This window comes from Sphingomonas sp. HF-S4, assembly GCF_032911445.1.
Classification (GTDB): domain Bacteria; phylum Pseudomonadota; class Alphaproteobacteria; order Sphingomonadales; family Sphingomonadaceae; genus Sphingomonas; species Sphingomonas agrestis.
The window spans coordinates 2,899,855-3,009,934 of the sequence record NZ_JAWJEJ010000001.1 but is presented as its reverse complement, the minus strand read 5'-3'; the positions used below and the strand labels follow the sequence as shown (position 1 = coordinate 3,009,934).

Genomic DNA, 110,080 nt, shown 5'->3' with positions numbered 1-110,080 from the left:
CAACGGATCCTGGAGATAGCGCTGCACGGCTCTCTTCAGCGGTCGGGCGCCATCGACCGGGTCGTAGCCTACACGCCCCAGCCACGCGCGGGCGGCCTCCGACAGATCGAGCACGATCTTGCGATCCTTGAGCAGCTTGGCGACCCGGCCGACCTGGATATCGACGATCGGCGCCATGTGCTCCGCCGCCAGCCGATGGAATAGGATGATCTCGTCCAATCGGTTGAGGAATTCGGGCCGGAAATGCGCGCGGACGATCTCCATCACCTGCGGCTCGACATCCTCGACCTTCTGCCCGTCGGCGAGGTTGGTGAGGAATTGCGAGCCCAGGTTCGAAGTCAGGATCACGATCGTGTTCGAAAAATCGACCGTGCGGCCCTGGCCATCGGTCAGTCGCCCGTCGTCGAGCACCTGGAGCAGTATGTTGAACACGTCGGCATGCGCCTTCTCCACTTCGTCGAACAGCACGACCTGGTACGGCCGCCGCCGCACTGCCTCGGTCAGCACGCCGCCTTCCTCATAGCCGACATAGCCCGGAGGCGCGCCGAGCAGCCGCGCGACCGAGTGCTTCTCCATGAACTCGCTCATGTCGATGCGAACCATCGCGTTGCTGTCGTCGAACAGGAATTCGGCGAGCGCCTTGGTCAGCTCGGTCTTGCCGACGCCGGTGGGCCCCAGGAAGAGGAACGAGCCGAGCGGACGGTTGGGATCCTGCAGCCCGGCGCGCGAGCGGCGCACCGCGGTCGATACGGCCTTCACCGCGTCGGCCTGGCCGATCACGCGCTTGCCGAGCTGCTCCTCCATATTGAGCAGCTTCTCGCGCTCGCCTTCCATCATCTTGTCGACGGGAATGCCGGTCCAGCGCGCGACGACCCCGGCGATGTCCTCGGCGGTGACTTCTTCGCGCAGCATCGCATTGCCGGCCTGCTGCCCGGCCTCTTCGAGCTGCTTGGTCAGCGCGGGGATCGTACCGTAGTTGAGCTCGGCCATCTTGCCCAGGTCGCCCGCCCGCTGCGCCTGTTCGAGCTCGAGCTTGGCGGCTTCTAGCTGCTCCTTGAGGCGCGACTCGGCGTTGATCTTGTCCTTCTCGGCCTGCCAGCGCGCGGTCAGCGCGCCGGATTGTTCCTCAAGGCTCGCGAGTTCGGTCTCGAGCGTGGCGAGCCGGTCCTTCGAGGCAGCGTCGGTCTCCTTCTTGAGCGCCTCGCGCTCGATCTTGAGCTGGATGATCCGCCGGTCGAGATTCTCGATCTCCTCGGGCTTGGACTCGACTTCCATGCGGATGCGTGACGCCGCCTCGTCCATCAGATCGATCGCCTTGTCTGGCAAGAAGCGGTCGGTGATGTAGCGGTTGGAGAGCGTCGCGGCGCTGACCAGCGCGCCGTCGGTGATCCGCACGCCATGGTGCAGCTCGTATTTCTCTTTCAGCCCGCGCAGGATCGAGATGGTGTCTTCGACGGTCGGCTCGCCGACGAAAACCGGCTGGAACCGCCGCTGGAGCGCCGGGTCCTTCTCGACATATTTGCGGTATTCGTCGAGCGTGGTCGCGCCGATGCAATGCAGCTCCCCACGCGCCAATGCTGGCTTGAGCAGGTTGCCCGCGTCCATCGCGCCTTCGCTCTTCCCGGCGCCGATCAGTTGGTGCATCTCGTCGATGAACAGGATGATGTCGCCCTCGCCGGCCTTCACTTCGTCGAGCACGCCCTTCAAGCGCTCCTCGAACTCGCCGCGATATTTCGCGCCCGCGATCAGGCTGCCCATGTCGAGCGACATCAAGGTGCGGTCCTTGAGGTTGTCGGGCACGTCGCCATTGGCGATCCGCAGCGCCAGGCCCTCGGCGATCGCGGTCTTTCCGACGCCGGGCTCGCCGATCAGCACGGGATTGTTCTTGGTGCGCCGCGCTAGGATCTGGATCGTGCGTCGGATTTCCTCGTCGCGGCCGATCACGGGATCGAGCTTGCCGTCCTTCGCCGCCTGGGTGAGGTCGCGCGCGAACTTCTTGAGCGCATCGTAGCGATCCTCGGCACCCGCGGTGTCGGCAGTCTTGCCTTTTCGAAGCGCGTTGATCGCGCCGTTGAGCCCCTCCGGGGTCACGCCGGCGGCGGCCAGCGCCTTGCCCGCTGCGGTGGTGGTCGCCAGCGTCAGCGCCAGTAGCAGCCGCTCGACGGTGACGAAGCTGTCGCCGGCCTTCTGCGCGACCTGCTCGGCCTGGTCGAGCAGGCGCACCAGATCATTGTCGAGCCCGGGCGTCTGCTGCGCGCCGCCGCCCGACACGGCGGGGATCTTGGCCAGCGCCGCATCGGTGACGGTGAGCGCCTGCTTGGCATTGCCGCCGGCCGCGGCAATCAGCCCGCTCGCCATGCCCTGCTCGTCCTCGAGCAGTGCCTTGAGAAGATGTTCGGGGGAAATCCGCTGGTGGCTCATGCGGATCGCCACGGTCTGCGCCGACTGGAGGAATCCCTTGGCGCGATCGGTGAATTTCTCGAGGTTCATGCTGGCCCCTGTTGGTTACGCAGGCGATGTAGTGTTGCTATTGTGCAACACAAGGGGCGGCGTGAGTCAGGCATGACCCGACCATCAACTGTTCGCAGATCCTCTCATCATAATTGAGATGGACAGGATGATGAAGCTGATGGCCGCGATGGCAATGAGAAGTTTACCCCCTGTCAGACCCGATTGAGGGGTCTGTCCGACAACGCCCATTTTAGGCTCGGGGCGCTGTTGCCCCAGGAACATGACGTTGTGGGCGAGGACGTGGTTGCGAGCCATGCGATCGATGAAGCCTTTCATCTGATCCTGGTCACGCACATCATAGCCCTGCCTGGCAGCAGATTCGACCAGCGCGTCATATTCATTCGGCAGGGTGGCGCTGAAATGCGGATTTTCATCGACGTTCCTTCGATGATATTGCGACTGCATCGAACCACCGCTGGAGATGCACAGCACATTGTCGTACAGGGTCTGGAAGACGTCGCTGTTGTCACGCTGCGCCTTTTGCAGCGCTGCCCTGATTGCCAACGGGTTGATCGCTGCCCGGCGCGTCTCGGCAGCATAGGCCAGCACGACAAACTTGGCGATGCCGCCCTGCTGCGATTGGGCGGTAATCTTAGCGTCCATCGCGTCGAGCAGCACGGTGGCCAGGCGAGCACCCGCAAGGCCCGTCGTTAGCTCGATATGGTGGATGAGTTCGGCATAGTCTTGCGGCAGGCTGCCCCCTAGAACAAAATTGCCGGTGTGCCCGACCGAGAACTGCGTGTCGTCCTGATCGTGCTGCAGATAGCGTTGCTTGGTCGTATCGCGAAATTCTAGAAGCTCCATCATGCTCTCCGATGCCTGGCGGCGAAGCGTGGCGAGTCGCTCCCGCTTTTCGGAGGATGACGCCGACAGTTCCTGGTTAACGGAATCCCTGTCGTTGACTCGACCCGAGCTCGGTGTGACAGGCTCCGAGATATCGTCGACGCGCGTCTCCCTGTTAACCTCGCGCAGTGCGTTCTTGATGAGATCCTCGTAGGTCTTGCCTTTGTACCCGACGTCTTCGTCGCAATTTGCCCAATCCTCTATCTTATCTAGCACCGCTTGCCGACGGGTTGCGTTGGATAGGACGCTGCGAAGCTGCTTCAGCTTGTCACCGTCCATGGCATCTTCGATACGTTTCTTGCTGAAAACGAACCGGTTCGAAACGAACGTGAACACGCCCTGCGCGACCGGTGCACCCGGCGCTGCACGTTCGAGCGGCCCTGCAGTCGGCGCGACCTCCGCTGCTCGCCGAACCATGATGTCGGCTTCACGCTCGAGCGATACGTCGTCATTCACCGCGACGCCCTCAACCCGTGTCGTTGGACGTACGCGGCGCTGCTTTTGCTGGACGACGTGCCATGTCTCGTGCGGAAGATGATGATCCTGACCGGGGCCGAGATATATGTCGGTGCCCTGAGCGTAAGCATGTGCCTGCAATTGCGCTGGCCGGGCCGAATTGCGATGAACCCGCACATCCTCGAGCGCGATGCCGGAGATCGCTTCCATCCGTCCTCTGAGTTGTTCGGGAAGCGCATTGCGTGGCGCGGACTGTGCGGTGACGCGCGTCACCGTCTCTTGGAATTGACTTACGGCGTGGCGAGTACCGAGGCGGCCTGACACGCCACCCGCAGCGGAGCACGTATCGACCTTGCCTTGTTTGTGCAGTCGTTGCGCGACCTCGGCCATCAGCGCCTCGTTACTAGTCCGGGACAGGCAGAGCATGCCCGGTTTCTGCAGACATGGTCAACCGCAACTATCTCGGCAGGTCAGTTGATCGGCTCGGCCAACACCTTGGGCCGCCGCGCTCGCGGTGCGCCGGGCGCATAGCGGTCGCCGAAGCGATTGCCTTCATACCAGCGCGGCGCCTCCGTCGCATCGGCGACTTCGCGTGCTATCCAATAATTCAGCCGAGCGAACTTGGCGCCGGCTTCCCAGTTGAACGGCAAATCGAGCTGGTCGGAGGGCTGGTGATAGTGGTTGGCCAGGAAATCGCGGAACGCCTTCTCGCCGCCATTCTTGAACCCGGTCATCAGGAAGATCGAAGGCACGCCAGCCTTGACGAAGTTGAAATGGTCCGAGCGGACGAAGAACTGCTCCTCGGGCATCGGATCGGGCGAGACGGTCACGCCCATCCGTGCGCCGGCGCGCGCGACGATCTCGCCCATCGTCGAATGCTCGCCGCCGAATGCGATGACGTCCTGAAAGTCATAGAGCAGGATCGGCATGTCGAGATTGACGTCGGCGACCAGCTTGCCAGGCCCGATAACCGGATGCTGCGCCAGATAGCTCGACCCGAGCAGGCCATCCTCTTCGGCGGTGAGCGCGACGAACAGGATCGAACGCTTCGGCTTGTTCTTTGCCGTGGCGAAGGCGCGCGCCGCCTCGAGCATCGTCGCCACCCCCGCGGCATTGTCCATCGCGCCGTTGTCGATCTTGTCGCCAGGCAGATGCGGGTCCTGGCCGATATGATCCAGATGTGCGCTGAGCACGACATATTCGTCCGCCAGCGCCAGATCGGCGCCGGGTAGCACGCCGATGACATTGGGGCTGCGATAGGTACGCACGATGCTGGTCCGCTCCAGGCTCACGCGCTGCTTGAGTGCGAAGCGGTCGAGCTTGACGTCGGGAAGGCTCGCCGTCGCGAACAGCCGCGCGGCGCTTGCCTGGGAGCCTTTGAACAACGCCGCCGCCGCAGTGGCGTTTAGGTAGGCGCCGATCTTCACGCCGGGATCCTGCCCGTCGGGAAAGCCCTCCTTGCTCAGCCATTTGTGCGCGTCCTGGAGAACGGGGTTCGACACGACCTCCCATTGCATCTCGTCGTGGGGCGACAGGAGATAGAGGATGCCGATCGCGCCATGCTTCGCCGCGATCGTCCCGCGGCTGCGGTTGAGCCGCGCGGACGCGTCTGCCGGCATGCCCTCGGGTGCGCCGATCAGCATTACGGCGAACTTGCCGCGCAGCTCGAGCCCGGCATAATCGTCTTCCCGCCCGTAGGCGACGAACACGGCGTCGCCGGTGACGGTCTGCGTGGTGCTGCCGAAGCGCGGGGAGGGGGCGATCAGCACATCCTCGCCATTGGCGAAGCTGCTCTTGCCTACCCGCAGCGTCGCCGGACGGCGATCGTCTAGGCTGTATTCGGCGAACGACACCTGCTGATACCAGCCCTGGTCGTCGCCGCCGGGCTTGAGCCCCAGCGCCGCGAACTGCTCGGCGACATAGCGCGCGGCGGTCTCGTGCCCCGGCGTGCCGGCGTCGCGGCCTTCGAGCTTGTCGTCGGCGAGGAAGGTGACGTGCTTGCGCACCTCGGCGGCGCTGAACACCGGCTCGTCGGGAGCGGTCTGCGCCGTGGCGGGCGCGAGGGCGAGCAGGAGCCCGGCGAGGAGCAGCGGAACGCGCATAGGCGGCAAGGTCTCTCGAAGGAAGCAGGGCGCCAAGGCTAGTCCAAAAGCGCTTCGCTGCAAACGCGTACGGAACCGGTTGCAGCCGTTACTGCCTGCGCTATGCTCCGCGCCATCCATGTTCCCCGGGGGAAATCCGTCACCATGAAGTCGTTCCTGATGCTCTGCGGCGCCGCCACTATTGCGCTTGCCGCCGCCATGCCCGCCGCGGCGCAGCAGACCTCCAAGCCCGTGCCGGTCGCCGAACTCGTCAAGCGCGTCGACATTCCGTACGAGGAATTCACGCTCAAGAACGGCCTGCGCGTCATCGTTCATACCGACCGCAAGGCGCCGATCGTCGCGGTCTCGACCTGGTACGATGTCGGCTCGAAGCACGAGCCCAAGGGCAAGACCGGCTTTGCGCACCTCTTCGAGCACCTGATGTTCAACGGTTCCGAGAATGCTCCGGGCGATTTCTTCGAGCCGCTCAAGCAGGTCGGCGCCACCGACTTCAACGGCACCACCAGCTTCGATCGCACCAATTATTTCGAGACCGTCCCGCGCCCGGCGCTCGATCGCGCGTTGTTCCTCGAGAGCGACCGGATGGGCTATCTGCTCGGCGCGATCGACCAGGCGGTGCTCGACGAGCAGCGCGGCGTCGTCCAGAACGAGAAGCGCCAGGGCGACAACCAGCCTTATGGTCTGGTCTACTACAAGCTGCTCGAGGAACTGCTCGGCGGCACCGCCTATGGCCATAACGTCATCGGTTCGATGGCCGATCTCGACGCCGCTAGCCTCGACGACGTCAAGAACTGGTTCCGCTCGCATTACGGCCCGAACAACGCGATCCTCGTGCTCGCCGGCGACGTCGACGCCAAGACCGCCAGGCCGCTGGTCGAGAAGTATTTCGGCAAGATCGCCGCGGGACCGAAGAGCGTACTGCCGACGGTGACCGTGCCGACGCTTCCGCAGTCGAAGACCGTGATGATGAAGGACCGCGTCGCCGCGACGATGATCCTGCGCAGCTGGGCGGTGCCCGGGCTCAACGATCCCGATTCGGTGCCGCTCGACGTGTTCGGCGACGTGCTCGGCGGGCTCGCCAGTTCGCGGCTCGACAATGAGTTGGTGCGCAAGGACAAGAGCGCAGTGCAGGTTTCGGCCGGTATCCAGTCGATGTCGCAGCTCGGCATCTTCCAGGTCCAGGCGATCGTGAAGCCGGGGGTCGATGCGAATGTCGTCGCCAAGCGGCTCGACGAGATCGTCGCTGACTTGATCGCCAAGGGCCCGACCGCCGACGAAGTCCAGCGCGTCGCGACTACCGCGGTGTCCAGCCGCATCTCGGGCCTCGAATCGGTCGGCGGCTTCGGCGGCAAGGCCGTCGCGCTCGCTTCGGGCGAGCTCTATTCGGGTGACCCGGCGTTCTTCAAGAAGCAACTCGAGGAGACCGCGAAGGTCACCCCGGCGCAAGTCCAGGCCGCCGGCAAGAAGTGGCTCACGCGCCCGTCGCTGACGATCATGGTCGAGCCGGGCACGCGCGAGGCCTATCAGGAGGCCGCCGCGGTCCCCGCCGCCGCCAAGCCGGCCGAAGGCGCGGCCAAGGCCGAGCCGTTCAAGGGCACACGCGGCGCAATGCCCGACGTCGCCCAGATCGGCGATCTCGATTTCCCCAATGTCGAGCGTACCAAGCTCTCGAACGGCGTGGAGATCGTCTATGCCAATCGCACCGCGGTGCCGGTCACCCAAATGGTGATGAGCTTCGATGCCGGCGTCGTCGCCGATCCGGCGAACAAGCTCGGCACGCAGAACCTGGTGCTGTCGCTGCTCGACGAGGGCACTACAACGCTCGATTCGACCAAGATCGCCGAGGCGCGCGAGCGGCTGGGCGCCAGCATCAGCACCGGCAGCTCGGCCGATCGCACCTATCTGGGCGTCACCGCGCCCAGCCCGAACCTGGGCGGCGCGCTCGACCTGTTCGCCGATGTCGTCCGCAACCCCGCGTTCGCGCCCGATGAGATCGAGCGGCTGCGCGCGACCCAGCTCACCGGCATCGCCGCCGAGCTGACCAGCCCTCAGGGCCTCGCCAACCGCGCGTTGCCGCCGCTGCTCTACGGCCCCGGCAACCCCTATGTGAAGCTGGCGGCGGGCGGCGGCGATCCCGCGGCGGTCAAGGCGCTGACCCGCGACGACCTGTTCGCCTTCTACCGTGCGTGGATCCGCCCGGATAAGGCGAAGGTCTTCGTGGTCAGCGATCGTCCGCTGTCCGAGGTCAAGGCGGCGCTCGAGGCGCGCTTCGGCAATTGGCAGGGCACCGGAACCGCCGGCACCAAGGCTTTCACCGTCGCGCCCCAGCAGGTCGCGCCCAGGATCGTGCTGGTCGATCGCCCCGACTCGCCCCAGTCGCTGATCCTCGCCGCGCAGATGACGCCGCTCGATCCGGCGAGCGAGCTGCTCGTGCCGGTCACCGCCAACCAGGCGCTCGGCGCGGGCTTCCTCGCGCGGATCAACATGGAGCTGCGCGAGAACAAGCATTGGTCCTACGGCGCGCGCGGCGGCTATGACTGGCTGGAGAAGGCAGTGCCCTACACGATCGCCGCGCCGGTCCAGGCCGATCGCACGGGCGACTCGATCAAGGCGATCCAGCAGCAGGTCGGCGACTTCCTCGGCGCCAAGGGCATCACCCAGGTCGAGCTGACGCGCGAGATCAACGGCACCACGCGCGAGCTCGCCGGGCGATTCGAAACCTCGGGTGCGGTGCTCAGCGCGATGCAGCAGAACGACCTGCGCAAGCGCCCCGACAATTTCTACGACACCGTGACGCAAAAATATCGGGGCATGACCGTCGCGCAGCTCGACGCTGCGTCACGCGCGGCTTTGGACCCGAAGAAGTTCGTCTGGGTGGTCGTGGGCGACGCCGCGAAGGTCAAGCCGCAGCTTGACAGCCTCGGCCTGCCTGTCGAGGTGGTTCCCGCAGCGTCGGTGGCGGGCCCTTCCGCACCTGCCGCCAAGTAATCCAGGAGAGACCAAGATGGCCAATGTCGACGGCAGCTGGAACACGGTGACCAAGTCGCCGATGGGCGACCAGCAGGCGGTGCTCACCGTGCAGAGCGCGGGCGAGACCTTCACCGGCAATTTCTCGGGCGGCCTCGGCACGACCGATATAAAGGACGGGAAGGTCGACGGCGACACGCTGACCTTCTCGCTCGACATCACCATCCCGATGCCGATGACGCTGACGGTCGAGGCGACCGTCGACGGCGACAACCTCAACGGCAACGTCACCGCGGGCGGTTTCGGCAGCTTCCCGATCACCGGCACGCGCGGCTGAGGCTTCGCTTCGGTCGAGGAAAAAGGGCTCGCTTCCGAAAAGAGGCGAGCCTTTTTCTTGATCCTCCCCGTAACGGGGAGGCGCTTTACCGCCTGACCCGCGTCAGATGCCCCATCTTCCGCCCGGGCCGGGCGCTGCCCTTGCCGTACAGGTGGAGATGCGTCCCAGGCTCGGCGAGCAATTCGGCCCATTGGTCGGCATCGCTGCCGATCAAATTGACCATCTCGACATGCGAGCCCGTCAGCGCGGTCGAGCCCAGCGGCAGGCCGCAGATCGCTCGGATATGGTTCTCGAACTGCGAGGTCTCTGCACCCTCGATCGTCCAATGCCCCGAATTGTGCACCCGCGGCGCCATCTCGTTGAACACCGGGCCCTCGCCAGTCGCGAAGAACTCGAGCGTCAGCACCCCGACATGCCCCAGCGCCTCGGCGACGCGGCCGGCGAGCGTCGCCGCCTCGGCCCAGTGCCGCGCGATCTCGGCCGGGGCGGGGAGCGACGAGCGCGCGAGGATGCCGTCGACATGCTCGTTCCACGGCGGCGGGTAGCTCGCCAGGCTGCCGTCGAGCCCGCGCACAGTGATGATCGAGAATTCGTGGCTGAAGGTGACGAAGCCTTCGAGGATCGCCGGGCGCTCGCCGATCTCGGCCCAGGCAGCCTCGGCCTCGCCGGCGTGGCGGATGCGCACCTGGCCCTTGCCGTCATAGCCCAGCCGCAGCGTCTTGAGGATGGCCGGCGTGCCGATCGTGTCGATCGCCGCCTTGAGTTCGTCGAGCGTCGAGACCGGGGCCCAGGGCGCGGTCCTGCCGCCGATCCCCTGGACAAAGGCCTTTTCGCGCGCGCGATCCTGCGCGATCGACAGGCTCTGCGGGCCGGGGCGCACCGGCACCTTGCCCGCGAGATATTCGACCGGGCCGATCGCGATATTTTCGAATTCGTAGGTGGCGACGTCGGTCTGCCCCGCGACTTCGTCGAGGACGATGCGGCTGTGATAGTCGGCGCGGGTGTAGCTCGAAGCGGTCTGTGCGGCGACGCTTTCGGCATCGGGGGCGAGGACGTGCGTGCGATAGCCGAGCTGCGCCGCGGCGACGCCGAGCATCCGCCCCAGCTGGCCGCCGCCCAGGATGCCGATTACCGATCCGGGCGCCAGAGGGCTGGAGCTCGCGGTCATTCGGGGTCGATCGCTACGCCGGCGGTCTGCGCCGCGCGCCAGGCCTTGAGCCGCTGCGCGAGCGCTTCGTCCGAAGTTGCGAGGATCGCCGCGGCGAGCAGACCGGCGTTGATCGCGCCGGGCTTGCCGATCGCCAGCGTGCCGACAGGGATGCCGCCGGGCATCTGGACGATCGAATAGAGGCTGTCGATGCCCTTCAATGCCTTGGACTCGACCGGTACGCCGAGCACCGGAAGGTGCGTCATCGCCGCCGCCATTCCGGGCAAGTGCGCTGCGCCGCCCGCGCCGGCGATGATGGTCTTGAGGCCGCGTTCGGCGGCGCCATTTGCATAGTCGTAGAGCCGCTGCGGCGTGCGGTGCGCCGACACGACCTTGGTCTCGTGGGATACTTCGAGCTCGTCGAGCACCCGCGCGGCATGGCACATCGTCTCCCAGTCGGAAGTGCTGCCCATGATGATGCCGACCAGAGGTGCCACGAAATGCCCCGCCAAATGTGGAAGCGGGTTCCTAGAGGGCGGGCGCGGCGAGGGCAACTCCCGAGGGTAAGGCAATTCCGGGATGATGCAGTTATCATGCATGAATCTGGTGGATGGAAGCTGCTGGCCCGGTCTGGCGTGTTTCATTACGTGGTCCTCGCAATTGAGAGGGCCACGCTGGATCAGCACGCAATGGAGGATTACGGCGGATCTTCGAGGCCCTCGGCGGGCCCACGAATGCTCTGTAAATATCTGCTCCGTTACCGCCGTCAGACCACCCCTGTGAAGCTCACCGCTCGCTAAGATAGTAGCGATCGGTCGCCACCAGATCGTCGGTCAGCTCATAGACGATCGGCTGGCCGGTCGGGATCTCCAGGCTGACGATCTCGTTGTCGGGGATGCCCGACAAATGCTTGACCAACGCGCGCAGCGAGTTGCCGTGCGCCGAGACGAGCACGCGCTTGCCGTCCTTAAGATCGGGGGCGATCTTCTTTTCCCAATAAGGCTGGACGCGCGCGATCGTGTCCTTGAGGCTCTCGGTCTGCGGGATCTTGATCCCGGCGTAGCGGCGGTCCTTCGACAGGTCGAACTCGCTGTCCGCCTCGCCCAGCGGCGGCGAGATGTCGAACGCGCGGCGCCAGATCTGGACCTGCTCGTCGCCGTGGATCTTGGCGGTCTCGGCCTTGTTGAGCCCGGTCAGCCCGCCATAATGCCGCTCGTTGAGAGCCCAGTCCTTCTCGACCGGAAGCCACAGCCGCCCCATTTCCTCGAGCGCGAGGTTGAGCGTCTTGATCGCGCGCGTCTGGAGGCTGGTGTAGCACTGGTCGAAGTCGAAGCCCTTGTCGGCGAGCAGCCGGCCCGCGGCCTTGGCTTCCTCCACGCCCTGGTCGGTCAGGTTGACGTCCCACCAGCCGGTGAAGCGATTCTCCAGGTTCCAGGCCGACTGGCCGTGGCGGATGAGGACGAGCGTGGGCATTAGGCCTCCTTCGACTTGAACGTTCGCCGCGGCTGATAGAGAGATGCCGCGGCTTCGCAAAGGGAGATGCGGCATGGCGATCGTTCGACAAGCCCTGGTCCATGACGGCCCCGGCGGCCCGTTCGAGGGCGTCGCCGCCTGGGACGATGCGGTCGAAGGCCCGCGCCCCTGCGTGCTCGTCCTGCCCAATGTCCTCGGCCAGAAGGAAGCCGACAATCTCAAGGCCGAGGCGCTCGCCGAGCTTGGCTATGTGGCATTCGCTGCCGACCTGTTCGGCCAGGGCAAGCGCGCGCGGATCGAGGAGGGCGACCGCAGCCGCTACATGGACGCACTCGACGGCGACCGCCTTTTGCTCCGTGACCGGCTCGCCGCATCGCTCGCCGCTTTGAAGGCGCTGCCCCAGGCCGATCCCGATCAGGCCGCCGCAATCGGCTTCTGCTTCGGCGGCAAATGCGTGCTCGACATGGCGCGGGCCGGCCTCGGCATCCTGGGCGGCGTCAGCTTCCACGGTGTCTACGATGCGCCGGATTACCCCAGTGTCACGCCGATCGCCGCCAAGCTGCTGGTGTGCCACGGTTGGAACGACCCGCTCTCGCCACCAGACGCCACTGTCGTTCTCGCCAACGAACTCACCGAAGCCGGCGCCGACTGGCAGTTCCTCGCCTTCGGCCATGCCGGCCACGCCTTTACCGATGCGAGCCGCACCGGCCCCGGCGACATCGCCTACGAACCGCGAGCCGATCGCCGCAGCTGGCGCGCCATGACGGATTTTCTCGAAAGACTTTTCTGAATCGTTGCCGGTGCGTTAGCGTGCCGTAATGACTTTCTTCGAGAGCCTCGTCGCGCTGCTGTTGCTCGCCGTCGTGCTGCTTCAGGTCGCGCGCCGGACCCCGATCCCCTATCCGACGATGCTCGCCGCTGCCGGGGTAATCGTCGCGCTGGTGCCGGGGAGTCCGTCGATCGCGATCGACGGCCATACCGCGCTGGCGCTGTTCATCGCGCCGGTGCTGCTCGACGCGGCGTTCGACTTTCCGCTCGCCGCAATTCGCCGGCTATGGCGCCCGCTGGTCGCGCTCGCCGTCGTCGCGGTCCTGCTGACCACCGCCGTAGTCGCATGGATCGGATGGGCGCTGGCCGGGCTGCCTTTGCTCGCCGCGATCACACTGGGCGCAATCGTTGCGCCACCCGATGCCGCGGCGGCGACGACGGTGCTGCGCTCGGCCGCGCTGCCGCGCCGCACGGTGCAGGTGCTCACCGGCGAGAGCCTGCTCAACGACGGCACGGCGCTGCTGCTGTTCGGTGCCGCGGTGGCGGTGCACAGCCATGGCAGCATCGATGGCGGCGTCGTGCTGCGGCTCGGGTTCGCCGTGCCGGGCGGGATCGCGCTGGGGCTCGCCTGCGCGTGGCTGTTCCGCTTCATCTTCCCCTATACGCGCGGCTCGTTCGGCGGGAATCTGCTCGAATTCGTCAACACATTCTTCGCCTGGCTGCTGGCCGAGCGGCTGGGGCTTTCGGCGGTGATGTGTGTGGTGACGATGGCGATGTCCATCGCCAACAGCCCGCACATGAAGATCGAGGCGCGCAACCGCATCCAGTCCTTCGCGGTGTGGGGCGTCGCGGTGTTCGTGCTCAACGTCGTCGCATTCCTGCTGATGGGGATGCAGGCGCGCGCGATCGTCGGCAGCATGACTCCCGATCATTTGCGCGATGCGGCGGGCACCGCGGGGCTGGTCGTCGCCGGCGTCGTGGTGACGCGGATGGCCTGGGTGCTGCTCTACAACCGGCTGGCCGCGCGGTTCCGCTGGCTGCACGGCGAGGCCGAGCCCGCAAGCTTGGCCCAGGGCGTGATCGTCGGCTGGTGCGGGATGCGCGGGCTCGTCACGCTCGCGACCTCGTTCGCCTTGCCGGCCGATTTCCCGCAGCGCGACGTCATCGTGCTGTCCGCCTTCGCCGTCGTGCTCGCGACCTTGGTGGTGCAGGGGCTGACGCTAGCGCCGCTGATCCGCCTGCTCGGACTGGGCGAGGGCGACGACCGCCACGAATATGTCGCCGCCCAGCGCGCGCTCGCCCAGGCGGCGCTCGGCACGGTGTCGGGCGAGCAGGGCCGTGTCGCCTCGGAGATCCGGCGCCAGTTCGAGATCGACCTCGCCGCGCTCGATGGCGACGATGGCTGTGGCGACTTCCTCGCCCGCCGCGAAATCAAGCTGCGCGCGATCGAAGCCCAACGCGAACGCCTGCACGCGCTCCGCGACGACGACGCGATCGGCGCCGAGCAGTTCGAGCGGCTCCAAGAAGCGCTCGACTGGCACGAGCTGTCCATCGCGTCGGCCGAGCGCCGGACGATCGACGAGAGCTAGGTGAGGAGTGATAAGCCGCGAGTGGCAGGACGTGGGTGTTTGTGATGGGCTTTCGGAGGCGAAAAGTCAGAAAGCTGCCGAATGGACGCACTTTCCCTATCGCCCGCAGGCGATCGGCTGCAGGTGCTCGAGAGATCTCGCATTCGCCCATGTGAGCAGGCCGGCTCGATCACCCAAAATTGAAGTAGCCAGCTAGCTTAGCCCGCGGAGCAACTATCAGAATGGCTTCGCCGTGATTCAGGATTTTGTAGAAGGCCCCGGGCCGCTTCAGTGCTCCCGGCAGGTCGCCCAACGGCCGGTCACCGCTTTCACATCCGGCGAAGGCCGCTTCGTAGGCGGCGTTGCCACTGGCCTGTGGAATAGGCGTAATGCTCCAGCCGCCGCCTGGCGGAGTGAGCTCTATCCCGCTTTTTGTTCTTTTCCCCGTGATCAAACGCGTGGCCGATGCATCGGAAAGCTCAACGACTAAGGCGTCACAGCTTTCACGCAGGCCAAAGCCGCCACCCGCAAACAGGCTGCGCTCGATCTCCATTCCTGCGGGGATTTGATCGCTCGGCCATGTGGGGCCGGTACAGCCGGTCAATACCGACGCGGCGAGTACTATAATTCTGATTTTCATGCCGCCCCCATAAAGTCTGCATTCTGACCCGTGATCAGAATACGCTCGGGGCGTGCAGATTTCATGGATAGAACGCCTGTTCTTGATGCGCTTCGCCGACACTGGCGCTTCGCTTAACGAAGAGCCGCTTTCGGAGTATGTAGAAAGTGCTCAGAGCGACTTACTTAGGGGCGACAGCGCTCGTGCAGGCGCGGCTCCTCAATCTAGACCACGCGCGACAGGAACCGGCTGAACGGGTCGGGCTCGTAGTCGGCGAACGGCGCGCATTCGGTGAAGCCGAACTGGCGGTAGAGCGCGTGTGCGGGTTCGAATGCTTCGCCCGATCCGGTCTCGAGGCTCAGCCGATTGTAGCCGCGCGCGCGGGCGGCCTGGAGGATGTGGCTGACCAGCGCCGCGCCGGTGCCGCGGCGGAGATGCTCGGCAGCGGTGCGCATCGACTTGATCTCGCCATGGGCGGGATCGAGCTGCTTGAGTGCGCCGCAGCCGAGCAGATCCTCGCCGTCCCACGCGGTCCAGAAGGTCACGCCCGGCGCGCGCAGGCCAGACAGGTCAAGGAAGTGGCAGCTGTCCTTCGGCGAGTTGGCGAGCATGCTCGCGAAATGCGCGTTCAGCAGCGCGACGACCCGTGGATCGTCCAATCCCCCCTCGCGGATCTCCATCAGAGTTCGTCGATCATGCCGGCGAGCGTGTCGAGACAGGCGTGCGCGAGCACCTTGCATCGCGCCGGCGACCAGGCGAACTCGGCGTCCGCATTGGCGTCATGGTCCTTGAACGGCATTTCCAGCGTCATCGAAACCGCACCGAACCGTTCTGCCAGCTGGTTTGTCGACATCGAAAGATTGGCCTTGCCCGGTGCCGCCTTCTCATAGCCGAGATCGAGCTGGAATTCGGGGGTGGTGTCGGCGAGCCGGCGCGCGAAGGTGTAGAATTTCTCGCCAAGCTCGTCCGTCCAGCTCGGAATCCCCTCGAAGCCTGCGAGGAAGTTGGCCGGGATCGCCTCGTCGCCATGCACGTCGATCGCGAAGTCGACGCCGGTCTCATCCATCCGATTGCGCACCGCGAGGACCTCGGGGCTCTTCTCGGGCGTCGGCGAATGCCATTCGCGGTTGAGGTTGATCCCCGCCGCGTTGGTGCGCAGGTGCCCACGGCGCGAGCCGTCGGGGTTCATGTTGGGGACGAGGTGGAAAGTCGCCTTGGCCCGCAGCGCCTGTGCCGTCGCGTCGTCCGGATCGGTCAGCTTTTCGAGCGCGCCTTCCATCCACCATTCGGCCATCGATTCGCCCGGATGCTGGCGGGCATAGAGCCACACCTGCTTGGGCCCCTCGCCAAGGCTCAGATAGTCGATCGGCTGGCCGTCGAGCGTGACGCCGAGTTCGCGGTGGCTGACGCCCGGTAGTGCGGCAACACGCGTCACCAGGTCGTGGTGCCGTTCCATCGAATAGGGCGCGAAATAGGCGAACCAGGTGACGTCGCTGTCGATCGCCTTGGTGAAGCTGAGCACGCCATCGGCATAGTCCGAATCGGTGACGCGCCAATTCTCGCGATCGGTGCTCCACCGCGTCTTGTAGTTCGGCCACCCGAACGCATAGGCCGCGCCCCCCGCGTTGAGGATGCGGAAGGTGAGCGTCCGCCCCTTCGCGCCGGCCAGCCGGAAGTGGAACCACTGGTAGAAGTCCGACAGGTGATCGGTGACGATCTCGAGGTCGACCCGGTCGCCTTCGATCGCGACTACGCGGATGTTGCCGCTGTCGAACGCGGCGTTGATCTGGATGCTCATTTGACCGTGGTAGTCACCCCGGACTCGCCTGGGAAGTCCTTGAACAGCGCGCGTGCCAGCCGCGCCGCCGCCTCGCGCGGATCGCTGCCCGGCTTGCCGCTGATCGATTCGGTAATCGCGCGGCCTTCCCACACGGTGGTGTTGTCGCTGCGCCGGCGCAGCTGGACCCAGAGTTCGGAGCCGATCACTTCGCGCGTCTTGCCGCCGATCCCGAAGGACAATCCGCCGCCAAGCCCGACGCCGCCGCCCCGGCGTCCGCCGCTGACGCTGCCGCCGCCCAGCCCGATCGATACCGGCGGCTGCTCGCGAAACGCCCCGCGCGACGAACGGGTGAACGACACTGCGGCGATATAGCCCGACGCCATGTCGCTGCGCGCCTGGACATAAGCGAGGCGCTCGAGCTCGGCCGCGACCGCGTCGGCATAAAGCTGATATTCGGGGCTGATCTGATTGGCGCCGGTCATCGGCTCGACCGCGACGGTGGTGCGCTCCATCGGCTGGCCGAGATGGTAGCGGGTGACATCCACAGGCGCCATGCGCGTGGTGGTGCAGCCGCCGGCGAGAAGGGCGGCGCCCGCTGCTGCGATGCTGAGGATCCTGGTCACGGCGGTACACCTTCCTGTCTCGCGGAGGGAACGCCCCGCCGCACCTCAACCCTGCGGCCAAGGAGTCGGTTCCGCAAGCCCGCACCTTGACTTGGCCGGGATCGGCCTCTAGGCGGGCGCCTCTTTTCCAGCATCAGATATTTGAGAAGCGAATCGGTCATGAAGATCGTGAATTCATTGAAGTCGCTCAAGGGTCGCCACCGCGACAACCGCGTGATCCGTCGTCGTGGCCGCATCTACGTGATCAACAAGACGAATCGTCGGTTCAAGGCCCGCCAGGGCTAATCCCGGACGTGGGGACGCCGAGCGCCGTCATCTTCGATGTCGGCAGGGTCCTCTTCGAATGGGATCCGCGGTATCTTTACGAGCGCTTGATCGAGGACGATCAGGCGCTCGAAGCGTTTCTGGCGAACGTCGTCACCAAGGAATGGCATTTCCAGCACGATGCCGGGCGTCCCTTCGCGGAGACCTCGGCCGAGTTGCGTGCGCAATATCCTGAACACGCCGAGCTGATCGCCGCCTGGGGGCCGCGCTTCAACGATACGGTGCCGCACCCGATTCCCGGAATGCTGGAGATCGTCCGCGAACTCGATGCCGCGGGCGTGCCGCTGTTCGCGATCACCAATTTCTCGGGCGAGTTCTGGCCGGCCTGGTCGCAGCAGCATGTAGAGATCTTCGATCGCTTCCGCGACGTGGTCGTCTCGGGCGACGAAAAGCTCGTCAAGCCCGACCCTGCGATCTACGCGCTCGCGCTCGATCGATTCGGCCTCGAAGGGCCCGACGCGGTGTTCGTCGACGACAGCCCCGCCAATGTCGCGGGCGCCAAGGACGCCGGCATCCACGCCGTGCTGTTCACCTCCGCCGAGGATTTCCGCGCCGAACTGGTGCGGCTGGGATTGCTCCGGGCGGAGTGACTCCCGCAACTCCGTTCGTGCTGAGCTTGTCGAAGCACCGATCTGCCTTACCGATAGCAAGAAATATACGGCCCTTCGACAAGCTCAGGGCGAACGGGTAGCTTCAGATGTTCGGCGAGCGCGGTCGTGCTCGACGGCGAGGCCGATGCGCGCCAATCGGATTAGCTCGGGAAGCGAATTCCGCATCTCGGCAATCAACGCTGCATTCTCGTTCCAGCGCGTGTCGGCGGGCGAAACATAGCTCGGAGATTGCACGAGACATGCTGCGATCACCTGCTCGGCATCCCAATCCTTTCCGGCCAGGGTCATCGTCGCCGGATCGCGATTGGTCACGGCCACCAAGCGCATGCAATCTTCGTCGTCGAGCTGATCGACATACCACGGCGCTTGCGAGGCCGTCAGGTCGAGGCGCTCCAGCGTGTCCAGAAATTCCGGCTCCATGATCCCTCCGATCCGGAGCCGAGAATAGCCTAGTTTTCGCTGGGTCCGTTATAGTTCTTGAGCTCGTCGCCCAGGATGGTGACGACGTGGAGCACGTTGGTCGATCCCGGCGTCCCGAACGGCACGCCGGCGCAGACGACGATGCGGTCGCCGGCCGAGGCGAGGTCCTGGCGCAGCGCCATGCGCTTGGCCTTGGCGACCATCTCCTCGAACGATTCGACGTCGCGGGTCTGGACGGCATGGCTGCCCCAGAGCAGGCCGATGCGGCGCGCGGTTTCGATCTTGGGCGTCAGCACCATGATCGGCACGGTCGGGCGCTCGCGGGCGATGCGCCGCGCAGTCGAGCCCGAGCTGGTGAAGCATACGATCGCCGAGGCCGACACGGTCCGCGCGATGTTCTTCGCGGCTTCGGCGAGTGCGTCGGCGGTGGTCGGGTCGGGGCGCGTGACGGTGAAGTGGACGCGGTCGCCATGGGCAGGGTCGCGCTCGACTGCGTCGGCGATCGAATTCATCATCGCCACCGATTCGATCGGCCACTGGCCCGCGGCGCTTTCGGCCGAAAGCATGATCGCATCGGCGCCGTCATACACCGCAGTCGCGACGTCGGAGACCTCGGCCCGGGTCGGCGAGGGCGATTCGATCATCGATTCGAGCATCTGCGTTGCCACGATCACCGGGCGACCCAGCCGGCGCGCAGTCTCGACGATGCGCTTCTGCAGCGGCGGGACCGACTGCGGCGGCAGCTCGACGCCCAGATCGCCGCGCGCGACCATCACGCCGTCGCATTGCTCCATGATTTCGTCGAGCCGGGCGATGGCGGAAGGCTTCTCGATCTTGGCGAGCAGAGCCGCCTTGCCGCCGATCAGCCGACGGGCTTCCATCAGATCCTCGGGGCGCTGGACGAACGACAGCGCGATCCAGTCGCAGCCCTGCTCGACTGCGAAGGAAAGGTCGCTGCGATCCTTCTCGGTCAGCGCCGCCAGCGGCAGCACCATGTCGGGGACGTTGAGACCCTTGGAGTTCGACAGCGTCCCGCCGACCTCGACGCGCGTCACCAGCCGGTCCGGCGTCGCCTCGATCAGCCGCAGCACCATCTTGCCGTCGTCGAGCAGCAGCCGCGCATCAGCGTGCGCTGCCTCGAAGATCTCGCGGTGGGGCAGCTGGACCCGCGTCGCGTCGCCCGGCGTCGGATCGCGGTCGAGGATGAACTGGTCGCCCTTGGCGAGCACCACCTTGCCCTCGGCGAACTTGCCGACGCGCAGCTTTGGCCCCTGAAGATCGGCAAGGATCGTCGTGGGGCGGCCGTATTTCTTCTCGAGGCTGCGGATCGCCTGGATCACCGGCACCTTCGACGCCTGGTCGCCGTGGCTCATGTTGACGCGGAACGCGTCGGCGCCCGCCTCGAACAGCTTCTCGATCATCTCGACAGTGTTGCTGGCAGGGCCCAGCGTCGCGAGAACGCGGACTTTACGGCTGCGGGGGCGGATGGCCTGGGTCATTGCTCTCATTTCCTTGTGCGCGCCTGCCTCTACCCGTTAATCTCGCTCGATCAACCATGGAGGTGCCTGTGCCGACGCTCGATACTCTGGATGACGCTACAGCGGCCAAGGCGTTCCGGCGGCTCGTCCGGCATCTGCGGCATCGTAGCGATGCGCAGAATATCGACATGATGGGCCTTGCCGGTTTCTGCCGCAATTGCCTGGGCGACTGGATCGCCGAGGACGGGCTGAGCAAGGACGAGGCGCGCGAGATCGTCTACGGCATGCCCTTTGCGCAGTGGAAGGCGCGCCACCAGATCGAGGCGACCCCCGAGCAGCTTGCGCGGATGGAAGAGAGCCTGCAGCGCAACCATGTCGAGGACCAGCTCGACGACGCGCTCGACGACAGCTTCCCCGCCAGCGATCCACCTGCCATGACGGACCCATCCCGCTGACGGGAAGAGGAGGGGGCTCCATGATCCGCAAGACGATGCTCGCCGCGCTGGCGCTGTGCGCCGGCACTTCCGCGCTGGCGCAGACCGCGCCGGCCGATGTCCGCTACATCCAGGCCGGGCATCTGCTCGACCGCCCGGGCCAGGCGCCGCGCGGCGCGAGCACAGTGATCGTCCGCGACGGCAAGGTCGCCGAGATCCGCGATGGCTTCGTCGCGCCCGAGGGCGGCGCCGAGCTGGTCGACCTGCGCAGCGCCTGGGTGCTGCCTGGGCTGATCGACATGCACGTCCACCTCTGGGGCATCGGCGGCGATCCGATGCGCGCCCGCGTCGAGGCGGCGGACCGCGACGATGCCGACAATATGGTGACCGCGATCGCCAATATGCGCGCGACGCTCGACGCCGGCTTCACCACGGTGCGCGATCTCGGCGGCGATCCGCGCGGCATGCGCGCGCTGCGCCAGGCCGTCGCCGGGGGCACGATCCCGGGCCCGACGATCGTCAACGCCGGCAAGATGCTGACGGTGAGCGGCGGGCATGGCGATGCCGCCAACGGCAAGCGCGCGGAGTTTGCCGAAGTCATCCGCGAACATCAGCTCAACATCTGCGACGGGCCGGTCGAATGCGCCCGCGCCGTGCGGCTTCAGGTCGCGATGGGCGCCGAAGTGATCAAGTTCGGCGCGACCGGCGGCGTGCTCTCCAATGTCTCGGGCGGCCTCGGCCGCGCGATGACGCCCGAGGAGATGCGCGCGATCATCGACACCGCGCACGGCCTCGGCCGCAGGGTCGCCGCGCACAGCCACGCCGCAGAGGGCAGCAAGGCCGCGCTGGCCGCCGGCGTCGACACGATCGATCACGGCACGTTCCTCGACGACGAGACGATCGCATTGTTCAAGGCGAAGGGCGCCTGGCTGGTCCCGACGATGATGGCGCCGCGCGCTGCGCTTGCCCAGGCCCGCGGCGGCATGCTGCCGCCCGCCACCATCTCCAAGGCCGAGGCGGCCGGCGCCGCGGCGGTCGAGAGCCACCGCAAGGCGATTCGCGCCGGTGTGAAGATCGCCTTCGGCACCGACACCGGCGTCTCGCGCCACGGCGACAATGCCCAGGAATTCGCGCTGATGGTCGATGCGGGGATGACGCCCGCCGCGGCGATTCGCGCCGCGACGCTCGACGCCGCCGACGCGCTGGGGATGAAGGCCGAGCTCGGCTCGCTCGAGCCGGGCAAATGGGCCGATGTGATCGCGGTTGCCGCCGATCCGCTCGCCGATGTCCGCCGGCTCGAGAAGGTCGATTTCGTCATGCGCCGCGGCATTGTCCACAAGCTTGGCGGCGTCCGTCAGGGTTTCCCGGCGAACTGAGGTTGAGCGTTTCGCGCCGATCGCCTAGACGCGCGCCTTTCATGAAATTCCGGAGCGGGAACCCCAATGAGCGATAGCATTTCGGCCGAGCAGCTGCGTCTTTTCATCGAGCGCATCGAGCGCCTCGAAGAGGAAAAGAAGGGCATCGCGGACGATATCAAGGACGTCTACGCCGAATCGAAGTCGACCGGTTTCGACACCAAGACGATGCGCCACATCGTCCGCCTGCGGAAGATGGAGAAGCATCACCGCGACGAGGCCGATGCGCTGCTCGAAACCTATCGCAACGCGCTCGGCCTGCACTAAGATCGGCACGGGCGGTGCAGCGATGCCGCGGTTGAAGCGAGGGTGATTCGATGATCCTTACCACTACCAACGGCATCGATGGCCGCCAGGTCACCCGCTATCACGGCATCGTCACTGCCGAGGTGATCCTTGGCGCCAACGTCTTTCGCGACCTGTTTGCCGGGATCCGCGATTTCGTCGGCGGCCGCTCGGGTGCGTATGAGAAGCCGCTGCGCAAGGCGCGCGAGATGGCGATGCAGGAGCTCGAGGCCGAGGCGGCCGACAAGGGCGCCAATGCGGTGATCGGCATCGACATCGATTACGAAGTGATCGGCGATTCCGGATCGATGCTGATGGTGTCGATCTCCGGCACCGCGGTTACCGTCAGCTAAGGTTGCGCCGGGCCGCGCCGCTGGCCTAGAGACGCGCATCCGTTTCCAACGAGAGCGCAATGGCAGGCCATTCCAAATTCAAGAACATCATGCACCGCAAGGGCGCGCAGGATAAGAAGCGCTCGGGCATGTTCTCCAAGCTCAGCCGCGAAATCACGGTCGCGGCCAAGATGGGCTTGCCCGATCCCGACATGAACCCGCGCCTGCGCGCCGCGGTCAACGCCGCCAAGGCGCAGTCGATGCCCAAGGACAATATCGCTCGGGCGATTGACAAGGCGAGCAAGGGCGAAGGCGAAAATTACGAGGAAATCCGCTACGAGGCGTTCGGCCCCGGCGGCGTCAGCCTCATCGTCGAGACCCTCACCGACAACCGCAACCGCACGGTCACCAATGTGCGCACCGCGATCAGCAAGAATGGCGGCAATCTCGGTGCGCCGGGATCGGTGAGCCACGCCTTCGACCGGATGGGCCTGATCAACTATCCGGCGAGCGCCGGTGATGCCGACAAGGTGTTCGAGGCCGCGCTCGAAGCCGGCGCCGAGGACGTGACGAGCTCGGAGGACGGCCACGAGATCTGGACCGCGATGGATTCGCTCCACGAAGTCGCCAAGGCGCTCGAGCCGGTACTTGGCGAGGCCGAGGGCGCCAAGCTCGCCTGGCGCCCGCAGACGATGGTCGCGGTCGAGGAAGGCGATGCCGGCACGCTGTTCAAGCTGATCGACGCGCTCGACGACGATGACGACGTCCAGACGGTGTGGGGGAATTACGAAGTCTCCGACGAAGTGATGGAGAAGCTGGGTTGAGCCAATCTCCCGCTCCCTTTGGGAGCGGGAAGGGGCCCGCGCGCGAAGCGCGTGGGAAGGGTGAGGGCAGCTCGATCCTCACCCTTCCGCAGCTTTCCAGCTCCTTCCCTCTCTCACAGGGAGAGGGTCTATGATCATCCTAGGCCTCGATCCCGGCCTCGGCACCACCGGCTGGGGGATCATCCGCGCCGAGGGCAATCGCCTGAGCCATGTCGCCAACGGCAAGCTCAAGACCGATACCGCGGCCCCGCTCGCCCGCCGCCTCGCGCATCTCGACGCGATGCTCGCCGCGATCATCATCGACCACACGCCGGAAGCCGCGGCCTGCGAGGAGGTATTCGTCAATTCCAACGCGCAATCGACGCTCAAGCTCGGCCAGGCGCGCGGCGTGGTGCTCTGCGCCGCCGCGCGCGCCGGGCTCGATGTCGGCGAATACACGCCCAGCGTAGTCAAAAAATCGGTGGTCGGCACCGGCGGCGCCGAAAAGGCGCAGGTGCATGCGATGGTCGCGCGGCTGCTTCCTGGCGTGAAGATCGACGGCCCCGATGCCGGCGACGCGCTCGCGGTGGCGATCTGCCACGCGCATCACCTCGCCAGCGCGCGTCTGCGATTTCGCTGAGCGGCTCAGGCTGCGAGCGCGGCCGCTCTGTCCTCGTCGTCGTTGGAGGCCTGCCTCTCGGGCCGCGCAACGCGGCTTCGCCGCGCGCGCTTCGACCGGCGCACTGGCAGGCGCGCCGCAAGCCATGCTTTCACCGTGCCGAACCGCATCGTCGATGCCACCACCAGCGTCATCGCGATCGCGTCGACCAGCGAAGTGATCTCGAATGCCACGACCCACCCGGCAAGCTCGGGCAGCGCCATCGCGAACAGCCGCAGGCCTTCTTCTTCCATTACCAGGAAGCATGCCAAGCCGATCGTGCCGAGGATCAGCCAGGTGATCACCGCGCCACGCTCGATCCGCGCCAGCGCGGCGGCGGGCTTGCTGACCAGCCAGTGCCGCATGACCCGCCCGATCGGCGTATCCCCTGCCGAGAACAGCGCCACCCAAAGCAACAGCAGCCCAGCGATCATCTGCACCTCCCCCAGGATTTCGCCATCGAAATGGTGACGCGTCGAGCGGCTTGCCAGAGGCCTCGGCGTTTTCGCTTTCCTACACGCCGTCGTTCCGCTTATGTACCGCTGATGACCAGCCCGGCCCTCCGCCTTGCCGTCGCGACCGCGCGCGAAGCTACCGAGTCAAGCGACGCTGCAAACCCGCGTTTCGAGTCAATTTGGTCAACCGGCCGGTCGGTTGACTCGTGGAACCCACGGCCATGATCGCACACCTCAAGGGCAGGTTGGCGGCAACCGGCGTCGATCACGCGGTGATCGACGTGGGCGGCGTCGGCTACCTCGTCGGCGCCTCGGCCAAGACGCTTGAAAAGCTGGGGCCGGTCGACAGCGCCGTGACGATCCACACCGAGATGCTCGTTGCAGAGGATTTCATCCGCCTGATGGGCTTCGCCACCGCCGACGAGCGCGACTGGTTCAAGCTGCTCACCCATGTCCAGGGCGTCGGCGCCAAGGTCGCGCTCGCGATCCTCTCGATCCTGACGCCCGACGAAGTGCGCACCGCCGTCGCCCGCGCCGACTCCGCGATGATCGCCCGCGCCAATGGCGTCGGCCCCAAGCTCGCCCAGCGCATCGTAAACGAACTCAAGGACAAGGCCGGCGGCATCGCGCTCGGCGGCGCGGCGGGCGCGCCGGCACCCGTGGGCAGTGCGGCGTCGGACGCAGTCTCGGCGCTGCTCAACCTCGGCTTCAAGCCCGCGGAGGCCTCGACCGCAGTCAGCGCCGCCAATGACGAGCTCGGCGCGGGCGCCACGCTCGACGCGCTGGTCCGGCTTGCGTTGCGAAAGGCAGCGAAGTGACCGTGCGTGTCGCCACCTGCCGCTGCGGCCAGCTCCGTGCCGAAGCCAGCGGCGAACCGGTGCGCATCTCCGTATGCCATTGCCTAGACTGCCAGCGGCGCAGCGGCTCCGCCTTCGCCGCGCAGGCGCGTTTCCCGCTGGAGCAGGTCCGCTTCGACGGCGACGCGAACCAATGGGTGCACGCCAACGACAGCGGTGCCGAGACAAGCTTCCATTTCTGTCCGAGTTGCGGCGGTACGGTCTGGTATCAGGGCGGCGGCTTGCCCGATCTGATCGCGATTCCCCTCGGCTGCTTCGCCGATCCGAATTTCCCCGCGCCAAACTTCTCGGTGTGGGAAGTACGCAAGCATGCCTGGTTGCAGATCACCGGCGACCAGATCGAGCATTATGACTGACACCGACCGCATTCTTACCGCCACGCGCCGCGCCGAGGATATCGACGCCGCACTGCGCCCCAAGACGCTCGACGAATTCGTCGGGCAGAAGGGCGCGCGCGAAAACCTCCGGGTGTTCATCCAGGCGGCGAAGCAGCGCGGCGACGCGCTCGACCATGTCCTGTTCTTCGGTCCCCCGGGGCTCGGCAAGACTACGCTCGCGCAGATCATCGCACGCGAGATGGGCGTCGGGTTTCGTTCGACCTCGGGGCCGGTGATTGCCAAGTCGGGCGATCTAGCGGCACTGCTCACCAATCTCGAGGACGGTGATGTCCTCTTCATCGACGAGATCCACCGGCTCAATCCCGCGGTCGAGGAAGTCCTCTATCCCGCGATGGAGGACCGTGCGCTGGACCTCATGATTGGCGAGGGGCCATCCGCCCGCTCGGTGCGGATAGACTTGCCGCGCTTCACCCTGGTCGGCGCCACCACGCGGCAGGGACTGCTCACCACCCCGCTGCGCGATCGTTTCGGCATTCCGGTCCGCCTGCAATTCTACACCGTCGACGAACTTGAGCGGGTCGTCACGCGTGCCGCCACCCTGCTCGACCTCCACGTCGCTCCCGATGGCGCACACGAGATCGCCAAGCGCGCGCGGGGCACCCCGCGCATCGCCGGCCGGCTGCTGCGTCGCGTCCGCGACTTCGCCAATGTCGCGGGGGAGGAGACGGTGCACGCCAAGGTCGCGGACGCCGCGCTCAACCGGCTCGAAGTCGACGGCCTCGGGCTCGACACGATGGACCGGCGCTATCTGATGATGATCGCCGACATCTATCGCGGCGGCCCGGTCGGGGTCGAGACGCTTGCCGCGGGCCTCTCCGAGCCGCGCGACACGATCGAGGAGGTGATCGAGCCCTATCTCATCCAGATCGGCATGATCGCACGCACTGCGCGCGGGCGCTGCCTCAACGCCGCGGGCTGGAAGCATCTCGGGCTCAATCCGCCGCCCAGCGCGCAGGACGGGCTGTTCGACTGAGGCGAGGGGTTCCCCCGAGTCGCCGGCTTGGTTAAGGCCGCGCCATGCATGCGCTCCCCGCCCTCGGCCGCTTCCATGGCCTCGAGCACCAGTTCGCGCTGCGCGTCTATTTCGAGGATACCGATCTTACCGGCGTCGTCTATCATGCCAATTATCTGCGCTACATGGAGCGCGCCCGCTCGGATATGCTGCTCGCCGTCGGGATCGACCAGCGCGCCGCGTTCGAGGCGGGCGAGGGGGCATACGCCATTCGCGGCCTCAAGCTGGACTACCAGTCGCCGGCGCGGCTCGGCGAGGAACTGATCGTGGCGAGCCGCCTTATGTCTATGCGGGCCGCTGCCGTCGTCATTCAGCAACGAGTCATGCGCGGGCAAACAATCGTGACCGCAGGTGAAGTCGAGGCGGCGTTCGTCTCCCCGACGGGAAGGCCCCGGCGCCAGCCTGCTGCGTGGATTGCCGCGTTCGAACCGTTGTTGTGGAAGGGAAACTGAACTCGACATGCTATTCCTGAATACCGCTGCCGCGACCATGTCGCCCATTGGCCTGTTCCTCCAGGCGGACTGGGTGGTCCGCGGCGTGATGATCGGCCTGCTGCTTGCCAGCCTGTGGACCTGGGCGATCATCCTCAGCTTCGGCTTCCGCGTCAGCGCGGTGAAGAAGGGTATCGTCGCGTTCGAGACCGAATATCGCGAGGCCGACGATATCGACGAGTTCCACCGCCGCAGCGCCGCGAGCGACCAGCCGATCTCGCGCGTGTTCGCGGCGGGCGTCACCGAATGGCGCCGCTCGACCACCGGCAAATCGATCGACCGCGGTGGCACGCGCGACCGGCTTGCCACCGCGATGGGGGCGGCGGTCGCGCAGGAAATCGATCGCCTCGCCGATCGGCTGAACTTCCTCGCCACGGTCGGCTCGGTCGCGCCGTTCGTCGGGCTGTTCGGCACGGTCTGGGGGATCATGCGCAGCTTCACCAGCATCGCCGCCGAGCAGAATTCGTCGCTCGCGGTGGTCGCGCCGGGCATCGCCGAGGCGCTGTTCGCCACCGCGATCGGCCTGTTCGCGGCGATTCCCGCAGTGATCGCGTACAATCGCTACAGCCACGCGATCAACCGCGTCGAGCAGCGACTCAATCGCTTCGCCGACGGCTTCCACGCGACGCTAAGCCGCCGCCTGGAGATGGAAGCCTAAGCCGTGGCGATGCATCTTCCCTCCAATCGAGGCCGCGGGCGCCGCGCGCCGATGGCCGAGATCAACGTGACGCCGCTGGTCGACGTCATGCTCGTGCTGCTCATCATCTTCATGGTCACCGCGCCGCTGCTCACCGCGGGCGTGCCGGTGAACCTGCCCGAGAGCCGCGCCAGGGCGCTCGACCAGGAGCAGAAGCCCGTCCAGATCGCGATCGACGACAAGGGCCAGGTGTTCGTCGACGACGAGCCGGTCGATGATGCCGGGCTGCCCGGCATGCTCGAACAGGTCGCCGCGCGGAAGGGTGCCGACGGCAAGCCGCCGCAAATCTACCTGCGCGCCGATCAGGGGCTTGGATACGGCAAGGTCATGCGCGTGATGGGCGAGCTCAACCGCGCCGGGCTCAACAGCGTCGCGTTGCTGACCAACGCCGCGAGCAAGTGACGCGATGGCGCTGACACGTTCCGAAGGCGTGGGCTTGGGCGTCGCGGCAGTCCTTCATGTCGGGCTGTTCGTGCTGCTGTCGCCCGCGATGTCGCCCAATCCCGACAAGCTGGTCAGCACGCCGATCGCGGTGTCCTTCGCCGAGGACGTTGCGCTCGAAAGCGCCGCGCCGGTGATCAGCAGCGAGACAGAGGCGGCGAAGAAATCCCCGGTCGAAGCCCCGGTCGAGCCCGATAGCGCACCGCCCGAGCCGGTCTCGGAGCCCGAGCCGGCCCCCCGGCCGCAGCCCGCCCCGCCCAAGCCTGCGCCGGCACCCGCGGAAAAGCCAAAGCCGTCGCCACCCGCCAAGCCCGCGCCGCCGTCCAAGCCCGCGCCGCCGTCCAAGCCGGCACCGCCCGCGAAGACGGCATCCGCGGCTCCGAAGTCCAACCCGGGGCAGCCGCCGCGCCGCGATGTTCGCCCGACCGGCAATCTTGACGGGCTCGATCTCGGGCGCACCAACAATCGTAACAACGGCACCGCGACGACGCCGCCCGCGACGATGACTGGCAAGGCTGCCGCCGATATCGGCTCGGCGATCCAGCGCCAAGTCCAGCCCTGCGCCAATCGCCAGGTCAATCCGGGCCCGGGCGCCGATCAGATCCGCGTCACGGTCAACCTGCGGATCAACAAGGACGGGTCGCTGGCCGGCCCGCCGCGGATCATGGGCCATACCGGCGTTGATGATGCGAACCGCCGTTATGTCGAGCGCGTTGACGATGCGGTGCGCGCGATCTTCGCCGCCTGCTCGCCGCTGCGCGGACTGCCGGCCGAGCTCTACGACGTGCCCAATGGCTGGAAGAGCTTCACCCTTCGATACCGACTGACAAGCTGAGGAACTGGAGACGATGCGAACCTTCAAGATCGCGCTGGCCACGCTGATGGCCACCTCCGCCGGCATTGCCCATGCGCAGGTCACCCCGCCGCCGATCGCCGCGCCGCAGGACGACCAGTCCGGCGGCCTCGTCGTCGATGTCGAGGGTGGCATGTCCGCGCCGCTGCCGATCCTGATCCCGGCGATGCCCACGTCGGCGGTCGCTTCGACCCCGGCAGGCTCGACCGACGAACTCGGGCGGAAGTTGGCGCAAATCGTCGATGACGATCTCCGCAACACCGGGCTGTTCAAGACGCTCGGCCCCGGCGCCACGCGTGGCATCGCCTATTCCGAAGTCACGACGCCCAATTACGCCGGCTGGAGCAGCGGCCAGGCGCTGGTCCAGGGCTATGTCCGCGCCAACGGCAACGGCACGCTGACGATCGGCTGTTATCTCTACGATCTCGCTGCACAGACCGAACTCGTCCGTCAGGGCTTCGTCGTATCGCCCGGCGACTGGCGCCGCGCCGCGCACAAATGCTCCGACGCGATCTACACGCGCCTCACCGGCGAAGGCCCCTATTTCGACAGCCAGATCGTCTATGTCGCCGAGCAGGGGCCCAAGGGGAAGCGCCGCAAGCAGATCGCGATCATGGACCAGGACGGCGCCAACCACCGCTTCCTGACCAACGGCCAGAACATCGTGCTCACCCCGCGCATGTCTCCCAAGCAGAACGCGATCGTATACATGAGCTACGAGAATCGCCGCCCGTCGATCTGGATCTACGACATGAGCGCGCGGACCAACCGGCGCCTGGTCGATAATGTCAGCCAGAATTTCGCGCCGCATTTCTCGCCGGACGGGCGCAACATCCTGTTCTCGATGTCGGTGGCAGGCAATACCGACATCTACCGCATCGCCGTGAGCGGCGGATCGCCCCAGCGGCTGACCAACACGCCGGGCATCGACACCGGCGGCAGCTATTCGCCCGACGGATCGAAGATCGTGTTCGAGAGCGACCGCGGCGGCACCCAGCAGCTCTATGTCATGAACAGCGATGGTTCGAACCAGCGCCGGATCAGCTTCGGCGGCGGGCGCTACGCCACCCCGGTCTGGAGCCCGCGCGGCGACCTGATCGCCTTCACGCGCACCGGCGGCGGCGCATTCCGCATCGGCATCATGAACTCGAGCGGCGGCGGCGAGAAGCTGCTGACCAACGCCTGGGGCGACGAAGGCCCGACCTGGTCGCCCAACGGCCGCGTACTGATGTTCTTCCGCGCGTCGCAGGGCAGCGGCAAGCCCGATTTGTGGTCGGTCGATCTCACCGGCGTCAATGCCCGCAAGATTCCGACGCCGCTCGACGGCTCGGATCCGAGCTGGGGACCGATTCGTCCCTGAAACGTTACGAATGCGGAGGGTTCCGCAATCGGGTTGCACGAAATCACGACTAGAGGAGGAAAATGACGATGGCCAAGATGACGACCAGCCTGGTCCTGGGCCTGGCGCTTGTCGCCACCGCGGGCTGCGCCAAGAAGCGTCCCCCCGAATTGCCGCCGACCCCGACCGAGACCGCACCGCCCGTCGAAGGCGGCGAGAGCAGCGACACGATCGCCGGACGCCTCAACGAGCAGTTCAAGCGCGAAGTCACCAGCGACACGGTCAATTTCGCGCTCGACCAGTACGACATCGATTCGCAGGCGCGCTCGATCCTCGACAGCCAGGCCGCCTGGCTGACCGCGCATGCCGAGGCGCGCGTGACGCTCGAAGGCCATGCCGACGAGCGCGGCACCCGCGAGTATAATCTCGGCCTGGGCGATCGTCGCGCCAACGCCGCGAAGAACTATCTCGCGGCGCGCGGCGTCTCGCCGACGCGCATCACCACGATCAGCTACGGCAAGGAGCGCCCGCTGGCGCTCGGTTCCGACGAAGCCAGCTGGGCGCAGAACCGCCGCGCGGTGACTGTCGTCATCAACTGACTGCCCATCAAGGGTATGGCGACGCCGTCGGCCCCTCGGGCCGGCGGCGTTCGCGTGTCTGGTGTTCGGCATTCGATTCGGCCTTGCATCAGCCCGTAATGCGATATAAAAGTGATATCATATTAAACGGGAGGCACAGATGACGGACATTCGAGGCGCGGCGCCCGCATTGCGGCAGAGCAGCGAGCGCGCGGCGCATACCGCGAGTGGCTATGGCATGCTGCTCGTGCTGCTGCTGGCGATCGGCGGCGTGGGTGTGTCGATCAGCCAGATCGACCGGATGGCGGACGCGATCGTCGTATCGGGCATATTCGTGTCGAGCGCGGTATTCCTCTTCGTCGTCGTCGGTTTCTACTTGCTCCAGCCCAACCAGGCGACGGTGATCACGCTGTTCGGCGACTATCGCGGCACCGATCGCACCACCGGGCTGCGCTGGACCTGGCCGTGGATGACCAAGAAGCGCGTCTCGGTGCGCGCGAACAACATCATTTCCGAGCGGATCAAGGTCAACGATCTGCGCGGCAACCCGATCGAGATGGCGGCGCAGGTCGTGTGGCGCGTCACCGACAGCGCGCAAGCCCTGTTCGATGTCGATGACTACAAGGCGTTCGTGAACGTCCAGATCGAGGCGGCGGTGCGCACGATCGGATCGCGCTATCCCTATGACGATTTCGAGCATCAGGAAGTGACGCTGCGCGGCAATCACGAGCAGGTCGGCACCGAATTGCGCGCCGAACTGATCGCGCGGCTCGCAGTCGCCGGGATAACCGTCGACGAATGCGGCTTCACGCACCTGGCGTACGCACAGGAGATCGCCGGCGCGATGCTGCGCCGCCAGCAGGCCCAGGCCGTGGTCGCCGCGCGGCAGACGCTGGTCGAAGGCGCGGTCGGCATGGTCGAGATGGCGCTCGACCAGCTCTCGGCCAAGAACGTCGTCGAGCTCGACGACGAGCGGCGCGCGGCGATGGTGTCGAACCTGATGGTGGTGCTGTGCGGCGAGCGCGATACCCAGCCGGTCGTCAATGCAGGTTCGCTGTACCAGTAGGGAAGGGCGCGTGTCGGATACCCCCTCCAAAAAGGCGTTCCCGCTGCGCCTCGATCCCGCGCTTTACGCAGCGATCGAGCGCTGCGCGGCAAGCGACCTGCGCAGCGTCAACGCCCAGGTCGAGTGCCTCCTGCGCGAGGCGCTGGGACGCCGCGGGGTCAAACTGGCGGAACCGGTCCGCGCCCGGCGCGGCCGGCCGCCCAAGCAAAGCGAGTAGACCCATGCGATCGAACAAATGCCCCAAATGCCCGGGTTCGATGGCCGAAGGCTTCGTCCTGGACGAGAATCATGGCTGGCGTCGCCCGAGCAACTGGGTGGCCGGCGCTCCGGTGAGGAGTTGGTTCACCGGAACCAACCTGCGCGGGAAGCAGAAGATTCCGGTCCAGACCTGGCGCTGCACGCGCTGCGGTTATCTCGAAAGTTATGCGGTATCGTAAGGCGAGGATGACAAGGGAGGCGAAGATATGATGTTCCCGATCGGAAGGAAGCGTTGTGGCCGCCGCAACCCGCAGGTTGCCACATTACTCGGCCTGGCGTCGGCGACGATGTTCCTGGTCGCAGCACTGCTCCATCGCGAGCATGGCGCGCATTGGCCAATCGCGGTGGCCGGGGTGGTCTGTGTCGGGCTGGTCGCCGTCGCGCTGTTCCGCCTCGCCGCGCTCAATCGCGACGGGCGCGGAGGATGAAGTCCCGCCGCGACGAATCCGCTCGCATCCGTGATTGGTACCGCGTCCGCCCCGGCTATTGGTTCGCCCAGAAGCGCTATGGCTTTGGCGTGGTGCCGGCGGCCTGGCAGGGCTGGGCGCTGGCGATAGGGACGATGCTGATCGCGGGCGCGATCGCCAAGCTCACCGAGCGCAGCGCGCTCTACCAGTTGCTGTTCCTGCCGCTGTTCGCTGCCGCGCTTTGGCTGTGCTGGCAAAAGACCGATGGCGGCTGGCGCTGGCGGTGGGGCGAAAGGGACTAGCCCAGCGCTTCCTCCAGCAGCCGCGCGAGCCTAAGCCCGCCCTTGACGACTTGCTGCCGCGCCGGTTCGATCAGCTTCTCGATCTTGGCCTCGTCGAGCGTCGCGCGCTGCGGCGCCGGCCCGCAGGGATCGCCATAGGCGCTGCCATAAACGACGTCGCGCGCGACCTGCCAGCTATCCCTGCTCCAGTCCTCGACGCTGCCGCCGTTCATCGCCGCGCGCTCCTGCGCCGAATAGACCCGCACCAGCGAAGGCTGAGTCGAGATCGCGCGCTCAGCGAGCAGCCCGTCCCATATCGAATGGAGGTTGAGCCGCTCGGTCGAATAGATACCGTAGGTGGATTTCGCGCGGTTGCCGCCCAGGTCGCCGCGGTCGCCCGCGTGGAGCGGCTGGTGGAGGTCGCCGACGAAGTGGACGAGGAACGCCAGCGCCATCACCCGCTCGCGCACCGGCACTTTCCGATCCTTGAGCAGCTTCGCCGCGCGCTCGATCTGCGCCGATACGCAATTGCCGTCGGGGCAGTTCGACTTGACGTCGAACGGCTTGCACACGTTCACGTTCTGATAATGCCAGTTATAGGCATAGCTGAAGCGCGGGCCGAGCTCCTTGATGCAATCGGGCCAGACGCTCGCTTGCTCGATCGTCCGCGCCGGGCAGGTCGGCGTCTCGAGCAGCGCCTGGTGCTTGAGCAGCCCGGCGATCTCGGCGCGCACCGCCGGCGTCACGTTGCGATAGGCGATCGCGGCGACCGTCTCGTGGCCATATTCCCAATAAGCCGCGGCGGGCGTGGCGAAGCCGATTAGCGCCAGCAGCGCGAGAAGTTTGCGAATCATGCTTCCGCCTTACCCAATCCTCTCCCGGAGGGGGAGGGGGCCAACGATTCATCGGGAGCGCACAACGGTTGCGAGGGGCCGCGAGGACGTGGGCGCAGGCCGATCAGCGGACGCAGCCAGCCGATCCGGCTGCCGAGTCCATAGAAGGCTAAGCAGGTGGCAAGCGTACCGGACAGCAGCAGCATGAACTCGGTGAGCGGCGCCAGCCCCAGCGGCAGGCTGTACCAGGCGATCAGCACGATCGCCGGATGGTGGACGATGTAAAAGGGGAATACCGCTTCGGCGAGCGGCTTGCGCCAGCGGTGATCGCGGTTCCACCAGGTCTCGGCGATGTGGAACAGGACCAGGATCATCGCCCATGCCATCGCTACGCGTGCGGCGCGATCGAGCGCCATCATTGCGTGCGGCGGGACAGCGGTCCCTGGATAGGCGCGCTCGATCGCGACGATCGCCGCGCCCGCGACCGCCGCCAGTACGACCGCCGGCTTCCAGACTCGCTTTATTGCCGGCCAGAGTTGCGGCGCACCCGCGAGTGCGAAGCCGAACAGGAATATCGGCAGGTACTGGCTGTGGCCGCCCCAGTCGCTGACCAGCCCCTGGCGCTCCGCGACGACGAACAGCAGCGCGAGCCGCAGCGTCGCCAGCGCGGCGACCGGCACCCAGAGCATCCGGATGCCCTGTGCCAGCCAGTCGGCGGCGCGATCGAGGAAGCCGAGCACCGCCGAACCGCGCCAGGCGATCGCAGCGGCGAGCAGCAGCGTGTAGGCAGCGAGATAGGCGACGAACCAGAGATGCTCCCAACTGGGGAATTCGCGGCCGTAGAAGCTGCCCGCCCGCCAGTAATCCACGGCCCAGAAATGGAGGTAGGCGTGCGGGTATCCCATCTCCATCACCCGCACCCACATCTCGACCGGCACGACCACCGCCATCCCGAACGCCAGCGGGACCAGCAGCCGCGACGCGCGCGAACGGGCGAAGGGCAGTGCCCCGCCCGAGCGATCGAACAGTTTGCGCGAAGCATAGCCCGAGACGGCGAACAGTAGCGGCAGCCGCCACGGCGTCAGCAACGCCATCGGCGCGATCAGCGCAGGATAGGCGCGCGGCGTGTGAATCACCCAGGCCCAGGGCGCGAACACCATCGCGACATGATAGACGATCAGCAGCCCGAACGCGGCGATGCGCAGCCAGTCCATCCCATAGTGGCGGGAAGCCTGGGGACTGCGGGTAGTCGCGCGGTGCGCCGTCAAAGCCTGTTCCTTGGGCACTCGCGCCTTTCGCGACGGGGCCGGCAGGTCTATATGCCGGCCAGCGTAAGCAAAGCGTTAGCAAGGAAGTCCATGTCTCTCCGCCCCTGGCGCGATATCGCGCGCCGTCAGAGCCGCCAGATCATGGTGGGCAACGTCCCCGTCGGCGGCGACGCGCCGGTGACGGTGCAGACGATGACCAATACCGCGACCAGCGATCCGCGCGCGACGATCGACCAGATCCGCCGCTGCGAGGACGCCGGAGCCGATATCATCCGCGTCTCGTGTCCCGACGTGGAGAGCACCGCGGCGCTGAAGCAGATCGTCCGCGCCAGCCGCGTGCCGATCGTCGCCGACATCCATTTCCACTACAAGCGCGCGCTCGAGGCGGCCGATGCGGGCGCCGCGTGCCTGCGGATCAACCCCGGAAACATCGGCAGCGCCGACCGCGTCAACGAAGTCGTCAACGCCGCCAAGGCCAACGGCTGCGCCATCCGGATCGGGGTCAACGCCGGGTCGCTCGAGAAGGACCTGCTCGAGAAATATGGCGAGCCGTGCCCGGAAGCGCTGGTCGAGTCGGCGCTCGATCACATCAAGCTGCTTCAGGATCGCGACTTCCACGAGTTCAAGGTCGCGGTGAAGGCGAGCGACCTGTTCCTCGCGGTTGCCGCGTACCAGCAACTCGCCGACCAGGTCGATTGCCCGCTGCACCTGGGCATTACCGAGGCCGGCGGGTTCGTTGGCGGGACGGTCAAGTCGTCGATCGGGATCGGCAGTCTGCTCTGGTACGGCATCGGCGACACGATCCGCGTCAGCCTCTCGGCTGAGCCCGAGGAGGAAGTGCGGGTAGGCTTCGAGATCCTCAAGGCGCTCGGCATCCGCAACCGCGGCGTTCGCGTCGTTTCGTGTCCCAGCTGCGCGCGCCAGGGCTTCGACGTGATCCGCACCGTTCAGGCGCTGGAAGAGCGGCTCCAGCACATCCGCACCCCGATGAGCCTCTCGGTGCTCGGCTGCGTGGTCAACGGACCCGGCGAGGCGCGCGAAACCGATATCGGCATCACCGGCGGCGGCAACGGCAAGCACATGGTGTACCTCTCGGGGATTACCGACCACCATGTCCAGGACGCCGACATGGTGTCGCACATCGTCAAGCTGGTTGAGGCCAAGGCAGCGGAGATCGAGGCGGCGAGTGAAGCCACATCCGTGGCGGCGGAATAGCAAGCATGCCGCTGGGGGACTCGATACCGGCATGATCCGCTGACCGTGGCGCGCAACCAGGTTCCCGCCGCGTTCGCCGCGGCGTGTCTCGGCATTGCCTTTTATGCGGTGATGGACGCGGTGATGAAGGCCGTGTCGATCGAGATCGGTGCGTACAACATGCTGGTCTGGCGGATCGGAGTCGCCGTGCTCCTCACGGGCGGTCTCTACGCGTTCACGCGGCCCGCGCTCCCGGCACGCAGCACGATGAAGGTGCATTTCGGCCGGTCGATCCTCGTCGCGGCGATGGCGAGTTCGTTCTTCTGGGGAATCGTCCGCGTGCCGCTTGCCGAGGCGATCGCCTTGTCGTTCATCGCACCGCTGATCGCGCTCGGGCTCGCCGCCTTGTTCCTCAAGGAGCGCATCGGCGCGCAATCCTTGTGGGGATCGCTGATCGGGCTTGGCGGGGTGGCAGTGGTCGTCGCAGGGCGCATCGGGGGCACGCACAGCCATGAGACGGTGCTGGGCATGGCCGCCGTGCTGTTCTCGGCGGTGGTCTATGCCGCCAACCTCGTCGTCGCGCGGCACCAGGCGCAGCTCGCCAGGCCGCTCGAAATCGCCTTCTTCCAGAACCTGTTCGTGCTCGGCCTGCTCGGGCTCGCGGCGCCCTGGTGGCTCGCGGTTCCGGCCGCAGAGCACTGGCCGGGGATCGGCGCCGCCGCGCTGCTCGCGATCGTCTCGCTGCTGCTGCTGTCCTGGGCCTATGCTCGCGCCGAAGCGCAGGTGCTCGTATCGGTCGAATATACGGCGTTCATCTGGGCTTCGCTGATGGGCTGGTGGATCTTCGGCGAGAAGCTGACTGCGGCCACGATCGCGGGCACGCTGCTGATCGTTGCGGGCTGTCTGATCGCGGCGCGCAGGCAGGGCGGCCGCGGCGCTGCCCCCGAAGCGGAGACCGTACTTCCATGACCCAGATCCGTCCCGCCACCGCCGCCGATGTGCCGCTGATCCTGAGGCTGGTCCGCGAGCTCGCCGAATTCGAGCGCGAGCCCGACGCCGTCGAGGCGACCGAGCCCATGCTGGAAGCCGCGCTGTTCGGAGAGCGGCCGGCAGCCGAAGCGGTGATCGCCGAGCTGGGCGGCGAGGCGGTGGGCTTCGCGCTGTTCTTCCAGAACTTCTCGACTTGGACCGGGAAGCCCGGGATCTATCTCGAGGACCTCTACGTCACGCCTGCGGCGCGCGGGGCGGGCGTTGGGACCGCGCTGCTCCGGCACCTTGCCGGCCTTGCGCTCGATCGCGGCTGCGGGCGCTTCGAATGGTCCGTGCTCGACTGGAACGAGCCGGCGATCCAATTCTACCGTGCGATGGGCGCCGTCGGCATGGACGAATGGCGCGTCCAGCGCGTCGCAGGGGACGCGCTCGCCCGGCTGGCGGGGCTATAATGGCGCTCGACGAGGGGCTGGTCGATTGGGTGCGCGAGGCGCTCGAGCCGGCCGGGAGCGTGACGATGCGCCGGATGATGGGCGGCGCGACGTTGTACCTGGACGGCGCGGCCTTCGCGATCGTCACGTCGGATGGCGTGTTGCGCTTCAAGGCCGATGCCGAGACCGATGCGCGCTGGGACGCGGCCGGGTGCGACCGCTTCACCTATCAATTCGCCAATGGCCGGATCGGCACGATGAACTATCGCCGCGCGCCCGACGACGTTTATGACGACGCCGATACGCTGCGCGAATGGGCTGGGCTGGCCATCGCCGCCGGGCAGCGTGCCCCGAAGAAGAAGCCGAAGAAGCGGTAGGTCTCCCGCTATCCTCCCAGCACGTTGATCGTAAACGCGACGATGCCAAGGTTGAACACGAATGCCGCGAGGCAATGCAGCGTGACGACCTTGCGGATGCCGCGGTCGGTGACGCTGACATCGCTGGTCTGGAAGGTCATGCCCAGGCAGAAGGCGAAATAGACGAAGTCCCAATAATCGGGCTCGGGCTCTTCGGGGAATTGCAGCCCACCCGCATCGCCGCCGTCGTCGGCGCGGTAGTAGAGATGGGCGTAATGCAGCGCGTAGATCGTATTGCTGAACACCCAGCACAGTACCAGCGTGCCGACGATCAACCCGATCGAACGGGCATCGGGCGACCGCGCCTGCATCAACTCGCTGGCCACCGCGACGAGGACGACGAGGCTCACGGCCAGGGTAAGGAACAGCAGCAGCAGTCGGTTGGCGTCGTTGCGGCTTGCCGAGCGGCGCATGTCGTCCGAGCGGTGGCGCAGCAGCGGCAGCGCCGAGAGCAGGAAGACCGTGGCGCCGGCATCGAAGCCGATCATCACGCCGGTGCGCAGGCCCAGCATCGAGATCGCTGCCAGCGAAGCAGCGGCAGTAACTGCGAGGAACAGCAGGAAGCGCGGTGGCGCGATCTGGTTGCCGATGCCGGGCGGGGTGGGGGTGGCCATGGGGCGAGCCTAGAGGCTGATCGAGGCGCGTGGAAGCAAACTGTACTCCGGCGAAGGCCGGGGCCAGGTGCAAAGGTCTCGAGAGACGGCGCTATTTCTGCTGCGTTCGCCGAACCTGGGGCCCGGCCTTCGCCGGGGCCCAGGTCAAGCAATAGACCTTGGGTCAGCCCTGCGGCGTATCGACGCCGGTCGCGTCGACCGATTCCTTCGCCGCCGCCTTGTCGCTGTTGTAGCGCTCGATCGCTTCCAGGGTGATCCGGCGCGCATCTTCTGCGCCGCCCCAGGTGCCGATGCGCACCCACTTCTTCTTCTCCAGGTCCTTATAGTGGGTGAAGAAATGCTCGATCTGCTCCATCACGATGCTGGGAAGGTCGTCCTTTTCCTCGATGTCCGAATAATAGGGAAAGGTCTTGTCGTCGGGGACGCAGACCAGCTTCTCGTCGCCGCCTGCCTCGTCCTCGAGGTTGAGCACTGCGATCGGGCGCGCGCGGACGACGCAGCCCGGGATGAAGGGCGAGCGCGCGATCACCAGCGCGTCGAGCGGATCGCCGTCGGGCGAGAGCGTATGCGGCACGAAACCGTAATTCGCCGGATAGCGCATCGGCGTGTGGAGGATGCGATCGACGAACAGCGCGCCGCTGGCCTTGTCGAACTCGTACTTGACCGGCTCGCCGCCGGTCGGGACTTCGATGATCACGTTCAGGGTATGCGGCGGATTCTCGCCCACCGGAATCAAGTCGATGCGCATTAGGGACCTTGCTTGGTTGGCGCCCCGCCCCGTCTCAGCGGGGCTGGAGCAACTTGTCGAGGCCAGCCTCTCCCGTGGCCGTCTTCACGAGGTGCGGATAGCGAAGCCCATCGTGATAGTCGATGGCGACTTCGCGGTAGCGATCGCCGCTCTTGAGGAGCAGCTTGATCGGCTCCTTGCCGCCCTTGGCCTGCTTGACGGCGTCCTTCAGGCGGTCGCCGGTATAGCCGCGTCCGTTGACCGCGACGATCTCGTCGCCGAGGTCGATTCCCGCGTCGAACGCGGGGCTATCCCAGGCGACGGTGGTGATGCCCTTGGCACCCAGTGTCAGGCCGAGCGAGTATGCGAGATCGACGGTGGTCTTGGGCGTCGCCTTGTTGGGCTCCTCGGTATAGACCAATTTATAGCCGTTGCGCTCGAAGCCGCTCAGCGGCGCGCGCGAAGACACATGGTTGACGCGCTGGTCGAGCAGCGTGCGCCAGTCATAGGGTTGGATCGCGTTGAGGGTGCGGACGACGTCGTCGAAGGTGTAGGTGACCTGGCCGTAGTCGCCGTCGCGACCCTTGAAGAACGCCTGCGCGAAATCGTCGATCGACTTGGTGCCGCGCGACTGCTCGCGCAGGATCGAATCGACTTCCATCCAGATCAGCAGGCCTTCGTTGTAATAATCCTCCGAGCGCTGCCAGCTTACCCAGCCCTTGGGTGCGCGGGCGCTGATCACCGGATCGTTGGTGGTATCGCCCATCGGCCGCCATTCGCGTGCCTTGCGGTTGTCGAGGCTCGCCATGATCGAAGCATAGGATTCGAGCGTGTTGTCCTTGGTCACCAGCCCCGAGCGCGCCTGGAGGACATAGCCCCAGAATTGAGTCTGGCCCTCATAGACCCAGAGCAGCGAACCACGCGTGGGGGTGCGGTAATCGGGCGCCCACAGATCGGCGCCGCGGCGATACTTGCCGTCCCAGCTATGGGTGAATTCGTGCGGAAGCAGGTTGCGACCGGTCGGGTTGTCGTCCCACTTGATGAAATAGCCCGGCTTCACGCCGTTCTCGGAGCTGCGGTGATGCTCTAGCCCGATCCCGCCGAGCTCGTCGCTGATCGAAAGCAGGAAGTGATACTGGTCGTATTGCTGCGACCCCATCGCTTTGACTGCCTGGTCGACGAGGCGCTTGTGCGCCTCGATCTGCTCGGGCTTGGCCTCGAGCTCCTCGGGGCTGTCGGCGAACACGTCGAGCGTCACGCGCGGGCTCAAGGGGAAGGCGCGATAATAGCGTCCGGCGACCACCGGCGAATCGACCAGCACTTCGTAATTGGTCTTCTCATAGGTGTAGGTCGAGCCGACCGCCTTGGACGGCAGCCCCGATGCGGCCGACCAGCCCTCGGGATATTTCACCTTGGCCTGGACCGGGATTCGGCGGACGAAATAGCCCGCCGGATAGAGGCTCATCGAATTGAACTGCAGGCTCATCATCGCCGGAGTCATGACGATGCGGCCCTGGTCGGCGACGGTCGCCGAGGCGAACTGGAATTCGAGATCGAGCTTCTTCGCGCCGCTCGGCACGTCGATATGGAAGGCGAACACATCGACCGGATCGCGCTTCCACGGCACTACCTTGCCGTTGGCGCGGATCTGGAGGCCGGTCAGCTTCTCGATCTCACCGCGGGGGCCGTGCTTACCGGGCAGCCATTTCGGATAGAGCAGCACCATATGGCCGCTCTTGGCCACCGGGATCGTCTGCTTGACGCGGAAGATGCCGCGCTGGGTATCGGTCGCGTCAACGTCCAGCAGCAAGGTGCCGGGATAGGCGATGTCGCGCGCTTCCGGGATGCTGTTCTCGATCGGCACTGGCTGGGGCGCTGAAACCTGGGCGAGCGCGGGTGCGGCGGAGGCAAGGAGCAGGGCGGCGGCGGAAAGCGCACGGAGCATAGATGGAGCGACCTCATCGGAGGAAGGGATGGCGGCTCTTAGGCCGTTGGAATGGCGGCGGTAAAGGGGGCGGGGAGCGTCTTATCCTTCACTGCTCCCTAACCATTGCGGGCTAGATGTTTCGGCCATGTATCACGATCCCGCATTGGCCCGTGGCGCCAAGGCCGATCCGCGCCCGCGCTCGGCAGTGAGCGGTGGCGTCGGATTGGCCGGCCTGGCGGGAATGACCGCCTGGGTATTGGCCGCGCACTGGTTCGGCATGGCCGGGCCCTATGCCGCGCTGGTCAATGTCGTCGCCTGCGCGCTGCCGATGGTGGTGTGGTCGCTGGTCGTCGACAAGGTGCACCGCAATCCCTCCACCGGCATCGACTGGAGCCTGAAACGGCCCTGGCGTGAGACGCTCGATATTTCGGTGACCAAGCTCACCGGGCTGTGGCTGACATGGGGCGCGATCGCCGCGATCTATGCGCTCGGGCGGGTCTGGTGGGACACGCGCTACGCCAATTATCCTTTCGCGATGCAATGCTTCACCGTCGCGGCGCCGGCGCTGTTCGTGCTGTCGGTGCCCTATGTACTTTGGCTCGACCGCAAGCTGATCGAGCCGCGCGACGGCGCCTGGGCGCTCGGCGCCTGGGCGATGGGGGCCGAGGGCTGGGACGCCGAGGCGATCTTCAATCATCTGCGCAGCTGGGCAGTGAAGGCGTTCTTCCTCGCCTTCATGGTCGCGATCGTGCCGCCGGGATTTGCCGAGTTCGTGTCGATCGATCCGCGTGCGGTGCTCGACGATCCGGTCAAGCTGGCGATGTACTGCGTCACCTTCATGTTCGTGATAGACGTGGCGTTCGCCACTGCCGGGTACATCCTCACCTTCCGCCCGCTCGACGCGCATATTCGCACCGCCAACCCCTATGCCGCGGGCTGGACCGCGGCGCTGATCTGCTACCCGCCCTTCCTGCTGATGGGGAATGGCGGCCCGCTCGACTATCACCAGGGCAGCGCCGACTGGTCGTACTGGTTGGGCGGCGCGCCCTGGGTGCTGCCGGTGATGGGCACGGTGCTGGTCGGGCTCACAGCGATCTATGCCTCGGCGACGATCGCGTTCGGGCTGCGCTTTTCCAATCTCACGCATCGCGGGATCCTGACCCACGGCCCCTATGCCTGGTCACGCCACCCGGCATACCTTTCGAAGAACATCTTCTGGTGGCTCTCGACCATGCCCTTCCTCGCCACCACCGGCTGGCACGACGCGGTGCGCAACGCCGCGGTGATGGCGTGCGTCAGCGGGGTCTATTACTGGCGGGCGCGGACCGAGGAGCGGCATCTCGGCGGCGATCCGGCGTATCGCGAATATTCGGCCTGGATGGCGCGCAACGGCGTAGTGCCGCGGCTGTTTGCGCGGCTGAGATAACCGTCAGAACTTCGCTTCTTCGTAGACCCGCGAGATATCGCCAGCCCAGTCGCCGTTGAAGCGGTCGAGCAGCATCTGCGCCGGCACCTTGCCGGTGCGGACGATCTCGCGCAGCGGATCGAGGAAGCCGCTCTCGTTATCACCCGAAGCATTGAAGCGCGCGCGGGCGTTGAGCCCGGCTGCGGCGATATCGAGCACTTGGCCAGCGATGTCCTTGAGCGTGCCGCCGCCAGGAATCGGGGCGTCGAGCGCGAGCTTTGGCACTGCGCTGCGCAGCGCCTCGCGCTGCTCCATCGACCAGCCCTTGACCAAGTCCCAGGCCGCATCGAGCGCCGCGCCGTCGTAGAGCAGCCCAACCCAGAATGCCGGCAGCGCGCAGATCCGGCCCCAGCGCCCGCCATCGGCGCCGCGCATTTCGAGGAACTGCTTCATCCGCACTTCGGGGAAGGCAGTGGACAGGTGGTCGGCCCAATCGTCGATCGTCGGCTTCTGCCCCGGATAGGCAGGCAGCTCGCCACGCAGGAAATCGCGGAAGCTCTGCCCGGCGGCGTCGATATATTTGCCGTCGCGGTAGACGAAGTACATCGGCACATCGAGCGCGTAGTCGGTGTAGCGCTCGTAGCCGAAGCCGTCCTCGAACACGAAGGGCAGCATGCCGGTGCGTGCCGGATCGGTGTCCGACCAGATATGGCTGCGGAAGCTCAGGAAGCCGTTGGGCTTGCCCTCGGTAAAGGGCGAATTGGCGAACAACGCGGTCGCCAGCGGCTGCAGCGCGAGCCCGACGCGGAACTTCTTGGCCATGTCGGCTTCGCTGGCATAATCCAGGTTCACTTGGATCGTGCAGGTGCGCAGCATCATGTCGAGCCCGAGCGTGCCGACGCGCGGCATGTGGCGCAGCATGATGTCGTAGCGGCCCTTGGGCATGATCGGCAGCTCGGCGCGGGTCTTGTCGTGCCACATGCCGAGGCCGAGGAAGCCGATGCCGAGCCGGTCGCCGACTTCCTTGACCTGTTGGAGGTGACGCCCGGTCTCGGCGCACGTCTCATGCAGGTTGTCGAGCGGGGCGCCTGACAGCTCGAACTGGCCGGCGGGCTCGAGGCTGATCGCGCCGTCGGGACCCGAGAGCGCGATGACGTTGTCGCCCTCGTAGATCGGCTTCCAGCCAAACTGCGTCAGGCCGATCAGCAGCGCGTGGATGCCACCGGGTTCCTCATAGCTGGGCGCGCGGTGGTCCGGCGTCTTCCAGTAGACGAACTTCTCGTGCTCGGTGCCGATCTTCCAGCGCTCGGCGGGCTTCTCGCCGCGGGCGAAATACTCGACGAGCTGGGCACGGTCCTCGATGACCGCTGCGTTGCTGTTCGAAACGGTCTTCGTGCTCATGCGCGGGCCTTTAGCTGCGCAGGGGGACCCACGCCAGTGCGATTTTCATACCGTTCGGTCACCAATCCCCGGCCGTTGCCATCCAAAGACTTACCGCCGCCGCCGCCGCGGTTTCGGCGCGCAGGATGCGCGGTCCGAGCCCGATCCCGACCGCGGCGGGGTGCGCGCGGATCGCGTCGCGCTCCTCGGCATCGAAGCCGCCTTCGGGGCCGACCAGGATCGCCGCGGGGCCCTTGTGCGCCTGCATCGCCTGCGCCGCGGGAGTGCCGCCGGTCTCGTCGGCGAAGAACAGCGTGCGGCCCTCGGGCCAGTCGCGCAGCAGCGCGGGCAGCTTGACGGGTTCGACCAGCTCGGGAAGCGCGGTGCGGCCGCATTGCTCGGCGGCCTCGATCATGTGGCTGCGCAGCCGATCGAGGTTGAGCTTGTCGACCACCGCGCGGCGGGTGAGCACCGGGGCGAGCCGGGCGACGCCAAGTTCGCAGGCTTTCTCGGCAACCCAATCGACCCGGCCCTTCTTGATCGGGGCGGCGCACAGCCAGAGGTCGGGGACGGGCTCGCGCTCGCGGAGCTTGTCGGTCACGTCGAGGACGAGGTCGCGCTTGCCCACTGCCTGGGCGATGCCGAGCCATTCGCCGGTGCGATCGTCGAACAGCTTGACCGGATCGCCGGCCTTCATCCGCATCACCTGGATGAGATAGTGCGCGGGCGGGCCGTCGATGCGGAGAGGCCCGGGCGCGAGCTCGGTCTCGACGAACAGGCGCGGAGTGGACTGCGGCGGCCAGGCGGGGGTTGCGGGCATGGCCAAGCCGTACTGCGCGGGGCCGCCGGCGTCACCCCCGAGTCGCGTGGGGACCTGTAGGATTTGCCGCGCTTAACTTCGCACTTTGCGCATTTTTTCATTCCAAAATTTGCGTGGCGTTGAAACAGTGTTGCGCCTCATGGAAAGCGACATCTGCACCGTTCAAAGAGCGTGGCGGCGAGGCTGGCACGGCAAATCCTACATTGCCACCGAGGAATCCGGATTGTCGCAATCAACCGGCTTGATCTTTGCCCGTCGCAGGCGAAGACGGGCGCATGACAGCGCAGCAAATCGTACCCGATACCGAGCATCGCGGGCTTGTGGGCATGCTGCCCACCGCTTTGCGCCCGTTCGCGCTGCTCGCGCGGTTCGATCGACCGATCGGCTGGTGGCTGCTGTTCTGGCCCAGCGCCTGGGCGATCGCGCTCTCCGGCAACGCGATCGCGCGCTGGGACCTGGTGCTGTGGTTCCTGCTCGGCAGCATCGCGATGCGCGGCGCGGGCTGCGTATATAACGACATCGTCGATCGCGACCTCGACCGGCAGGTCGCGCGTACTGCCAGCCGGCCGCTGGCGAGCGGGGCGGTATCGCTCAAGGCGGCCTGGGCGTGGCTGCTCGGCTTGTGCGCGATCGGGCTGGTGGTGCTGGTCCAGCTGACTCCGCTCGCGGCGGGTGTGGCGGTGGGCAGCCTCGCGCTGGTTGCCGCCTATCCGTTCATGAAGCGGATCACCTGGTGGCCGCAGGCGTGGCTGGGTTTGGTATTTTCCTGGGCGGCGCTGGTCGGCTGGGCCGAGGCGCCTGCTTGGGGCTGGGTGCCGGGGTTGCTGCTGTACGCTGGCTGCATCCTTTGGGTGATCGGCTACGATACCATCTACGCGCTGCAGGATGTCGAGGACGATGCGCTGGTCGGCGTGCGTTCGTCGGCGCGGCGGCTGGGGGGGCAGGTCCGCGCCGGGGTTGCCGGCTTTTACGCGGTGGCGCTGGCGTTTTGGGGCGCGGCATTCTGGCAGCTCCGCCCCGATCCGCTGGCGCTGCTCGCGCTGCTGCCGATGGCGTTGCACCTCGGCTGGCAGGTGGCGACTTTGGTGCCGGCCGACGGCGCCAACGCGCTTCACCGCTTCCGATCGAACCGCAATGCCGGGCTGCTGATGTTCGCGGCATGCTTTGTTGTCGGCCAGACACTTTGACGTCGGGCAGGCGGCTCCCTAAGTCGCTGCGATGCTGACCGAGTCCCAAGCCTGCGAACGCGTCCACGATATCGTCGATCGCGCGCGGGCGGCCGGCGCCGAAGCGTCGGACGCGGTGTTCGCCGCGGATCGCTCGCTCTCGGTATCGGTGCGGATGGGCGCGCTCGAGGATGTCGAGCGCTCGGAAAGCGAGGAACTCGGGCTGCGGGTATTCGTCGGGCAGCGCTCGGCGAGCGTGTCGACGTCGGATCTCAGCAGCGACTCGCTCGATGCGCTGGTCGAGCGCGCGATCGCGATGGCGCGCGAGGCGCCCGAGGATAAATGGGCCGGGCTAGCGCCGCACGAACGGCTGCTGCACGGCAGCCCGCCGTTGCTCGACCTCGACGACGGCGCCAACGAACCGCCCGAAGTGCTCAAGGCGCGTGCGCTGGCTGCCGAGGATGCGGCGCGCGCCGTCGAGGGCGTGACCAACAGCGAGGGCGGCAGCGCCGGCGCGAGCCGCTCGCTTGTCGCGATCGCTACCAGCCACGGCTTCACCGGCGCCTATGCCCAGACCAGCCACGGCGTCTCGGCAAGCGTTCTCGCGGGAGTCGAAGGCGCGATGGAGCGCGACTATGCGCATCACAGCGCGCGCCACGCGGCGATGCTCGAATCGCCTGAGGCGATCGGCCGACTCGCCGGAGAGCGCGCGGTGGCGCGGCTCGATCCTGCCAAGGTGCCGAGCGGGGCGATGCCGGTGGTGTTCGATCGCCGGGTGTCGGCGGGGCTGGTCGGGCACCTGCTCGGCGCGATCGGCGGCGCTTCGATCACCCGGAAAACCAGCTTTCTGCTCGATTGCCTGGGCAAGCAGGTCTTCGCCAAGGGAGTGACGATTTGCGATGATCCGCACCGCCCGCGCGGGTTGCGCTCGCGGCCCTTCGACGGCGAAGGGTTGCCGGTGCTACCGCTCAAGCTGGTCGACCAGGGCATGCTCGAGACCTGGCTGCTCGACAGCGCCTCGGCGCGGCAATTGGGGCTCGAGCCCACCGGCCATGCTGCGCGCGGCGGCGCGGGCGCGCCCGGCGTGGCACCGAGCAACCTCTATATGCAGCCGGGCAATATTCCGCCCGAGACCCTTGTCGGCGAGATCGACCGCGGCATACTGGTCACCGAGCTGATCGGGCAGGGCGTCAACGGCGTCACCGGCGATTACAGCCGCGGTGCCGCGGGGTTCCTGATCGAGAAGGGCGAGATCACGCGCGCCGTTTCCGAGATCACGATTGCGGGCAATTTGAAGGACATGTTCCTGGCGCTCACCCCCGCGAACGACCTGGAATTCCGCTACGGGATCAACGCGCCGACGCTGCGCATCGACGGGATGACGATCGCCGGTGCATGACCTGGCGGCCAAGGTTGCGGAGATCACCGCCGACGCCGGGCGGTTCGCGATCAAATTGTGGGATACCGATTTCCGGCGCTGGGAGAAGTCGCCGGGCAATCCGGTGTGCGCCGTCGATCTCGAGGTGGATGGGATGCTGCGCTATCGGCTCGGCGAACTTCTCCCCGATGCCGGCTGGCTCTCCGAGGAGACGATCGACAATGCCGCGCGATTGGATGCCGAGCGGATCTGGGTGGTCGACCCGATCGACGGTACGCGCGACTATTTACGCGGGCGGCCCGGCTGGTGCGTCTCTGTCGCGCTGGTCGAGAAAGGGCGGCCGGTGATCAGCGTGCTCGACGCGCCGGCGCGCAACGAAGTGTGGACCGCCACGGCGGGGCAGGGCGCTTTTCGCAACGGCGAGCGGCTTCGGGTCGCCGAACGCAGCGAGCTTGCCGGCGCGCGGGTGCCCGCCGACCAGCTTTCGAAGGTCGATCGCGACTTGGCGATGGTCGCCAGGCCCAATTCGATCGCGCTGCGGATCGCGATGGTCGCTGCGGGCGAAGCCGATCTGCTCGCGACGATCCGCTGGGGCAACGAATGGGACATCGCCGCCGCGGTGCTGCTCGCACAGGAGGCGGGAGCGGCGGTGAGCGATGCGTTCGGGCGGACGCTGGGTTTCAACACCCCCAAGGCCGAGGCGTTCGGGGTGCTGGTGACGGCGCCGGGGATTCATGCTGCGGCGGTGGAGCGGCTGCGCGAGCGGGCTGAGGCTGGAGTGGGGCGGGCCTAGGGCGTATCGACATTCAGGCCCGCAAGGGCTGACCGAGCATTCGATCCTCCCCCGGAGGGCGAGGGGGACCGCGAGCGGTGGAGGGGTAGTCTCCGCAAGCGACATCGCTCGTGGAGACTACCCCTCCGTCAGCCTTCGGCTGCCACCTCCACCGCCGGGGGAGGATCTTCTCTTCGCGGCACTTGCTGAATGTCACACAACCTAGTGTCAGCGCACCGCCACTGCGATCAGCGCCGTCGAAGGCACGGGCAGCACATCGCGCCCATCGGCGCGGCGGTACACTTCGTCGATCACTGCCTGCTTGTCGGCGGGTTCCAGCGCGCCCCAATCCTCGCTCAGCCCGAATTGGGTCTCGGGATCGAGATCGGTCATCCGCAGCAGATAGTCGCTGGTCATCGTCTCGATCGCCGGCGCCGCAAAGCCCGCGGCGACCATCTCCGTCGCCAGCCGCGCGGGGTCGCCGAGCACCGTCACGCCTTCGGGCAGGCCGGTGCGCCATTCGCGTGTCGGGAACAGGTCGCGCACCACGTTGCCGAGCAGCAGATGCGTCGCGGCGCCCTGGCTCTGCCAGGTGGCGACCACGCCGTGCCCGCCCGGCTTGGTGACGCGCGCCATTTCGGCGAGGCCCTTGCGCCAATCGGGGAACAACATCACGCCGAACACCGAGAAGACTGCGTCGAACGACGCATCGGGCAGATCGAGCGCCTGGCCATCCATCGTCCGGCCTTCGAGATTGGGCAGCCCGTGCGCGGTCGCCCGCGCGACCATGCCGGGCGAGAAGTCGGTCGCCAGCACCTGCGCGCCCGCCCAGGCGGCCGCGAGCGCCAGCGCGCCGGTTCCGGTCGCCACGTCGAGCAGCCGAGTCTGCGACGTTATCGGCACGCGTGCCAGCGCGGCTTCGGCGAAGGGCGCAGTGAAAGGGTGCGCAGTCTCCTCATACTGCTTGGCCATCTCGTTCCAGCGATCGGGGTCGTTCATTCGGCGCATTCCAACACTCCTGCGAATCATGTAACATCAAATGTATCATGATGCATGCCGCTTGCCAAATACGGCGTGGGGGCCAAGGAATTGCCGATGCGACGCGACAGCCGCCTATCCCGGATGCTCCATGTGCTGCTCCACATGGCGCGGCACGACGGACCGATGACCTCGGACGCGATCGCGACGATGCTGCGAACCAACCCGGTGGTGGTCCGCCGGACGATGGCCGGGCTGCGCGACGCAGGCTATGTGCGGTCGGGGAAGGGGCATGGCGGCGGTTGGGTGCTCGCCGCCGATCTCGATACGATCTCGCTGCTCGACGTGCATCGCGCAGTGGGTGGCCCAGAGATATTCGCGATCGGCAGTGAAAGCGGGCCGACGCACTGCCTGGTCGAGAGACTGGTCAACGAATCGCTGGCGGATGCGCTGAGCGAGGCCGAGAAGCTGCTGATCGCGCGTTTCGGAGCGGTCAGCCTCGGCCAGCTCGCGCGCGATTTCGACGCGCGTTACTGCGGGCCGTTGCCGACCTCGTCGCCCTGATATTTGATCTGGAGATAGCGGCCGCGCGTCGCGAGCAGGTCGAGATCGCCCTGGGCGAGCTGCGCGGACATCTCAGCGATTTCGTCGTCGATCACCTGGAGGCCCTGCGCAAGCTGCTGGTCCGGCGTCAGCCCGTTGCGCTCGACGCGGCGGAGCGGTTCGGGGACGCGGGCATAGCCCTTGATCAGTTCGGGCAATTGCTCGCCCACCAGTTTCCGGACTTCGCCCGCCGCGGGCGACTTCTCGTCGAGCAAGGCGAGCTGGGGCGCGAGGAACTCGAGCTTCACCCCGATCGAATCGACCAGCCCGTGGACCGGCGCTGGGAGGGCGGCGCGCTGGGTGTCGAGCCAATGCTCGGTGGTGCGCGGCAATGCCTTGAGCGGGATCTGCGCGAGTTGCTCGATTTCGGGGGCGCCGCCGCCCGCGGGCAAAGCGGCGAAGAAGATCGTCGCGACGATCAGCAGCAGCGCGACGAGCATCGCGCCCATGATCCCCAGCGGCGCTACCGCCAGCGCGAAGACGATCGCGCCGGCAATGATCGCGCCATCGGCGATCGCGATCCGCGTCACCCGGCGGACCACTTCGGCCTCGCGGCGGCGGCGCAGGCGCTGGTCGGCCGCGTTCGCCGGCGCACGGGCGCGGCTGCGCTCGATCAGCTCGTCGGCACGCGCGCGCAGGCGATCGACATCGGTCACGGGCCTACATCGCCTCCAGCTTGAACGTGTCGGCCGAACCGCCGCCCTGGTTCTGCGCGGCGCCCTCGGCGCGGGCGATATAGCCCTTCGACTTCTCGACTTCGTTCGAGAGCGTGTTGACCGTGGTCTTCATGCTGTCGAGCGCCTTCAGCTTGAAGGTGTCGATCGCGTCCATCGTGTCGTAGATGTTCTGGAATGCGCGCTGGAGCGTCTCGACCGGAATCGTCGAGCTCGCCGCCTGCTCGTGGATCGACGCGGTGTTGCTCTTGAGCAGCGCACCGGTCGAATCGATCAGGCCCGCGGTGGTGGTGTTGATCGCGGTGATCTGGTCGAGCACCAGCTTCTGGTTGGTCAGCGCCTGCGCGACGGTGACCGCGGTGCGCAGCGCCGAGACGGTCGTGGTCGAGGCGCGGTCGACGCCCTTGACCAGCTCGACATTGTTCTTCTTGACCAGATCGAGCGCGAGATAGCCCTGCACGGTCACTGCCATCTGGGTGAGCAGGTCCTGGGTGCGCTGGCGGACGTAGAACAAAGCGGTCTCGCGCAGCGCCTTGGCCTTGGCGGGGTCGCTGTGGTCGAGCTCGTTGGCCTTGTCCTCGATCTTGGCGTCCATCGCCTTGGACAGATAGATCATCTGCTCGAGCCGACCCATCGCGTTCCACAGGTTCGCCCGCTCGGTATCGATCGCGGCATTGTCCATCAGCAGCTCGTCCTTGCCGCTGGCAAGGCTCTTGAGGATGCCGTTGATATGGCTCTGCGACGACTGGTACTTGCGGAAATACTGCTTGAGCGGCGAACCGCCGAACAGCTTCGAGAGGAAGCCGTCATTCCCGCCGATCAGCTTGCCGTTGCGGCCGGGATCGAGCTCCTCGACGGTTTTCCGGAGCTGGAGCAGATCGGCACCGACGCCGGTATCGTTGCCCATCGCGCGGACCGGTCGATCGAGGAAGCGGTTCGACTGGCCCGCCGCGTCGCGGATCTCCTTCTGCCCCATCGCCGCGATCGCATCGACGCGCTTGCCGAATTCGGGCGAGTTGACGTCCTGCGCGACGAGATCGTCGATGAAGCCGTCGACGCGCTTGTCGAGCTCGGTCTTCTTGGTGTCTTCCACCGGCACCAGCCCCGCGGCCTTTTCGGGCGCGACCACCGGCACGGGATCGGGCGGCGTCAGTACCAGGTCCTTTTCGGCCAGTGCAGTCTCGGTCGCCATTCGTAACCCTCCAACGCTGTCGCGACCCAGCATAGGGGCTTCGCGGCAGCTATCCAAGTGTGTCAGTTAGATAGTACACTATGCGGCATGCGCCAAGGTCAGCCGCGCGCCGCCTTGAGCGCGTTTCCCCACCAGGCGATCTCGTCAAACCCGTGGCCGAGCCACTTGAGATCCTTGTCGTCGCCGGTGAAGACGCCCTCCTTCACCTTGCCCCACACGCCCATGATGTGGACCGAGCCCTCGAGCGGCGCCATCTGCAGCTCGCGCGAGATGCAGGTGAGCAGCTCGATCGAGCGCGCCGCGCCGTTGCCGCCATAGCCGACATAGGTCACCGGCTTGCGGTTCCACTCGGCATAGACGAAGTCGAGCGCGTTCTTGAGCACCGCGGGCGGGCCGTGATTATATTCGGGGCAGATCAGAATATAGCCATCGGCGCTGGCGACCTTCTCGGCCCAGCGGCGCTGGAGCGGATCGGTGTAATTCCCCTTCGCGGGCGGATCGCGGAATGCATAGAAGGGCAGATCCCAATCCTTGAGGTCGACCAGCTCGCAGTCGAGCTCGGGCCGGCCCGCGGCCTGCGCGCATACCCACTTGCCGACCGGCTCGGCCATTCGGCCTTCGCGGACGCTGCCCAGGATGACGAGAATCTTCAATGGTTCGCTCATGTAGTGATCCCTAGCGGTGCTTGCCCTTCCCGCAACGCACAAATTGCGCTAAGGGCGCCCGCGCAACCGCCTTTCGCGGCCAATCAGGATATACGCATGAACCTCCGCAACGTGGCGATCATCGCCCACGTCGATCATGGCAAGACCACGCTCGTCGACCAGCTCTTCCGCCAGTCCGGCACGTTCCGTGACAACCAGCGCGTCGAAGAGCGCGCGATGGATTCGAACGACCTCGAAAAGGAGCGCGGGATCACGATTCTCGCCAAGCCGACCTCGGTCGACTGGGAAGGCACCCGCATCAACATCGTCGATACGCCGGGCCACGCCGATTTCGGCGGCGAGGTGGAGCGCATCCTCTCGATGGTCGACGGCGTCATCCTGCTGGTCGATTCGTCGGAAGGCGCAATGCCGCAGACCAAGTTCGTCACCGGCAAGGCACTGAAGCTCGGGCTGCGCCCGATCGTGGTCGTCAACAAGATCGACCGTCCGGACGAGCGCATCCAGGAAGTGCTCGACGAAGTGTTCGATCTGTTCGTGTCGCTCGACGCGACCGACGAGCAGCTCGACTTTCCGGTGCTCTACGCCTCGGGCCGCAACGGCTATGCCAATGAGGACCCGACGCTGCGCGAGGGTACGCTCAAGCCGCTGTTCCAGAAGATCGTCGATCACGTGCCGCCGCCCAAGGTCGAAGTCGATGGCACGCCCTTCACCTTCCTGGTGACGCTGCTCGACCGCGACAACTTCCTCGGCCGCATCCTCACCGGCCGCGTCAATTCGGGCGTGGTCAAGGTCAACCAGCCGATCCATGCGATCGACATGGACGGCAAGGTCATCGAGACCGGCCGCGCGTCGAAGATCATGTCGTTCCGCGGCCTGGATCGCGTGCCCGTCGACGAAGCCAAGGCAGGCGACATCATCTCGCTCGCCGGCCTGACCGTCGCCACCGTGTCGAACACCATCGCCGACACGTCGGTTACCGAGGCGATCCAGGCGCAGCCGATCGATCCGCCGACGCTGTCGATGCGCTTCGCCGTCAACGATTCGCCGATGGCGGGCCGCGAGGGCAGCAAGGTCACCAGCCGCATGATCCGCGACCGCCTCGAGCGCGAAGCCGAGTCGAACGTCGCGATCAAGGTCACCGAGAGCGAGGACCGCGACAGCTTCGAAGTCGCCGGCCGCGGCGAGCTTCAGCTTGGCGTGCTGATCGAGACGATGCGCCGCGAGGGCTTCGAGCTCGGCATCAGCCGCCCGCGTGTGCTGTTCCGCGAGGACGAGGACGGCAAGAAGACAGAACCGTACGAAACCGTCGTGATCGACGTGGACGATGAATATTCGGGCACGGTCGTCGACAAGATGAACCAGCGCAAGGGCGAGATGACCGACATGCGTCCGTCGGGTGGCGGCAAGACCCGCATCACCTTCTCGGCGCCGTCGCGCGGCCTGATCGGCTATCACGGCGAGTTCCTGTCGGACACCCGCGGCACCGGCATCATGAACCGGCTGTTCGAGAAGTATGGCCCGCACAAGGGCCAGATCGAAGGCCGCAAGAACGGCGTGCTGATCTCGAACGGCAACGGCGAGGCGCAGTCCTACGCACTCGGTCCGCTCGAAGAGCGCGGCATCCTGTTCGTCGGCCATGGCGAGGCGCTCTATGAGGGCATGATCGTCGGCGAGAACGCCAAGACGGATGACCTCGAGGTCAATCCGATGAAGGCCAAGCAGCTCACCAACTTCCGCGCATCGGGCGGCAAGGACGATGCCGTCCGCCTGACCCCGCCGAAGAAGATGACGCTCGAGCAGGCGATCGCCTATATCGACGACGACGAGATGGTCGAAGTCACGCCGACCAAGATTCGGCTGCGCAAGCGCCACCTCGATCCGCACGAGCGCAAGAAGGCGTCGCGGGCCAAGCAGGCAGCCTGAAGTATTTGATATGAAAAGAAAGGCGCTGGAGGAAACTCCGGCGCCTTTTGCTTTGCAGGTGTGCCGGCTCCGGGAAATTGCGGAGGCATTAACTGCATTTCAACGTGCGCGGGGGACATTCGGGCTTCCTCGAAACGAGCAGGCCGACCATGCTGCACGCACTGATCAATCCGCCCACGCCTTTCGTCCCGAATTTCCCGGACTATGAGTTCATTCCGCCGGTCTTCATCATGGAGATGTCGGAAATCGAAGTGAATGTCGACGAGACGCCATTCTTCTACAATGACGGCGGCACGCCGGGCTATGTTGCCAGCGTGCCCAACGGCGTGACGCTCCTCACTCCCGCACGTACCGGTCCCGAAGTGGCGATCGGCGCCGAGCATCAGGTCACCGGCACGATCGGTTTCGTGACGGACAAGGGCTATGGCAACGAGACCCAGCTCGGCTTCGCGCCCGGCGAAGTCCGCTACGAGCCGATGTGGGCGACGCGCGACAACGCAGCGGCGTTCGGCATCACGCTGGTCGAGCCGGGCGAGGCGATCCAGGTCGACAGCCCTGGCGGGCTGCTCCACCAGGTCGAATATCGATATGGCGTGTTCGCCGGGCATTGGTCGCCCTATCAGAACACCAACCCCGCGCAGGGGAACCGGCTGCTCAGCGTGGTGTGCACCGACCTGGAGCACCATGATTTCCCGCACGTCTTCGCCTCGACCGACCCCAATTTTCCGCTGGTGATCTCGGTCGGCCGCTATTGGCAGGGCAAGGGCGTGATCCGCCTTGCCGACCTGTGGGTGCCGCAGGGCTCTGCGCTCTATATCCCGCCCAAGCCTTTGCTGCTCGGCAGCGAGTGCATCGACCTGCACAATAATCGCAACTCCGCGCGCGCCGCCTGGGGCGACATCCACTACGACGCGATCACCACCCACACGCTGCTGCAGACCAAGGACAGCTTCACCTATTGGTACTGGAACGCGGCGGACACCGTGCACACCCATCTCGAGGGTCGCCGTCCATGAACATGCCGCTGCAGCATAATTACTTCGACCAGTTCCGCGCGCTGCCCGAAGCCAACGATCCTGCGCTCTACAAGACGCTGCTCGAATCGACGATGGCGATCCCGTGGAAGATCGACTGGGCGACGATGCGCTTCGTCTATATCGGCCCGCAGATCGAGCCACTGCTCGGCTGGAGCCAGGATAGCTGGATCTCGGTCGAGGACTGGGCCTCGCGCATCCATCCCGAGGATCGCGACAATGTCGTCAACTTCTGCGTGTCGCAATCGGTGGCAGGAGTCGATCACGAGGCCGATTATCGCGCGCTGACCAAGGACAAGGGCTATGTCTGGATCCGCGACGTCGTCCATGTCGTGCGCAACGAAGCCGGCGAGGTCGAGAGCCTGATCGGCTTCATGTTCGACATCAGCGAGCGCAAGCGGATCGAACACGAACTGCTCAAGATGCAGAAGAAGCTCGAGGCGCTGTCGTTCGAGGACGGTCTCACCGGCTGCGCCAATCGCCGGCTGCTCGACGAGCGGCTCCAGGTCGAATGGAACGCCGCGCGCGCGGTGCAGCGGCCGCTGTCGCTGGTGCTGCTCGATATCGATCACTTCAAGCAGTATAACGACCTGTACGGCCATGTGCAGGGCGACGCGTGCCTGGTGCAGGTTGCCGGGGCGCTCAAGCAGATCGGGCTGGGCACGCGCGGGATCTTTGCGCGCTATGGCGGCGAGGAATTCGCGCTGCTGCTGCCCGAGACCGACGAGGCCGAAGCACAGGCGATCGCCGAGCAATGCCGTGCCGCGGTCGAGGCGCTGCAGATCCGGCAGGACCATTCCCCGTTCGCGGCAGTGACGGTGAGCGTCGGCGTGGGCACGGTCATTCCGCCGGTCGATGGCGAGGCGCGCCACTTTTGCGACGCGGTCGACAAGCTTCTCTACACCGCCAAGCAGGCTGGGCGGAACCGGGTGGTCTCTACGTTCAGTGCGTGATCTCAAGCCCCTCCCCTGAAGGGGAGGGGCTAAGAGAACCACTCAATCAGTCTCCCCGCTCGATCCCGAGCAGCAATTCCTTTGCCGCCAGCCCGCCCGCAAAGCCGGTGAGCGCACCGTTGGTGCCGATCACGCGGTGGCACGGCGCGACGATCGAGATCGGGTTGCGGCCATTCGCCGCGCCGACGGCACGCGAGGCGTTCGGCCGGCCGATCTGGCGCGCGATGGCGCCATAGCTGCGCGTCTCGCCGAACGGGATCGTCAGCAGCGCGGCCCAGACGCGTCTCTGGAAATCGGTGCCGCGGAAGTCGAGCGGCAGGTCGAAGCTTGTCCGCCTGCCGTCGAAATAATCGCGGAGCTGGCGTGCGGTCTCGGCGAGCACGGGGTGGTCGGGCGCCTCGGCCATCGCGCCGAGCTTGACCCGGCCGGGGCGGTCGTTTTCCCAGAGGATCGCGACGAGCCCGGCGTCGCTCGCCACCAGCGTCAGCGCGCCGACGGGGGAAAGGGTGGTGGTGAAGTTGAGCGTCATGGCATGTCCTTTCGTGGAGGGATCATGCCGTACGGGTCGCGACCGTGCTTCCCGCAGCTTGCGCTCAACGTCCCCCCATCTCCAGCAGCACCTTCCACTCCGCGTCGCGCACGGGGGTGACCGACAGCCGCGACTGGCGCAGCACTTCGATTCCGGCAAGCCGCGGCTCGGCCTTGATGTCGGCGAGCGGCACGGGCTTCGCCAACTTCTCGAGCGGCTTGACCGCGACGCTCGCCCATTTGCCGTCGTCGCCATCGGGCTGCCAGGCGCGGGTGATCTCCATGATCCCCACCGCGGCCTTTTCGGTGTTCGAATGGTAGAAGATCGCCTGGTCGCCCGGCTGCATGTCCTTGAGGAAATTGCGCGCAGTGTAGTTGCGCACGCCATTCCATTCGGTGCCGCCGTCGCGGATGAGATCGTCCCACGAATAGGCGTCGGGTTCGGAGCGGAGAAGCCAGTAAGCCATCGCGGTTCCTTACCGGCTAAACGCGGGCTGAACACCCGATTCCGAACCCATTCAGACGCCGCGCGTTAAATCCTCAGCATCAGCGCCGCGACTCCATCCCGGATTGCACGGCGCGCGTTACGAGAGGAGCAACTCATGGCCAATCTTGTCACCAAGGCGGTGCTCGGCACGGTGCTCGGCGCGAGCGTGCTGACCGCGGTCGCCCCGACGGCCGAGGCGCAGCGCTATCGCCGCTATCATCACCGCGACGACGGCGGCACTGCGATCGTCGCGGGCATCGCCGGTCTGGCGATCGGCGCCGCGCTCGCCAGCGGCAACGACCGCCGCTACGATTACGACCGTCGTTACGATTATGACCGCCGCTATTATCGCGACCGGGGCTATTATCCGACCGACGGCTATTATTACCGCGATTACGAGCGTCGCGGCTGGGACCGGTGCACCGTGCGCCGCGTCTACGATCCGTACCTCGATCGCCGGGTGCGCGTCCGCTACTGCCGCTGACCCGGCTGACGCTTGAGACGGGCGGCGCGAGCTTTGGTCCGCGCCGCTCTTCGCACCTGCGATAGTTGCGGTAGAATGCCGTCATGGAACATGATTCGCAGCCGCAACGACTCGATCCTTCCGATCCGTATTTGCGCGAGGCGCAGACGTTCCCCTCGCTGTCCGACGAGATGGCGGCGCGAGTCGCGGCGTTCGGCACCGAAGAAGTCCTGGACGACGGCACGTTGTTGTTCCGCCGCGGCGATCGCAGCGTGGACTTCTTCCTGTGTCTGGGCGGCGGGATCGAGATCCTCGACGTCGACGTGAAGGGCCAGGAGACCGTGGTCCACACGCATGTGCCGCGCCAGTTCACCGGCGAACTCGACTTGTTCAACGACCGCACGATCCTGGTCACCGCGCGCGCAAAGGGCACGACTCGCGTAGTGCGCGTCGGCCGGGTCGAGTTCCGCCGGATGATGGCCGCCGAACCCGATATTGGCGAGATCATCATGCGCGCGTTCATCCTGCGCCGGGTCGGCATGCTGATCCACGGTACCGCCGGCGTCGCCTTGGTCGGGCCGGGCCATGCGTCGGACACCGTGCGGATCGAGAATTTCCTGTCGCGCAATGCGTTGCCGCACCGGCGGATCGATACCGAGACCGATGCCGACGCCGCGGGCTTCATGGAATGCTTCGCGTTGCGCGACGGGGACTTGCCGGTGGTGGTCGCCGAGGGGCGGGCGTTGCGCAATCCGAGCAACGCCCAGCTCGCCGATACGCTGGGGCTCGCCTCGGCGGTCGATCCCGACCATGTCCATGACGTCGTGGTGGTCGGCGCCGGGCCTGCGGGGCTGGCCTCGGCGGTGTATGCCGCGTCGGAGGGGCTCGACACGATCGTGATCGAATCGGTCGCGCCAGGCGGCCAGGCCGGGACCAGCTCGAAGATCGAGAATTATCTAGGCTTCCCGACGGGCATTTCGGGGCAGGCGCTGGCGGGGCGCGCGCAGGTCCAGGCGCAGAAATTCGGCGCGCGGCTGCTCGTCTCGCGCAGCGCGGTGGGCATCGACTGCGACAACCAGCCCTATGCGATCCTGCTCGACGACGGCGCGACGGTGCGTGCGCGGGCAGTGGTCGTCGCCACCGGCGCGCGGTACCGCAAGCTCGACTTGCCGCTCTATGCCGAGCTCGAGGGCAACGGCATCTATTACGCCGCGACCGCGATGGAAGCCGGGCTGTGCGCCAACCAGACCGCGGTGGTGATCGGCGGCGGCAATTCGGCGGGGCAGGCGGCGATCTACCTCTCGCGCACGGCTGGGCACGTCCACATGCTGGTGCGCGGCGCCGGGCTGGCGGCGACGATGTCGCGCTACCTGATCGAGCGGATCGAGGCTTCCGAGCGGATCACCCTCCATCCCTATACCGAAGTCACCGCGCTGGAGGGCGACAAGCATCTCAAGGCGCTCAGCTGGACCGATCGCAAGAGCGGTGCGGCGCAGCGGCACGACGTCGGCGCGCTGTTCGTGATGATCGGCGCGCAGCCCAATACCGACTGGCTCGACGGCTGCGTCGATCTCGACCAGGCGGGATTCGTCAAGACCGGGTCGGGCGAGACCTTCTTCTGTTCCTCGGCGCACGGCGTGTTCGCGGTCGGCGACGTGCGGGCCGGCTCGGTCAAGCGTGTCGCCTCGGGGGTGGGCGAGGGCTCGGTGGTGGTCTCCGCGATCCACCGTTATCTTGAAAGCCTGGAGCAATAGCGGCAAAGGGCCAGGCCATGAGTGATACGCCTCCCGACCGCCTGTCGGTCAATCCGAACAGCCCCCATTTCCAGCGCGAAGTGCTGGAGCGCGGGATAGGCATCCGCTTCAAGGGCGTCGAGCGCCACGACGTCGAGGAATACAGCATCTCCGAAGGCTGGATCCGCGTCGGGCTCGGCAAGAAGGTCGATCGCAAGGGCCAGCCGCTGACGATCCTGCTTAAAGGGCCGGTCGAGGCCTGGTTCGAGCGGCCTGCCGAGGGCGAGGCAGCGGCAGACGACGCCGAGGGTTGAGTTTCCCCCTCCCTGAAAGGGAGGGGATAGGGGTGGGTGTAGCGGCGGGCGAGGCTCGATGCCTCGGCCGCTGCTTTCTTTCTTGGCGGTGAGTCTTTTGAGCGCGCAGACGCGCGCACCCACCCCCAGCCCCTCCCTTCCAGGGAGGGGCGTTTTGATTATCCCATCGCCTCGGCAATCGCCCGTCCGATCCGCGCATGCAGCGGGCGGCGCTGCTCGAATTCGAGGGTGCTGCCGGTGATGTAGCTCGTCACGACCAGCGGCGCACGACCGGTCGGCCAGATCACGCCAAGCCAATTGTCGGTGCCATGGCCACCCGCACCGGTCTTGTCGGCGACGACCCAATCCTTGGGGAGCCCGGCGCGCAGGCTGTTGCCGCTGGTGCGCGTGTCCTTCATCCAGTCGCTCAGCTGCGTCCGGCCGGCAGGCGCGAGCGCGCGGCCGAGCACGAGCGTGCGTGTCAGATCGGCCATCGCTTGCGGCGTGGTGGTGTCGCGAACGTCGCCGGGCGTGGATTCGCTCATCTCGGTTTCCCAGCGGTCGAGCCGTGTCGCCGGATCGCCAAATGCACGCAGCCGGCGGGTGAAGCCCGCCGGGCCGCCGATCGTGCGCAGCAGCAGATTGGCGGCGCTGTTGTCGCTCGACGTGATCGTCGCATGGCAGAGCTCGCCGACGCCGGCAGTGCCGCCGACACGCTTCTCGCAGAAAGGTGAGTTGGGAACGATGTCGGCTGCGGTGACCTTGATGCGGCGCGCGAGCGTCTCGCGCTTGCCCTCGACCTGCTTGAGGATCGCCGCGGCGAGTGCGAACTTGAACGTGCTGCACATCGGGAAGCGCTCGCCGGCGCGGTAGCCGAAGCGCTCGCCGGTCGCGGTGTCGATCACCGACAGGCCGAGCCGGCCACCGCTCGCCTGCTCGGTGTCGAGCACTGCCTTTCGGAAGGCGGGGCCGAAGCGCCCCGCCGAGGCCTGGCCGATCGTCGGCGCCCCCGCCGAAACCGCCGCGACTGCGCACCCGCTGGCCCAAAGGAATTTGCGTCTGTCCATCTGATGTCTCCCTTCGCGGGCTTGATGCCGCTGGGAGGGGTGGGTGCGCAAAGGATCAAATCTGGGCGGAGCCATTAGATGGATTCATGGCAAGCGCAGGGCTTGGGACATTAATAGACGCGGAAGCGGGCCTCCAGCTTAAGCCCCTCCCCTTCAGGGGAGGGGTTGAGGGTGGGGCGTGTAAGTCTCACCGAGCCCATCGCCCGCGGCAGGCCCCACCCCAACCCCTCCCCTGAAGGGGAGGGGCTTGAAAGTTACGCGCCGAACGCCTCTCGCGCCGCATCTTCGAAGGCCTTGAGCGCAAGCAGGTGCGGGAAGGGGCCGTGACTGATCCGGGCGACGCCGGCTTGCGCCACCGCCCTGGCGTCGGGCGCGCCGGGGAAGGCCATGAAGTTCACCGGCAGCGGCGACGCGGCGCAGATCTTTGCCAGCAGGTCGAGATCGGCGAGGCCGGGGACGAAGAACCCGCTTGCCCCCGCCGCGGCATAGGCGTGCGCGCGTTCGATCGCGGCGTCGGCCTTGGCCTGGTCGTGCGTGTCGGGCTTGGCCTGGAGGAAGATGTCGGTGCGCGCGTTGAGGAAGAAGTCGGCACCGGTGCCGCGGCGTGCGGCGGCGATCCGGGCGGTCTGGACGTCGATCGCGTGCATTTCGGTGCCGCCGATCACCTGATCCTCGAAATTGCAGCCGACCGCACCGGTCGAGGCGAGCGCGGCCATGTTGGCGGCGAGCGTTTCCGCCTCCACGGCATAGCCCCCTTCGAAATCGATCGACACCGGCAGTTCGACTGCTGCGACCACGCGTTCGGCATTGGCCAATGCCAGTTGGAGCGGCAGCGCCTCGGCGTCGCTCACGCCGTGCGCGGTGGCGACCGATGCACTGCCGGTGGCGATCGCGCGGGCGCCGCCTGTGCGGCGACCTTGGCGGATCCCGCGTCCCAGACGTTGAACAGGATGAGAGGGGTGCCGGGGACGTGGAGGGCGGCGAAGGCTTCGAACTTCGACATGACGGAAACTCCCATTGTGTTCCCGTAATGTTCTAATGCGCTTGTCTGTGCGACGCAATCCGTTGCTTGCGGTCAATACCAAGCCGTCATCCCGGCGAAGCCGGGATCTCAGGCGATGGCGCGGGGCAGGAGTCGCGCGAGATTCCGGCTTTGGCCGGGATGACGGTTTGAGGAAGCGGGTTCCGGCACCTACCGGAAATTGGGATCAGTGGACGAACCGTGCCACCACGTCGCGGTAGCTCCGGCTTACCTTCACGCTTGCGCCCGAATCGAGCACCAGGAAGCATTCGCCGTTGGTGTGCGGCTTGACCTGGCGGACGAGGTCGAGGTTGACGATGGTCGAACGGTGCACGCGCTGGAAGCGCCGTGGATCGAGGCGCTTCTCGAGATCCTTCATCGTCTCGCGCAGGATCAGCGTGTTGTCGCCGGTATAGATGCACATATAGTCGCCGGCAGCATCGATCCGCTCGATCGTATCGACGTCGACGCGGAAAATCTGGCCGCGATCCTTGATGTTGATCAGCTTCTCGAAGCGGTTCGAGGCGAGCTCGGTCCCCTCCGAGGCCATGTCGTCGACCGCGTCGGGGGCGACTTCGGCAAGCACTTCCTTGAGCTTCTCGACCTCTTCCACCCCGCGCTTCTCGGAAAGGCGCTGGCGGACGCGGTCGAGCGTGTCGGCGAGCCGGGCGGGCTCGACCGGCTTCATCAGATAGTCCATCGCTTGCGCCTCGAAGGCGCGGATGGCGTGGTCGCTATAGGCGGTGACGAAGACGAACAGCGGTGGTTCGACTTCCATCAGCCCCTGGACGACCGAGAAGCCGTCGAAGCCGGGCATCTGGATGTCGAGGAAGACGAGGTCGGGCTTGTGGGTCTTGATGGCGCGGATGGCTTCGCGGCCGTTGGAGCATTTGTCGATGATTTCGACATCCTCATGCTCCTCCAGTCGGAGCTCGAGCCCCTGAATCGCCAGGGGTTCGTCGTCAACGAGGATGGTACGGATGGTCATGCGGCCTCTCGGTTGGGTTCCTCGAGCTGGAACGGGATTTCAATCTCAACGCTGAAACCTTCCCCGGGTTTCGTTCTTGTTTCGAAACGATGGTCCGGCCCGAAGGCCTGCGCCAAGCGCTCCTTGATGTTGGCGAGCCCCACGCCAGTTGAAAGGGTCGGGCGCGGCTTGCTTTCAATCAATCCTGGCCCGGTGTCGGATACGGCGATCTGCACTCGTTCTCCGGTGAGCCGAGCCGTGATGGTGATATCGGCACCCTCCTCCTGCGGGGTGACGGCATATTTGATCGCATTCTCGACCAGCGGCTGGAGCAGCAGCGAGGGCAGCCGCGCCTTGGCAACGCGCGGGTCGATGTCGAAATGGGTGCGCAGCCGCGCGTCGAAGCGCATCTTCTCGATCTCGAGATAGAGCTGGAGCGTCTCGACTTCCTGGACGAGCGTCACGTGCGCGGTCGGCTCGTTGGCCAGCGTGTAGCGCAGGAACGACGACAGCCGGCTGAGCATGATGTTGGCGCGCTCGGTCTGCTTGAGCAGGACGAGCGTCGAGATCGAATTGAGCGTGTTGAACAGGAAATGCGGGTTGAGCTGGTAGCGCAGCATCGCGAGCTGCGCGCTCGACGCCTGGTTCTCGAGCAGCTGCATCTGGTCCATCTGCTCTTCGACGATCAGGTAGAAGTTGATCCCGAAATAGAGCGCCGACCAGCCGGCGAGGACGGTGAAGTTGAGGAACACCGTGCCGAACACCAAAGCGAGCGTGACGCTGGCATCGCCTTCGCGGATGAACGAGAAGGTGAAGGCGTCGATCACCGCGTAGATCACCGTCGCCGCAGCGAGCGTGGCCAAGGTGAGCAGGATGCCGGTGATCCGCGGCAATCGGCGATAATAGCCGTAGAGCGCCGAGAGCAGCAGCGTCAGGCAATAGCCGACGATCGCTTCGATGATCACGGGAATGAAGCGCTCGATCGCGAAGTTGTTGGAGACGCTGGAGACGCTGCGCAGCAGGAGATAGCCGCTCCACCCCGCCGCCTGGAGCATCCAGAAGGCGCGCGCCTTGTCCTCGAAGAAGGGACGCGAGAGCGGGCTTGGCGCCTGCCCGGGTATCAGCCGCGGTGCGGGTTCGACTGTCTTGGCCACGCGGCCCCTCTAACACTCGGGACAAGCCGCCGCAAAGAGGGTGCGCGACCGCAGGTTGTTTCGTCGCGATGGCGAAAATCCAGGTCCGCCAACGCGCGGCTGAACCGTCCGGATATGGGACAGTCGGGCGGTTTGAAAGCGGTGCGACCCGGGGGCTCTTGGAGCGTTATGGCACCGTTATGATCGAGCCTCCTCTCGGGATCAAGCCATGAGACTGCTGCTAAACCTTTCCGCCACTGCCGCCGCGGTGCTCGTCCCCCAGGCCGCGACGGCGCGCGAGTACGAAGTGCGTCAGATCCGTGTGAACGCCTCGGCGCTCGATCTCTCGGCACCTGCCGGGATGGACGAACTCGCGCGGCGCATCCACCGCGCGGTGAACCGCATCTGCGGCAGCGACCGCGACTGCAAGGACGAGGCCTGGGCGAGCACCGAGGAACAAGTCGCCTGGGCGATCGACCGCGATGTCTGGATGCGTCGCATGGCCGAGGAGCGGATGGCGCAGCTCGATGCGTGCGGCGACTGCGACATGCCCGAGCCGGCTTATTATCCCGCACCCTCGCCGATGCCGGCACCCGCGGGCGGGGTGACCGTGGTGATCGTCCAGAACGCCGCGCCGCCGGTGGTGTACCGCTACTGACGCTAGAAGAGCCAAAACAAACGGGCCGGGAGTCTCCCCCCGGCCCGTTCGCATTTCCGAAACGTCGCGCTTACTTCGCCGCGACCTTCTCCGCCTTCTTGCCGCCCTTCTTGGGCTTGGGCGCGGCGGGAATGGTCTCGAAGACCAATGCATTGTCCTTGAGCTTCACATTGACCTCGCCGCCATGGACGAGCTTGCCGAACAGCAGCTCCTCGGCGAGTGGCTGCTTGATCTTCTCCTGGATCAGCCGGCCCATCGGGCGCGCGCCATAGAGCTTGTCGTAGCCGCGCGCGGTGAGCCAGGTCTTCGATTCCTCGTCGAGCTGGATGTGGACGCCGCGATCGGCGAGCTGGAGCTCGAGCTGGAGGATGAACTTGTCCACCACGCGCGCCACCACTTCGGTCGGCAGGTAATCGAACGGCACAATCGCATCGAGGCGGTTGCGGAATTCGGGGGTGAAGAGCTTCTTCACTGCCTCTTCCTGGACGTCCTCGCGGCTGCTCTCGCCGAAGCCGATCGATTCCTTGGCCATGTCCGACGCACCGGCATTGGTGGTCATGATCAGGATCGTGTTGCGGAAATCGACCGTCTTGCCGTGGTGATCGGTGAGCTTGCCGTTGTCCATCACCTGCAACAGGATGTTGAACAGGTCCGGATGCGCCTTCTCGATCTCGTCGAGCAGCAACACCGAATGCGGGTTCTGATCGACCGCGTCGGTCAGCAGGCCGCCCTGATCATAGCCGACATAGCCCGGAGGCGCGCCGATCAGGCGGCTCACCGAGTGCCGCTCCATATATTCGGACATGTCGAAGCGCTGGAGCGGGATGCCGAGGATCTCGGCGAGCTGGCGCGCGACTTCGGTCTTGCCGACGCCGGTGGGGCCCGAGAACAGGTAATTGCCGATCGGCTTGTCGGGGTCACGCAGCCCGGCACGGCTGAGCTTGATCGCCGACGACAGCACTTCGATCGCCTTGTCCTGCCCGAACACCACGCGCTTGAGGTCGAGCTCAAGATTGGCGAGCACGCGGGTGTCGTCGGACGAAACCGACTTGGCCGGGATGCGTGCCATTGTCGCGATGACCTGCTCGATCTCCTTGGGGGTGATCACCTTCTTGCGCTTGGACGGCGCCACCAGCATCTGCATCGCGCCGACTTCGTCGATCACGTCGATCGCCTTGTCGGGCAGCTTGCGGTCGTTGATGTAGCGTGCGCTCAGCTCGACCGCAGACTTGATCGCGTCGGGCGTGTACTTGACCGAGTGATGGCCTTCGAACGCCGAGCGCAGCCCGGTGATGATCTTGATCGTGTCCTCGACCGACGGCTCGTTGACGTCGATCTTCTGGAAGCGCCGGAGCAGTGCCCGGTCCTTCTCGAAATGGTTGCGGAATTCCTTGTAGGTGGTCGAGCCGATGCAGCGGATCGATCCGCCCGACAAAGCCGGCTTCAAGAGGTTCGACGCGTCCATCGCGCCGCCGCTGGTCGCGCCCGCGCCGATCACCGTGTGGATCTCGTCGATGAAGAGGACGGCGTGGGGCAGCTTCTCGAGCTCGTTGACGACTTGCTTGAGCCGCTCCTCGAAGTCGCCGCGATAGCGCGTGCCGGCGAGCAGCGCGCCCATATCGAGCGAGTAGATCACCGCTTCCTTGAGCACGTCGGGCACCTGGCCCTCGACGATCTTCCGCGCCAGGCCTTCGGCGATCGCGGTCTTGCCGACGCCGGGATCGCCGACATAGAGAGGATTGTTCTTCGAGCGGCGGCACAGGATCTGGACCGTGCGGTCGACTTCGGCCGAGCGCCCGATCAACGGATCGACCTTGCCGTTCTTGGCCTTCTCGTTGAGGTCGACGGTGAACTGCTTGAGCGCGCTCTCGCCCTTGCCGGACTTGGTCTCCGCCGACTTGGTCGACTTGTCCTCCTCGGCGCCCTTGGGCGTCGTGGTCTCGCCGGTGGTCGAGCCCTTGCCGACGCCGTGGCTGATGAAGCTCACTGCGTCGAGCCGGCTCATGTCCTGCTGCTGGAGGAAATAGACCGCATAGCTCTCGCGCTCGCTGAACAAGGCGACGAGCACGTTCGCGCCGGTCACTTCGTCGCGGCCCGAGGACTGGACGTGGAGGATCGCGCGCTGGACGACACGCTGGAACCCGCTGGTCGGCGACGGATCGGTCGAATTCTCGACCTTCAGCGCTTCGAGTTCGGTGTCGAGATAATGCGCGACGGTGCTGCGCAGGTCGCCGAGCTCAACGCCGCATGCGCTCATCACCTTGCTGGCGTGCTCGTCATCGACCAGCGCGAGCAGCAGATGCTCGAGCGTCGCATATTCGTGGCGTCGCGAGCTCGCGGCTTCGAGCGCCTTGTGGAGGGTCGATTCGAGGGCGGAGGCGAAACTAGGCATTCGGATACAACTCCAGTGGGCCCGAAAGGATACAAGGCCCGTTTCCGACAATGTCGGTATCGGCAGGCCCCGCATCAAGCGCAGCGACCCGGCACCGGAGTTCAGAGGCGTCTCGCCGCATCTCCGGTGCAGTCACGCTCATCTCTTAAATAGAGCGTCTGCGCTTGCGCGGTGGTTAACTGCGTATTGAATCTTTGCACGTGCCCGTGCGATCTCGGCCTCGAGCAGCCGGATTCGCTCGTTCAGTTCGTCGACCGAAAGCGGATCCAAGTCCTGCTTGCCGAGCTGTTCGGCGAGGTCGTCCTTGCGGCGCGGCAGGTTTTCGTCTGCGTCCATGTGCAGAACGTTGACCCTGGCAAGGGCGATGTCAATAAGACCGGGACTTCTACCTAGGACCGAAATGATGACCGTCCCCGACACGATGCTCGCCATCGATCCCGAGCAGCCGGGCGGCCCCGAGGTTCTGGTGCCTGTCACGCGCCCGGTGCCGGCACCCGGCGAAGGCGAAGTGCTGATCAAGGTCGCCGCAGCGGGGGTCAACCGGCCCGAAGTGATGCAGCGCATGGGTCTCTATCCCGCCCCGCCTGGCGCGCCGTCGATCCTCGGGCTCGAAGTGTCGGGCGAGATCGTCGCGGTTGGCGAGGACGTGGCGTCCGACATGATCGGACAGAAGGTCTGCGCGCTGGTCGCCGGCGGCGGCTATGCCCAATATGTCGTGGCGCCGCTTGGCCAGTGCCTGCCGGTGCCCGATGCGCTGTCGATGGTCGAGGCGGCGGCGATGCCCGAGACGCTGTTCACCGTGTGGACCAACGTCTTCGAGCGCGCTTATGCAGCCGATGGCGACTGGATCCTCGTGCATGGCGGCACCAGCGGGATCGGCACGATGACGATCGCGCTGGCGCGGCTGTTCCATCTGACCGCGCTCGTCACCGCCGGCTCCGATGCCAAGTGCGAGGCGGCGCGGAAGCTGGGCGCCGCCGACGCGATCAACTACAAGACCGAGGATTTCGTCGAACGGGTCAAGGACATCACTGGCGGCCGCGGGGTCGATGTGGTGCTCGACATGATCGGCGGCGACTATATCCCGCGCAACCTCCAGTGCCTGGCCGACGATGGGCGGCACGTCTCGATCGCGGTCCAGCGCGGGGCGGAGGCGACGATCCCCTTGTGGACCGTGATGCGCAAGCGGCTGGTGCTCACCGGATCGACGCTGCGGCCGCGCAGCACCGAGTTCAAGACTCTGGTCGCCGACGAAATCGCGCGCGTCGTCTGGCCGCATGTCGGCGAGGGGCGACTCAAGCCGGTGATCGATACGATCTATCCGTTCGCCGACGCCGCGAGCGCGCATCGCCGGATGGAATCGGGCGAGCATATCGGCAAGATCGTGCTGACGTTGGAGGGGGCATAGCCATCTAAGCTCCTCCCCTGGAGGGAAGGGGCTTTAAGATCACCCCACCTTGCGCATCGGCGTCCGCTGCCCGCTTGCGAGCCGCTCGGCCGCGGGCAGGAACTCGCTCTCTTCCCAGGCCCGCCGTGCGGCGACCATGCGAAGCTGCGCGCGCACCGCAAGGCGGTATTCGCGCGGATCGGCGAGGATAGACTCGGGAGTCCATTTTCCGAAATGTGCGCTGCTCGACTGCCGCATCGACAGCAGGTCGCCGGTGTAGCGCCGGGCGAGCGCGCGGTCATAGGGATCGCTGCTCGCGCCGAGCGGCGTCAGTGCCAGCCGCGCCTCGTTGCCCAGATGTCGCGCGACCGCCTGCGCCATCTCGTGCCGCACTGCGACGAGCGCCTGCATCTGCGGCGGCTCGCAAGAGATGATCGCGATCAGGCGCTCGCCGATGGCAGCGAGTGTGCGATGGTCTTCGTACAGATCTTGCAGGGTCATGAAGGGCTCCTGACGAGTCTTATAGGCGCGTCGCGCGGCCCCCTGGCGCGACGGCAAGACTTTGTTAAGTTGCGCCCGAATCCGGGGGGAAGAACATGCTGCGTAACCTTTTGGGGGGATTGCTGATTGCCGCGCTGGCCGTGACTCTGCTGATGACCAAGCGCGACTGGTTTCTGAGCGACCAGCATTGGGCAGTGACGGACGTCGCGGCGATCCCGGCGGGATCGGGCGAGCTGCGCGGCAATCTCGACCAGATCGTCGCCATGTACGGCGTCCATGTGCCGCAGCGCCCCAACAAGGCCGAGCAGATCTACCAGACGCTGGCCGCCGCGGGGCAGGCACCGCGAGCGCGCGTAAAGGACAATTACCAGCCGCCGCGGCTCGGCCATGCGGTGCGCCAGTGGAGCTTCCTGGGCATGCCGTTCGGCTGGCATTCGGAGTTGGGGTTGGTCCTCTATTCGCGCGATCGTTGGGAGCTGGTTGCTGCGCCGCTCGGCGAAGAGGGGCGGGCGATGCTCCAGCGCGAAGTCGGCCGCGACCTGGGCCATGGCTTCTTGTTCCCCTTCTGGGCACATACCTGGGGCTGGCTGTATCTCGCCGGCGTCGCGCTCTGGGGATGGCTGTATCATCGCTCGGTGGTGCGTGGGCGCGAAGAACTGGGGATCATCTGAGCCGATTTCGCTAGAGTAGCCACTGGTCGGCCCCTAGACTTGCCGTCGAATCAGGGGGTGGGTACGTGCTTTCGTTTCTTGGCGCATCGGAGAATATCGCCTTCGTCTCGGCGATTGTCCTGATGCTGTTGATCGGTGTGGCGCAGCTTGTCGGGCTTGGCGGCGATGCCGATGTTGACGCCGATATGGATCTCAACCTGCTGAGCTGGCTCGGCGTCGGGCAATTGCCACTGCTGATGCTGCTCGTCGTCTTCCTCGCGGTGTTCGGCGTCGCCGGGCTGATCCTCCAGCAGGCGGTGTCCGACTGGACCGGCGCGCCGCTCGACGCCTGGGTAGCGGTGCCTGCAGTCGCGGTCGCAGCGCTGCCGATCACCGGGCTCGCCGCACGCGGGCTGGCTCGCATCCTGCCGCGCGACCACACCACGGCGGTGCCGCTCGACGTGCTGGTCGGCACCACCGCGCAGGTCGTCACCGGCCGCGCGACGCTCGGCTCGCCCGCCCGCGCCCGTGCCGAGGACCATCACGGCCAGGCGCATTACGTCATGGTCGAGCCCAATGACGGCGGACAAGCCTTCGAGGAAGGCGAGCGCGTGCTGCTCGTCCGCCGCGAAGGCGAAACCTTTCGTGCCGTGTCCCGCGGCGACTTCCGCATCCCGAGCCTGTGAGAGCTGAACCGATGAACGATCTCGTCCCCCAAGGAGCAACCTCGATGCTTCCGTACTTCGTCTATGCCGGCGTCGGCCTCGCCGCGCTGCTGATCCTCGGGCTGGTGATCGCGCGGCTCTACAAGCGCGCATCGAAGGAGATCGGTTTCGTCCGCACCGGCTTTGGCGGCGAAAAGGTGGTGATCAACGGCGGCGCGCTGGTGCTGCCGGTGTTCCATGAGACGATGCCGGTCAACATGAACACCGTCCGCCTCGCGGTCGAGCGCAAGGCCGGCGACGCGCTGATCACGCTCGATCGGTTGCGCATCGACGTGAAGGCCGAATTCTACGTCCGCGTGAAGCCCGACGCGCAGGCGATCGCCACCGCGGCGCAGACGCTGGGCCTGCGCACGATGCATCCCGAGGCATTGAAGGAATTGGTCGAAGGCAAGTTCGTCGATGCGCTGCGCTCGGTCGCCGCAGGCATGACGATGGCGCAGCTCCACGAGCAGCGCGCCGATTTCGTCCAGAAGGTGCAGCAGGTCTCGTCGGTCGATCTCGCGATGAACGGGCTCGAGCTCGAATCGGTCTCGCTGACGGGGCTCGACCAGACCTCGATCGAGCATTTCAACGCCAACAATGCCTTCGACGCCGAGGGCCTGACCAAGCTCACCGAGCAGATCGAACTGCGCAAGAAAGCGCGCAATGACATTGAGCAGGACACGCGGGTGCAGATCGAGACCAAGAATCTCGAAGCGCAACGCGCGTCGTTCCTGATCGGCCGCGATACCGAATTCGCCCGGTTGGAGCAGGAGCGCGAAGTCGAGATGCGCCGTGCCGCGCAAGGTGCCGAAGTCGCGCGCGAGCAGTCGCTGCGCCAGCAGGAGGCCGATCAGGCCAAGATCGAGGCCAAGAAGCTGGTCGACGCGCAGCAGATCGAGGCCGATCGCGCGGTCCAGGAGGCCAAGATCGCCCAGACGCAGGCGCTCGAGCTTGCCCGGCAGGAGCAGCAGATCGCGGTCCAGAACAAGAGCCGCGAAGAGAGCCAGGCCCGCGCCAAGGCCGACGAGGCGCGCGCCGAGGCGGTGGTCGCCGAGGAACGCGTCGGCACCGCGCGCGAGGCCGAAGTCGCCGAGCGCCAGAAGCGCATCGAGCTGATCGACGCCGCGCGCGAAGCCGAGCGCGCCGCGATCGGGATCAAGGTCCAGGCCGAGGCCGAGAAGGCGGCTGCCGCCGACCGCGCCGAAGCAGCGCGGCTTGGGGCCGAAGGTGAAGCCGAAGCCGCCAAGCTGCGCGCCGAGGCCGATCGCGTCCGCTTCGAAGTCGAGGCGGCGGGCCAGCGCGCGGTCAACGAGGCGGCGAACATCCTGTCGTCGGACCAGGTCTCGCTCCAGACCAAGATGGCGCTCCTGAAAGTGCTGCCCGAAGTCATCCGCGAAGCCTCCAAGCCATTGGAGGCGATCGACTCGATCAAGATCGTCCAGGTCGACGGGCTAACTGGCCGTGGCGGCGGATCGAACGGAGGCGCCGCGAACGACGGCGAGGGCGAGCGCAACCTCGCCAATTCGGCGGTGTCGGCGGCGCTGCGCTACCGCGCTCAGGCGCCGGTGATCGACGGGTTGATGAAGGAGCTCGGCTTCGACGGAAGCTCGCTCGACTCGCTGGTCGCCAGCGCTACCGCCGAAGCGGCGCCGCCCGAGCCTCCGGTGAAGGCGGCCGAGTAAGCGGGGCACCGATAAGCCGGCCTTATTGTCGGTGCGCGGCTATTTGTTGGACTTTCAGGCGGCGGCCCGCAGAAAGGCCCCGAACCATAAGGGGAACGCCATGCCGCTCGTGCTGCACGAATATGCGCCGTCGGGGAATTGCTACAAGATCCGCCTCACCGCGGCGCATGTCGGGGTACCGCTCGAACGGCGCAATTACGACATCCTCAGGGGCGAGACGCGCACCGCGCAGTTCCTGAGCGAGGTCAACGCCAACGGCCGGATCCCGGTGCTCCAGGTCGGCGACGAAGACTTTCTTCCCGAGAGCAACGCCGCGGCCTTCTACATCGCGGATGGCAGCGACTTGATCCCCGCCGACCGCTTCGAGCGCGCCGACCTGCTGCGCTGGCTGTTCTGGGAGCAATATAATCACGAGCCCAACATCGCGACGGTGCGCTTCTGGCGTACTTTGGTGGGCGAGGCGAACCTCTCGGATCTTCAGCGCGCTATGCTCCCTGGCAAGATCGCAGCGGGCGAGGCGGCGCTCGCGCTGATGGACGCGCATCTCGGCCGCAGCGACTATCTCGTGCTCGATCGGCTGACCCTCGCCGATATCGTCCTCTACGCCTACACTCACGTAGCCGAAGAGGGCGGCTTCGACCTCCAGCCCTATCCCAACGTCCGTGCCTGGCTGACACGGGTCGCGAGCCATCCGGCGCATATCCCGATCACCGTATGATCTTCATCGATTGTTGCCCGAGCGATTCCGATTGTAACATTCTCCCGGCATAGGCTTCGCAGGACAAGCTCCCGCGGGGGAACGATCATGGCGACGATCACCAGGCTTCCGTTCGACGCAGCGCATTTCGCGGATTTCCACGCGACTCAGCCGGCCATCCCCGAGCGCGTCGTCGCCGGGCGGCGGCAATATCGCACCGTGTGGATCTCCGACGTTCATCTCGGCACGCGCGGCTGCAATGCCGAGATGCTCATCGACTTCCTCGACCATGTCGACAGCGAGACGATGTACCTGGTCGGCGACATCATCGACGGCTGGGCGATGAAGAAGCGGCTCTATTGGCCCGCGACGCACAACGACATTGTCTGGCGCGTGCTCAAGCGCGCCAAGCGCGGCACCCGCATCGTCTATATCCCGGGCAATCACGACGAGATGTTCCGCCAGTTCTCGGGGCTCGACTTCGGCGGCGTCGAGATCCTGCGCCAGGCGATCCACGAGACCGCCGACGGCCGCCGCCTGCTCGTTCTTCACGGCGACGAATTCGACGCGATCACGATGTCGCACCGCTGGCTCGCGCACCTGGGCGACTATGCCTATGAGGCGCTGATGGCGCTCAACCGCTGGATGAACGCCGGCCGCCGGCTGTTCGGCCTGCCCTATTGGTCGCTGAGCAAATACGCCAAGCAGAAGGTCAAGAACGCCGTCTCGTTCATCTCCAAGTTCGAGGAGATCGTCGCGCACGAGGCGGCACATCGCGGGATCGACGGGGTGATCGCCGGGCATATCCACAAGGCCGAGATGCGCGAGATCCAGGGCGTGCACTATTATAACGACGGCGATTGGGTGGAGGGTTGCACCGCGCTCGTCGAGCACTACGACGGTACCATGGAAATTCTCCATTGGGCCGATGAGATGGCGGCGCGCGATGCGCCCGAGTCTGAGGCCAGACTAGAGGCTGCGTGACGAAGCCGGCGAGGGCCGAGGACGTGCGCATCGCCATCGTGACCGACGCCTGGGAGCCCCAGGTGAACGGCGTCGTCCGCACGCTCCAGTCGGTTCGCGCCGTGCTGGAGGCGCAGGGCCACCGGGTCGAGGTGATCTCGCCCGACCGTTTCTATTCGCTGCCATGCCCGACCTACCCCGAGATCCGCCTCGCGCTCGCCAGCACCGGCAGCGTCGGCGCGATGCTCGAGGACTTCCGCCCCAACGCGATCCACCTCGCCACCGAAGGCCCGCTCTGCGTCGCCGCACGGCGCTGGTGCCTGCGCCACGACATGCCGTTCACCACGGCATACCACACCCAGTTCCCCGATTACGTCTCGGCGCGCTCGGGCGTCCCGGCCGAATGGATCTGGCGTTACATCCGCTGGTTCCATGCGCCCAGCCAGGCGATCCTCGCCTCGACGCCGTCGATCCGCGAATCGCTCGTCGCGCACGGCCTCGCGCAGGTGAAGCATTGGGGCAGGGGGGTGGACCTGACCAATTTCCACCCCGGCATCGCGCCGCATCGCGCGATGGCCGGGCTCGAAGGCCCAGTGCAGCTTTATGTCGGCCGCGTCGCGGTCGAGAAGAATATCGAGGCGTTCCTCAAGTCGACGCATCCCGGCACCAAGGTGGTAGTCGGCGACGGCCCGGCGCGTGCGGCACTCGAGGCGCGCTTCCCGCAGGCGAAGTTCCTGGGGCCGATGTTCGGTGCTGAGCTCGCCTCGGCCTATGCCGGTGCCGACGTGTTCGTCTTCCCGAGCAGGACCGACACGTTCGGGCTGGTGATGATCGAGGCGCTGGCCTGCGGCGTGCCGGTGGCGGGCTATCCGGTCACCGGCCCGATCGATGTGCTGACCCCCGAGACGGGTGCGACCGACGCGGACCTGACCGTCGCGATCGGCGAGGCGCTGACCAAAGACCGCGAGGCGTGCGCCCGCTACGGCCGCAGCTTCACCTGGGAAGTGAGCGCGCATCAGTTCCTCCATGCGCTCTATGCCATGGACGATCGCGACGAGGCGGCCTAGCGCGCGCTTGCGTCCGCGGCTCGCGGAATGCCTTGCCTCCCTCGGCATCCCGCATTAAGTCCGCTACATTGGTCGGCCGCCCGTGATGGGCGGCCCTTATTGTTTCTGGAGACGAAAAGTGGCCCAGCCGCTCATGCCGCATGCGACCGCTTCCTGGCTGGTCGACAATACGTCGCTCTCGTTCGAGCAGATCGCCGAGTTCTGCGGCCTCCACATCCTCGAGATCCAGGCGATCGCCGACGATACCGCCGCGACCAAGCTCACCGGCCGCGATCCGGTTCGCGCGCACGAGCTGACGATGGAGGAGATCGAGAAGGGCCAGGCCAATCCCGATTATTCGCTCAAGATGCTCAAGGGCCCCGAGCAGGTCCGCCGCACCAAGGGCCCGCGCTACACGCCCGTCTCGAAGCGCCAGGACAAGCCCGACGGCATCGCCTGGATCCTGCGCAACCATCCCGAGATCTCGGACGGCGCGATCGGCAAGCTGATCGGCACCACGCGCACGACCATCGCAGCGATCCGTGATCGCAGCCACTGGAACATCGCCAACATCACGCCCAAGGATCCGGTCACGCTCGGCCTGACTTCGCAGCGCGAGCTCGACGCGCTCGTCGCCAAGGCCGCCAAGGCAGCCGGCATCGAGGCACCGACCGACACCCGCCTCGAAGGCGACCGCGAGGCGCTGATCGAGCAGCTCCGCGCCGAGCGCACCGCCGCCGCCAACGCCGCCGAGGCTGGCGAGGGCGCCGAGGAGACCGGCCCGGTCGAGCACACCGCCGAGACGCTGTTCCGCCAGTAAACCGAGCAGGCTGCACACACACCCGTTCGTGCTGAGCTGTCGAAGCACCGTTCTTCCTTTCAACCGCAGAAAGAAAGACGGCCCCCTTCGCCTGCTTGCCAAGGCAGGCGCTCAGGACAGGCTTCGACAAGCTCAGGGCGAACGGGTTTTGAAATTCTGCCCGCCTTCGGCTCGCGAGCTGAAGGTGTAGGCCCGTGTGCAGCGAACGTGTAGCTTCCTTCGCGACCGATTCGGCGCAGCCGATCCGCGCAGGAGAGCCCGCATGTGTGACGACCTGACCGAAGCCGACAACGCGCATTTCCTTACCCGCCGGACCTTCGGCGTCGTCGCGGCGGCGTTCGGAGCCGCGGTGCTGCTGCCGAGCCCGGCCAATGCGCTTGCGGTCAAGGGGCGCGACGTTACGATCAAGACGCCCGACGGCAGCGTCGATGCCTATTTCGTCGCCCCAGGCACCGGCAAGCATCCCGCGGTGCTCGTCTGGCCCGACATTTACGGCCTGCGCCCCGCCTTCCGCCAGATGGCCGATCGGCTCGCCCAATCGGGCTACGCGGTGCTGACCGTGAACCCCTTTTACCGTTCGGCGACCGCACCAGCGCTCGCGGCGAGCGGTGACCGTGCCGCGGTCCGCGCCAAGGCCGGCGAGTTTCGGAAACTGCTCACCCCCGAGGCAACCGGGCGTGATGTCACCGCGCTGGTCGCGTTCCTCGACAAGCAGCGCGAAGTGGATACGAAGCGCGGGATCGGCACCACCGGCTATTGCATGGGCGGCCCGCTGGTGATGCTCACCGCCGCACAGGTGCCGTCGCGCGTACGTGCCGCCGCGACCTTCCATGGCGGCGGCATGGCGACCGACGCGATGCTCGCGCGCGTGCCCGAAATGAAGGCGCACTATCTCGTCGCGATCGCCGCCAATGACGACGAGCGCGCCCCCGCCGACAAGGACAAGCTGCGCGCCGCCCTCGCCGCCGCCAAGCTCCCCGCCGAGATCGAAGTCTATGCCGGCACGATGCACGGCTGGTGTCCCCCCGACAGCGAAGTCTACAACCAGGCCCAGGCCGACCGCGCCTGGGAACGCCTGCTTGCGTTGTTCACTGCGTCGCTCTGAGCGCCGCCATGGCAAGCCGATCTCTCGTCAAGGCCGCCGGGCTGCTGCTCGCCTGTGTCGCACTGCCTAATGCCGCCCAGGCGCAGGTCGGGGCATTCGGCGGCTATCATTCGTCGGGCATGGATCAGTTCAACTACGTCCTGAACCGCATCCAGATGCAAACCATCCTGCGCAACGGCAAGCCGCGGGCCGGCCCGCTCGTGCCCAAGTCGGAAAGCACGACGATCGCGCGCGGCGCCGTGCCGGTCGCCCCGCAGCGGCTCGCCCGGCATTATCCCGCTGCGCAGCGGCCCGAGGCAGTGCGTACCTTCCGCAAGTTGCTCGACGGCTATCGCCAGCTCGAGACACGCTTCGGCATTCCGACCGGTGACATGGCGGGCGCGATGGCGGCGCTGATCGCAGGCAGCTGGAGCATCTGCCGCGACCGCGAGATCGTCGAGGCGCATTTCGTCCGGGCCGCTGGGCAGCTTCGCGGCGCGATCGCGCAGGATCCGCGCTTCGCCCAGCTTGCCGCTATCGACCGGCAAATGAGCTATGAGCAGTTCGCGATCCTCGGCACCGAGCTGGCGTTGCTCCGCATGGCGCTCAAGCAGCGGCCCGATCCCGAGCTGCAACGCCGCGGCTGCGACGCCGGACGCGGCTATCTGGCGCAGTTCGGGCTCGATCCCGATCGACTGGAAATCACCGCGGCGGGGCTGGCGCCGGCTTGACGCCCCTGTCTGCGTGGTTCATGAAATGTTCTCACGCACGCCGTGGAGAAAAGCGATGTCGGACGGCCTGGTTTTCTACACCAATCCCCAGTCGCGCGGGCGGATCGCGCGCTGGATGCTCGAGGAAATCGGCGCGGACTACCGCACCGAGGTGATCGACTATGCCGAGCGCATGAAGAGCGCCGCCTATCTGGCGATCAATCCGATGGGCAAGGTCCCGGCGATCGTCCATCAGGGCAAGGTCGTGACCGAGGTCGCGGCGATCTGCGCCTATCTCGCCGATGCCTTTCCCGAAGCCGGGCTGGCGCCGCGGCCCGAGGCGCGCGCCGATTATTATCGCTGGCTGTTCTTCGCCGCCGGCCCGCTCGAACAAGCGGTCACCAACAATTACGCCAAGTTCGATCCTTCGCCCGAACAGTCGCGGATGTTCGGTTACGGCAACTACGCCACTGCGGTCGACGCGATCGAACGTGCAGTTTCCGCGAATCCCTATATCGCTGGCGAGCAATTCACCGCTGCCGACGTCTATGTGGGCTCGGCGATCGGCTGGGGTACGATGTTCGGCACGCTGCCCAAGCGCGACGCCTTCCTCGCGTATTTCGCCCGGCTGAGCGGTCGCGAAGCCTATGTCCGCGCCTCGGCGAAGGACGATGCGCTGATTGCGGAGAGCGCAACTGCCTGATTTAGCGGCTTGATCCCCAAGGCCTGCTCGTCGATGAAGGCGTGCAGGGGACCAGGGGGAAATGATGAAGCAGCTTGAGCGGTGGTTCGAGAACGGTTTGTTTGCGTCGCGCTGGCTGCTGGCGCCTTTCTATGTCGGGCTGATCGCCTCGATCGGGCTGCTGCTGTTCGTCTTCGTGAAGACGTTCTTCGAATCGCTCGGCAAGGCCGCGGCGATGCATGTCGAGGAGGCGATCCTCACCGTGCTCACCCTGCTCGATCTCGCGCTCGCTGCGAACCTGATCCTCGTCGTGATCCTCGCGGGCTACGAGGCGTTCGTCTCGAAGATCGATACCGAGGGCCATGAGGATCGCCCCGCCTGGATGGGCACGACCACCTTCTCGGGATTGAAGCTCAAGCTATACGCCTCGATCGTCGCGATCTCGGGCATCCAGCTGCTCAAGACCTTCATGGGCCTGGGCGCGCATCCGCTCAGCGGCAGCGAGATGATGTGGATGACGGTAATCCATCTCGCCTTCGTGGTGACCGCGCTGCTTTCCGCCGTCACCGACTATATCTGCGCGCGCGCCGGCAAGTCGGCGCACTGAGCGCTGGTTTCGCCGGAGCCTCGCTCAATCGCCGGGGCGATCCGCAGAACTCTCCAGCCTACGCCACATCGATCACCCCGCGGAGCGTCTTGAGGAAATCCGTAGCCAGCGCGGTGAGCGGCCGGTTGTGCAGGTACATCGCATGTACCCCGAAGGTGATCGGTGGCTTCAAGGGCCGCATTGCCAGCCCCGGCGCGAGCGAGGCCTGCGCAGTGAAGCTGTCGACCACCGTCATCCCCACGCCCTGCTGGACCAGCGCCGCGGCGATATAGAAGGTCCGCGCGAGGATCACGTCGTCGAGCACGATCCCCTGGCGCTGGACTTCCTGGGTGAACAGCTGCCCCATCGGGCCGCTCGTGGCGAGGCTGATGAAGCGGTGCCCCTCGAGGCAGCGCATGTCGCACCGCGCCGGCGCGTCGGGCATATCCTGCTCGCGATAGAACACCACCAGCTCGCCTTCGCCCAGCGGCTTGTGGTCGATCGGCGCGGCGGGGGGCACTTCATAGGCGATCGCGATGTCGGTCTCGCGCTCGAACAGCTTCCGCAGCAGGTCGTCGTGGTGGACCGTCTGGAGATCGAACTTCACATTGTCGTGGGTCTTGAGGAACTGCGCCACCGCGGTCGGCAGCGCCTGCAGCGCCAGGCTCGGCAAGGCCGACACCCGCAGCATGCCTCCCGAGCCGCGGCGCAGATTCTTGCCCGCCTCGCGCAGCGCGTACACCCGGTCCTGGATCTCGGAGACTTCGGTGAACAGCGTATGCGCATCGTCGGTCGGCACCAGCCGGCCGTTGGTCCGCTGGAAGAGCTGGAAGCCGAGCAGCGACTCCGCGTGCCGCAACATCTTCGACACCGAAGGCTGCGATACGTTGAGTGCACGCGCCGCGCCGCTGACCGATCCGTTCACATAGACGGCGTGGAAGATCTCGATATGCCGCAGGTTCATGGCCGCGGAGACTATCGCGATTTGCGAAAAGGGAAAGCGCCGCGCGTCCCGGCGCGGCGCGGCTCCGGGCCCATCGCGCCACCGTGGCGAAATCTCGACAAAATATTAAGCATCGCACCCGCACATTACCGCAATCCCGCCGCAAAGGTCGGTAGGATAGCAGGAACGAAGTGAATCGCTTTGACCGGGGGGTCGGGGTTTCGTGAACACATTGTTTTTGTCGCTTCTCGCACTGGCCGAGACCACGGTGCCTCTGATTGCGCCACCGATCGCCGTCACGGTCGAACGCCCGCGCGTCGCGATCATCGACAGCGGCGTCGCCCGCACCGCCGAACTCGCGCCGCTGGTGTCGGCCGAATACGACATGGCCTCCGAGACCAGGCGTCCCGAGTTCCAGCCGCGCTACGATCACGGCACGATGGTCGCCACGATCCTCGCCCGCGCCGCCAATCGCCAGGTCGACATCATCTCCCTGCGCATCGACGATCCTGCCGGCTGCCCCGCCGGCGCCAACCCGCCATGCCAGCCCTCTGCCGAGCCGGTCGCCCGCGCAATTCGCCGTGCCACCGAATTGCGCGTTGACGCGATCAACATCTCGCTCGCGCTCGATCGCGACCCGACCATCACCGCCGCGATCGCCGATGCCGCCGCCAAGGGCATCCGCGTGATCCTCGCCGCCGGCAACAACGGCTACGATCATCCCGGCAACCTAGACCCGGCGCGGGCTGCCTATCCCAATGCGGTGCTCGTCGGCGCGATCGACGCCGAGGGCCAGCCGTGGAGCGGCACCAACCGCCCCGACGCCAAGCCCGAAGGCTATAACTATGCCTGGGCGCTCGGGGTAAAGGTTCCCACCGCCGCGATCGACGGCCGCGCGGTCACCGGCACGGGCACGTCTTTCGCCGCACCGCTAGAGACTGCGCGTTTCCTTACTTCGCGGACGATGGCCGGAGTGGTCGCAGGAAAGTAACCCTTCGGCTTGCAGGGCGGTCCGGCTGGCGGCACAGTCCGCCCATGCGATACCTGCTCCTCCCCATGCTCGCGCTGCTCGGCGCCGCGCCCGCGCCCAAGTGGCAATCGATCTTCGACGGCAAGACGCTCGCCGGCTGGACGCCCAAGATCACCGGCCGCGCGCTGGGGGAGGATCCGCTGCACATGTTCGTTGTGCAGGACGGCGCGATCCGCGTCTCGCATGCCAACTATTCCAGGTTCGAAGGCGATTTCGGCCACTTGTTCTGGAAGGCTCCGCTCGGGGCCTATCGCATTCGCTTCGACTATCGGCTGCTCGGCGAATCGCTCCCCGGCATCCAGCCCTGGCAGGCGAGCAATTCTGGAATCATGTTCCATGCCCAGCCGCCCGCGACGATGCGGCGCGACCAGCAATTCCCGGTGAGCCTCGAATTTCAGCTATTGGGTGTCCCACGCCCTACCCGCGAACCCAGCGGCAATCTCTGCACCCCCGGCACCACCGTGGTGATCGAGGGCACGCGCGATCCGCGCCACTGCATCCTCTCCACGTCGCCGCTGCTCCCCGTAGGCCGCTGGACCAAGGCGGCACTGGAAGTGCTGCCCGATGGCCGCATCACCCATTTCATCGACGGCAAGCCGGTGCTGCATTATTCGGCGGCCGAACTCGATCCGCAGGACAAGGATGCCCAGCCGCTGATCGCCGCGGCGGGCGGCAAGCTGGCGCTGCGCCAAGGCTATATCGCGCTGCAGAGCGAAGGCCATCAGATCGAGTTCCGCAAGATCGAAGTGCTCCGGCTCGACTGAGCGCAGCCCGCCGATCCTCTCGGATGGACGCGGACCTTCGCTTGCGAGCGAAGGTCCGCGCCGTGCGATTAGTCCAGGCTGGAGAGCAATTCGTCGAGCTGGTCCATCTGCTCGGGCAATCCGGCCGCCGATCCCTGTAGCGCTTCTGCGAGCGCCTGCTCGGACGGATAGGCCTCGTGGAAGGTCAGCAGCGTCTTTCCGCCCTGATCCTCGAACGTCACGGTGGTGATCGCGCCTTCCTCGCCCTCGTCGTTGGTCCAGACGATGCGCTCGTTCGGTACTACCTCGAGATACTTGCCATAGAACGACATCGTTTCCGGGCCGCCGGTGCCGAACTCCAGCCGGTATTTGCCGCCGGTGCGGACGTCCAACTCGCACGAAACGAGCGAAACGCCGGTCACCGATTTCGGCATCCACCAGCGCCGGAACAATTCGGCCTGGCTCCACGCCTTGAAGACGATGCTCGGCGGCGCGTCGAACGTCCGCGTGACGAGGAGTTCGCGGTCGCCCTTGCGCTCGATCGACGTGCGATTCTGTGCCCCGTCCCTACTGCTAACCGGCTGATCCATGGCCTGCCTCCTCTTTCAGTTCGCTGATGATTTCGTCCAATGCGTCGAAGCGGTCCTCAAAGAGCTTGCGGTGTGCCTCGATCCACGCGGCTTCGGCCTCGAGGCCCCGCTGCCCGAGGCGGCACGTGCGCACCCGCCCGACCTTCTGCGTGACGACGAACCCCGCCTGCTCAAGCACCTGGACGTGCTTTTTCATACCGGTCAGCGTCATCCCGAACCGGTCCGCGAGAACGGTGATCGACGCTTGGCCTTGTCCGAGCCGATCGATGATCCCGCGCCGCGTCGCATCGGACAGCGCGGAGAAGGAGAGATCGAGGGACGCGTGCGCATGCTGAACCATATGGTTCAGTGTCTAATCCGAAGATGTGGCGAGCGCAAGCCTGCTGAGCATCAGGCCTCGAAAACGCTGGCAATGTAGGATTTGTTCTGCCTTGGTTCTAATATGGCCGCGTTGCATCACCCCGGCGCCACGCCCTCGCGATCTTGCGCTCGGCGCTTGACTCGCAACCTGCGTATCGAGTCAATCAACCACCGGTTGACTCGCGCCCCGGAGCGGCGAAACCCACGCGAGTCCGCGTGTTTTTATGCCAACCAAAGGGTTTGCTATCCCAAGCTACCAACCTTCCGGTTGGCAACGGGCGTGATCTCAGACGTAATGCGGCTCGCCGCGTTCGAAGAGCTGCTCGTAATGGACCAGCACCGGCTCGGCGCCGAGCGGCACGGGCTGGCCGCCCCGGAATGCCCATTCGCCGCGGTCGCAATCCTCGGCGCGGACATAGCCATTGATGTAGAGACGACGCTGGTGGTCCGATCGGTTGGTCCCCGAACCGTGCACCAGATAGGGGTTCCACAAGGCGAGATCGCCGGGCTCGAGGACGAGGTCGATCGTCTCCTCGGGCGCGAGCCCGGCGGCGAGCAGCACCGCGTCGGCCATCGAATTGCCGAGCACTTCGGTGTCAATGTCGAGGTCGAGATCGCCCTGGAGATGGCTGCGCGGGATGAAGCGCATGCCGCCCGATCCCGGATTGTGCGGATCGATCGCCAGCCCGGTCTGCACATAGGAGGTGCCGAGATTGCGGTAGCAGTCGTCCGGCTTACGGAAGCGCGAATCCTGGTGCCAGGCGAAGTCGCCCATCGCTCCTGGCGCCTTCCAGTGGAGCTGGTTAATGATCTGCTTGACGTCGCCGCCGATCAGCGGGCCAAGCATCGTGGCGAAGCGCGGGTCGCGCCGCACCGCTTCGAGCACCGGCTGGTGATAGGACGGCCATTGCACCATTCGCACCGTCGGCGCGCCGTGGTCGTCGGGCGCGACATTGTAGAACAGGTTGCCGTGGCGGAAGCTGCGGCCATGCGCGACGCCTTCGGCATGGACCTGGTCGATCGCGGCGCCGATTTCGGAGACCTCATCGGGTGTGAAGAAGCCGCGCAGTACGGCATAGCCGTCGCGCCGGAACTGGGCGACAGTGTCGTCGCCCTGCGGCTGAGGTCGTTCGAAACCCACCATTTCCTCCACGTCCGGACCCCGCGATCCTCTCCCCGGACGCGATGTGCGGCAAGAAGCGTGCGCGCACTCGCCAATGCCCTGCGGCTATGGCGCGGCGCTGCCCCGCCGCTGGAGCAGCCGGGCGATGCCCCGGTGCCGCTCGGAGGTCTTGCCGCCGCATTCGCGCTCGAGCCTGTCGCGGATCACAATCAGCTCCTTCTCGCTCAGATGCTCGATCCCGATGAATTCGTTGCGGGCAGTGCCGAGCGCGCGGATCATTTCGTCGAGCTTGGCCTGGATAGCCGCAGCGTCGCGGTTCTGCGCGTTCTGGATCAGGAAAACCATCAGGAAGGTGACGATCGTGGTGCCGGTGTTGATGACGAGCTGCCAAGTGTCCGACCAGCCGAACACCGGCCCGCTGACGCCCCAGCCCATGACGATCAGGAACGCCACGGCAAACGCGATCGGCCGTCCCGCCCATGCCGCGACCGCCTGCGCGAACCGCTCGAAGATTGCGCCCATGCCGACTCCTCTCGGGCGCATGCTAGCGGGAGCGGAATGCGCGGTCACTGGCATCCTATGCCGTCGTGCTCGCAAGCCGCTCCCTTGTCCTCAGCCGCGCGCGGCGATCGCGTAGAGCGCCACGGCCGCCGCGTTGGATACGTTGAGGCTTTCGACCTTGTCCGAGATCGGCAGCTTGGCCAACTGGTCGCAATGCGTCTCGGTGTTCTGGCGCATGCCTTCGCCTTCGGCGCCGAGCACCAGCGCGATCCGGCCCTGGCCCATCACTTCGCCCAACGTCTTGTCGGCGTGCCCGGTGAGCCCGATCCTCCAGAACTGGGCCTCGGCGATCTCCTCGAGCGCGCGGGCCAGGTTGACCACGCGCACCCAGGGCACGGTCTCGAGCGTGCCCGAGGCCGAGCGCGCCAGCGATCCCGATTCGGGCGGCGAGTGGCGGTCCTGGGTGATGATGCCGAGCGCGTCGAACGCCGCCGCCGAGCGCAGAACCGCGCCGACATTGTGCGGATCGGTCACCTGATCGAGCACCACCAGCGGCCGCTGGTCACCTTCGCCCTGCGCGAGCAGGTCGCCGAGCCAGATATCCTCGAGCGGATCGACTTCGACGACAAGCCCCTGGTGCGGCGCGTCGCCGGGCACCAGCCGGCCGAGATCGGCGACGTCGGCGAAGGTGATCGGGATCGACGCGGGGATGTCGAGCCCGCCCAGCGCCTCGCGCGTCCCCCAGATTTTCCGCACGGTGCGTTCGGGATTGTCGAGCGCCGCCAGCACCGCATGCCGGCCATAGAAGCGCGGGCGCGATGCGGGTGCCTTGCTGGGTCGGTGTCCTTTGCGTGCCATCAGTCTAGATCGTCCGGATTGGGGTAAGCGAACGGATCGGTGACGTTCGGCTCGGTGGGGAAGGGGAGCCGCGGCAGCGGCTTGTCGGCATTGGCGGCGTTGAGCAGGAAGCTGGCGAGGATTGCCGATGCCTGCCGCACGTCGGCGGGCTTGATGTGATCGAAGGTGTCGATGCTCGTATGGTGGAGCCGGCTGCCATAGTCGAGCGGATCCTGGATGAACTGGAACGCCGGGATGCCGACCGCGGAGAAGAACACATGGTCGGTGCCGCCCGACTTGCGGATCGCGACGGTGCTGGCGCCCAGCGAATTGAACGGCGCGAACCAGTCGCGGAAGGTGGGGACCACCGCGCCGTTATTCTCGGTGTTGATCCCGCGGATCTTGCCCGAGCCGTTGTCGAGATTGAAGTAGGCTACGAGCTTGTCGTAGCCCGGCTGGCGGGCGATCGGCCAGCGATTGGCCCAGCCATAGAAGCGCGCGAGCCCCGTGTTCGGCGCGCCCGGCTTGCGCTGGCGGCTGGCGACGTGCTTCTCGACATAGTCCATCGAGCCGAGCAGGCCCTGTTCCTCGCCCGCCCAGAGCGCGAAGCGGATCGTGCGCTTGGGCTTGACGCCCATCGCCTGGAGGATGCGCGCGGCCTCCATCACCATCGCGACGCCCGCGGCATTATCGACTGCGCCGTCGCCCGCGGCCCAGCTGTCGAGATGCGCGCCGGCCATGACATAGGCGCCCGAGGGATCGCTGCCGGGGATGTCGGCGAAGATGTTGTACGCCTGGGTGTCGGTATCGACGAAATGGACGACGTTCTCGAGCTCGACGACCGGGGCATTGCCCTGCTTGGCGAGGCGGGCGAGGCGGCGATAATCCTCGGCGGCGATCTCGACGCCGGGCACCTGCTGGGTCTCGCCGGCGCCGAACAGATAGCCTGCGCCGTGGACCAGCTTGCCGTCGCGCGGCGACATGGTGGCGTAGGCGGCGGCGCCCTCTGCCTTGAGGAAGGCGTCGAGCTTGGCGGCATAGTCGAGCCGCTTCATCCGGCGGTCGCTCGCCTCGGGATCGTATTTGGGCTGTTCGTAGGTGTCGAACTTGGCAAGTTCATCGCCGGTCCAGCGCTTGAACGCCGGATCGGTCGGCTCGGAGCCGTCATTGGGAAGCGTGACCATCACGATCTTGCCGGCGAGCTTACCGCGATAGCGCTCGAAATGGCGCTCCTCGGTCATCGGCGCGACGATCACCGGCGCGCTGATCCTGCCCGCGGTGGCGGGAGTCCACGCGATCGGGATCGCAGTCAGGGTGATCGGACGCGGGCTGACCATCCGCGCGCTCGACCGCTCGATCCACCAGCCGCGGCCGAAATCGAAGCCTTCCTTGTGCGCGTTCTTGAGTCCCCATGAGCGGAACTTCGACAGCGTCCACTCCTCGGCGGCGCGCATGCCCGGCGAATTGGTGAGGCGCGGGCCGATATGATCGGTGAGATGCTGGAGCGTGAGCATCGCCTCGGAGCGGTTGAAGCCCTCGTCGAGGATGCGGTTCACTTCGTTGCGATCGACCGACTGCGCGGCGAGCGGCGAGGCGGCGAGTGCAATGGCGAGGATGGCGGCAGCGGTGCGCATGGGACTCCTGCGGGCGGAAGGGATGATTGGGACGCTATGCGCCGCAGAACCTGTGCGCAAGGCGTTGACAGGGCGGAGTCGCTTCGGCATTGGACCGCCCTCGCTTCGCTAGCGGCACCAATGGACAGGTGGCCGAGTGGTTAAAGGCAGCAGACTGTAAATCTGCCCGGGTTTCCCGTACGCTGGTTCGAATCCAGCCCTGTCCACCATCCGCCCACTGAAGGGCTTACATCTCAGTATGACGTTGATTCTACTCGGTTCTTCCTGCCCAATGTGGTGCGGAAGGCCGGTACGGAATGGGTGTGGCGCGCGTGAGCCTGACAAGGTCGAAGACGGGCCTCGGGCGGGCTCGCAAGGAAATCCCTGAGGCATTCGTTGGCACCATCATCGATCTCCTACTACGGCGACTGACCGTCGGCGAGCGATAGGCCAATTCTGCCACTTTGATCGATGACGATACGCTTGTTGCTATCGCGGTTGGCAAGTGCCCGCGGTCTTGGCGGGCTCTAGTTGCGGAGCGACGCTCCACGCGTTACATCTGAGATGTCGGAAAAGGCAGACTTGGTCTGGTCAGCCCAAGTCCTTCCGGTAACGGAAGCTCTGGTCTTTGGCCTCGCCCGAGATCCCCGCGACGAACAAGGACACCGATGGGTGCCCGACCGTTCGTCGGCGTGGTCTCCGGTTCGGGGAACGCTCCGGTCGAACGATATTCGACGCGGGAGCTTCCATGTCTACACAATCATCCACGTACGACGTCATTATTGCCGGAGCTGGCCCAGTCGGCCTGTTCCTCGCCTGCGAGCTGCGGTTGGCTGGGGTTTCGGTGCTCCTTTTGGAGCAGGCGGCCGATCCGCGATCTCCGCTCAAGATCTTGCCGTTCGGGATGCGCGGGTTATCGACGCCCACTCTCGAGGCCTTTCATCGTCGCGGATTGCTCGATCAAATCGTCGCGCTTCAGCAAGCGAAAGACGAAGCCGGGACGATGCCGGCGTCGGCGCATTGGCTGCAGCAGCAACGTCGTCCCGCCGGACATTTCGCCGGCATTCCCTTCTTCGCGGAGGATGTTGATTCGACGCGCTGGCCGTATCGGTTGCCCAGCCCGGCAGGCTTCAACCTTGCGGTGGACATGCAGTCACTCGAGGGTTCGCTCACCGCTCGGGCGATTGCAAGGGGCACGATCATCAAGCGGGGAGAGGGCGTCGTCGCTATAGAGGCGGAATGTGACGGCGTGACCGTTCAAACCCAGGATAACGTGTATCGTACCTCCTGGCTGGTCGGCTGCGATGGCGGTCGGAGTAGGGTTCGGAAGCTCGCTGGCTTCGATTTCGCTGGCACCGATCCGGAGTTCACGGGCTACTCGGTCGCCGCAGAACTTGAAGATGCAGACAAGCTGAGTGTCGGTCGCACCTATACCCCGACCGGCATGTACACCTTCGCCAGGCCGGGCACGATCGCAATGGTTGATTTCGATGGCGGCGTTTTCCACCGTATGCACCCGGTCACGCGGGAGCATGTCCAATCGGTGCTCCGGCGAATCTCGGGCACGGACGTCACGCTCACCAATCTGAAGTTCGCCGCCACTTGGACGGACCGCGCGCGCCAGGCTACCTCCTACCGGCGCGGTCCGGTGCTGCTCGCAGGGGACGCCGCTCATGTGCATTCGCCGTTGGGCGGCCAAGGCTTGAACCTGGGCCTCGCCGACGCGATGAACCTGGGTTGGAAGCTGGCGGCGACGATCCGTGGATCGGCGCGTGCCGGTCTCATCGACAGCTATCATGGCGAACGTCATCCTCAAGCAGCCCGCGTTCTGGACTGGTCGCGAGCGCAGGTCGCGCTGATGCGTCCCACGCCAAGCACCCGCGCGCTCGAGAGCATTGTTCGCGATCTCGTGGCCACGCGCGACGGCGCGACATACTTCGCCGAGCAGGCTTGGGGCGTGTCGCTGCGCTACGATCTCGGCGATGATCATCCCCTTGTTGGTCGCAGCGTGCCGGATTTCGAGCTGGTCGGTGGCGCCAGGATCGGCGAGCTCTTGCGCCACGGTCGTGGCCTGATGCTAGATTTCACCTCAAGCGCGCCTCATCGGTCGCTGACGAAGCCCTGGCGAAGTCGGATCGATTACATCTGCGCTGAGGTAAAAGACCATCTCGGGCTGAGCGCCATACTGATCCGCCCCGATGGCTTCGTCGCTTGCGCCAGCGATAAGCCCGCTGATGGCGAACGCTTTCTCGAAGCGATGCACCGCTGGTTCGGCGCCGTGGATTGAGCAATCGAAGAGGTATTCACGATTCAGGGATGCGTATTCCACCGAGACTAGTGCCGCGGTCTTGAGGCCGGCCTTCGGGCGGCGGGGTTAAGGCGCGGTTTGCGCCCCCCGGATGCGCGGTGGCGGAGGCCGCATTCTCGACTGCCTTGATTCGAACGAACCGTATAGGGTCATCGTTTCTTCCGACCGCCGCGGATCGGGAGGGTGGTGGGACCAAGGCAATGGTCTGGGAGGAGCGTTGGCTTTGAGCCGACGCAGCCTCGTTTTGCGGATGGAAGGAAAAGTATGAAGATCAGCGCACGCAATCAGCTGCCAAGCATCGTCACCACGATCATGCCCGGCGCGGTCAACGGTACCGTAAAGGTCGATATCGGCGGCGGGATGACCGTCACCGCCAGCATTACCGAGGAAGCGATCGCCGATCTCTCTCTAGCGGAAGGTGACACGGTCACCGTTCTCATCAAGGCCAGCGACGTACTGATCGGCAAGTGAGATGCGGGTTCATGCGCTCAAGCTGAAGCTGCAGATCGTCTGCGGCGACAGCTATGCGATCGGTCCGGGCAAGGCCGACGTTCTGGAGGCGATCGATCGCGAAGGTTCAATCTCCGCGGCGGGTCGCGCATTGGGAATGAGTTACCGCCGCACATGGCTGCTGGTCGATGAAATGAACTGCTGCTTCGTCAATCGGCTCGTCGAAACGCGGGCCGGTGGCGGTGACGGACGCGGTGCTCATTTGACGGAAGACGGCCGCTTGGCGCTTGCTGCTTTCCGCGAGCTTGAGGCGCAGGCGGCGGCGCTGGTTGATGCCCCTGCCTACCAGCGCCTGCTTGGCCGAATTCGCGTCGCACCAGACCGGACAAAAAGGACCGGCTGAGGCCCCCACAGACGGCTTGGCACTGACCGAGGCGCTATATACGGCTGAATACATCGAGTCGTGGTCGAAGCGACGGATGGGGGGCGTATGACAATGAATCCAGCGCGGTCGATGGCACTTTGTGCGCTGCTGATAGGGCACCCGGCTTTGGCTCAAGCACAGAGTGGCCCGAACAGCGCAGCGGAGACCGAGATAGGGCCCGACGACGCCATCCTGCCCGAAATCACCGTCATAGCACGCCGGCGCGCGGAGGACGCGCAGCGCATCCCCGGTTCGCTTTCTGTGGTCGGAGGCGACACGCTCGACCGATCCTACACCGTCAACACGCAGCAGCTGGCGCAACTGGTGCCGGCGCTCAACTACAGTTCGGCCAATCCGCGCAACACCGCTTTCACTATCCGGGGTCTTGGCAGCAGCGTCGTTGCGGTCAGCCAGGCGAATGACGGGCTTGAACCAGGCGTCGGCTTCTATGTCGACCAAGTTTACCACGCGCGCCCGGCAACTGCCGCGTTCGATTTCAGCGACATCGCCCAGGCCGAGGTGCTGCGCGGGCCCCAGGGCACGCTGTTCGGCAAGAACAGTACGGCGGGCGCGATCAACATCACGACCCGCGCGCCGACCTTCAAGAGCGAAGCGAGCCAGGAGATCTCGGTCGGCAGCTTCAACTTCGTCCAGGCGAAGATCGCGGCTTCCGGCGCCCTGTCTGGCGATACGATCGCAGGACGGCTGTCGGCAATCGTCACGCGGCGCGACGGCGTGATCGACAACGTCCGCACCGGCGCAGATCACAATCAGATCGGCAATCAGGCGGTGCGCGGACAATTGCTGATCAAGCCGTCCGAAGCGTTTCAGGTGAAGCTCAGCGCCGACTTCACCAACTTCGAGAGCGATTGCTGCACGCAGGTCCACTACCGCGTGGCGGCGCGCGACCTGCCACGCACCGCGTCGCGCCAATATGGCGGATCGGCCGGGCTCGCTGCGCAGTTCGGCTACGTCCCGCCCAGTATGAACCCCTATGACCGAGTGACGGACATCGATGCACGGCTGGGCGTCGACACCAACGAGGGCGGCGTTGCGGCCATCGCGGACTGGGCGCTCGGCAAGACTACGCTCACGTCGATCAGCGCGTGGCGATTCTGGAATTGGGATGCAGCGAACGACCGCGACTACACTGGTATCCCGATCCAGCTGCAACAGCACATCCCCTCGCGGCAGGATCAGTTCAGCCAGGAATTACGTCTCGCTTCCAACGGATCGGGGCCGTTCAGCTACGTCGGCGGGCTCTACTTCTTTCGTCAGCGCGTGATTGGTCGTCCGATCTCGATCTACGGCCCGGCGGCGGCACGATATCTGATCGGCACCACTACCGGGACGCCGGCAGTGGCCGTGCCGAGCAACCTGCTTGACGGCTATGGCACGGACGGCCGGACCGATTTCCAGTCCAATAGCTATGCTGCGTTCGGCGAGCTCAATTGGCGCCCGATCGACCGCGTGACGCTCACTGGTGGTCTGCGCTACACCTACGAGCACAAGACGGGCATGTACGACACGTTCGTGTTTGGGGGCATGGCGACATCGATCACGGCGCTGATCAATGCACGGCTCGGTATTCTGCGAGGGCAATATTACACGGCCAAGGTCAACGACGGCGCACTCACCGGCCGCGCCAATATCGCTTGGCAAGCGACTGACGGCGTCCTCGCCTATGCCAGTTTCGCGCGGGGTGAGAAGTCGGGCGGCATCAACATGTCGGGCCTGCCGCTCAACGACGCGAACCTGCCCGCGACCGGCACCGCCGTGGTGCGGCCGGAGAAGAACACCGCCTATGAAGTCGGCCTAAAGACATGGCTGTTCGACAATCGCGTGATGTTCAATATCGACGCATTCTACACGCGCGTGACCGACTTCCAGTCTAACGTCAGCGATACGCGCGCAGCGGCGGCACTGCGCACCTACCTCGCGAACATTCCGCTCGTCACCGTAAGGGGGTTCGAGGCCGACGCGGAGATCGCGGTGACGCGCGGCCTTTCGGTGCGCGGATCGGTCGCCTATGCCGATGGCAAGTACAACCGTTATCCGGCGGGTCCCTGTCCAATCGAGCGGATCGGCAACACGGCCACCGCTTGCAACTTGAGCGGCGTCGCCTTGCCCGGTCTGCCCAAATGGTCGAGCACCATCAGCGGTGACTATCGGTATTCCGCGACGGCGCTCGACGGCAGTCTATTCGCGCATGCGGACGTCAATTATCGTGGCAGGCAGTTCGGCGATCCCACGGGGTCGCGCTATACCGCGATCGGCGCGTTCGCGCTTGTCAATGGCAGCCTGGGTTATCGCAGCCACCGCGGCTGGGAGCTAGCGGTATTCGCGCGAAACCTGCTCGATCGCGACTACATCCAGAACGTGACGATACAGGCAGGCAATTCGGGCCTGATCCTCGCCACACCGAGCGATCCCCGGACCGTTGGCCTCACGTTTCGCGCCCGGCAATGATCGCCTGACGGTCGTTCGAGGCTTGAGATGTCTGCTATCGGTTGGCCTACCACCCCTGGACCTCAACCACCGATCCAAGCGGGAGATACTCGAGCCCACCTCACCGATTGATCCATCCTTTCACACCAGTTGATCTCTTCCGCGGCTGTCCGTGGCCGCGACAGACGAGAACCTAGACGACCTGTTCAGGTGACAGGTGCCTCAAAATGTCGGGGTAGGAATGACAATTTTTCGCTGCCTGATTTTGCGCCGAGGGCGTTGTCAGCGCCGACGCAATTGCGAACGGAGGAGTCGTGCGATACCTCTACCGCTTCGCAGCGTCAGATCGTCAATCGGTCCATCGAACCTGGGGAACGGCTATGAAAAGCTTAATCCTTGCCGCCGCGCTGGCGGCTACCTTTACCTCTACGGGGAGCGCTCGCGACATGCCTGATGAACGTAAGCCAACCATCGTCCTCGTCCACGGCGCCTTTGCCGATTCGTCAAGCTGGAACGGGGTTGTCAGCATATTGAGGGAACGGGGCTACGCAGTCACCGCCGCTGCCAACCCGCTGCGTGGCGTATCCAGCGACGCGAAATACGTGGATACGGTGATTCAAAGCATCGACGGTCCAGTCGTGCTCGTGGGCCACTCCTACGGGGGGGCGGTAATCTCCGCAGCCGACAACCGGGCGGGCAAGATCAAGGCGCTCGTATTCGTCGCAGCATTCGAACCCGAGGTCGGGGAGAACAGCTTGGACCTCACCTCCAAATTTCCAGGGAGCACGTTGTCGGCGGCGCTCGCAGCCCCCGTGTCTCTGCCGGGCGGTGCGCACGACCTGTACATCAAGCAGGACAGGTTTCCCGAGCAGTTCGCCGCGGACGTGCCGAAGGCGCAGGCCGCGCAGATGGCCGTTGCGCAACGGCCGATCGCCGATGCGGCGCTGAGCGAGAAGTCCCAAGTCGCGGCTTGGAAGAACATTCCATCCTGGGCAGTGTACGGAACGGCCGATCGCAACATCCCCCCAGCCGCCATGGAGTTCATGGCCCAGCGAGCGAAGTCTAAGGCGGTGGTGGTAGATGGTGCTTCCCACGTCTTGATGATCTCCCATCCCGACAAGGTGGCCGACGTTATCGTGCAAGCCGCAGGCGGTTGATCGGACACTTCGTGTCTGACGCAGCCGGATGAATTGAGGCAAGCCCCGGCGACACCTGCGATGAGCACGGGGCTTGCCGAGTGGCGTGGAAGACGGAGCGTGGGAGAAATGACTTCCCCGGATGACCGGTCAATGGCCGCGTCGCAGGACGGCGGCACCGGCGAAAGCGGCGAACGTGCGATAATCGGCATTGTGCTTTTCGACGCATTCGAAACCCTGGACGTGTTCGGGCCGGTCCAAATGTGGGGCCGGCTTCCCGGCCACGAGGTGCGGATCGTAACGAGCGATGGACTGCCGGCCCGCTCGGCGCATGGGGTGCGACTGGAGGCGCATCACTCCTTCGATAGCGCACCCGGCCTTGACGTGATCATGGTCCCGGGCGGAATGGGCACCCGCTCGTTGGTCGCCGACCGGCCATTTCTGGACTTCTTGCGCAGTCGGGATGCGGAGACGACGTGGACCACCTCGGTATGCACCGGGGCAGCGCTGCTGGCTGCGGCCGGGCTGCTTAAGGGACGTCGGGCGACCACGAACAAGCGCGCGTTCGACTGGGTGGCGAAGCAGGATTCGGATGTTCGATGGCGGCGCAAGGCGCGGTGGGTGGTCGACGGCAAATACGTCACGTCATCGGGGGTTTCCGCCGGGACCGACATGGCGCTTGCGTTGGTCCAGCAAATCTACGGCCTCGCGCTTGCCGAGGATACCGCCGGCGAGGCGGAGTATGTGTGGAACAACGACCCTGAGAACGATCCCTTCTCTCCAAGTGGCCGGACCCAAAGCGCGGACGGGGATAGGAACTGACCTGTCTCGGAAGTGGAGCATGACTCCGGCCTGGCCGAGGCGAAGCAAACCAACTTCCGTGCTTTGCGATCTTCAGACAGGGATCCACCCTTCCGTTGCGCATCGCAATCATCGCGGTGACTGGTGTGGAGCGGCTCCGGGCTAGGTTTCGCCTCCGCTGCCGCTAGAATCCGATCTACCGCTGGTCCTCTCTGTGACGACAATTTGGCTCGGAACGCTGCATCGACGGCGCGCGATTGAGCCGGGTAGTCCAGAGGAACGCGCAACTTGCCGATACCATCTCGATGCCTGGGCAGTTTTAGACACCGCGCCACGGCGGTGTTCTCTCTACTGCGGCGGGTTCAGCCTCGATGATGCACGTGTCTGAGAGTCCTTCATCCAGACGCGTTGACGCCCCATCGAAGGTTGTCGGGGGCGCGCTGTACACGGCCGACCACAAGATTGATGGCGTCACGTACGCTGTGCTGGTTTGCAGCCCGATCGCACATGGCCGCATTACATCGATCGACGTGGAAGGCGCTTTGCGCATGCCCGGGATCCTTGGTGTCGTGTCGCACTTGAATGCGGCCGAGTTGCGCGGGCTGCCGGCGCCCGCCTGGCCCACAAAGCCCGAAGAATTGATCCGGCGTCCGGATCACGGAGCATCGCTCACCTTCGCAGACGCCGTTATCAGATATGCCGGTCAAGCGGTCGCCGCTGTCGTCGCCGACAGTCTGCAGGACGCCACAGCCGCCGCCCAGGCTCTTACCGTGACCTACGACGCGGATGCGCCAATCGTCGGCCTATCCGAGCACGAGGCGGAGGCCACCGACCCTCAGACCGGCGAGATCCCGGGCGGAGAGCCCGCGACGTCTTCACGTGGCGATGCGGAAGGAGCATTGAGCGAGGCGCCAATCAGGGTGGTCGCGACCTACAAATCGCCGGCCGCGCACCACAATCCCATCGAGGCTCCCGCGACGATCGCCCAGTGGAGCGACGGTACGCTGGTGGTCTACGATTCCAACCAAGGTCCGCATATCATCGCGGCGGCGCTGGCGAGTGCCTTCGGCCTTGAGAAGAAAAGCGTTCGCGTCATCAGCGAGTTCGTCGGTGGCGCGTTCGGCTGCAAGTTGCAGCTATGGCCGCATGGCTACGTGGCCGCATTGGCTGCGCGCCTGGTGAAGCGGCCGGTCAAGCTGGTCCTCACGAGGCCCCAGATGTTCACGTCCGTCGGACACCGGCCGGACCTCATGCAGCATGTCACGCTGGGTGCGGATCAACATGGCAACCTTCTGGCGATCAGGCATGAGGCCATCGTCCAAACTGGACTGGTGGACGAGTATGTCGAGGGATGCGTAGGGCGCACCCGCACGCGCTACGCGTGCCCTAACGTTTCTGTGGTCACACGGCTCGAGCATCTGAGCCTGCCGGCCGGCACCTCGATGCGGGCACCGGGCAAGAGCACCGGTTCCTTCGCGCTGGAGAGCGCGATGGACGAACTCGCGGCTGCACTCCACATGGACCCGATCGAACTTCGCCTGCGCAACTTTGCATCTTCGGATCCAGACAGCGGCAAGCCTTGGTCAACCTCGGCCTTGAAGGAATGCTACGAAGTTGGGGCCGCCCGATTTGGATGGCGATCGGGTGGTGCCCGCCGCGGAGGGAGCGAGGGCCGGCTGCTGATCGGCCATGGCATGGCGTCCGGGAGCTATCCCCGATACGCCTCGAGGGCGACGGCCAGTGTCGTCGTGTTCGCGTCGGGACGGGCGACGATCTCTACCGGTGTCGCCGAAATCGGAACAGGGAATACGACGGTGATGCCGTGTATCGCTGCGGAGGCCCTGGGTCTGCCAGCCGACGCCGTGGAGCTCAGATTCGGCGACACCGAGCTGCCCTTCGCCCCCCAGGCTGGCGGATCGCGCATTGTGGCGAGCGTTGGCCACGCCGTGCTGCGCGCCTGCGAGGATCTGAAGAAGAAGCTCGCCGGTGAGGGCCTGTTCGGGCCGGAGAAATCGTGCGTCGAGATCCTGCGGGAGCTCGAGATCGACTCCGCCGAAGGGTACGGGGCTTGGGAGCCGGACGGGCCGCTGCCCGTGAGTGTGGAAAGCAACGCCGCCCATTTCTGCGAAGTCGCCGTCGATCCGATCTACGAGACGATACGCGTCCGTCGCTTCGTCAGCGCAGTGGATATCGGGAGAGTGCTCAGCCCCGTTACAGCGCGATCACAGGTCCTGGGCGCCATAACGATGGGGCTCGGGCAGGCCCTGTGCGAGGAGACGCTCGTCGATCCGCGGTTCGGCCGCTACCTCAACATCGATCTCGGGGAATACCTCGTGCCCGTCAGTGCCGACGTACCGAAGATCGACGTCTCGTTCGTCGGAGAGCCCGATCCTCAGAGCGGGGTCCTTGGGGCGAAGAGCGCCGGCGAGATCGGCATCGTCGGAGCAGCCGCCGCAGTCGCGAACGCTGTCTATGACGCGACAGGCTTGCGCCCGCGAACCCTACCCATCCGATACGACACGCTTGCAAGAGGAGGATCACGGCCGTGAAGCACTATATCGTGTTTCTGGAGTTCAGCGACAACTTCGAGGGTCGACGGGCGGCGTTCCGGAACGATCATCTGACAAAGGCCTGGGCGGCAGTCGATCGCGGCGAACTGGTTCTTGCCGGCGCACTCGCCAATCCGGTCGACGAAGGCATCTTCCTCTTCGCCGGCGATGGTCCCGATGCGGCTCAGAAATTCGTCGATGAGGATCCTTATATCAACAACGGGTTGGTGCGAAGCTGGCGCATCCGCGAATGGGCCACGACGGTCGGCAAAGAGGCGTCAAACATCGTGCGGCCTGACTGATGGCGCTCGAAGCCCGACCTCGTTCGGATCAAGCGTGCCCCGGGATCGAAGTGACGTTGATGGTCAACGGGTCCCAATTCAGGATGGCGCTCGATCCGAGAGTAACGCTCCTTGACGCCTTGCGGGACGGGCTCGGTCTCACCGGCAGCAAGAAGGGATGTGACCAGGGGCAGTGCGGTGCCTGCACCGTGCTCGTCAACGGCCGTCGCATAAACAGCTGCCTGTCGCTCGCGATCATGCACGATGGCGACGAAGTCACGACGATCGAGGGTCTCGGCACCGTCGAGGATCTCCATCCAGTGCAGGCCGCGTTCGTCGCGCATGACGGCCTTCAATGCGGATACTGCACGCCGGGCCAGATCTGTTCGGCGGTCGGCGCGATCGACGAATTCCGCCAAGGGCTGCCCAGCCATGTGAGCCGCGAGCTCGGTCCACCACTTCTGACCGACGATGAAATTCGCGAGCGCATGAGTGGGAACATCTGCCGTTGTGCCGCTTATCCCAACATCGTCGCGGCGATCCGCGAAGTCATGGAGGCGCGTGCATGAAGGCCTTCACCTACGAACGCGTCACAACTCCCGCCGACGCGGTCGAGGCCTTCCGGAAAGCACCTGGTTCCCGTTATCTGGCGGGTGGCACCAATCTCATCGACTTGATGAAGCTCGGCATTGAGAGCCCTGCGCATCTCATCGACGTCAATCACATCGGTCTGGACAGTGTCGAGAAAACCGCCGACGGGGGGCTCCGCATCGGGGCGATGGCCCGCAATTCGGACGTAGCGATCGACGACCGCGTTCGCAGCGACTATCCTGTATTGGCGCGGGCGTTGCTATCCGGAGCGTCGGGCCAGTTGCGCAACAAGGCGTCGGTCGGCGGAAACCTGCTGCAGCGAACGCGCTGCCTGTACTTCTACTCGGGCAATCTGCCCTGCAACAGACGCAATCCAGGCTCCGGATGCGCGGCGATCGGCGGCTTCTCGCGTTCGCTCGCGGTCATCGGGGGCAGCGATTCATGCATCGCCACGCACCCGTCCGACATGGCGGTGGCGCTTCGAGTGCTCGATGCGAAAGTCGAGACGGTCCGGCCGGACGGCGACGCTCGATCCATGCCGCTGGCGGATCTGCACGCGCTTCCCGGGGAGACGCCGCACATCGAAACGGCTCTTTCGCCCGGCGAACTCATCATGGCAATTGTCCTACCGCCGCCGATCGGTGGCGTGCAGCGCTATCTCAAGCTCCGCGACCGCGCCTCCTATGCGTTTGCGAACGTCTCCGTCGCCGTGATCGCGCACTTCGAAGATTGCGATTTGAGCGCCGTTCGCGTCGCGTTCGGCGGCTTGGCACCCAAGCCGTGGAGGGTAGAGGCAGCAGAGGAGGTTACGTCGGCCGCCGTGTCGATCGAGCGTCTAACGGAGGTCGCCCTGCACGGTGCGACACCCACCAGGGACAACGAGTATAAGTTGCCGCTGGCGAGGCGCGCACTGTCCGCGCTCATCGACGACGCTCGAGCCGGCAAGGGCTGACGGCATCGCTGATATCGATGTAGGGGCGAGATTGTGCCGATACCGGGTACGAAGCGCCGTCGTTAGCTTCAGCAGAAGCTCATGGTCGGCGCGTGCTCTCGCAGACCTCGCTAGGGCACGCTCGCCGACCTAGCTTGCGCCCTGCTGGGATAGGCGCGCGATCGTGAACTTCTTGAACGCCTCCACTGCGAGTGAGGGTTGCAGATCGGCGCGCGTGAACAGGTAGCCAGGCCATCGCCGGTGGTTCCAGTCCGGCAGGACCTCGACGAGCCGCCCCGATCGCAGCAAGTCGGCGGCAACCACGTCGAGCAGACGAACGATTCCGTAGTCGCTCAGAGCGGCCGCAACGAGCGACGGGGCATCGTTCAGCGTGAGGCCGCAGTCAGGGATGATCGTCCGATGCTGTCCAGCGGCATTGAGGAAATTCCAAGGATGGGGCTTGCCGGTCGTGTCGTCGATCATGCGTATACAGCGATGGTGCTGCACGAAATCATCCGGGCTGGTCGGTGCCCCCATCTGTTCCAGATAAGCCTGACTTGCACAAGTGATTACGCGACTCTGGCAGAGTAGGTGCTTCGATACCTCACGAGGGTCCGGTTCGCCAAAGCGTACCGCGACGTCAAAACCTTCGAGAAGGAGGTTGTCGACGCGATCGCGAACGACGACGTCCACCTTCACCTGCGGGTGCTGTTCGAGAAACTCGGGCAACATCGGGATTACTAGGTAAGGGCCGAATGCCCCGTCGGCTGAAACGCGCAGCCGGCCCTTGATACTGGCCGGTGTCGAAGGCGTCGCGATCCGCCCGAGGGACTCGAGCAGCGGCGTTGCCTCCTCAAGAAAGGTACGGCCCTGATCCGTCAGCTTGAGCGCGCGAGCATTTCGATCGAACAGACGCATCCCGGTGCGTTCTTCCAGCCGGCTGATGGCCTTGCCCACCCCCGATCGCGACAGGCCGAGCTGATCGGCGGCGCGCAGGTAGCTTCCTGCGCGCGCCACCGCCACGAAAACGGTGATTCCCGAAATGATCCGACCATCGAATAACAAGAAACCTCCGATCGTTACGTATACGTAATAGAACTTTGTACAGGTTTGCGACTGCGCGCGGCAGTCAGTTATGGACCATCAAGAATGAAGTCTGGTGACAAAATTCATCGTTCGCGCAGCGGGGGGCATGCTCTATAGCAAGTTGCATGGTCTGGTTTCCGGAAGCAGCGGAGCCGCGACGATTTTGGTCCAGCCGTCTCGCACCGCGCTAGGGAACTCTGGAAGGCGGAATACAAACGTCGAAGTGATCACCCCCGCGCCGGCGCGGGACTGCAATGTCGCGCTCCGAAAACCGGATAGTGATTGGTGGTGAGCGTTAGCTCGTCCAGCGCGCCCTGCCAGACATGACGGCCAAGTCGTTCGATAAGGTCCAGTGCCCCCTTTCGTACGAGCGGCTCGCCGCCGGTGAGGCGTATTTTGCGCACTCCCAGCCGGATGAATGCGCTTGCCAAACGTTCCAGTTCATCGATGCTGAGCTGGGTGTTGCGCGGAGCGAAGCCCGCTCGCTCCGGCAGGCAGTACACGCAGCGGAGATTGCACCGGTCGGCGAGCGACGTGCGCAGGTAGCTGATCGTGCGGCCGAAGGGATCGATCATCGGACTCCGGGCAGTCATGCGGCCGTCGCGCCGGCGCGAAGCCCATATCGCGGATAAACAAGGGGCCGCTGCCGGCGTCTTTCCTGATCCGCATCGACGACCTCGGCAAGAATCGACACCGCAAGTGTCATTGGATCGCGGGCGGAAGGAATGGTTCCGATGGGGCTGCGTATCCGAGCTATTTCGGCAGGGCCCGCGCCGAGGTCGGACAGCCGCTTCCGGCGCATTTGCCGCGCCAGGCTGCCCCCGATACTGCCGATGTAGAATGCGCTCGTCGTCAGCGCCCATAGAAGGATCTGCTCCTCCCATTCGTGATCGTGGAACAGGAGCACGACTGCAGTGAACTTGTCGGCGACACACCCGGACGGCGAGCGACCGAGCGCCAGCCCCGGGGCTCCCGCGACCCTAGCTTCCACTTCGATTCCGGCCGCCTCTGCCACGCGGGCAAGAGCCGACAGCTCGGGGCCCTTGCCGAACGCGAGCAATCGGAGCGCCGGATCGAAGGCGCGGGCGGTCGCGCCGAAGGTGCCGGCGGCGGGGAGCAACATCGCGGCGGATCTTCGCGCGTCGAGCTCGGCACAAACCCGCTCTATCTCCGCCCGGTTAGGGAAGGGATCGACGAGCATGTCGACGCCAGCACCGCACGGGAGCCGAAAATCGATGAACGGCGAACCCGCGCCGTAGCGTAGCGCTATTGCCCGGTTCGAAGAACGCGCGCGTGCGGCCTGGGCGGCAAGCTCCCGTTCGAGGCAGCCATCGCTAAGGCTTCCTGCGAGCTGGCCGTCCTCGCCGATCGCGAGCTGCGCGCCCGGCGAGCGCGAGAAGCTTCCGTCGACGTTCAGCAGCGTGCACAATGCCCCCGGCACCGCGCGGAGCAGGCGGAGCGCCGCTTGTTCGCCTGTATCTGTCCCAGATTGCTTCACGGCGCTGCGAGACCCGGCGAATGCTGCGCCCTCTTTGCCCCCCACTCTGCCTTGATTGCAGGACCATCTCGGGGGCCCGCGTCGCCGGGAAACAAGCGGATCGGACGTCTCATAAAGTGCCGAGTGCTTCGGCGAACATGTCCCCGAGGCGGACTGGCAGGTTTCTGAACCGCCGGCCCAGAGCATTCACGATGGCGGCAGCGACGCCGGTCATGGCGATCAAGCCCTGCGCTGGCAACCGACAAAAGGCTTGTTTGCGATGGCCCTACTGCTTGCCTGAGGCGAAGGGTAGGGACGCTGATCCCTTTCACGGCTTCAGGCCCGGCAAGAGTTTGTCCAGCGTGATTGGGAACTCCCGGACACGGACGCCGGTGGCATTATAGATGGCGTTGGCGAATGCCGCGCCGGCTCCGCAGACACCAAGCTCCCCCACGCCCTTCACGTTGAGCGGGTTCGCGACGGTGTCGCGTTCTTCGAGAAATAGCACGTCGATCTCGGGGATGTCCGCATGAACGGGGACATGGTATTCTCCCAGATCGCGGTTGACGACCTTTCCGGTGCGCGGATCGTGCACCATTTCCTCCGTCATCGCTCCGCCGATGCCGAATACGATCCCCCCAATAGCCTGTGAGGTCGCAGTCCTCATGTTCAAGATGCGACCGGCCGCGAACACGCTGTTCCAGCGGCTCACGCGAATCTCGCCAGTCGTGGCATTGACGCGCACCTCGCAGAAGTGCGCACCATACGAACACTGGTCGTAGGCCTTGTTGCCCTCGCCGGGGGCGGCGGATCCATCGACGCTCATCCCGTCGCCGGCCAGGTCGCGGATCTGACGCTGGACGCCGTCCGCCGTAAGGCAGCCATCGCTGAATGTCGCTTTTTCGATCGCGATCCCTGCTGCGTTGGCGAGCATGGTACGGAGCTTCTGGCATGCTGCGTACACCGCTGATCCACTGGTCGCTGCGCCCCAGCTGCCACCGGAGCCCGCGCTGGCGGGGCTGTCGGTATCTCCGAGCCGCACATCGACGTTCCCAATCGGCACGCCGAGCAGGTCCGACGCGATTTGAGCCAGCACGGTGTACGTGCCGGTTCCGATATCGGTCATCTCGGTTTCGATGACGACGCGACCGTCGGCACCGATCCGAACTCTGGCGGCACTCGGTCCGAACAGATTGCCGCGGCTGGCGGACGCCATCCCGCACCCGATTAGCCACGCGCCCTCGCGAAGGGAGCCCGGTACCAGAGTCCGGTTCTTCCAGCCGAAGCGTTCCGCGCCGAGGCGAAGGCATTCGGTCAACGCCCTGGTCGAGAACGGGTGGCCGCTCTCGGGGTGCACTTGCGGATCGTTGCGTAGTCTGAGTTCCACCGGATCGAGCTGCAGCTTCTCGGCGAGCTCATCCATCGCGCATTCGAGGGCGAGCAGCCCAACCGCCTCCCCCGGCGCACGCATCGACACCCCGAGCAGCTTGTTCACTCGGACAACCTTATGATCGACCATACGATTGTCGCCGGCGTAGAGGGAATGGGTGGCGATGCCGGCGGGTTCGAAGAAAATCTCGCCTGCCAATTGGTCGGTGGTCGTCTCGTGAGAGATCGCGGTGAGGCAACCGGAGCCGTTCGCGGCCAGGCGCAGGCGCTGTCGTGTCGCCGGCCGACGGCCGGTCGTCTCGAAAACCTGCTGCCGCGACAGGGTCACCTTGACCGGCCGCCCAGTCACTTCGGACGCCACCGCGGCGGCAACGATCTCCGGCATGAGGCCAAGCTTGCCGCCGAAGCCCCCGCCGACGAACGGCGACTGGATTCGCACCTTGCCAGGCTCGATCGCGAGGGCGGTGGCGAGCTGGTTGCGCGCCAGGATCGGAGATTGGCAGCTTCCGTTTATGGTGAGGTGCCCGTCCCGCCACTGCGCGATCGCTGCGTGCGGTTCCATCGCCGCATGCGCTTGGCTGGGCGTCGTCCAGACCTCGTCTACCCAGGCGTAGGCTTCCGCCATCGCCTTGTCGACGTCGCCTTGCTCGCTATGGATCTGGAATAGTCCGAAAATGTCGTCGGTCGGCGGCTGCGCTTGGTCGAGCGCGTTATCGAAATCGAAGATCCCCTCTTCGAGTTCGTACTCGACCTGGACGGCAGCCGCTGCCGCCCTGGCCGCCTCGAACGTCTCCGCGACCGCGACTGCAATCGGTTGCCCGAAATATACGACGTCGCGGACGCCCTGTGGCGGGGCAGCGTCGCCGCCGAAATCGCCCCCGTTTCGGATCAGCCGCTCATCGTCGATCAAGGCGAGAACGCCGGGCATCGCGCAAGCGGTCTCGGTCCGCAGCCCGGTCACCCGGCCACGCCCGAATGGCGCGCGAACGAACGCGCCGTGCAAAAGTCCGTCCACGTGGTGCTCGGCCGCGTATTTGGCGCGTCCCGTGACCTTGAGTGGACCGTCTATCCGGCGGACGGCGCTTCCGACGACGGGGGTGGGCACGACGTCGAGCAGGCTGCTCTCGAACGTGCCATCCATGACGACGCTTGCCGTCGCCTCGGTTCGCCCGTCGGTCATGCCGCACCTCCCGTAATCTCCTCAAGGGTTGCGGTCAGCGTCCGTCGCAGGAGTGAAATCTTGAAGTCGTTGCCGCCGCGCCCTTCCGCATTGCGCAGCACAAGGTCCGCGACGTGAGCGAATAGCGTGCCGCTCGGAGGTTCGCCCCGAAGCGCGGCTTCCGCCTCTCGATCGCGCCATGGCATGGTTCCGATCCCGCCGAAGGCCAGCGAGGCGCTCGCGATGCGTCCATTCTCCACGGCGACGATCGTGGCTATCGAGACGAGAGCAAACGCGTAGGAGGCGCGGTCGCGCACCTTCACATAGCGGTGTTCGCCAGTTGCTGGCGGCGGAAGTAGCATATGGGTAATAAGTTCGCCCGCTTCGAGGTTTGTGTCGATGTGCGGCGTGTCTCCTGGCAGCCGGTACAGCTCTTCCAGGGTCCGGGACTTTCGAGCGCCGGAATGCTCGATGCTTTCGACACTTGCATCGAGCGCCCGCATTGCCACTGCCATGTCGGAGGGATGGGACGCGATGCATTGGTCGGAGGTCCCAAGTATGGCCATGATCCGGTTGAAGCCGCCGATGGCGGAACACCCGGATCCCGGTTCGCGCTTGTTGCATGGTGCGGCAGGGTCGTAGAAATAGTAGCACCGCGTCCGCTGAAGCAGATTTCCTGCCGTGGTGGCCTTGTTGCGCAGCTGCGCCGACGCCCCGGCGAGGATTGCTCGCGAGAGTAAAGGATAGCGCGATCGTACCAAAGGGTGGGCCGCCAGATCGGAATTCGGCACGAGAGCGCCGATGCGCAGCCCGCCCTCCGTGGTTTGACTGATAGTTCGCAGTTCGAGTCCGTTGATGTCCACCAGACGCTTTGGCCGATCGATTCCAAGCTTCATCAGGTCGAGCAAATTGGTGCCGCCAGCGATGAAGCGTGTATCGGGCCGCTCGGTCGCGGCAGCGAGTGAGGCTTCGGTCGTAGCGGGACGAATGTAGTCGAATGGGGTCACGCCGCGTCTTTCAACGTAGCGGCGTAACTTTCTATCGCCGCCACGATCCCCGGGTAGGCAGCGCAGCGGCAGAGGTTCCCACTCATACGCTCGCGGATTTCCGATATGGTCAGGGCAGGGTTTTCCTCGATCGCCGTGGTTACGTGGCTGGGCCAGCCCGCGTCGACCTCCGCGAGCATGCCAAGCGCCGAGCAAATCTGCCCCGAGGTGCAATATCCGCACTGGAATCCGTCGTGCTCGATGAATTCCGACTGCAGCGGATGTAGGTTCTCAGGTAACCCCAGCCCCTCGATCGTGGTTATGTCATCACCCGAGTGCATGATAGCCAGCGTCAGGCAGCTGTTTATGCGGCGACCGTTGATCAAGACCGTGCACGCGCCGCACTGACCATGGTCACACCCTTTCTTGGTGCCGGTTAGGCCCAGGTGCTCGCGCAACGCGTCGAGTACGCTAGTCCGTCCATCGACGTTCAACGCGAGCGCTTGCCCGTTGATCGTCAGCCTCACGTCTGCTGTGGCTCCTGCTTCGATCCATCGATCGGTCATACTATTGTGACTCTCAGTTGGGGCGCATGCGATCAACGCAGAGCGCCCAATGCGGCAGGCATTTCGGGCGCTGTCCGCTCCGGGGCGGACGATCTCTACGGCTTACGTGGCGGGGGCGGACGATCGAGCACTGCCTTGAACGATGGAATGTCGAGGAACGCCGTCACGTCGACGACCCGCCGATCCTTGACCGTCATGATCCACAGATAGGTGTTTCGGTACTTGGTCCCGTCGTAGACATCGCCTTCCCCGTCCCAGAACACGATGACCTCGTCACCGTCGGCCCATATGCGCCTGACGGTGGGCTTCAGGGGGCCTTTCAATCTGGCAGCGAGAGGTTTGGCGGCAGCGTCCAGCAAAGCCTCGCGCGAATGGTAGGTCTTGGCGATCTCCGGATCGGAACCCATGATGCGCCAGGTGGCGTTTTCCGCGAGTAGGCTGAAGACGTCGCCTTTCCCGGCGGACCAATCGTCGAACGCACGCTTGATCATTGCGCGGTTAACCGCCGTCGAACTCTCGGACATTCTTTCGCTCCCTTGAGCTGCCGAAATCGCAGGAAACACGAAGCTCAGCGACAAGGCTGCAAGCCATGCAATCACGCGCATCTTGGACACCGCTCCCGGCACTTGAGATTGAGGGACGACCATAGGGCGAACCGATCGTCGCTCTGGCGCCTAAATGTCCGGTCTGCGACGAGCCAAAGTCGCGCATGGACCATGCCGACGCATCGAAGAGCGGAGCAGGGGGGCCTCAACTACTCCAGTGGCGCGCTGCCGAGCGCTTCCCTCGCGGCGAGCGCAGATTCTCATATTTCGGTTCACCCGGGCTTTCCCCGCAGCCGCAGACAGACGCCGTCAGTATTGATCGATGCCTACTAGCCAGCTCAAGATGTTGTATTTGTGAAGATATGGCGAGCGGAATGGTGCGCGGGCGCTACACCTTTTGAACATTCGTAGTTTTGGCATCTCCCCGGTCGAGAGTCCGCTCGCGATCAGGCTAATTTTGAAGCTGTCGGTCAGCTTTCGGCCCGTCACTTGTTCCAAATGGCCACTAAGTGTCACGGCATAGTCCGCTTGGACATGGGAAGCGTAACCGTTGCAGCGAGGCCGCCTTGGGCGGCTTCCTCGAGCTTCAGTGCGCCCCCATGAAGTGCGGCGAGTTCCCGCGCGATGGCAAGCCCGAAGCCATGGCCGTCGCCACGCTCGTCCAGCCTGACGCCCGGAGCGGTCGCACGGTCGCGTTCCGCGGCCGGAATCCCCGGTCCATCGTCGGAAACTTCGAACCGAAGCATTCGGCCGTCGGGCTGAACTTCGATTGCGACGCCTGTGCGCGCGTATCGCGCAGCATTGTCGATCAGATTGCCGAGCAACTCGTCAAAATCGGACGGGCCGATCGCAACGGCATAATCGCGCGCTGAGTCCACTTCGACCGTAATATTTCGGCTCGCATGGAGCTGCGATATTGTGTGGACCAATGCTTCCAGCGCCGGCGCCACGCGAGTCACCGCTCTAATCGAGGACGAATCCAGCCGGGCGCGAGACAAATGGTGCCGGATCGTCGTATCGATCCGCTCGACCTGCGCCGCACGCGGATCATCGCGCAGGTCCAAAGCCAGCGTCGCGACCGGGGTCTTGAGCGCATGCGCGAGATTGGCGGCGGACGCACGAGCGGATGCGAGAGCCGCGGCGTTGTCGCGGACAAGCGCGTTCAATTCCTCGGCAAGCGGGCGAAGTTCTTCAGGCTGTGCTTCATCGACTCTCTCGATGCTCCCGTCACGGACCGCAGCGACCCCATCGCGCAAGCGGCGGACGGGACGAAGGCCAAGCCGGATCTGCGACAACGCCGCCAAGCCTAGCAGGGCGCCGATCGTCGCCAGCATCCCCAAGAGCGGAAGCAGCGCGTCGCGAACCGGACGCTCAATAATGTCCCGCGGCGCTGTCGCGAATATCGTCACTGCCCCGCCAGGCGTTTCCAGGCGCAGCGCGCGACCGTGCACGGCATCGCCATCACGGCTCAGCCCCTCGATCGGCCGTACATGACCACGCCCCCCTGCACCGGTCAGGTGCTCCGGCCGCCCAGCCTCGATTTGCGGAAAATCTTCGGATCCGAGCTCCAGGGCGGGCGCCTCGACTCGCCAACGCCATCCCGGCCCCGCATCGAGCGCGCCCTGCACCTGGCGCAGGCGCGTGCGGTCCAGCGTGCCGTCCTTGCCGACCGCCGTAGCAATCAGCGCGAGCTGGGCATCGAGGCGGCGGTCGATGCCCTGTGTCACCACGCGCCCGAGAATTCCCGCCACGATCACACCGGCCAGCAGCAGCGCAACCAGCGTCGCGGTCGCCGACAAGGCGAGCATTCGTCCCTGGATCGATCGTGGCGCCAGCCTCATGATGGGGCGCTCTCGTAGAGCCGGTATCCGCGCCCGCGCACCGTCTCGATCAACTCGGCTCCGATCTTCTTGCGCAGCCGGCCTATGATGACCTCCAGGCTGTTGGAATCGGTGTCCGCATCGCCCTCATAGACGCGCTCGAGCAGGTCGAGCCGCTCGATCACCACGCCCTTGGCGAGGGTCAGTGCGGAAAGCACGCGCCACTCAAGCGCCGTCAGTCGAAGCGGCAGGCCGTCCAGTTCGAACTGCCCGGTTTGCGCGTCAAAGGCGAGTGGTCCGGAGGTGATGCGCGTGGCAGCATGTCCCGCGGCCCGCCGGACCAGCGCGCGCAACCGCATCGTCAGTTCCTCGACCCGGAACGGCTTGGTCAAGTAATCGTCCGCACCCGCCTTGAACCCTGCGACCTTGTCGGACCAGCCATCGCGCGCGGTGAGCACCAGCACGGGCAGTGTGCGGCCGGCCTCGCGCCACTCCCGCAGCACGGTAAAGCCGTCCTTCCCCGGCAGGCCAAGGTCGAGAACGGCTGCGTCATAATGCTCGGTATCGCCAAGATGCCCGGCATCGATTCCGTTCGCCGCCAGATCGACGGCACAATTCTCCTGCCGCAGCGCGCGGGCGATGGCGGGGCCCAGATCGGGATCGTCTTCGACTAGCAGGATGCGCATGCGCTTTGGCTACCTCCCGAGCTTAAACCCAAACTGAACGCCAGGGTTCAGCGGGGCGTGGGGCGGCGAGTCGTACCTCCCTGTCATCAACGACAAGGAGACTGACGATGACGACTCTCAAGGACAAGTTCCCGCGCCTTTCGCGTGGCCCCGTGCTGGGCGCCGGCGCCGCACTGCTGCTCGCGCTTGGCGCCGCGGGGGGCGCCGGCGCCGTTTCGCTGATGCGCCCGCCGATCGAGATGGCGCCACTTAACGCTACTCCGATCGGAAAGCTCTCAAGCGGCAGCGGTGTCGTTACGGTCAAGGGCAAGGTGATCGACGTGTTTGGCGACCGTATCGTGGTCCAGGACCAGACCGGTAAAACGATGATCGATGTCGGGCGCGCTTCGAATCTTGGCCTTGCGGCCGGGCAAGATGTGACAGCGCAGGGGCGCTATGACGACGGCCAGTTTCGGGCTTCCTATCTGGTCGGGGCAAATGGTCGGGTGAATGCGATAGGCCCCGCCGGCGCCCCGCCGCACGGGCCCCGCGAACCGGGTGGGCCAGGCCGTCCGCCGCATGAATCGTCGCCGATCAGTCGGTCCGACCGTGCTGCGCCGCCGCTGCCGGCACCGGCCGGCTGCGACGATCGCCCAAGCGCACAGGCTGCGCCGCCTCCACCCCCAGTTGCGGTTTCGCCCGAAGCAACGAACGTCAGTACCGCGAGATAGGCAAGCGAGGCCGCGGCCGTAACACCCGCGGCCTCGCTCTACTGTGGCGCTGATTTCATACTGACGAGATCTCGACGTGAATAACGTCCGCTTTTGCGGGTCGTTTGAGCGGAAGCGGCCTGTCTAATGCGCATCGGTGAGGCGCGGCATCAGCGTCTGCCTAGTGCCGTCGATGACGTAGGCGCCGCGGATCAGGATCGTCGCGGTTGCGGGATCGGCAGCGTCACCGAGCAGCAGCGTGCCCAGCGCGGAGCGGCGGCTCAGCTTGGCCGCCATCAGGCCGCTGGCCCCGTGAAGCGCTCCACGCCGTCGACGAAGGTGCGCAGCACGCTCGTCTTGAGATACTGGTCGGCCGGCACGGTGAGCAGGTTGCGGTCGAGCACTACCAGGTCGGCGAGATAACCCGGCGCGATCCGCCCCAGTCGGTCTTCCTGGAACCCCGCATAGGCTGCCGTCTGCGTATAGGCGGTCAGCGTCTGCTCGATCGAGATGCGCTGCTCGGGATGCCAGCCATTGGGGTTGGCGCCGTCGATCGTGTGACGCTGGACCGCGGCGTCTATGCCGGTGAGCGGATCGATCGGCGCGACCGGCCAGTCCGATCCGAAGCACGTCTTCACGCCGGCCTTGAGCAGGGTGTTGAAGGCGTAGGTGCGCTTCAGCCGCTCCTCGCCGATCCGCTTGACCGCCCAGCGGCCGTCATCGGCGGCGTGATAGGGCTGGACCGAAGCGATGATCTTCTGCTGCGCCATCCGCGTCCACGCGCCGGGCGCGAGATGCTGGGCATGCTCGATCCGGAAGCGCCGGTCGCGCCGGCCGTTGCGCTGCGCGGCATCCCGGTAGATGTCGAGCACCACGTCATTGGCTTCGTCGCCGATCGCATGGGTGGTGAGGTGGAGCCCGGCGGCATCGGCGGCGGGAATCCAGCGCTTCATGTCCTCGACCGGAACCGACCATACGCCGCGCTGGTCGTGCGCATCGACATAGGGCGCGTAGAAGCGCGCCGTGCGCGCGCCGAGCGAGCCGTCCGACACGCATTTGAGCCCGCCCCAGCGCACCCAGTCGTCGCCCTTGCCTTCCGCCTTGACCAAGTCCGCCATCCGCGCCCAATCGGCAAGCGGGACGAAGGAATAGAAGCGCAAGCCCGTCGGGCCCTTTTGCCGCAGCCGGCGCGCCGCGTCCTGCACCGACCAGTCGATTTCGGTATTGTGGATCTGCGCGACGCCCTTGCTCAGCGCATTGTCGATGCCGCTGCGCATATACGCGTCTACCATTGCCTCGGTGGGCGGCGGGATCACCTCGAGCACGCGGTT

119 protein-coding genes, 1 tRNA gene and 1 pseudogene (2 of these 121 running past the window's edge) are annotated in these 110,080 nt (G+C 65.8%); 68 read left to right on the top strand and 53 right to left on the bottom strand.

All coding sequences use genetic code 11. From position 1 onward, the window contains the following. The 3 genes from clpB to RZN05_RS13690 form a co-directional block, all read right to left on the bottom strand. A protein-coding gene (clpB, locus tag RZN05_RS13700; RefSeq protein WP_317227159.1) for an ATP-dependent chaperone ClpB crosses the window boundary here: on the bottom strand, positions 1–2,490 show its 5' portion. 90 nt of this gene lie to the left of the window's left edge; 2,490 of the gene's 2,580 nt are visible here — the first part of the coding sequence; it begins with the start codon at positions 2,488–2,490; its stop codon lies off the left edge, out of view. 84 nt (positions 2,491–2,574) lie between these two features. Beyond that, positions 2,575–4,200, bottom strand: coding sequence for an eCIS core domain-containing protein (locus RZN05_RS13695; protein WP_317227158.1), 1,626 nt, complete (start codon positions 4,198–4,200; stop codon positions 2,575–2,577). An 80-nt stretch (positions 4,201–4,280) separates the two neighbouring features. After that, entirely contained in the window at positions 4,281–5,912 is a 1,632-nt protein-coding gene (locus tag RZN05_RS13690) for a M20/M25/M40 family metallo-hydrolase (protein ID WP_317227157.1), read from the bottom strand. Positions 5,913–6,056: 144 nt separating this feature from the next. Between RZN05_RS13690 and RZN05_RS13685 the strand changes: the two genes are divergently transcribed. Continuing rightward, complete coding sequence (locus RZN05_RS13685; RefSeq protein WP_317227156.1) at positions 6,057–8,900, top strand: M16 family metallopeptidase; 2,844 nt, start codon at positions 6,057–6,059, stop codon at positions 8,898–8,900. Between the two features lie 16 nt (positions 8,901–8,916). Next, the gene (locus tag RZN05_RS13680) at positions 8,917–9,216 is read left to right on the top strand and encodes a hypothetical protein (RefSeq protein WP_317227155.1); all 300 of its coding nucleotides are present in this window, start codon (positions 8,917–8,919) and stop codon (positions 9,214–9,216) included. An 85-nt stretch (positions 9,217–9,301) separates the two neighbouring features. Here RZN05_RS13680 and RZN05_RS13675 read toward each other — a convergent pair whose 3' ends face one another. From RZN05_RS13675 to gpmA, 3 genes are all read right to left on the bottom strand, one after another. Next, positions 9,302–10,384 (bottom strand): 5-(carboxyamino)imidazole ribonucleotide synthase, encoded by a 1,083-nt coding sequence (locus RZN05_RS13675; protein WP_317227154.1) that lies wholly within the window; start codon positions 10,382–10,384, stop codon positions 9,302–9,304. Continuing rightward, entirely contained in the window at positions 10,381–10,836 is a 456-nt protein-coding gene (purE, locus tag RZN05_RS13670) for a 5-(carboxyamino)imidazole ribonucleotide mutase (RefSeq protein WP_317227627.1), read from the bottom strand. The genes RZN05_RS13675 and purE overlap by 4 nt, the downstream gene beginning before the upstream one ends. 313 nt (positions 10,837–11,149) lie before the next feature. Then, positions 11,150–11,836, bottom strand: a complete 687-nt coding sequence (gpmA, locus tag RZN05_RS13665) for a 2,3-diphosphoglycerate-dependent phosphoglycerate mutase (RefSeq protein WP_317227153.1) — start codon at positions 11,834–11,836, stop codon at positions 11,150–11,152. Between the two features lie 73 nt (positions 11,837–11,909). Here gpmA and RZN05_RS13660 point away from each other — a divergent pair, with 73 nt between their 5' ends. Both RZN05_RS13660 and RZN05_RS13655 read left to right on the top strand, forming a co-directional pair. Continuing rightward, positions 11,910–12,626 (top strand): dienelactone hydrolase family protein, encoded by a 717-nt coding sequence (locus RZN05_RS13660; RefSeq protein WP_317227152.1) that lies wholly within the window; start codon positions 11,910–11,912, stop codon positions 12,624–12,626. 28 nt (positions 12,627–12,654) lie between these two features. Beyond that, positions 12,655–14,193 carry a cation:proton antiporter gene (locus tag RZN05_RS13655; protein ID WP_317227151.1) on the top strand — a complete coding sequence of 513 codons (1,539 nt, stop codon included), beginning with the start codon at positions 12,655–12,657 and terminating at the stop codon, positions 14,191–14,193. Positions 14,194–14,362: 169 nt separating this feature from the next. Here RZN05_RS13655 and RZN05_RS13650 read toward each other — a convergent pair whose 3' ends face one another. The 4 genes from RZN05_RS13650 to RZN05_RS13635 form a co-directional block, all read right to left on the bottom strand. After that, on the bottom strand, positions 14,363–14,812 hold the full coding sequence (locus RZN05_RS13650) for a hypothetical protein (RefSeq protein ID WP_317227150.1): 450 nt from the start codon (positions 14,810–14,812) through the stop codon (positions 14,363–14,365). Between the two features lie 203 nt (positions 14,813–15,015). Next, complete coding sequence (locus tag RZN05_RS13645) at positions 15,016–15,471, bottom strand: GNAT family N-acetyltransferase (protein WP_317227149.1); 456 nt, start codon at positions 15,469–15,471, stop codon at positions 15,016–15,018. Further along, entirely contained in the window at positions 15,471–16,589 is a 1,119-nt protein-coding gene (locus RZN05_RS13640; protein WP_317227148.1) for a M14 family metallopeptidase, read from the bottom strand. The genes RZN05_RS13645 and RZN05_RS13640 overlap by 1 nt, the downstream gene beginning before the upstream one ends. Further along, positions 16,586–17,194 carry a DUF4136 domain-containing protein gene (locus RZN05_RS13635; RefSeq protein ID WP_317227147.1) on the bottom strand — a complete coding sequence of 203 codons (609 nt, stop codon included), beginning with the start codon at positions 17,192–17,194 and terminating at the stop codon, positions 16,586–16,588. Before RZN05_RS13635 ends, RZN05_RS13640 begins: the two co-directional genes overlap by 4 nt. A gap of 159 nt (positions 17,195–17,353) precedes the next feature. Between RZN05_RS13635 and ykgO the strand changes: the two genes are divergently transcribed. Both ykgO and RZN05_RS13625 read left to right on the top strand, forming a co-directional pair. Then, complete coding sequence (gene ykgO / locus RZN05_RS13630) at positions 17,354–17,479, top strand: type B 50S ribosomal protein L36 (protein WP_066482602.1); 126 nt, start codon at positions 17,354–17,356, stop codon at positions 17,477–17,479. An 8-nt stretch (positions 17,480–17,487) separates the two neighbouring features. Continuing rightward, on the top strand, positions 17,488–18,108 hold the full coding sequence (locus RZN05_RS13625; protein ID WP_317227146.1) for an HAD family hydrolase: 621 nt from the start codon (positions 17,488–17,490) through the stop codon (positions 18,106–18,108). Between the two features lie 84 nt (positions 18,109–18,192). Here the strand turns inward: RZN05_RS13625 and RZN05_RS13620 are convergent, their stop codons facing one another. Both RZN05_RS13620 and pyk read right to left on the bottom strand, forming a co-directional pair. Further along, positions 18,193–18,549 (bottom strand): hypothetical protein, encoded by a 357-nt coding sequence (locus RZN05_RS13620; protein WP_317227145.1) that lies wholly within the window; start codon positions 18,547–18,549, stop codon positions 18,193–18,195. Positions 18,550–18,578: 29 nt separating this feature from the next. Next, positions 18,579–20,048 (bottom strand): pyruvate kinase, encoded by a 1,470-nt coding sequence (gene pyk / locus RZN05_RS13615; protein WP_317227144.1) that lies wholly within the window; start codon positions 20,046–20,048, stop codon positions 18,579–18,581. A 68-nt stretch (positions 20,049–20,116) separates the two neighbouring features. Between pyk and RZN05_RS13610 the strand changes: the two genes are divergently transcribed. The 6 genes from RZN05_RS13610 to ruvC all read left to right on the top strand — a co-directional run bounded on the left by RZN05_RS13610 (position 20,117) and on the right by ruvC (position 23,936). Further along, complete coding sequence (locus RZN05_RS13610; protein WP_317227143.1) at positions 20,117–20,482, top strand: DUF1244 domain-containing protein; 366 nt, start codon at positions 20,117–20,119, stop codon at positions 20,480–20,482. A 20-nt stretch (positions 20,483–20,502) separates the two neighbouring features. Continuing rightward, positions 20,503–21,837 (top strand): metal-dependent hydrolase family protein, encoded by a 1,335-nt coding sequence (locus RZN05_RS13605; protein WP_317227142.1) that lies wholly within the window; start codon positions 20,503–20,505, stop codon positions 21,835–21,837. A 66-nt stretch (positions 21,838–21,903) separates the two neighbouring features. After that, entirely contained in the window at positions 21,904–22,143 is a 240-nt protein-coding gene (locus tag RZN05_RS13600; RefSeq protein ID WP_056617902.1) for a DUF2312 domain-containing protein, read from the top strand. Between the two features lie 50 nt (positions 22,144–22,193). After that, positions 22,194–22,514 (top strand): heavy metal-binding domain-containing protein, encoded by a 321-nt coding sequence (locus RZN05_RS13595; RefSeq protein WP_317227141.1) that lies wholly within the window; start codon positions 22,194–22,196, stop codon positions 22,512–22,514. A gap of 59 nt (positions 22,515–22,573) precedes the next feature. Further along, positions 22,574–23,317 (top strand): YebC/PmpR family DNA-binding transcriptional regulator, encoded by a 744-nt coding sequence (locus tag RZN05_RS13590; RefSeq protein ID WP_317227140.1) that lies wholly within the window; start codon positions 22,574–22,576, stop codon positions 23,315–23,317. A gap of 130 nt (positions 23,318–23,447) precedes the next feature. Further along, complete coding sequence (gene ruvC / locus RZN05_RS13585; protein WP_317227139.1) at positions 23,448–23,936, top strand: crossover junction endodeoxyribonuclease RuvC; 489 nt, start codon at positions 23,448–23,450, stop codon at positions 23,934–23,936. Between the two features lie 5 nt (positions 23,937–23,941). Here ruvC and RZN05_RS13580 read toward each other — a convergent pair whose 3' ends face one another. Beyond that, positions 23,942–24,388: a hypothetical protein gene (locus tag RZN05_RS13580; protein WP_317227138.1), complete on the bottom strand. Its 447-nt coding sequence runs from the start codon at positions 24,386–24,388 to the stop codon at positions 23,942–23,944. 242 nt (positions 24,389–24,630) lie between these two features. On the opposite strand from RZN05_RS13580, the gene ruvA reads away from it, so the two are divergent. The 14 genes from ruvA (at position 24,631) to RZN05_RS13510 (ending at position 33,108) form a co-directional block, all read left to right on the top strand. Continuing rightward, positions 24,631–25,227, top strand: coding sequence for a Holliday junction branch migration protein RuvA (gene ruvA, locus RZN05_RS13575; protein ID WP_317227137.1), 597 nt, complete (start codon positions 24,631–24,633; stop codon positions 25,225–25,227). After that, a complete protein-coding gene (locus RZN05_RS13570) occupies positions 25,224–25,622 on the top strand; it encodes a GFA family protein (RefSeq protein WP_317227136.1) in 399 nt (132 codons plus the stop codon). Before ruvA ends, RZN05_RS13570 begins: the two co-directional genes overlap by 4 nt. Further along, the gene (gene ruvB, locus RZN05_RS13565; RefSeq protein ID WP_317227135.1) at positions 25,615–26,637 is read left to right on the top strand and encodes a Holliday junction branch migration DNA helicase RuvB; all 1,023 of its coding nucleotides are present in this window, start codon (positions 25,615–25,617) and stop codon (positions 26,635–26,637) included. Before RZN05_RS13570 ends, ruvB begins: the two co-directional genes overlap by 8 nt. Before the next feature lie 44 nt (positions 26,638–26,681). Beyond that, a complete protein-coding gene (locus RZN05_RS13560) occupies positions 26,682–27,128 on the top strand; it encodes a YbgC/FadM family acyl-CoA thioesterase (RefSeq protein WP_317227134.1) in 447 nt (148 codons plus the stop codon). 37 nt (positions 27,129–27,165) lie between these two features. Then, positions 27,166–27,825 (top strand): protein TolQ, encoded by a 660-nt coding sequence (gene tolQ / locus RZN05_RS13555; RefSeq protein WP_317227133.1) that lies wholly within the window; start codon positions 27,166–27,168, stop codon positions 27,823–27,825. A 3-nt stretch (positions 27,826–27,828) separates the two neighbouring features. Continuing rightward, positions 27,829–28,266 carry a protein TolR gene (gene tolR, locus RZN05_RS13550; RefSeq protein WP_317227132.1) on the top strand — a complete coding sequence of 146 codons (438 nt, stop codon included), beginning with the start codon at positions 27,829–27,831 and terminating at the stop codon, positions 28,264–28,266. A gap of 4 nt (positions 28,267–28,270) precedes the next feature. Then, on the top strand, positions 28,271–29,140 hold the full coding sequence (locus RZN05_RS13545) for a cell envelope biogenesis protein TolA (RefSeq protein WP_317227131.1): 870 nt from the start codon (positions 28,271–28,273) through the stop codon (positions 29,138–29,140). A 46-nt stretch (positions 29,141–29,186) separates the two neighbouring features. Further along, positions 29,187–30,518, top strand: coding sequence for a Tol-Pal system beta propeller repeat protein TolB (gene tolB / locus RZN05_RS13540; protein ID WP_394804824.1), 1,332 nt, complete (start codon positions 29,187–29,189; stop codon positions 30,516–30,518). Between the two features lie 68 nt (positions 30,519–30,586). After that, positions 30,587–31,096, top strand: a complete 510-nt coding sequence (gene pal, locus RZN05_RS13535) for a peptidoglycan-associated lipoprotein Pal (protein WP_317227129.1) — start codon at positions 30,587–30,589, stop codon at positions 31,094–31,096. A 139-nt stretch (positions 31,097–31,235) separates the two neighbouring features. Beyond that, positions 31,236–32,141, top strand: coding sequence for an SPFH domain-containing protein (locus tag RZN05_RS13530; RefSeq protein ID WP_317227128.1), 906 nt, complete (start codon positions 31,236–31,238; stop codon positions 32,139–32,141). Then, positions 32,119–32,358 (top strand): toxin-antitoxin system HicB family antitoxin, encoded by a 240-nt coding sequence (locus RZN05_RS13525; RefSeq protein ID WP_317227127.1) that lies wholly within the window; start codon positions 32,119–32,121, stop codon positions 32,356–32,358. The genes RZN05_RS13530 and RZN05_RS13525 overlap by 23 nt, the downstream gene beginning before the upstream one ends. A 40-nt stretch (positions 32,359–32,398) precedes the next feature. Beyond that, the gene (locus RZN05_RS13520) at positions 32,399–32,578 is read left to right on the top strand and encodes a hypothetical protein (RefSeq protein WP_317227126.1); all 180 of its coding nucleotides are present in this window, start codon (positions 32,399–32,401) and stop codon (positions 32,576–32,578) included. A 27-nt stretch (positions 32,579–32,605) separates the two neighbouring features. After that, on the top strand, positions 32,606–32,827 hold the full coding sequence (locus tag RZN05_RS13515; protein ID WP_317227125.1) for a hypothetical protein: 222 nt from the start codon (positions 32,606–32,608) through the stop codon (positions 32,825–32,827). Beyond that, positions 32,824–33,108 (top strand): hypothetical protein, encoded by a 285-nt coding sequence (locus RZN05_RS13510; RefSeq protein ID WP_317227124.1) that lies wholly within the window; start codon positions 32,824–32,826, stop codon positions 33,106–33,108. Before RZN05_RS13515 ends, RZN05_RS13510 begins: the two co-directional genes overlap by 4 nt. Here RZN05_RS13510 and RZN05_RS13505 read toward each other — a convergent pair. Further along, on the bottom strand, positions 33,105–33,941 hold the full coding sequence (locus RZN05_RS13505) for a S1/P1 nuclease (protein WP_317227123.1): 837 nt from the start codon (positions 33,939–33,941) through the stop codon (positions 33,105–33,107). The two genes, RZN05_RS13510 and RZN05_RS13505, sit on opposite strands and share 4 nt — an antisense overlap. Then, complete coding sequence (locus RZN05_RS13500) at positions 33,938–35,188, bottom strand: acyltransferase family protein (protein ID WP_317227122.1); 1,251 nt, start codon at positions 35,186–35,188, stop codon at positions 33,938–33,940. The genes RZN05_RS13505 and RZN05_RS13500 overlap by 4 nt, the downstream gene beginning before the upstream one ends. Positions 35,189–35,278: 90 nt before the next feature. Here RZN05_RS13500 and ispG point away from each other — a divergent pair, with 90 nt between their 5' ends. Genes ispG through RZN05_RS13480 form a run of 4 tightly spaced genes read left to right on the top strand, consistent with a single transcriptional unit; the run spans position 35,279 to position 38,180 of the window. Beyond that, entirely contained in the window at positions 35,279–36,403 is a 1,125-nt protein-coding gene (gene ispG, locus RZN05_RS13495; protein WP_317227121.1) for a flavodoxin-dependent (E)-4-hydroxy-3-methylbut-2-enyl-diphosphate synthase, read from the top strand. Between the two features lie 45 nt (positions 36,404–36,448). Then, a complete protein-coding gene (locus RZN05_RS13490; RefSeq protein WP_317227120.1) occupies positions 36,449–37,351 on the top strand; it encodes a DMT family transporter in 903 nt (300 codons plus the stop codon). Then, complete coding sequence (locus tag RZN05_RS13485) at positions 37,348–37,824, top strand: GNAT family N-acetyltransferase (protein ID WP_317227119.1); 477 nt, start codon at positions 37,348–37,350, stop codon at positions 37,822–37,824. The genes RZN05_RS13490 and RZN05_RS13485 overlap by 4 nt, the downstream gene beginning before the upstream one ends. Continuing rightward, positions 37,824–38,180: a TfoX/Sxy family protein gene (locus tag RZN05_RS13480; protein ID WP_317227118.1), complete on the top strand. Its 357-nt coding sequence runs from the start codon at positions 37,824–37,826 to the stop codon at positions 38,178–38,180. Before RZN05_RS13485 ends, RZN05_RS13480 begins: the two co-directional genes overlap by 1 nt. 8 nt (positions 38,181–38,188) lie before the next feature. Here the strand turns inward: RZN05_RS13480 and RZN05_RS13475 are convergent, their stop codons facing one another. The 3 genes from RZN05_RS13475 to RZN05_RS13465 form a co-directional block, all read right to left on the bottom strand. After that, entirely contained in the window at positions 38,189–38,833 is a 645-nt protein-coding gene (locus RZN05_RS13475; protein WP_317227117.1) for a DUF1345 domain-containing protein, read from the bottom strand. A gap of 163 nt (positions 38,834–38,996) precedes the next feature. After that, positions 38,997–39,581, bottom strand: coding sequence for an inorganic diphosphatase (gene ppa, locus RZN05_RS13470; RefSeq protein ID WP_317227116.1), 585 nt, complete (start codon positions 39,579–39,581; stop codon positions 38,997–38,999). Between the two features lie 34 nt (positions 39,582–39,615). Further along, complete coding sequence (locus tag RZN05_RS13465) at positions 39,616–41,505, bottom strand: M61 family metallopeptidase (protein WP_317227115.1); 1,890 nt, start codon at positions 41,503–41,505, stop codon at positions 39,616–39,618. A 127-nt stretch (positions 41,506–41,632) separates the two neighbouring features. Between RZN05_RS13465 and RZN05_RS13460 the strand changes: the two genes are divergently transcribed. Beyond that, positions 41,633–42,913: a methyltransferase family protein gene (locus tag RZN05_RS13460; protein WP_317227114.1), complete on the top strand. Its 1,281-nt coding sequence runs from the start codon at positions 41,633–41,635 to the stop codon at positions 42,911–42,913. Positions 42,914–42,916: 3 nt separating this feature from the next. On the opposite strand, the gene RZN05_RS13455 is transcribed toward RZN05_RS13460, so the two are convergent. Both RZN05_RS13455 and RZN05_RS13450 read right to left on the bottom strand, forming a co-directional pair. Further along, positions 42,917–44,293, bottom strand: a complete 1,377-nt coding sequence (locus RZN05_RS13455) for a glutamate--cysteine ligase (protein ID WP_317227113.1) — start codon at positions 44,291–44,293, stop codon at positions 42,917–42,919. Between the two features lie 58 nt (positions 44,294–44,351). After that, on the bottom strand, positions 44,352–45,092 hold the full coding sequence (locus RZN05_RS13450) for a 16S rRNA (uracil(1498)-N(3))-methyltransferase (RefSeq protein ID WP_317227112.1): 741 nt from the start codon (positions 45,090–45,092) through the stop codon (positions 44,352–44,354). A gap of 275 nt (positions 45,093–45,367) precedes the next feature. Here RZN05_RS13450 and ubiA point away from each other — a divergent pair, with 275 nt between their 5' ends. From ubiA to RZN05_RS13435, 3 genes are read left to right on the top strand one after another with little or no spacing between them, the layout of a single operon-like run. Further along, entirely contained in the window at positions 45,368–46,279 is a 912-nt protein-coding gene (gene ubiA, locus RZN05_RS13445; RefSeq protein WP_317227111.1) for a 4-hydroxybenzoate octaprenyltransferase, read from the top strand. A gap of 31 nt (positions 46,280–46,310) precedes the next feature. Further along, the gene (locus RZN05_RS13440) at positions 46,311–47,657 is read left to right on the top strand and encodes a TldD/PmbA family protein (RefSeq protein WP_317227110.1); all 1,347 of its coding nucleotides are present in this window, start codon (positions 46,311–46,313) and stop codon (positions 47,655–47,657) included. Next, a complete protein-coding gene (locus RZN05_RS13435; protein WP_317227109.1) occupies positions 47,650–48,429 on the top strand; it encodes an inositol monophosphatase family protein in 780 nt (259 codons plus the stop codon). Before RZN05_RS13440 ends, RZN05_RS13435 begins: the two co-directional genes overlap by 8 nt. Before the next feature lie 207 nt (positions 48,430–48,636). Here RZN05_RS13435 and RZN05_RS13430 read toward each other — a convergent pair whose 3' ends face one another. Beyond that, positions 48,637–49,407 (bottom strand): class I SAM-dependent methyltransferase, encoded by a 771-nt coding sequence (locus RZN05_RS13430; RefSeq protein WP_317227108.1) that lies wholly within the window; start codon positions 49,405–49,407, stop codon positions 48,637–48,639. A gap of 96 nt (positions 49,408–49,503) precedes the next feature. Between RZN05_RS13430 and RZN05_RS13425 the strand changes: the two genes are divergently transcribed. After that, entirely contained in the window at positions 49,504–49,950 is a 447-nt protein-coding gene (locus RZN05_RS13425; RefSeq protein ID WP_317227626.1) for an Rrf2 family transcriptional regulator, read from the top strand. Here RZN05_RS13425 and RZN05_RS13420 read toward each other — a convergent pair. The 3 genes from RZN05_RS13420 to RZN05_RS13410 all read right to left on the bottom strand — a co-directional run bounded on the left by RZN05_RS13420 (position 49,917) and on the right by RZN05_RS13410 (position 52,520). Continuing rightward, positions 49,917–50,645 carry a hypothetical protein gene (locus RZN05_RS13420; RefSeq protein WP_317227107.1) on the bottom strand — a complete coding sequence of 243 codons (729 nt, stop codon included), beginning with the start codon at positions 50,643–50,645 and terminating at the stop codon, positions 49,917–49,919. The two genes, RZN05_RS13425 and RZN05_RS13420, sit on opposite strands and share 34 nt — an antisense overlap. 4 nt (positions 50,646–50,649) lie before the next feature. Then, the gene (locus RZN05_RS13415) at positions 50,650–51,855 is read right to left on the bottom strand and encodes a toxic anion resistance protein (RefSeq protein ID WP_317227106.1); all 1,206 of its coding nucleotides are present in this window, start codon (positions 51,853–51,855) and stop codon (positions 50,650–50,652) included. Positions 51,856–51,953: 98 nt separating this feature from the next. Beyond that, complete coding sequence (locus RZN05_RS13410; RefSeq protein ID WP_317227105.1) at positions 51,954–52,520, bottom strand: NADPH-dependent FMN reductase; 567 nt, start codon at positions 52,518–52,520, stop codon at positions 51,954–51,956. A gap of 96 nt (positions 52,521–52,616) precedes the next feature. Here RZN05_RS13410 and typA point away from each other — a divergent pair, with 96 nt between their 5' ends. The 3 genes from typA to RZN05_RS13395 all read left to right on the top strand — a co-directional run bounded on the left by typA (position 52,617) and on the right by RZN05_RS13395 (position 56,430). Next, the gene (gene typA, locus RZN05_RS13405; protein ID WP_317227104.1) at positions 52,617–54,443 is read left to right on the top strand and encodes a translational GTPase TypA; all 1,827 of its coding nucleotides are present in this window, start codon (positions 52,617–52,619) and stop codon (positions 54,441–54,443) included. A gap of 149 nt (positions 54,444–54,592) precedes the next feature. Then, complete coding sequence (locus RZN05_RS13400; RefSeq protein ID WP_317227103.1) at positions 54,593–55,459, top strand: hypothetical protein; 867 nt, start codon at positions 54,593–54,595, stop codon at positions 55,457–55,459. Continuing rightward, positions 55,456–56,430, top strand: a complete 975-nt coding sequence (locus RZN05_RS13395; protein ID WP_317227102.1) for a GGDEF domain-containing protein — start codon at positions 55,456–55,458, stop codon at positions 56,428–56,430. Before RZN05_RS13400 ends, RZN05_RS13395 begins: the two co-directional genes overlap by 4 nt. A 46-nt stretch (positions 56,431–56,476) precedes the next feature. Here RZN05_RS13395 and RZN05_RS13390 read toward each other — a convergent pair whose 3' ends face one another. Further along, entirely contained in the window at positions 56,477–56,959 is a 483-nt protein-coding gene (locus RZN05_RS13390) for a methylated-DNA--[protein]-cysteine S-methyltransferase (RefSeq protein ID WP_317227101.1), read from the bottom strand. A gap of 64 nt (positions 56,960–57,023) precedes the next feature. Beyond that, positions 57,024–57,425, bottom strand: a complete 402-nt coding sequence (locus RZN05_RS13385) for an EVE domain-containing protein (RefSeq protein WP_317227100.1) — start codon at positions 57,423–57,425, stop codon at positions 57,024–57,026. Positions 57,426–57,560: 135 nt separating this feature from the next. Here RZN05_RS13385 and RZN05_RS13380 point away from each other — a divergent pair, with 135 nt between their 5' ends. From RZN05_RS13380 to RZN05_RS13370, 3 genes are all read left to right on the top strand, one after another. Further along, positions 57,561–57,929, top strand: a complete 369-nt coding sequence (locus tag RZN05_RS13380) for a hypothetical protein (protein WP_317227099.1) — start codon at positions 57,561–57,563, stop codon at positions 57,927–57,929. An 83-nt stretch (positions 57,930–58,012) separates the two neighbouring features. Continuing rightward, a complete protein-coding gene (locus tag RZN05_RS13375) occupies positions 58,013–59,662 on the top strand; it encodes an FAD-dependent oxidoreductase (RefSeq protein ID WP_317227098.1) in 1,650 nt (549 codons plus the stop codon). 17 nt (positions 59,663–59,679) lie between these two features. Continuing rightward, the gene (locus RZN05_RS13370; protein WP_317227097.1) at positions 59,680–59,955 is read left to right on the top strand and encodes a DUF3297 family protein; all 276 of its coding nucleotides are present in this window, start codon (positions 59,680–59,682) and stop codon (positions 59,953–59,955) included. 158 nt (positions 59,956–60,113) lie between these two features. Here RZN05_RS13370 and bla read toward each other — a convergent pair whose 3' ends face one another. The 5 genes from bla to RZN05_RS13345 all read right to left on the bottom strand — a co-directional run bounded on the left by bla (position 60,114) and on the right by RZN05_RS13345 (position 64,143). Further along, a complete protein-coding gene (gene bla, locus RZN05_RS13365; protein WP_317227096.1) occupies positions 60,114–61,001 on the bottom strand; it encodes a class A beta-lactamase in 888 nt (295 codons plus the stop codon). Positions 61,002–61,255: 254 nt separating this feature from the next. Continuing rightward, complete coding sequence (locus tag RZN05_RS13360) at positions 61,256–61,852, bottom strand: isocitrate lyase/phosphoenolpyruvate mutase family protein (protein WP_317227095.1); 597 nt, start codon at positions 61,850–61,852, stop codon at positions 61,256–61,258. Next, the gene (locus RZN05_RS13355) at positions 61,849–62,004 is read right to left on the bottom strand and encodes a hypothetical protein (protein ID WP_317227093.1); all 156 of its coding nucleotides are present in this window, start codon (positions 62,002–62,004) and stop codon (positions 61,849–61,851) included. Before RZN05_RS13355 ends, RZN05_RS13360 begins: the two co-directional genes overlap by 4 nt. 205 nt (positions 62,005–62,209) lie before the next feature. Next, positions 62,210–63,010: a LytR/AlgR family response regulator transcription factor gene (locus RZN05_RS13350; protein ID WP_317227092.1), complete on the bottom strand. Its 801-nt coding sequence runs from the start codon at positions 63,008–63,010 to the stop codon at positions 62,210–62,212. Next, complete coding sequence (locus tag RZN05_RS13345) at positions 63,007–64,143, bottom strand: sensor histidine kinase (protein ID WP_394804805.1); 1,137 nt, start codon at positions 64,141–64,143, stop codon at positions 63,007–63,009. The genes RZN05_RS13350 and RZN05_RS13345 overlap by 4 nt, the downstream gene beginning before the upstream one ends. Positions 64,144–64,351: 208 nt before the next feature. Here RZN05_RS13345 and RZN05_RS13340 point away from each other — a divergent pair, with 208 nt between their 5' ends. Beyond that, positions 64,352–64,780 (top strand): UrcA family protein, encoded by a 429-nt coding sequence (locus RZN05_RS13340; RefSeq protein WP_317227091.1) that lies wholly within the window; start codon positions 64,352–64,354, stop codon positions 64,778–64,780. 70 nt (positions 64,781–64,850) lie between these two features. Here the strand turns inward: RZN05_RS13340 and clpA are convergent, their stop codons facing one another. Continuing rightward, the gene (clpA, locus tag RZN05_RS13335; RefSeq protein ID WP_317227090.1) at positions 64,851–67,172 is read right to left on the bottom strand and encodes an ATP-dependent Clp protease ATP-binding subunit ClpA; all 2,322 of its coding nucleotides are present in this window, start codon (positions 67,170–67,172) and stop codon (positions 64,851–64,853) included. A gap of 138 nt (positions 67,173–67,310) precedes the next feature. Continuing rightward, positions 67,311–67,508, bottom strand: coding sequence for a DUF1192 domain-containing protein (locus RZN05_RS13330; protein ID WP_317227089.1), 198 nt, complete (start codon positions 67,506–67,508; stop codon positions 67,311–67,313). A gap of 64 nt (positions 67,509–67,572) precedes the next feature. On the opposite strand from RZN05_RS13330, the gene RZN05_RS13325 reads away from it, so the two are divergent. Continuing rightward, entirely contained in the window at positions 67,573–68,580 is a 1,008-nt protein-coding gene (locus tag RZN05_RS13325; protein ID WP_317227088.1) for an NAD(P)H-quinone oxidoreductase, read from the top strand. A 39-nt stretch (positions 68,581–68,619) separates the two neighbouring features. On the opposite strand, the gene RZN05_RS13320 is transcribed toward RZN05_RS13325, so the two are convergent. Next, positions 68,620–69,060, bottom strand: a complete 441-nt coding sequence (locus tag RZN05_RS13320) for a hypothetical protein (protein ID WP_317227087.1) — start codon at positions 69,058–69,060, stop codon at positions 68,620–68,622. 95 nt (positions 69,061–69,155) lie between these two features. Here RZN05_RS13320 and RZN05_RS13315 point away from each other — a divergent pair, with 95 nt between their 5' ends. The 11 genes from RZN05_RS13315 to RZN05_RS13265 all read left to right on the top strand — a co-directional run bounded on the left by RZN05_RS13315 (position 69,156) and on the right by RZN05_RS13265 (position 78,708). After that, the gene (locus RZN05_RS13315; RefSeq protein WP_317227086.1) at positions 69,156–69,731 is read left to right on the top strand and encodes a hypothetical protein; all 576 of its coding nucleotides are present in this window, start codon (positions 69,156–69,158) and stop codon (positions 69,729–69,731) included. A gap of 65 nt (positions 69,732–69,796) precedes the next feature. Next, entirely contained in the window at positions 69,797–70,396 is a 600-nt protein-coding gene (locus RZN05_RS13310; protein ID WP_317227085.1) for a YqiJ family protein, read from the top strand. A gap of 44 nt (positions 70,397–70,440) precedes the next feature. Next, entirely contained in the window at positions 70,441–72,099 is a 1,659-nt protein-coding gene (locus RZN05_RS13305) for a flotillin family protein (protein WP_317227084.1), read from the top strand. A 100-nt stretch (positions 72,100–72,199) separates the two neighbouring features. Then, a complete protein-coding gene (locus tag RZN05_RS13300) occupies positions 72,200–72,817 on the top strand; it encodes a glutathione S-transferase family protein (protein ID WP_317227083.1) in 618 nt (205 codons plus the stop codon). Positions 72,818–72,904: 87 nt separating this feature from the next. Then, positions 72,905–73,780 carry a UDP-2,3-diacylglucosamine diphosphatase gene (locus RZN05_RS13295; protein ID WP_317227082.1) on the top strand — a complete coding sequence of 292 codons (876 nt, stop codon included), beginning with the start codon at positions 72,905–72,907 and terminating at the stop codon, positions 73,778–73,780. Positions 73,781–73,803: 23 nt separating this feature from the next. After that, entirely contained in the window at positions 73,804–74,826 is a 1,023-nt protein-coding gene (locus RZN05_RS13290; RefSeq protein ID WP_317227624.1) for a glycosyltransferase family 4 protein, read from the top strand. 133 nt (positions 74,827–74,959) lie between these two features. Beyond that, positions 74,960–75,625 carry a DUF1013 domain-containing protein gene (locus RZN05_RS13285; RefSeq protein WP_317227623.1) on the top strand — a complete coding sequence of 222 codons (666 nt, stop codon included), beginning with the start codon at positions 74,960–74,962 and terminating at the stop codon, positions 75,623–75,625. Between the two features lie 262 nt (positions 75,626–75,887). Continuing rightward, on the top strand, positions 75,888–76,730 hold the full coding sequence (locus RZN05_RS13280; protein WP_317227081.1) for a dienelactone hydrolase family protein: 843 nt from the start codon (positions 75,888–75,890) through the stop codon (positions 76,728–76,730). 8 nt (positions 76,731–76,738) lie between these two features. Continuing rightward, positions 76,739–77,440: a DUF6683 family protein gene (locus tag RZN05_RS13275; RefSeq protein ID WP_317227080.1), complete on the top strand. Its 702-nt coding sequence runs from the start codon at positions 76,739–76,741 to the stop codon at positions 77,438–77,440. Positions 77,441–77,495: 55 nt separating this feature from the next. After that, complete coding sequence (locus RZN05_RS13270; RefSeq protein ID WP_317227079.1) at positions 77,496–78,122, top strand: glutathione S-transferase family protein; 627 nt, start codon at positions 77,496–77,498, stop codon at positions 78,120–78,122. A gap of 61 nt (positions 78,123–78,183) precedes the next feature. Then, on the top strand, positions 78,184–78,708 hold the full coding sequence (locus RZN05_RS13265) for a TIGR00645 family protein (RefSeq protein ID WP_317227078.1): 525 nt from the start codon (positions 78,184–78,186) through the stop codon (positions 78,706–78,708). 58 nt (positions 78,709–78,766) lie between these two features. Here the strand turns inward: RZN05_RS13265 and RZN05_RS13260 are convergent, their stop codons facing one another. Beyond that, positions 78,767–79,651 (bottom strand): LysR family transcriptional regulator, encoded by an 885-nt coding sequence (locus RZN05_RS13260; protein ID WP_317227077.1) that lies wholly within the window; start codon positions 79,649–79,651, stop codon positions 78,767–78,769. 217 nt (positions 79,652–79,868) lie between these two features. Between RZN05_RS13260 and RZN05_RS13255 the strand changes: the two genes are divergently transcribed. Then, complete coding sequence (locus RZN05_RS13255; RefSeq protein ID WP_317227076.1) at positions 79,869–80,621, top strand: S8 family peptidase; 753 nt, start codon at positions 79,869–79,871, stop codon at positions 80,619–80,621. Between the two features lie 44 nt (positions 80,622–80,665). Continuing rightward, a complete protein-coding gene (locus tag RZN05_RS13250) occupies positions 80,666–81,424 on the top strand; it encodes a 3-keto-disaccharide hydrolase (protein WP_317227075.1) in 759 nt (252 codons plus the stop codon). A gap of 68 nt (positions 81,425–81,492) precedes the next feature. Here RZN05_RS13250 and RZN05_RS13245 read toward each other — a convergent pair whose 3' ends face one another. The 6 genes from RZN05_RS13245 to RZN05_RS13220 all read right to left on the bottom strand — a co-directional run bounded on the left by RZN05_RS13245 (position 81,493) and on the right by RZN05_RS13220 (position 86,448). Next, positions 81,493–81,993, bottom strand: coding sequence for an SRPBCC family protein (locus tag RZN05_RS13245; RefSeq protein WP_317227074.1), 501 nt, complete (start codon positions 81,991–81,993; stop codon positions 81,493–81,495). Then, the gene (locus RZN05_RS13240; protein ID WP_317227073.1) at positions 81,977–82,333 is read right to left on the bottom strand and encodes an ArsR/SmtB family transcription factor; all 357 of its coding nucleotides are present in this window, start codon (positions 82,331–82,333) and stop codon (positions 81,977–81,979) included. Before RZN05_RS13240 ends, RZN05_RS13245 begins: the two co-directional genes overlap by 17 nt. A gap of 306 nt (positions 82,334–82,639) precedes the next feature. Next, on the bottom strand, positions 82,640–83,497 hold the full coding sequence (locus RZN05_RS13235) for a phytanoyl-CoA dioxygenase family protein (RefSeq protein ID WP_317227072.1): 858 nt from the start codon (positions 83,495–83,497) through the stop codon (positions 82,640–82,642). Between the two features lie 84 nt (positions 83,498–83,581). Next, entirely contained in the window at positions 83,582–83,998 is a 417-nt protein-coding gene (locus RZN05_RS13230) for a low affinity iron permease family protein (RefSeq protein WP_317227071.1), read from the bottom strand. 90 nt (positions 83,999–84,088) lie between these two features. Beyond that, positions 84,089–84,835, bottom strand: a complete 747-nt coding sequence (gene rlmB, locus RZN05_RS13225; RefSeq protein WP_317227070.1) for a 23S rRNA (guanosine(2251)-2'-O)-methyltransferase RlmB — start codon at positions 84,833–84,835, stop codon at positions 84,089–84,091. Then, positions 84,835–86,448, bottom strand: a complete 1,614-nt coding sequence (locus RZN05_RS13220) for a M20/M25/M40 family metallo-hydrolase (protein ID WP_317227069.1) — start codon at positions 86,446–86,448, stop codon at positions 84,835–84,837. Before RZN05_RS13220 ends, rlmB begins: the two co-directional genes overlap by 1 nt. A 122-nt stretch (positions 86,449–86,570) precedes the next feature. Here RZN05_RS13220 and RZN05_RS13215 point away from each other — a divergent pair. From RZN05_RS13215 to RZN05_RS13165, 11 genes are all read left to right on the top strand, one after another. Beyond that, positions 86,571–86,657, top strand: a tRNA-Tyr gene (locus RZN05_RS13215). Between the two features lie 518 nt (positions 86,658–87,175). Then, positions 87,176–88,714 (top strand): FAD-dependent monooxygenase, encoded by a 1,539-nt coding sequence (locus RZN05_RS13210; RefSeq protein WP_317227068.1) that lies wholly within the window; start codon positions 87,176–87,178, stop codon positions 88,712–88,714. Positions 88,715–88,999: 285 nt separating this feature from the next. Next, positions 89,000–89,206 carry a TOBE domain-containing protein gene (locus RZN05_RS13205; RefSeq protein WP_317227067.1) on the top strand — a complete coding sequence of 69 codons (207 nt, stop codon included), beginning with the start codon at positions 89,000–89,002 and terminating at the stop codon, positions 89,204–89,206. 1 nt (position 89,207) lies between these two features. After that, the gene (locus RZN05_RS13200) at positions 89,208–89,588 is read left to right on the top strand and encodes a winged helix-turn-helix domain-containing protein (RefSeq protein WP_317227066.1); all 381 of its coding nucleotides are present in this window, start codon (positions 89,208–89,210) and stop codon (positions 89,586–89,588) included. A 93-nt stretch (positions 89,589–89,681) separates the two neighbouring features. Then, positions 89,682–92,078, top strand: coding sequence for a TonB-dependent receptor (locus RZN05_RS13195; protein ID WP_317227622.1), 2,397 nt, complete (start codon positions 89,682–89,684; stop codon positions 92,076–92,078). Positions 92,079–92,437: 359 nt separating this feature from the next. Continuing rightward, positions 92,438–93,214, top strand: coding sequence for an alpha/beta fold hydrolase (locus RZN05_RS13190; protein WP_317227065.1), 777 nt, complete (start codon positions 92,438–92,440; stop codon positions 93,212–93,214). A gap of 108 nt (positions 93,215–93,322) precedes the next feature. After that, positions 93,323–94,015, top strand: a complete 693-nt coding sequence (locus RZN05_RS13185) for a DJ-1/PfpI family protein (RefSeq protein WP_317227064.1) — start codon at positions 93,323–93,325, stop codon at positions 94,013–94,015. A gap of 350 nt (positions 94,016–94,365) precedes the next feature. After that, complete coding sequence (locus RZN05_RS13180) at positions 94,366–96,543, top strand: xanthine dehydrogenase family protein molybdopterin-binding subunit (RefSeq protein ID WP_317227063.1); 2,178 nt, start codon at positions 94,366–94,368, stop codon at positions 96,541–96,543. Then, complete coding sequence (locus tag RZN05_RS13175; protein ID WP_317227062.1) at positions 96,540–96,845, top strand: YciI-like protein; 306 nt, start codon at positions 96,540–96,542, stop codon at positions 96,843–96,845. The genes RZN05_RS13180 and RZN05_RS13175 overlap by 4 nt, the downstream gene beginning before the upstream one ends. Continuing rightward, complete coding sequence (locus RZN05_RS13170) at positions 96,845–97,393, top strand: 2Fe-2S iron-sulfur cluster-binding protein (protein ID WP_317227061.1); 549 nt, start codon at positions 96,845–96,847, stop codon at positions 97,391–97,393. The genes RZN05_RS13175 and RZN05_RS13170 overlap by 1 nt, the downstream gene beginning before the upstream one ends. Then, the gene (locus RZN05_RS13165; RefSeq protein ID WP_317227060.1) at positions 97,390–98,367 is read left to right on the top strand and encodes an FAD binding domain-containing protein; all 978 of its coding nucleotides are present in this window, start codon (positions 97,390–97,392) and stop codon (positions 98,365–98,367) included. Before RZN05_RS13170 ends, RZN05_RS13165 begins: the two co-directional genes overlap by 4 nt. Before the next feature lie 129 nt (positions 98,368–98,496). On the opposite strand, the gene RZN05_RS13160 is transcribed toward RZN05_RS13165, so the two are convergent. From RZN05_RS13160 to RZN05_RS13120, 10 genes and pseudogenes are all read right to left on the bottom strand, one after another. Continuing rightward, positions 98,497–99,411 (bottom strand): LysR family transcriptional regulator, encoded by a 915-nt coding sequence (locus RZN05_RS13160; protein WP_317227059.1) that lies wholly within the window; start codon positions 99,409–99,411, stop codon positions 98,497–98,499. Positions 99,412–99,659: 248 nt separating this feature from the next. Continuing rightward, positions 99,660–100,007, bottom strand: a complete 348-nt coding sequence (locus tag RZN05_RS13155; RefSeq protein WP_317227058.1) for a radical SAM protein — start codon at positions 100,005–100,007, stop codon at positions 99,660–99,662. A gap of 14 nt (positions 100,008–100,021) precedes the next feature. Next, positions 100,022–100,633: an XdhC family protein gene (locus RZN05_RS13150; protein ID WP_317227057.1), complete on the bottom strand. Its 612-nt coding sequence runs from the start codon at positions 100,631–100,633 to the stop codon at positions 100,022–100,024. A 63-nt stretch (positions 100,634–100,696) separates the two neighbouring features. Further along, positions 100,697–101,116 (bottom strand): annotated as a pseudogene (locus RZN05_RS20670) (XdhC family protein); the annotation flags it as partial. Between the two features lie 121 nt (positions 101,117–101,237). Beyond that, positions 101,238–103,478, bottom strand: a complete 2,241-nt coding sequence (locus RZN05_RS13145; protein WP_317227056.1) for a xanthine dehydrogenase family protein molybdopterin-binding subunit — start codon at positions 103,476–103,478, stop codon at positions 101,238–101,240. Beyond that, on the bottom strand, positions 103,475–104,464 hold the full coding sequence (locus tag RZN05_RS13140) for an FAD binding domain-containing protein (RefSeq protein ID WP_394804804.1): 990 nt from the start codon (positions 104,462–104,464) through the stop codon (positions 103,475–103,477). Before RZN05_RS13140 ends, RZN05_RS13145 begins: the two co-directional genes overlap by 4 nt. Then, positions 104,461–105,009: a 2Fe-2S iron-sulfur cluster-binding protein gene (locus RZN05_RS13135; RefSeq protein WP_317227055.1), complete on the bottom strand. Its 549-nt coding sequence runs from the start codon at positions 105,007–105,009 to the stop codon at positions 104,461–104,463. Before RZN05_RS13135 ends, RZN05_RS13140 begins: the two co-directional genes overlap by 4 nt. Before the next feature lie 95 nt (positions 105,010–105,104). Next, entirely contained in the window at positions 105,105–105,614 is a 510-nt protein-coding gene (locus RZN05_RS13130; protein ID WP_317227054.1) for a nuclear transport factor 2 family protein, read from the bottom strand. A gap of 452 nt (positions 105,615–106,066) precedes the next feature. Next, complete coding sequence (locus tag RZN05_RS13125; RefSeq protein ID WP_317227620.1) at positions 106,067–107,362, bottom strand: sensor histidine kinase; 1,296 nt, start codon at positions 107,360–107,362, stop codon at positions 106,067–106,069. A gap of 29 nt (positions 107,363–107,391) precedes the next feature. Then, positions 107,392–108,060 carry a response regulator transcription factor gene (locus RZN05_RS13120; protein ID WP_317227053.1) on the bottom strand — a complete coding sequence of 223 codons (669 nt, stop codon included), beginning with the start codon at positions 108,058–108,060 and terminating at the stop codon, positions 107,392–107,394. A gap of 107 nt (positions 108,061–108,167) precedes the next feature. Between RZN05_RS13120 and RZN05_RS13115 the strand changes: the two genes are divergently transcribed. Then, positions 108,168–108,770 carry a hypothetical protein gene (locus tag RZN05_RS13115; protein WP_317227052.1) on the top strand — a complete coding sequence of 201 codons (603 nt, stop codon included), beginning with the start codon at positions 108,168–108,170 and terminating at the stop codon, positions 108,768–108,770. A gap of 123 nt (positions 108,771–108,893) precedes the next feature. Here the strand turns inward: RZN05_RS13115 and RZN05_RS13110 are convergent, their stop codons facing one another. Together RZN05_RS13110 and RZN05_RS13105 are read right to left on the bottom strand one after the other, a co-directional pair. Beyond that, complete coding sequence (locus RZN05_RS13110; RefSeq protein WP_317227051.1) at positions 108,894–109,046, bottom strand: hypothetical protein; 153 nt, start codon at positions 109,044–109,046, stop codon at positions 108,894–108,896. Continuing rightward, positions 109,046–110,080 carry the 3' portion of an amidohydrolase gene (locus RZN05_RS13105; RefSeq protein WP_317227050.1) on the bottom strand. The gene runs 633 nt beyond the window's last position, so only the last 1,035 of its 1,668 coding nucleotides appear in the window; its start codon lies off the right edge, out of view; the stop codon is at positions 109,046–109,048. Before RZN05_RS13105 ends, RZN05_RS13110 begins: the two co-directional genes overlap by 1 nt.

Bases quoted from the DNA above. Each gene is read 5' to 3' on its own strand.
- RZN05_RS13265 (WP_317227078.1), top strand. From the start codon at position 78,184: ATGATGAAGCAGCTTGAGCGGTGGTTCGAGAACGGTTTGTTTGCGTCG.
- RZN05_RS13475 (WP_317227117.1), bottom strand. From the start codon at position 38,833: ATGGCCACCCCCACCCCGCCCGGCATCGGCAACCAGATCGCGCCACCG.
- RZN05_RS13200 (WP_317227066.1), top strand. From the start codon at position 89,208: ATGCGGGTTCATGCGCTCAAGCTGAAGCTGCAGATCGTCTGCGGCGAC.
- purE (WP_317227627.1), bottom strand. From the start codon at position 10,836: ATGGGCAGCACTTCCGACTGGGAGACGATGTGCCATGCCGCGCGGGTG.
- RZN05_RS13690 (WP_317227157.1), bottom strand. From the start codon at position 5,912: ATGCGCGTTCCGCTGCTCCTCGCCGGGCTCCTGCTCGCCCTCGCGCCC.
- RZN05_RS13195 (WP_317227622.1), top strand. From the start codon at position 89,682: ATGAATCCAGCGCGGTCGATGGCACTTTGTGCGCTGCTGATAGGGCAC.
- RZN05_RS13170 (WP_317227061.1), top strand. From the start codon at position 96,845: ATGGCGCTCGAAGCCCGACCTCGTTCGGATCAAGCGTGCCCCGGGATC.
- RZN05_RS13465 (WP_317227115.1), bottom strand. From the start codon at position 41,505: ATGCTCCGTGCGCTTTCCGCCGCCGCCCTGCTCCTTGCCTCCGCCGCA.
- RZN05_RS13370 (WP_317227097.1), top strand. From the start codon at position 59,680: ATGAGTGATACGCCTCCCGACCGCCTGTCGGTCAATCCGAACAGCCCC.
- RZN05_RS13380 (WP_317227099.1), top strand. From the start codon at position 57,561: ATGGCCAATCTTGTCACCAAGGCGGTGCTCGGCACGGTGCTCGGCGCG.
- RZN05_RS13685 (WP_317227156.1), top strand. From the start codon at position 6,057: ATGAAGTCGTTCCTGATGCTCTGCGGCGCCGCCACTATTGCGCTTGCC.
- RZN05_RS13150 (WP_317227057.1), bottom strand. From the start codon at position 100,633: ATGCTCGTCGATCCCTTCCCTAACCGGGCGGAGATAGAGCGGGTTTGT.
- RZN05_RS13220 (WP_317227069.1), bottom strand. From the start codon at position 86,448: ATGCGCACCGCTGCCGCCATCCTCGCCATTGCACTCGCCGCCTCGCCG.
- RZN05_RS13695 (WP_317227158.1), bottom strand. From the start codon at position 4,200: ATGGCCGAGGTCGCGCAACGACTGCACAAACAAGGCAAGGTCGATACG.
- RZN05_RS13440 (WP_317227110.1), top strand. From the start codon at position 46,311: ATGCTGACCGAGTCCCAAGCCTGCGAACGCGTCCACGATATCGTCGAT.
- RZN05_RS13130 (WP_317227054.1), bottom strand. From the start codon at position 105,614: ATGCGCGTGATTGCATGGCTTGCAGCCTTGTCGCTGAGCTTCGTGTTT.
- RZN05_RS13280 (WP_317227081.1), top strand. From the start codon at position 75,888: ATGTGTGACGACCTGACCGAAGCCGACAACGCGCATTTCCTTACCCGC.
- RZN05_RS13155 (WP_317227058.1), bottom strand. From the start codon at position 100,007: ATGATCGATCCCTTCGGCCGCACGATCAGCTACCTGCGCACGTCGCTC.
- RZN05_RS13415 (WP_317227106.1), bottom strand. From the start codon at position 51,855: ATGGCGACCGAGACTGCACTGGCCGAAAAGGACCTGGTACTGACGCCG.
- RZN05_RS13115 (WP_317227052.1), top strand. From the start codon at position 108,168: ATGACGACTCTCAAGGACAAGTTCCCGCGCCTTTCGCGTGGCCCCGTG.
- RZN05_RS13655 (WP_317227151.1), top strand. From the start codon at position 12,655: ATGACTTTCTTCGAGAGCCTCGTCGCGCTGCTGTTGCTCGCCGTCGTG.
- RZN05_RS13590 (WP_317227140.1), top strand. From the start codon at position 22,574: ATGGCAGGCCATTCCAAATTCAAGAACATCATGCACCGCAAGGGCGCG.
- RZN05_RS13125 (WP_317227620.1), bottom strand. From the start codon at position 107,362: ATGCTCGCCTTGTCGGCGACCGCGACGCTGGTTGCGCTGCTGCTGGCC.
- bla (WP_317227096.1), bottom strand. From the start codon at position 61,001: ATGGACAGACGCAAATTCCTTTGGGCCAGCGGGTGCGCAGTCGCGGCG.
- RZN05_RS13480 (WP_317227118.1), top strand. From the start codon at position 37,824: ATGGCGCTCGACGAGGGGCTGGTCGATTGGGTGCGCGAGGCGCTCGAG.
- RZN05_RS13530 (WP_317227128.1), top strand. From the start codon at position 31,236: ATGACGGACATTCGAGGCGCGGCGCCCGCATTGCGGCAGAGCAGCGAG.
- RZN05_RS13185 (WP_317227064.1), top strand. From the start codon at position 93,323: ATGACTTCCCCGGATGACCGGTCAATGGCCGCGTCGCAGGACGGCGGC.
- RZN05_RS13520 (WP_317227126.1), top strand. From the start codon at position 32,399: ATGGCCGAAGGCTTCGTCCTGGACGAGAATCATGGCTGGCGTCGCCCG.
- RZN05_RS13275 (WP_317227080.1), top strand. From the start codon at position 76,739: ATGGCAAGCCGATCTCTCGTCAAGGCCGCCGGGCTGCTGCTCGCCTGT.
- RZN05_RS13205 (WP_317227067.1), top strand. From the start codon at position 89,000: ATGAAGATCAGCGCACGCAATCAGCTGCCAAGCATCGTCACCACGATC.
- tolB (WP_394804824.1), top strand. From the start codon at position 29,187: ATGGCCACCTCCGCCGGCATTGCCCATGCGCAGGTCACCCCGCCGCCG.
- RZN05_RS13210 (WP_317227068.1), top strand. From the start codon at position 87,176: ATGTCTACACAATCATCCACGTACGACGTCATTATTGCCGGAGCTGGC.
- RZN05_RS13605 (WP_317227142.1), top strand. From the start codon at position 20,503: ATGATCCGCAAGACGATGCTCGCCGCGCTGGCGCTGTGCGCCGGCACT.
- RZN05_RS13430 (WP_317227108.1), bottom strand. From the start codon at position 49,407: ATGAACGACCCCGATCGCTGGAACGAGATGGCCAAGCAGTATGAGGAG.
- RZN05_RS13120 (WP_317227053.1), bottom strand. From the start codon at position 108,060: ATGCGCATCCTGCTAGTCGAAGACGATCCCGATCTGGGCCCCGCCATC.
- RZN05_RS13505 (WP_317227123.1), bottom strand. From the start codon at position 33,941: ATGATTCGCAAACTTCTCGCGCTGCTGGCGCTAATCGGCTTCGCCACG.
- RZN05_RS13320 (WP_317227087.1), bottom strand. From the start codon at position 69,060: ATGACCCTGCAAGATCTGTACGAAGACCATCGCACACTCGCTGCCATC.
- RZN05_RS13425 (WP_317227626.1), top strand. From the start codon at position 49,504: ATGCGACGCGACAGCCGCCTATCCCGGATGCTCCATGTGCTGCTCCAC.
- RZN05_RS13375 (WP_317227098.1), top strand. From the start codon at position 58,013: ATGGAACATGATTCGCAGCCGCAACGACTCGATCCTTCCGATCCGTAT.
- RZN05_RS13400 (WP_317227103.1), top strand. From the start codon at position 54,593: ATGCTGCACGCACTGATCAATCCGCCCACGCCTTTCGTCCCGAATTTC.
- RZN05_RS13295 (WP_317227082.1), top strand. From the start codon at position 72,905: ATGGCGACGATCACCAGGCTTCCGTTCGACGCAGCGCATTTCGCGGAT.
- RZN05_RS13305 (WP_317227084.1), top strand. From the start codon at position 70,441: ATGCTTCCGTACTTCGTCTATGCCGGCGTCGGCCTCGCCGCGCTGCTG.
- RZN05_RS13515 (WP_317227125.1), top strand. From the start codon at position 32,606: ATGATGTTCCCGATCGGAAGGAAGCGTTGTGGCCGCCGCAACCCGCAG.
- clpA (WP_317227090.1), bottom strand. From the start codon at position 67,172: ATGCCTAGTTTCGCCTCCGCCCTCGAATCGACCCTCCACAAGGCGCTC.
- RZN05_RS13580 (WP_317227138.1), bottom strand. From the start codon at position 24,388: ATGATCGCTGGGCTGCTGTTGCTTTGGGTGGCGCTGTTCTCGGCAGGG.
- gpmA (WP_317227153.1), bottom strand. From the start codon at position 11,836: ATGCCCACGCTCGTCCTCATCCGCCACGGCCAGTCGGCCTGGAACCTG.
- RZN05_RS13620 (WP_317227145.1), bottom strand. From the start codon at position 18,549: ATGGAGCCGGAATTTCTGGACACGCTGGAGCGCCTCGACCTGACGGCC.
- RZN05_RS13545 (WP_317227131.1), top strand. From the start codon at position 28,271: ATGGCGCTGACACGTTCCGAAGGCGTGGGCTTGGGCGTCGCGGCAGTC.
- RZN05_RS13455 (WP_317227113.1), bottom strand. From the start codon at position 44,293: ATGAGCACGAAGACCGTTTCGAACAGCAACGCAGCGGTCATCGAGGAC.
- typA (WP_317227104.1), top strand. From the start codon at position 52,617: ATGAACCTCCGCAACGTGGCGATCATCGCCCACGTCGATCATGGCAAG.
- RZN05_RS13230 (WP_317227071.1), bottom strand. From the start codon at position 83,998: ATGGGCGCAATCTTCGAGCGGTTCGCGCAGGCGGTCGCGGCATGGGCG.
- RZN05_RS13525 (WP_317227127.1), top strand. From the start codon at position 32,119: ATGCAGGTTCGCTGTACCAGTAGGGAAGGGCGCGTGTCGGATACCCCC.
- RZN05_RS13165 (WP_317227060.1), top strand. From the start codon at position 97,390: ATGAAGGCCTTCACCTACGAACGCGTCACAACTCCCGCCGACGCGGTC.
- RZN05_RS13260 (WP_317227077.1), bottom strand. From the start codon at position 79,651: ATGAACCTGCGGCATATCGAGATCTTCCACGCCGTCTATGTGAACGGA.
- ruvB (WP_317227135.1), top strand. From the start codon at position 25,615: ATGACTGACACCGACCGCATTCTTACCGCCACGCGCCGCGCCGAGGAT.
- RZN05_RS13355 (WP_317227093.1), bottom strand. From the start codon at position 62,004: ATGTCGAAGTTCGAAGCCTTCGCCGCCCTCCACGTCCCCGGCACCCCT.
- RZN05_RS13600 (WP_056617902.1), top strand. From the start codon at position 21,904: ATGAGCGATAGCATTTCGGCCGAGCAGCTGCGTCTTTTCATCGAGCGC.
- RZN05_RS13110 (WP_317227051.1), bottom strand. From the start codon at position 109,046: ATGGCGGCCAAGCTGAGCCGCCGCTCCGCGCTGGGCACGCTGCTGCTC.
- ispG (WP_317227121.1), top strand. From the start codon at position 35,279: ATGTCTCTCCGCCCCTGGCGCGATATCGCGCGCCGTCAGAGCCGCCAG.
- RZN05_RS13660 (WP_317227152.1), top strand. From the start codon at position 11,910: ATGGCGATCGTTCGACAAGCCCTGGTCCATGACGGCCCCGGCGGCCCG.
- RZN05_RS13235 (WP_317227072.1), bottom strand. From the start codon at position 83,497: ATGGTGGGTTTCGAACGACCTCAGCCGCAGGGCGACGACACTGTCGCC.
- RZN05_RS13250 (WP_317227075.1), top strand. From the start codon at position 80,666: ATGCGATACCTGCTCCTCCCCATGCTCGCGCTGCTCGGCGCCGCGCCC.
- RZN05_RS13645 (WP_317227149.1), bottom strand. From the start codon at position 15,471: ATGGAGATCCGCGAGGGGGGATTGGACGATCCACGGGTCGTCGCGCTG.
- RZN05_RS13675 (WP_317227154.1), bottom strand. From the start codon at position 10,384: ATGACCGCGAGCTCCAGCCCTCTGGCGCCCGGATCGGTAATCGGCATC.
- RZN05_RS13240 (WP_317227073.1), bottom strand. From the start codon at position 82,333: ATGGTTCAGCATGCGCACGCGTCCCTCGATCTCTCCTTCTCCGCGCTG.
- RZN05_RS13190 (WP_317227065.1), top strand. From the start codon at position 92,438: ATGAAAAGCTTAATCCTTGCCGCCGCGCTGGCGGCTACCTTTACCTCT.
- tolQ (WP_317227133.1), top strand. From the start codon at position 27,166: ATGTCGCCCATTGGCCTGTTCCTCCAGGCGGACTGGGTGGTCCGCGGC.
- RZN05_RS13135 (WP_317227055.1), bottom strand. From the start codon at position 105,009: ATGACCGATCGATGGATCGAAGCAGGAGCCACAGCAGACGTGAGGCTG.
- ykgO (WP_066482602.1), top strand. From the start codon at position 17,354: ATGAAGATCGTGAATTCATTGAAGTCGCTCAAGGGTCGCCACCGCGAC.
- RZN05_RS13300 (WP_317227083.1), top strand. From the start codon at position 72,200: ATGCCGCTCGTGCTGCACGAATATGCGCCGTCGGGGAATTGCTACAAG.
- RZN05_RS13390 (WP_317227101.1), bottom strand. From the start codon at position 56,959: ATGACGCTCAACTTCACCACCACCCTTTCCCCCGTCGGCGCGCTGACG.
- pyk (WP_317227144.1), bottom strand. From the start codon at position 20,048: ATGACCCAGGCCATCCGCCCCCGCAGCCGTAAAGTCCGCGTTCTCGCG.
- RZN05_RS13385 (WP_317227100.1), bottom strand. From the start codon at position 57,425: ATGGCTTACTGGCTTCTCCGCTCCGAACCCGACGCCTATTCGTGGGAC.
- RZN05_RS13560 (WP_317227134.1), top strand. From the start codon at position 26,682: ATGCATGCGCTCCCCGCCCTCGGCCGCTTCCATGGCCTCGAGCACCAG.
- ruvC (WP_317227139.1), top strand. From the start codon at position 23,448: ATGATCATCCTAGGCCTCGATCCCGGCCTCGGCACCACCGGCTGGGGG.
- RZN05_RS13510 (WP_317227124.1), top strand. From the start codon at position 32,824: ATGAAGTCCCGCCGCGACGAATCCGCTCGCATCCGTGATTGGTACCGC.
- RZN05_RS13680 (WP_317227155.1), top strand. From the start codon at position 8,917: ATGGCCAATGTCGACGGCAGCTGGAACACGGTGACCAAGTCGCCGATG.
- RZN05_RS13350 (WP_317227092.1), bottom strand. From the start codon at position 63,010: ATGACCATCCGTACCATCCTCGTTGACGACGAACCCCTGGCGATTCAG.
- RZN05_RS13410 (WP_317227105.1), bottom strand. From the start codon at position 52,520: ATGAGCGAACCATTGAAGATTCTCGTCATCCTGGGCAGCGTCCGCGAA.
- RZN05_RS13450 (WP_317227112.1), bottom strand. From the start codon at position 45,092: ATGCCCGCAACCCCCGCCTGGCCGCCGCAGTCCACTCCGCGCCTGTTC.
- RZN05_RS13395 (WP_317227102.1), top strand. From the start codon at position 55,456: ATGAACATGCCGCTGCAGCATAATTACTTCGACCAGTTCCGCGCGCTG.
- RZN05_RS13595 (WP_317227141.1), top strand. From the start codon at position 22,194: ATGATCCTTACCACTACCAACGGCATCGATGGCCGCCAGGTCACCCGC.
- RZN05_RS13270 (WP_317227079.1), top strand. From the start codon at position 77,496: ATGTCGGACGGCCTGGTTTTCTACACCAATCCCCAGTCGCGCGGGCGG.
- RZN05_RS13485 (WP_317227119.1), top strand. From the start codon at position 37,348: ATGACCCAGATCCGTCCCGCCACCGCCGCCGATGTGCCGCTGATCCTG.
- ubiA (WP_317227111.1), top strand. From the start codon at position 45,368: ATGACAGCGCAGCAAATCGTACCCGATACCGAGCATCGCGGGCTTGTG.
- RZN05_RS13315 (WP_317227086.1), top strand. From the start codon at position 69,156: ATGCTGCGTAACCTTTTGGGGGGATTGCTGATTGCCGCGCTGGCCGTG.
- RZN05_RS13285 (WP_317227623.1), top strand. From the start codon at position 74,960: ATGCCGCATGCGACCGCTTCCTGGCTGGTCGACAATACGTCGCTCTCG.
- rlmB (WP_317227070.1), bottom strand. From the start codon at position 84,835: ATGGCACGCAAAGGACACCGACCCAGCAAGGCACCCGCATCGCGCCCG.
- RZN05_RS13650 (WP_317227150.1), bottom strand. From the start codon at position 14,812: ATGAAAATCAGAATTATAGTACTCGCCGCGTCGGTATTGACCGGCTGT.
- RZN05_RS13245 (WP_317227074.1), bottom strand. From the start codon at position 81,993: ATGGATCAGCCGGTTAGCAGTAGGGACGGGGCACAGAATCGCACGTCG.
- RZN05_RS13330 (WP_317227089.1), bottom strand. From the start codon at position 67,508: ATGGACGCAGACGAAAACCTGCCGCGCCGCAAGGACGACCTCGCCGAA.
- RZN05_RS13325 (WP_317227088.1), top strand. From the start codon at position 67,573: ATGATGACCGTCCCCGACACGATGCTCGCCATCGATCCCGAGCAGCCG.
- RZN05_RS13340 (WP_317227091.1), top strand. From the start codon at position 64,352: ATGAGACTGCTGCTAAACCTTTCCGCCACTGCCGCCGCGGTGCTCGTC.
- RZN05_RS13180 (WP_317227063.1), top strand. From the start codon at position 94,366: ATGATGCACGTGTCTGAGAGTCCTTCATCCAGACGCGTTGACGCCCCA.
- RZN05_RS13460 (WP_317227114.1), top strand. From the start codon at position 41,633: ATGTATCACGATCCCGCATTGGCCCGTGGCGCCAAGGCCGATCCGCGC.
- ruvA (WP_317227137.1), top strand. From the start codon at position 24,631: ATGATCGCACACCTCAAGGGCAGGTTGGCGGCAACCGGCGTCGATCAC.
- RZN05_RS13145 (WP_317227056.1), bottom strand. From the start codon at position 103,478: ATGACCGACGGGCGAACCGAGGCGACGGCAAGCGTCGTCATGGATGGC.
- ppa (WP_317227116.1), bottom strand. From the start codon at position 39,581: ATGCGCATCGACTTGATTCCGGTGGGCGAGAATCCGCCGCATACCCTG.
- RZN05_RS13640 (WP_317227148.1), bottom strand. From the start codon at position 16,589: ATGAGCATCCAGATCAACGCCGCGTTCGACAGCGGCAACATCCGCGTA.
- pal (WP_317227129.1), top strand. From the start codon at position 30,587: ATGGCCAAGATGACGACCAGCCTGGTCCTGGGCCTGGCGCTTGTCGCC.